At 41.1% G+C, this 115,343-nt stretch carries 116 protein-coding genes, 2 tRNA genes and 1 pseudogene (2 of these 119 cut by a window edge); 53 read left to right on the forward strand and 66 right to left on the reverse strand.

Translation table 11 applies throughout. The features are described 5' to 3' along the window. From J7W08_RS07435 to J7W08_RS07485, 11 genes are all read left to right on the forward strand, one after another. Positions 1–1,605, forward strand: the 3' portion of a protein-coding gene (locus J7W08_RS07435) for an ATP synthase subunit A (RefSeq protein ID WP_233083900.1). The gene continues 132 nt to the left of window position 1, outside the view; 1,605 of the gene's 1,737 nt are visible here — the last part of the coding sequence; its start codon lies off the left edge, out of view; the stop codon is at positions 1,603–1,605. Between the two features lie 2 nt (positions 1,606–1,607). Then, positions 1,608–2,993 carry an ATP synthase subunit B gene (locus J7W08_RS07440; RefSeq protein ID WP_048195203.1) on the forward strand — a complete coding sequence of 462 codons (1,386 nt, stop codon included), beginning with the start codon at positions 1,608–1,610 and terminating at the stop codon, positions 2,991–2,993. 21 nt (positions 2,994–3,014) lie between these two features. Then, complete coding sequence (locus J7W08_RS07445; protein ID WP_233083901.1) at positions 3,015–3,632, forward strand: V-type ATP synthase subunit D; 618 nt, start codon at positions 3,015–3,017, stop codon at positions 3,630–3,632. Between the two features lie 387 nt (positions 3,633–4,019). After that, positions 4,020–6,119 carry a FlaD/FlaE family flagellar protein gene (locus J7W08_RS07450; RefSeq protein WP_233083902.1) on the forward strand — a complete coding sequence of 700 codons (2,100 nt, stop codon included), beginning with the start codon at positions 4,020–4,022 and terminating at the stop codon, positions 6,117–6,119. Between the two features lie 44 nt (positions 6,120–6,163). Further along, the gene (locus tag J7W08_RS07455; RefSeq protein WP_233083903.1) at positions 6,164–6,673 is read left to right on the forward strand and encodes a DUF7287 family protein; all 510 of its coding nucleotides are present in this window, start codon (positions 6,164–6,166) and stop codon (positions 6,671–6,673) included. Between the two features lies 1 nt (position 6,674). Next, entirely contained in the window at positions 6,675–7,310 is a 636-nt protein-coding gene (locus J7W08_RS07460) for a DUF7288 family protein (RefSeq protein WP_233083904.1), read from the forward strand. A 20-nt stretch (positions 7,311–7,330) separates the two neighbouring features. Beyond that, the gene (locus J7W08_RS07465) at positions 7,331–8,161 is read left to right on the forward strand and encodes a DUF7261 family protein (protein ID WP_233083905.1); all 831 of its coding nucleotides are present in this window, start codon (positions 7,331–7,333) and stop codon (positions 8,159–8,161) included. A gap of 9 nt (positions 8,162–8,170) precedes the next feature. After that, positions 8,171–8,638, forward strand: a complete 468-nt coding sequence (locus J7W08_RS07470; RefSeq protein WP_233083906.1) for a DUF7266 family protein — start codon at positions 8,171–8,173, stop codon at positions 8,636–8,638. 23 nt (positions 8,639–8,661) lie between these two features. After that, positions 8,662–9,438 (forward strand): DUF7289 family protein, encoded by a 777-nt coding sequence (locus tag J7W08_RS07475; protein ID WP_233083907.1) that lies wholly within the window; start codon positions 8,662–8,664, stop codon positions 9,436–9,438. Positions 9,439–9,452: 14 nt separating this feature from the next. Then, entirely contained in the window at positions 9,453–10,877 is a 1,425-nt protein-coding gene (locus J7W08_RS07480; RefSeq protein WP_233083908.1) for a DUF7289 family protein, read from the forward strand. Positions 10,878–11,014: 137 nt separating this feature from the next. Next, positions 11,015–12,415 (forward strand): DUF7289 family protein, encoded by a 1,401-nt coding sequence (locus tag J7W08_RS07485; protein WP_233085741.1) that lies wholly within the window; start codon positions 11,015–11,017, stop codon positions 12,413–12,415. A 70-nt stretch (positions 12,416–12,485) separates the two neighbouring features. Here the strand turns inward: J7W08_RS07485 and J7W08_RS07490 are convergent, their stop codons facing one another. The 4 genes from J7W08_RS07490 to J7W08_RS07505 all read right to left on the reverse strand — a co-directional run bounded on the left by J7W08_RS07490 (position 12,486) and on the right by J7W08_RS07505 (position 17,941). Continuing rightward, complete coding sequence (locus J7W08_RS07490; RefSeq protein WP_233083909.1) at positions 12,486–13,061, reverse strand: YciC family protein; 576 nt, start codon at positions 13,059–13,061, stop codon at positions 12,486–12,488. Between the two features lie 101 nt (positions 13,062–13,162). Further along, positions 13,163–14,248: a mechanosensitive ion channel family protein gene (locus J7W08_RS07495; RefSeq protein ID WP_233083910.1), complete on the reverse strand. Its 1,086-nt coding sequence runs from the start codon at positions 14,246–14,248 to the stop codon at positions 13,163–13,165. A 29-nt stretch (positions 14,249–14,277) separates the two neighbouring features. Further along, positions 14,278–17,286 (reverse strand): response regulator, encoded by a 3,009-nt coding sequence (locus tag J7W08_RS07500; protein WP_259370103.1) that lies wholly within the window; start codon positions 17,284–17,286, stop codon positions 14,278–14,280. A 301-nt stretch (positions 17,287–17,587) separates the two neighbouring features. Beyond that, positions 17,588–17,941, reverse strand: coding sequence for a hypothetical protein (locus J7W08_RS07505; protein WP_233083912.1), 354 nt, complete (start codon positions 17,939–17,941; stop codon positions 17,588–17,590). A 248-nt stretch (positions 17,942–18,189) separates the two neighbouring features. Here J7W08_RS07505 and J7W08_RS07510 point away from each other — a divergent pair, with 248 nt between their 5' ends. The 3 genes from J7W08_RS07510 (at position 18,190) to pspAB (ending at position 20,413) form a co-directional block, all read left to right on the forward strand. Then, positions 18,190–18,672: a hypothetical protein gene (locus J7W08_RS07510; protein WP_233083913.1), complete on the forward strand. Its 483-nt coding sequence runs from the start codon at positions 18,190–18,192 to the stop codon at positions 18,670–18,672. 284 nt (positions 18,673–18,956) lie between these two features. Beyond that, positions 18,957–19,841, forward strand: coding sequence for a zinc metalloprotease HtpX (htpX, locus tag J7W08_RS07515; RefSeq protein ID WP_375141044.1), 885 nt, complete (start codon positions 18,957–18,959; stop codon positions 19,839–19,841). Beyond that, positions 19,841–20,413 carry a PspA-associated protein PspAB gene (pspAB, locus tag J7W08_RS07520; protein ID WP_233083914.1) on the forward strand — a complete coding sequence of 191 codons (573 nt, stop codon included), beginning with the start codon at positions 19,841–19,843 and terminating at the stop codon, positions 20,411–20,413. The genes htpX and pspAB overlap by 1 nt, the downstream gene beginning before the upstream one ends. Positions 20,414–20,431: 18 nt before the next feature. On the opposite strand, the gene pspAA is transcribed toward pspAB, so the two are convergent. After that, positions 20,432–20,710 carry a PspA-associated protein PspAA gene (pspAA, locus tag J7W08_RS07525; RefSeq protein WP_233083915.1) on the reverse strand — a complete coding sequence of 93 codons (279 nt, stop codon included), beginning with the start codon at positions 20,708–20,710 and terminating at the stop codon, positions 20,432–20,434. Continuing rightward, positions 20,707–21,405, reverse strand: a complete 699-nt coding sequence (locus tag J7W08_RS07530) for a PspA/IM30 family protein (protein WP_233083916.1) — start codon at positions 21,403–21,405, stop codon at positions 20,707–20,709. Before J7W08_RS07530 ends, pspAA begins: the two co-directional genes overlap by 4 nt. Positions 21,406–21,559: 154 nt before the next feature. Here J7W08_RS07530 and J7W08_RS07535 point away from each other — a divergent pair, with 154 nt between their 5' ends. The 3 genes from J7W08_RS07535 to J7W08_RS07545 are packed head-to-tail and all read left to right on the forward strand — an operon-like array spanning position 21,560 to position 22,314. Beyond that, entirely contained in the window at positions 21,560–21,709 is a 150-nt protein-coding gene (locus tag J7W08_RS07535; protein WP_233083917.1) for a hypothetical protein, read from the forward strand. A gap of 23 nt (positions 21,710–21,732) precedes the next feature. Beyond that, positions 21,733–21,915 carry a hypothetical protein gene (locus J7W08_RS07540; RefSeq protein ID WP_233083918.1) on the forward strand — a complete coding sequence of 61 codons (183 nt, stop codon included), beginning with the start codon at positions 21,733–21,735 and terminating at the stop codon, positions 21,913–21,915. Then, the gene (locus J7W08_RS07545) at positions 21,916–22,314 is read left to right on the forward strand and encodes an ASCH domain-containing protein (protein WP_233083919.1); all 399 of its coding nucleotides are present in this window, start codon (positions 21,916–21,918) and stop codon (positions 22,312–22,314) included. It begins immediately after the preceding gene. 3 nt (positions 22,315–22,317) lie between these two features. Here the strand turns inward: J7W08_RS07545 and J7W08_RS07550 are convergent, their stop codons facing one another. Together J7W08_RS07550 and J7W08_RS07555 are read right to left on the reverse strand one after the other, a co-directional pair. Continuing rightward, positions 22,318–24,015 carry a GNAT family N-acetyltransferase gene (locus J7W08_RS07550; RefSeq protein WP_233083920.1) on the reverse strand — a complete coding sequence of 566 codons (1,698 nt, stop codon included), beginning with the start codon at positions 24,013–24,015 and terminating at the stop codon, positions 22,318–22,320. Then, entirely contained in the window at positions 23,993–25,519 is a 1,527-nt protein-coding gene (locus tag J7W08_RS07555; RefSeq protein WP_233083921.1) for a hypothetical protein, read from the reverse strand. Before J7W08_RS07555 ends, J7W08_RS07550 begins: the two co-directional genes overlap by 23 nt. A gap of 519 nt (positions 25,520–26,038) precedes the next feature. On the opposite strand from J7W08_RS07555, the gene J7W08_RS07560 reads away from it, so the two are divergent. Next, a complete protein-coding gene (locus tag J7W08_RS07560) occupies positions 26,039–26,362 on the forward strand; it encodes a hypothetical protein (protein ID WP_233083922.1) in 324 nt (107 codons plus the stop codon). A gap of 90 nt (positions 26,363–26,452) precedes the next feature. Here the strand turns inward: J7W08_RS07560 and J7W08_RS07565 are convergent, their stop codons facing one another. From J7W08_RS07565 to J7W08_RS07575, 3 genes are all read right to left on the reverse strand, one after another. Then, complete coding sequence (locus tag J7W08_RS07565) at positions 26,453–27,112, reverse strand: hypothetical protein (RefSeq protein WP_233083923.1); 660 nt, start codon at positions 27,110–27,112, stop codon at positions 26,453–26,455. A 133-nt stretch (positions 27,113–27,245) separates the two neighbouring features. Then, complete coding sequence (locus J7W08_RS07570) at positions 27,246–27,713, reverse strand: hypothetical protein (RefSeq protein WP_233083924.1); 468 nt, start codon at positions 27,711–27,713, stop codon at positions 27,246–27,248. A 186-nt stretch (positions 27,714–27,899) separates the two neighbouring features. Next, entirely contained in the window at positions 27,900–28,685 is a 786-nt protein-coding gene (locus J7W08_RS07575) for a ribonuclease III family protein (protein WP_233083925.1), read from the reverse strand. Positions 28,686–29,470: 785 nt separating this feature from the next. Here J7W08_RS07575 and J7W08_RS07580 point away from each other — a divergent pair. Beyond that, on the forward strand, positions 29,471–29,749 hold the full coding sequence (locus tag J7W08_RS07580; RefSeq protein ID WP_233083926.1) for a hypothetical protein: 279 nt from the start codon (positions 29,471–29,473) through the stop codon (positions 29,747–29,749). A 94-nt stretch (positions 29,750–29,843) separates the two neighbouring features. Here J7W08_RS07580 and J7W08_RS07585 read toward each other — a convergent pair whose 3' ends face one another. From J7W08_RS07585 to J7W08_RS07605, 5 genes are all read right to left on the reverse strand, one after another. Next, on the reverse strand, positions 29,844–30,791 hold the full coding sequence (locus J7W08_RS07585) for a ribonuclease HIII (protein WP_233083927.1): 948 nt from the start codon (positions 30,789–30,791) through the stop codon (positions 29,844–29,846). 239 nt (positions 30,792–31,030) lie between these two features. Beyond that, positions 31,031–31,105, reverse strand: a tRNA-Thr gene (locus J7W08_RS07590). Positions 31,106–31,176: 71 nt separating this feature from the next. Further along, positions 31,177–31,698 carry a chorismate--pyruvate lyase family protein gene (locus tag J7W08_RS07595; protein ID WP_233083928.1) on the reverse strand — a complete coding sequence of 174 codons (522 nt, stop codon included), beginning with the start codon at positions 31,696–31,698 and terminating at the stop codon, positions 31,177–31,179. A gap of 30 nt (positions 31,699–31,728) precedes the next feature. Then, entirely contained in the window at positions 31,729–32,040 is a 312-nt protein-coding gene (locus J7W08_RS07600) for a DUF5611 family protein (RefSeq protein ID WP_233085743.1), read from the reverse strand. A gap of 94 nt (positions 32,041–32,134) precedes the next feature. After that, positions 32,135–32,833 (reverse strand): radical SAM protein, encoded by a 699-nt coding sequence (locus J7W08_RS07605; RefSeq protein WP_233083929.1) that lies wholly within the window; start codon positions 32,831–32,833, stop codon positions 32,135–32,137. A gap of 197 nt (positions 32,834–33,030) precedes the next feature. On the opposite strand from J7W08_RS07605, the gene J7W08_RS07610 reads away from it, so the two are divergent. Continuing rightward, positions 33,031–33,327, forward strand: a complete 297-nt coding sequence (locus tag J7W08_RS07610; RefSeq protein WP_233083930.1) for a hypothetical protein — start codon at positions 33,031–33,033, stop codon at positions 33,325–33,327. A gap of 74 nt (positions 33,328–33,401) precedes the next feature. Here J7W08_RS07610 and J7W08_RS07615 read toward each other — a convergent pair whose 3' ends face one another. From J7W08_RS07615 to ala, 10 genes are all read right to left on the reverse strand, one after another. Continuing rightward, positions 33,402–34,394, reverse strand: a complete 993-nt coding sequence (locus tag J7W08_RS07615; RefSeq protein WP_233083931.1) for a methanogenesis marker 2 protein — start codon at positions 34,392–34,394, stop codon at positions 33,402–33,404. Between the two features lie 42 nt (positions 34,395–34,436). Continuing rightward, positions 34,437–35,312: a nitrogenase cofactor biosynthesis protein NifB gene (gene nifB / locus J7W08_RS07620; protein ID WP_375141067.1), complete on the reverse strand. Its 876-nt coding sequence runs from the start codon at positions 35,310–35,312 to the stop codon at positions 34,437–34,439. Positions 35,313–35,450: 138 nt separating this feature from the next. Beyond that, positions 35,451–35,801, reverse strand: a complete 351-nt coding sequence (gene queD / locus J7W08_RS07625; RefSeq protein ID WP_233083933.1) for a 6-carboxytetrahydropterin synthase QueD — start codon at positions 35,799–35,801, stop codon at positions 35,451–35,453. Next, positions 35,801–36,520 carry a 7-carboxy-7-deazaguanine synthase QueE gene (locus J7W08_RS07630; protein ID WP_375141045.1) on the reverse strand — a complete coding sequence of 240 codons (720 nt, stop codon included), beginning with the start codon at positions 36,518–36,520 and terminating at the stop codon, positions 35,801–35,803. The genes queD and J7W08_RS07630 overlap by 1 nt, the downstream gene beginning before the upstream one ends. Next, the gene (locus J7W08_RS07635) at positions 36,517–37,074 is read right to left on the reverse strand and encodes a DUF366 family protein (RefSeq protein ID WP_233083934.1); all 558 of its coding nucleotides are present in this window, start codon (positions 37,072–37,074) and stop codon (positions 36,517–36,519) included. The genes J7W08_RS07630 and J7W08_RS07635 overlap by 4 nt, the downstream gene beginning before the upstream one ends. Positions 37,075–37,093: 19 nt before the next feature. Further along, complete coding sequence (gene queC / locus J7W08_RS07640; protein WP_233083935.1) at positions 37,094–37,786, reverse strand: 7-cyano-7-deazaguanine synthase QueC; 693 nt, start codon at positions 37,784–37,786, stop codon at positions 37,094–37,096. A 142-nt stretch (positions 37,787–37,928) separates the two neighbouring features. Next, a complete protein-coding gene (locus tag J7W08_RS07645) occupies positions 37,929–38,081 on the reverse strand; it encodes a hypothetical protein (protein ID WP_167879767.1) in 153 nt (50 codons plus the stop codon). Between the two features lie 360 nt (positions 38,082–38,441). Continuing rightward, entirely contained in the window at positions 38,442–39,590 is a 1,149-nt protein-coding gene (locus tag J7W08_RS07650) for a PKD domain-containing protein (protein ID WP_233083936.1), read from the reverse strand. Between the two features lie 178 nt (positions 39,591–39,768). Next, entirely contained in the window at positions 39,769–42,426 is a 2,658-nt protein-coding gene (locus tag J7W08_RS07655) for a CLIPPER-2 domain-containing protein (protein WP_233083937.1), read from the reverse strand. Between the two features lie 371 nt (positions 42,427–42,797). Then, the gene (gene ala, locus J7W08_RS07660) at positions 42,798–43,778 is read right to left on the reverse strand and encodes an alanine dehydrogenase (RefSeq protein ID WP_233083938.1); all 981 of its coding nucleotides are present in this window, start codon (positions 43,776–43,778) and stop codon (positions 42,798–42,800) included. A 115-nt stretch (positions 43,779–43,893) separates the two neighbouring features. Here ala and mptN point away from each other — a divergent pair, with 115 nt between their 5' ends. The 4 genes from mptN to truD all read left to right on the forward strand — a co-directional run bounded on the left by mptN (position 43,894) and on the right by truD (position 47,723). Next, complete coding sequence (gene mptN, locus J7W08_RS07665) at positions 43,894–44,823, forward strand: tetrahydromethanopterin:alpha-L-glutamate ligase (protein WP_233083939.1); 930 nt, start codon at positions 43,894–43,896, stop codon at positions 44,821–44,823. Positions 44,824–44,856: 33 nt separating this feature from the next. Beyond that, positions 44,857–45,204, forward strand: coding sequence for a peptidyl-tRNA hydrolase Pth2 (gene pth2, locus J7W08_RS07670; protein ID WP_048195255.1), 348 nt, complete (start codon positions 44,857–44,859; stop codon positions 45,202–45,204). A gap of 66 nt (positions 45,205–45,270) precedes the next feature. Then, on the forward strand, positions 45,271–46,392 hold the full coding sequence (locus tag J7W08_RS07675) for a transglutaminase-like domain-containing protein (protein WP_233083940.1): 1,122 nt from the start codon (positions 45,271–45,273) through the stop codon (positions 46,390–46,392). 11 nt (positions 46,393–46,403) lie between these two features. Then, complete coding sequence (truD, locus tag J7W08_RS07680; RefSeq protein WP_233083941.1) at positions 46,404–47,723, forward strand: tRNA pseudouridine(13) synthase TruD; 1,320 nt, start codon at positions 46,404–46,406, stop codon at positions 47,721–47,723. An 82-nt stretch (positions 47,724–47,805) separates the two neighbouring features. On the opposite strand, the gene pyrG is transcribed toward truD, so the two are convergent. The 3 genes from pyrG to J7W08_RS07695 are packed head-to-tail and all read right to left on the reverse strand — an operon-like array spanning position 47,806 to position 50,321. Further along, positions 47,806–49,407, reverse strand: a complete 1,602-nt coding sequence (gene pyrG, locus J7W08_RS07685) for a glutamine hydrolyzing CTP synthase (RefSeq protein ID WP_233083942.1) — start codon at positions 49,405–49,407, stop codon at positions 47,806–47,808. Positions 49,408–49,422: 15 nt separating this feature from the next. Further along, positions 49,423–50,100, reverse strand: a complete 678-nt coding sequence (locus J7W08_RS07690) for a DUF7524 family protein (protein ID WP_233083943.1) — start codon at positions 50,098–50,100, stop codon at positions 49,423–49,425. Between the two features lie 38 nt (positions 50,101–50,138). After that, entirely contained in the window at positions 50,139–50,321 is a 183-nt protein-coding gene (locus tag J7W08_RS07695; protein WP_048195261.1) for a methytransferase partner Trm112, read from the reverse strand. A 114-nt stretch (positions 50,322–50,435) separates the two neighbouring features. Between J7W08_RS07695 and J7W08_RS07700 the strand changes: the two genes are divergently transcribed. Then, a complete protein-coding gene (locus J7W08_RS07700) occupies positions 50,436–51,377 on the forward strand; it encodes a nucleoside recognition domain-containing protein (RefSeq protein WP_233083944.1) in 942 nt (313 codons plus the stop codon). Positions 51,378–51,487: 110 nt separating this feature from the next. Here J7W08_RS07700 and J7W08_RS07705 read toward each other — a convergent pair whose 3' ends face one another. The 15 genes from J7W08_RS07705 to J7W08_RS07770 all read right to left on the reverse strand — a co-directional run bounded on the left by J7W08_RS07705 (position 51,488) and on the right by J7W08_RS07770 (position 62,942). Beyond that, positions 51,488–51,838, reverse strand: coding sequence for a F420H2 dehydrogenase subunit FpoO (locus J7W08_RS07705; RefSeq protein ID WP_233083945.1), 351 nt, complete (start codon positions 51,836–51,838; stop codon positions 51,488–51,490). 1 nt (position 51,839) lies between these two features. Further along, positions 51,840–53,294: a F(420)H(2) dehydrogenase subunit N gene (fpoN, locus tag J7W08_RS07710; RefSeq protein ID WP_233083946.1), complete on the reverse strand. Its 1,455-nt coding sequence runs from the start codon at positions 53,292–53,294 to the stop codon at positions 51,840–51,842. Positions 53,295–53,297: 3 nt separating this feature from the next. Then, positions 53,298–54,785: a F(420)H(2) dehydrogenase subunit M gene (gene fpoM / locus J7W08_RS07715; RefSeq protein ID WP_233083947.1), complete on the reverse strand. Its 1,488-nt coding sequence runs from the start codon at positions 54,783–54,785 to the stop codon at positions 53,298–53,300. After that, positions 54,785–56,782 (reverse strand): F420H2 dehydrogenase subunit FpoL, encoded by a 1,998-nt coding sequence (fpoL, locus tag J7W08_RS07720; protein WP_233083948.1) that lies wholly within the window; start codon positions 56,780–56,782, stop codon positions 54,785–54,787. The genes fpoM and fpoL overlap by 1 nt, the downstream gene beginning before the upstream one ends. A 2-nt stretch (positions 56,783–56,784) precedes the next feature. Continuing rightward, a complete protein-coding gene (fpoK, locus tag J7W08_RS07725; RefSeq protein ID WP_233083949.1) occupies positions 56,785–57,087 on the reverse strand; it encodes a F420H2 dehydrogenase subunit FpoK in 303 nt (100 codons plus the stop codon). Beyond that, positions 57,087–57,437: a F420H2 dehydrogenase subunit FpoJ gene (gene fpoJ, locus J7W08_RS12240; RefSeq protein WP_259370104.1), complete on the reverse strand. Its 351-nt coding sequence runs from the start codon at positions 57,435–57,437 to the stop codon at positions 57,087–57,089. Before fpoJ ends, fpoK begins: the two co-directional genes overlap by 1 nt. Further along, positions 57,430–57,699 (reverse strand): NADH-quinone oxidoreductase subunit J, encoded by a 270-nt coding sequence (locus J7W08_RS12245; protein ID WP_135609334.1) that lies wholly within the window; start codon positions 57,697–57,699, stop codon positions 57,430–57,432. The genes fpoJ and J7W08_RS12245 overlap by 8 nt, the downstream gene beginning before the upstream one ends. Position 57,700: 1 nt before the next feature. Further along, positions 57,701–58,108 carry a F420H2 dehydrogenase subunit FpoI gene (gene fpoI, locus J7W08_RS07735; RefSeq protein ID WP_233083950.1) on the reverse strand — a complete coding sequence of 136 codons (408 nt, stop codon included), beginning with the start codon at positions 58,106–58,108 and terminating at the stop codon, positions 57,701–57,703. A gap of 4 nt (positions 58,109–58,112) precedes the next feature. Next, a complete protein-coding gene (fpoH, locus tag J7W08_RS07740; protein WP_233083951.1) occupies positions 58,113–59,147 on the reverse strand; it encodes a F420H2 dehydrogenase subunit FpoH in 1,035 nt (344 codons plus the stop codon). A gap of 5 nt (positions 59,148–59,152) precedes the next feature. Then, complete coding sequence (fpoD, locus tag J7W08_RS07745) at positions 59,153–60,277, reverse strand: F420H2 dehydrogenase subunit FpoD (RefSeq protein ID WP_233083952.1); 1,125 nt, start codon at positions 60,275–60,277, stop codon at positions 59,153–59,155. Positions 60,278–60,286: 9 nt separating this feature from the next. After that, positions 60,287–60,763 (reverse strand): F420H2 dehydrogenase subunit FpoC, encoded by a 477-nt coding sequence (fpoC, locus tag J7W08_RS07750; RefSeq protein ID WP_233083953.1) that lies wholly within the window; start codon positions 60,761–60,763, stop codon positions 60,287–60,289. 9 nt (positions 60,764–60,772) lie between these two features. Further along, the gene (gene fpoB, locus J7W08_RS07755) at positions 60,773–61,327 is read right to left on the reverse strand and encodes a F(420)H(2) dehydrogenase subunit B (RefSeq protein WP_048195283.1); all 555 of its coding nucleotides are present in this window, start codon (positions 61,325–61,327) and stop codon (positions 60,773–60,775) included. After that, positions 61,315–61,710, reverse strand: a complete 396-nt coding sequence (fpoA, locus tag J7W08_RS07760; RefSeq protein ID WP_048195285.1) for a F420H2 dehydrogenase subunit FpoA — start codon at positions 61,708–61,710, stop codon at positions 61,315–61,317. The genes fpoB and fpoA overlap by 13 nt, the downstream gene beginning before the upstream one ends. Positions 61,711–61,991: 281 nt before the next feature. Further along, positions 61,992–62,498: a hypothetical protein gene (locus tag J7W08_RS07765; protein WP_233083954.1), complete on the reverse strand. Its 507-nt coding sequence runs from the start codon at positions 62,496–62,498 to the stop codon at positions 61,992–61,994. 24 nt (positions 62,499–62,522) lie between these two features. Beyond that, positions 62,523–62,942: a DUF22 domain-containing protein gene (locus J7W08_RS07770; RefSeq protein WP_233083955.1), complete on the reverse strand. Its 420-nt coding sequence runs from the start codon at positions 62,940–62,942 to the stop codon at positions 62,523–62,525. A 289-nt stretch (positions 62,943–63,231) separates the two neighbouring features. Between J7W08_RS07770 and J7W08_RS07775 the strand changes: the two genes are divergently transcribed. The 6 genes from J7W08_RS07775 to cofC all read left to right on the forward strand — a co-directional run bounded on the left by J7W08_RS07775 (position 63,232) and on the right by cofC (position 68,684). Then, positions 63,232–63,393 (forward strand): 4Fe-4S binding protein, encoded by a 162-nt coding sequence (locus J7W08_RS07775; protein ID WP_048195291.1) that lies wholly within the window; start codon positions 63,232–63,234, stop codon positions 63,391–63,393. Next, the gene (locus J7W08_RS07780; protein WP_233083956.1) at positions 63,390–64,661 is read left to right on the forward strand and encodes a phytoene desaturase family protein; all 1,272 of its coding nucleotides are present in this window, start codon (positions 63,390–63,392) and stop codon (positions 64,659–64,661) included. The genes J7W08_RS07775 and J7W08_RS07780 overlap by 4 nt, the downstream gene beginning before the upstream one ends. A gap of 244 nt (positions 64,662–64,905) precedes the next feature. After that, positions 64,906–65,895: a 7,8-didemethyl-8-hydroxy-5-deazariboflavin synthase subunit CofG gene (gene cofG, locus J7W08_RS07785; RefSeq protein ID WP_233083957.1), complete on the forward strand. Its 990-nt coding sequence runs from the start codon at positions 64,906–64,908 to the stop codon at positions 65,893–65,895. Continuing rightward, positions 65,895–66,965, forward strand: coding sequence for a 5-amino-6-(D-ribitylamino)uracil--L-tyrosine 4-hydroxyphenyl transferase CofH (cofH, locus tag J7W08_RS07790; protein WP_233083958.1), 1,071 nt, complete (start codon positions 65,895–65,897; stop codon positions 66,963–66,965). The genes cofG and cofH (J7W08_RS07790) overlap by 1 nt, the downstream gene beginning before the upstream one ends. Then, on the forward strand, positions 66,965–68,035 hold the full coding sequence (gene cofH / locus J7W08_RS07795; protein WP_233083959.1) for a 5-amino-6-(D-ribitylamino)uracil--L-tyrosine 4-hydroxyphenyl transferase CofH: 1,071 nt from the start codon (positions 66,965–66,967) through the stop codon (positions 68,033–68,035). The genes cofH (J7W08_RS07790) and cofH (J7W08_RS07795) overlap by 1 nt, the downstream gene beginning before the upstream one ends. Before the next feature lies 1 nt (position 68,036). Next, entirely contained in the window at positions 68,037–68,684 is a 648-nt protein-coding gene (cofC, locus tag J7W08_RS07800) for a 2-phospho-L-lactate guanylyltransferase (RefSeq protein ID WP_233083960.1), read from the forward strand. Here cofC and cutA read toward each other — a convergent pair. Next, complete coding sequence (cutA, locus tag J7W08_RS07805; RefSeq protein ID WP_233083961.1) at positions 68,661–68,975, reverse strand: divalent-cation tolerance protein CutA; 315 nt, start codon at positions 68,973–68,975, stop codon at positions 68,661–68,663. The genes cofC and cutA overlap by 24 nt on opposite strands. A 305-nt stretch (positions 68,976–69,280) precedes the next feature. Between cutA and J7W08_RS07810 the strand changes: the two genes are divergently transcribed. After that, positions 69,281–69,454 (forward strand): 4Fe-4S binding protein, encoded by a 174-nt coding sequence (locus J7W08_RS07810; RefSeq protein WP_233083962.1) that lies wholly within the window; start codon positions 69,281–69,283, stop codon positions 69,452–69,454. Further along, positions 69,451–70,671, forward strand: coding sequence for an NAD(P)/FAD-dependent oxidoreductase (locus tag J7W08_RS07815; RefSeq protein WP_233083963.1), 1,221 nt, complete (start codon positions 69,451–69,453; stop codon positions 70,669–70,671). Before J7W08_RS07810 ends, J7W08_RS07815 begins: the two co-directional genes overlap by 4 nt. Before the next feature lie 81 nt (positions 70,672–70,752). On the opposite strand, the gene J7W08_RS07820 is transcribed toward J7W08_RS07815, so the two are convergent. From J7W08_RS07820 to J7W08_RS07845, 6 genes are all read right to left on the reverse strand, one after another. After that, complete coding sequence (locus J7W08_RS07820) at positions 70,753–72,192, reverse strand: TrkH family potassium uptake protein (protein WP_233083964.1); 1,440 nt, start codon at positions 72,190–72,192, stop codon at positions 70,753–70,755. Positions 72,193–72,211: 19 nt separating this feature from the next. Next, on the reverse strand, positions 72,212–73,546 hold the full coding sequence (gene trkA / locus J7W08_RS07825; protein WP_233083965.1) for a Trk system potassium transporter TrkA: 1,335 nt from the start codon (positions 73,544–73,546) through the stop codon (positions 72,212–72,214). Between the two features lie 127 nt (positions 73,547–73,673). Beyond that, the gene (gene dnaJ, locus J7W08_RS07830; RefSeq protein ID WP_233083966.1) at positions 73,674–74,873 is read right to left on the reverse strand and encodes a molecular chaperone DnaJ; all 1,200 of its coding nucleotides are present in this window, start codon (positions 74,871–74,873) and stop codon (positions 73,674–73,676) included. A 66-nt stretch (positions 74,874–74,939) separates the two neighbouring features. After that, entirely contained in the window at positions 74,940–76,799 is a 1,860-nt protein-coding gene (dnaK, locus tag J7W08_RS07835) for a molecular chaperone DnaK (protein WP_233083967.1), read from the reverse strand. Positions 76,800–76,894: 95 nt separating this feature from the next. Then, positions 76,895–77,473, reverse strand: coding sequence for a nucleotide exchange factor GrpE (gene grpE, locus J7W08_RS07840; RefSeq protein WP_233083968.1), 579 nt, complete (start codon positions 77,471–77,473; stop codon positions 76,895–76,897). 152 nt (positions 77,474–77,625) lie between these two features. Then, positions 77,626–78,039: a heat-shock protein gene (locus J7W08_RS07845; protein ID WP_233083969.1), complete on the reverse strand. Its 414-nt coding sequence runs from the start codon at positions 78,037–78,039 to the stop codon at positions 77,626–77,628. A gap of 137 nt (positions 78,040–78,176) precedes the next feature. Here J7W08_RS07845 and J7W08_RS07850 point away from each other — a divergent pair, with 137 nt between their 5' ends. The 6 genes from J7W08_RS07850 to J7W08_RS07875 all read left to right on the forward strand — a co-directional run bounded on the left by J7W08_RS07850 (position 78,177) and on the right by J7W08_RS07875 (position 81,440). Then, positions 78,177–79,100: an ATP-grasp domain-containing protein gene (locus J7W08_RS07850; RefSeq protein ID WP_233083970.1), complete on the forward strand. Its 924-nt coding sequence runs from the start codon at positions 78,177–78,179 to the stop codon at positions 79,098–79,100. Next, positions 79,097–80,080, forward strand: a complete 984-nt coding sequence (locus J7W08_RS07855) for a hydantoinase/oxoprolinase family protein (RefSeq protein WP_233083971.1) — start codon at positions 79,097–79,099, stop codon at positions 80,078–80,080. The genes J7W08_RS07850 and J7W08_RS07855 overlap by 4 nt, the downstream gene beginning before the upstream one ends. A 23-nt stretch (positions 80,081–80,103) precedes the next feature. Then, positions 80,104–80,736 carry an amino acid kinase family protein gene (locus tag J7W08_RS07860; RefSeq protein WP_233083972.1) on the forward strand — a complete coding sequence of 211 codons (633 nt, stop codon included), beginning with the start codon at positions 80,104–80,106 and terminating at the stop codon, positions 80,734–80,736. 101 nt (positions 80,737–80,837) lie between these two features. Further along, positions 80,838–81,002 carry an HVO_2753 family zinc finger protein gene (locus tag J7W08_RS07865; protein WP_081955807.1) on the forward strand — a complete coding sequence of 55 codons (165 nt, stop codon included), beginning with the start codon at positions 80,838–80,840 and terminating at the stop codon, positions 81,000–81,002. A 9-nt stretch (positions 81,003–81,011) separates the two neighbouring features. Then, positions 81,012–81,281 (forward strand): elongation factor 1-beta, encoded by a 270-nt coding sequence (locus tag J7W08_RS07870; RefSeq protein ID WP_233083973.1) that lies wholly within the window; start codon positions 81,012–81,014, stop codon positions 81,279–81,281. 87 nt (positions 81,282–81,368) lie between these two features. Then, a tRNA-Ala gene (locus J7W08_RS07875) sits at positions 81,369–81,440 on the forward strand. Positions 81,441–81,717: 277 nt separating this feature from the next. Here J7W08_RS07875 and J7W08_RS07880 read toward each other — a convergent pair. From J7W08_RS07880 to J7W08_RS07890, 3 genes are all read right to left on the reverse strand, one after another. Further along, complete coding sequence (locus tag J7W08_RS07880) at positions 81,718–81,981, reverse strand: hypothetical protein (protein ID WP_233083974.1); 264 nt, start codon at positions 81,979–81,981, stop codon at positions 81,718–81,720. A 325-nt stretch (positions 81,982–82,306) separates the two neighbouring features. After that, complete coding sequence (locus tag J7W08_RS07885; protein WP_233083975.1) at positions 82,307–82,735, reverse strand: hypothetical protein; 429 nt, start codon at positions 82,733–82,735, stop codon at positions 82,307–82,309. Positions 82,736–83,146: 411 nt separating this feature from the next. After that, a complete protein-coding gene (locus J7W08_RS07890) occupies positions 83,147–83,350 on the reverse strand; it encodes a nucleotidyltransferase family protein (protein ID WP_233083976.1) in 204 nt (67 codons plus the stop codon). 42 nt (positions 83,351–83,392) lie between these two features. On the opposite strand from J7W08_RS07890, the gene J7W08_RS07895 reads away from it, so the two are divergent. The 8 genes from J7W08_RS07895 to J7W08_RS07930 all read left to right on the forward strand — a co-directional run bounded on the left by J7W08_RS07895 (position 83,393) and on the right by J7W08_RS07930 (position 92,188). Then, on the forward strand, positions 83,393–84,778 hold the full coding sequence (locus tag J7W08_RS07895; RefSeq protein ID WP_233083977.1) for an ATP-binding protein: 1,386 nt from the start codon (positions 83,393–83,395) through the stop codon (positions 84,776–84,778). Between the two features lie 240 nt (positions 84,779–85,018). Then, positions 85,019–85,288, forward strand: coding sequence for a nucleotidyl transferase family protein (locus J7W08_RS07900; protein WP_233083978.1), 270 nt, complete (start codon positions 85,019–85,021; stop codon positions 85,286–85,288). Positions 85,289–85,592: 304 nt separating this feature from the next. Further along, entirely contained in the window at positions 85,593–85,751 is a 159-nt protein-coding gene (locus tag J7W08_RS07905) for a hypothetical protein (protein WP_233083979.1), read from the forward strand. A 55-nt stretch (positions 85,752–85,806) separates the two neighbouring features. After that, on the forward strand, positions 85,807–86,910 hold the full coding sequence (locus J7W08_RS07910; RefSeq protein ID WP_233083980.1) for a glycosyltransferase family 4 protein: 1,104 nt from the start codon (positions 85,807–85,809) through the stop codon (positions 86,908–86,910). 1 nt (position 86,911) lies between these two features. After that, positions 86,912–87,862, forward strand: coding sequence for an SDR family oxidoreductase (locus tag J7W08_RS07915; RefSeq protein WP_233083981.1), 951 nt, complete (start codon positions 86,912–86,914; stop codon positions 87,860–87,862). 18 nt (positions 87,863–87,880) lie between these two features. Further along, entirely contained in the window at positions 87,881–88,978 is a 1,098-nt protein-coding gene (locus J7W08_RS07920) for a glycosyltransferase family 4 protein (protein ID WP_233083982.1), read from the forward strand. Between the two features lie 539 nt (positions 88,979–89,517). Then, the gene (locus J7W08_RS07925) at positions 89,518–90,960 is read left to right on the forward strand and encodes a glycosyltransferase family protein (RefSeq protein ID WP_233083983.1); all 1,443 of its coding nucleotides are present in this window, start codon (positions 89,518–89,520) and stop codon (positions 90,958–90,960) included. 79 nt (positions 90,961–91,039) lie between these two features. Continuing rightward, a complete protein-coding gene (locus J7W08_RS07930; protein WP_233083984.1) occupies positions 91,040–92,188 on the forward strand; it encodes a glycosyltransferase in 1,149 nt (382 codons plus the stop codon). A 142-nt stretch (positions 92,189–92,330) separates the two neighbouring features. Here the strand turns inward: J7W08_RS07930 and J7W08_RS07935 are convergent, their stop codons facing one another. The 3 genes from J7W08_RS07935 to J7W08_RS07945 all read right to left on the reverse strand — a co-directional run bounded on the left by J7W08_RS07935 (position 92,331) and on the right by J7W08_RS07945 (position 96,092). Next, positions 92,331–93,287: a polysaccharide pyruvyl transferase family protein gene (locus J7W08_RS07935; RefSeq protein ID WP_233083985.1), complete on the reverse strand. Its 957-nt coding sequence runs from the start codon at positions 93,285–93,287 to the stop codon at positions 92,331–92,333. Between the two features lie 167 nt (positions 93,288–93,454). Further along, on the reverse strand, positions 93,455–94,921 hold the full coding sequence (locus J7W08_RS07940) for a lipopolysaccharide biosynthesis protein (RefSeq protein ID WP_233083986.1): 1,467 nt from the start codon (positions 94,919–94,921) through the stop codon (positions 93,455–93,457). Between the two features lie 172 nt (positions 94,922–95,093). Further along, the gene (locus tag J7W08_RS07945) at positions 95,094–96,092 is read right to left on the reverse strand and encodes a glycosyltransferase family 2 protein (protein ID WP_259370137.1); all 999 of its coding nucleotides are present in this window, start codon (positions 96,090–96,092) and stop codon (positions 95,094–95,096) included. 893 nt (positions 96,093–96,985) lie between these two features. On the opposite strand from J7W08_RS07945, the gene J7W08_RS07950 reads away from it, so the two are divergent. Both J7W08_RS07950 and J7W08_RS07955 read left to right on the forward strand, forming a co-directional pair. Beyond that, positions 96,986–102,154 (forward strand): TIGR04279 domain-containing protein, encoded by a 5,169-nt coding sequence (locus tag J7W08_RS07950; RefSeq protein WP_233083988.1) that lies wholly within the window; start codon positions 96,986–96,988, stop codon positions 102,152–102,154. 189 nt (positions 102,155–102,343) lie between these two features. Next, positions 102,344–102,619, forward strand: a complete 276-nt coding sequence (locus tag J7W08_RS07955) for a hypothetical protein (protein ID WP_048195347.1) — start codon at positions 102,344–102,346, stop codon at positions 102,617–102,619. A 72-nt stretch (positions 102,620–102,691) separates the two neighbouring features. Here J7W08_RS07955 and J7W08_RS07960 read toward each other — a convergent pair whose 3' ends face one another. Next, positions 102,692–103,522: a CPBP family intramembrane glutamic endopeptidase gene (locus tag J7W08_RS07960; RefSeq protein WP_233083989.1), complete on the reverse strand. Its 831-nt coding sequence runs from the start codon at positions 103,520–103,522 to the stop codon at positions 102,692–102,694. A gap of 1 nt (position 103,523) precedes the next feature. Further along, a complete protein-coding gene (locus J7W08_RS07965; protein ID WP_233083990.1) occupies positions 103,524–104,408 on the reverse strand; it encodes a DUF1616 domain-containing protein in 885 nt (294 codons plus the stop codon). Positions 104,409–104,709: 301 nt separating this feature from the next. Between J7W08_RS07965 and J7W08_RS07970 the strand changes: the two genes are divergently transcribed. Continuing rightward, on the forward strand, positions 104,710–106,008 hold the full coding sequence (locus tag J7W08_RS07970; protein ID WP_233083991.1) for a PGF-pre-PGF domain-containing protein: 1,299 nt from the start codon (positions 104,710–104,712) through the stop codon (positions 106,006–106,008). 173 nt (positions 106,009–106,181) lie between these two features. Here the strand turns inward: J7W08_RS07970 and J7W08_RS12330 are convergent. Both J7W08_RS12330 and thiI read right to left on the reverse strand, forming a co-directional pair. After that, positions 106,182–106,358: pseudogene (locus J7W08_RS12330) on the reverse strand (phage NrS-1 polymerase family protein); the annotation flags it as partial. Between the two features lie 286 nt (positions 106,359–106,644). After that, positions 106,645–107,823, reverse strand: coding sequence for a tRNA uracil 4-sulfurtransferase ThiI (gene thiI / locus J7W08_RS07975; RefSeq protein WP_233083992.1), 1,179 nt, complete (start codon positions 107,821–107,823; stop codon positions 106,645–106,647). 379 nt (positions 107,824–108,202) lie between these two features. Between thiI and J7W08_RS07980 the strand changes: the two genes are divergently transcribed. Both J7W08_RS07980 and J7W08_RS07985 read left to right on the forward strand, forming a co-directional pair. Then, positions 108,203–108,379: a hypothetical protein gene (locus J7W08_RS07980; RefSeq protein WP_233083993.1), complete on the forward strand. Its 177-nt coding sequence runs from the start codon at positions 108,203–108,205 to the stop codon at positions 108,377–108,379. Between the two features lie 333 nt (positions 108,380–108,712). Then, positions 108,713–108,850, forward strand: coding sequence for a hypothetical protein (locus tag J7W08_RS07985; RefSeq protein ID WP_233083994.1), 138 nt, complete (start codon positions 108,713–108,715; stop codon positions 108,848–108,850). 149 nt (positions 108,851–108,999) lie between these two features. On the opposite strand, the gene J7W08_RS07990 is transcribed toward J7W08_RS07985, so the two are convergent. Next, positions 109,000–109,476 carry a toprim domain-containing protein gene (locus J7W08_RS07990; protein ID WP_233083995.1) on the reverse strand — a complete coding sequence of 159 codons (477 nt, stop codon included), beginning with the start codon at positions 109,474–109,476 and terminating at the stop codon, positions 109,000–109,002. A gap of 149 nt (positions 109,477–109,625) precedes the next feature. On the opposite strand from J7W08_RS07990, the gene J7W08_RS07995 reads away from it, so the two are divergent. Then, positions 109,626–109,832, forward strand: a complete 207-nt coding sequence (locus J7W08_RS07995; RefSeq protein ID WP_233083996.1) for a hypothetical protein — start codon at positions 109,626–109,628, stop codon at positions 109,830–109,832. Positions 109,833–109,914: 82 nt separating this feature from the next. On the opposite strand, the gene J7W08_RS08000 is transcribed toward J7W08_RS07995, so the two are convergent. The 4 genes from J7W08_RS08000 to J7W08_RS08015 form a co-directional block, all read right to left on the reverse strand. After that, positions 109,915–110,205 carry an acylphosphatase gene (locus J7W08_RS08000; RefSeq protein ID WP_233083997.1) on the reverse strand — a complete coding sequence of 97 codons (291 nt, stop codon included), beginning with the start codon at positions 110,203–110,205 and terminating at the stop codon, positions 109,915–109,917. A gap of 21 nt (positions 110,206–110,226) precedes the next feature. Continuing rightward, positions 110,227–112,134: a threonine--tRNA ligase gene (locus J7W08_RS08005; protein WP_233083998.1), complete on the reverse strand. Its 1,908-nt coding sequence runs from the start codon at positions 112,132–112,134 to the stop codon at positions 110,227–110,229. A gap of 112 nt (positions 112,135–112,246) precedes the next feature. Next, positions 112,247–113,335 carry an AI-2E family transporter gene (locus J7W08_RS08010; RefSeq protein ID WP_233083999.1) on the reverse strand — a complete coding sequence of 363 codons (1,089 nt, stop codon included), beginning with the start codon at positions 113,333–113,335 and terminating at the stop codon, positions 112,247–112,249. A gap of 76 nt (positions 113,336–113,411) precedes the next feature. After that, on the reverse strand, positions 113,412–115,343 hold the 3' portion of the coding sequence (locus J7W08_RS08015) for a phosphoadenosine phosphosulfate reductase domain-containing protein (RefSeq protein ID WP_233084000.1). Its footprint extends 117 nt past the window's final position; the window shows 1,932 of its 2,049 coding nt (coding positions 118–2,049); the start codon falls outside the window, past its right edge; the stop codon is at positions 113,412–113,414.

Genomic DNA, 115,343 nt, shown 5'->3' on the forward strand with positions numbered 1-115,343 from the left:
GAAAAAGCTACTGTTCAGGTATATGAGGATACATCCGGTATCAAACCGGGAGAACCTGTAGTGAACACTGGTTTGCCTTTAGCCGTGGAACTTGGACCCGGATTATTAGAAAGTATTTATGATGGTATTCAGAGACCTCTCCCTGTGTTGCAGGAAAAGATGGGCAACTTCATTGAGAGAGGAGTAACTGCAAACGGACTTGACCGTGAAAGGACATGGGAATTCAAGCCAACAGTAAGCAAAGGTGATGTTGTAGAGGGTGGAAGTGTTATTGGTGTTGTTCAGGAAACTGAAAACATCGAGCACAAGATCATGCTCCCACCAACAGTATCCGGTACAGTAGAAGAGATCAAGAGCGGAAGCTTCAAGGTCGACGAAACTGTATGTGTACTTGCTGATGGAACCGAGCTTCCAATGATGCAGAAGTGGCCTGTACGAGGTCCACGTCCTGTAGCTAAGAAACTCATGCCAAGCAAGCCTTTGATCACAGGTCAGAGGATCCTTGACGGAATGTTCCCTGTTGCAAAAGGCGGTACCGCTGCAATCCCAGGTCCATTCGGATCAGGAAAGACAGTTACACAGCAGCAGCTCGCAAAATGGAGTGACACAGATATTGTGGTCTACATTGGTTGCGGAGAGCGCGGCAACGAGATGGCTGATGTATTGAACGAGTTCCCTGAACTCGAAGATCCAAAGACTGGCCGCCCACTTATGGAAAGGACAGTTCTTATCGCAAATACATCCAACATGCCAGTAGCTGCTCGTGAAGCATCTGTTTACACTGGAATCACAATTGCAGAATATTACAGAGACATGGGATACGATGTATCACTCATGGCGGACTCAAGCTCAAGATGGGCAGAAGCAATGAGAGAGATCTCATCCAGACTTGAAGAGATGCCTGGTGAAGAAGGTTATCCAGCATATCTTTCAGCAAGGCTCTCAGAGTTCTATGAGCGTGCTGGTTCCGTGAACTCACTTGCAGGACTTGATGGTTCAATTACAGTTATTGGTGCAGTATCACCACCTGGTGGTGATTTCTCCGAGCCTGTCACACAGAACACACTTCGTATCGTTAAAGTGTTCTGGGCTCTTGACGCAAAGCTCTCACAGAAAAGACACTTCCCATCCATTAACTGGCTGACAAGTTACAGCCTGTACACCCAGGGTCTTGCAGACTGGTTCTCCGAGAACGTCGCACCTGACTGGACCGAACTCAGAGACAATGCAATGGATCTCTTACAGCAGGAATCCGAGTTGCAGGAGATCGTACAGCTCGTCGGTTCAGATGCACTTCCGGAAGACCAGCAGTTGACACTTGAGATCGCACGTATGGTAAGGGAATACTTCCTACAGCAGAATGCGTTCCACCCTGTCGACACATACTGTCCATTTGACAAGCAGTACAAGCTTCTCAAATCCATCACAAAGTATGGAGAGATGGCAACCGCTGCGCTTGAAGCAGGAGTTCCAATGAACAAGATAATCACTATCGAGTCCAAGGATGAACTGGCAAAAGTTAAGTTCGAAGAGGACTTTGAGGGTGCACTGGACACAGTCATGACAAAGATGGACAAAGAATTTGCTCAGCTCGGAGGCAACTGAACATGACCAAAGAATACAAAACGATCGTAGAGGTTTCCGGACCTCTGATTTTCCTTGAGAAGACAGAACCTGTAGGGTATGGTGAACTTGTTCAGATCAACCTGCCGGATGGAACCACCAAGAGAGGGCAGGTTCTTGATACATCTGCAGATATGGTAGTCGTCCAGGTTTTCGAAGGTACAGGCGGACTCAACGAAGAATCCGGTGTAATCTTTAGTGGTGAGACCATCAAGCTGCCAGTATCAAAGGACATGCTCGGAAGGATTCTTTCCGGAGCAGGAGAACCACTCGATGGTGGACCACGTATCGTTCCTGACGAGAAAGTGGACATCAACGGTGCATCAATGAACCCGTTTTCCAGGATGCCACCAGAGGACTTTATCCAGACAGGTATCTCCACAATCGATGGTACTAACACACTTGTGAGAGGACAGAAACTTCCGATCTTCTCCGGATCAGGTCTTCCACACAACGAGATCGCACTTCAGATCGCAAGGCAGGCAAAAGTTCCAGGAAGCGATGAAAGTTTCGCAGTAGTTTTCGGTGCAATGGGTATCACCAGTGAAGAAGCACAGTACTTCATGAAGGACTTCGAGAACACAGGTGCTCTTGAAAGAGCTGTTGTTTTCCTTAACCTTGCAGATGACCCTGCTGTCGAGCGTATCATCACTCCAAGGATGGCACTTACAGCTGCAGAATACCTTGCATACGAGCATGACATGCACGTACTCGTTATCCTGACAGATATCACAAACTATTGTGAAGCACTGCGTCAGATGGGTGCAGCAAGAGAAGAAGTTCCAGGAAGACGTGGTTACCCAGGTTACATGTACACTGATCTTGCATCACTGTATGAAAGAGCAGGTGTTATCAAGGGCTTAAAGGGATCTGTTACCCAGTTCTCCATCCTTACAATGCCTGGTGACGATATCACCCACCCGATCCCTGACCTTTCCGGTTACATTACCGAAGGACAGATCGTGGTTTCCCGTGAACTTCACATGAAGAATATCTACCCACCGATCAATGTATTGCCATCACTCTCCCGTCTTATGAACTCCGGTATCGGAGAGGGAAAGACAAGAGACGATCACAAGGCAGTATCTGACCAGATGTATGCAGCATACGCAGAAGGTCGTGACCTTCGTGGATTGGTTGCTATCGTCGGTAAAGAAGCATTGTCCGAAAGAGACAGGAAGATCCTTGAGTTCGCAGATCTGTTCGAAGACAGATTTGTTCGCCAGAGCAGGGATGAGGACCGTTCCATCGATGACACATTGAGAGTCGCATGGGAGATCCTTTCTGAGCTGCCTGAAGCACAACTCTCCAGGATCGATAACAAGTACATTGAAAAGTACCACCCTGCTCACCAGAAGACCAGCGAGTGATACTGTAGCGAGGGATCTATAATGGGCGCAAAAGACGTTAAACCAACTCGATCAGAACTCATTGAGCTGAAGAAGAAGATCAAGCTCTCAGAAGGTGGCCACAAGCTGCTGAAAATGAAGAGAGATGGACTTATCCTTGAGTTCTTTGATATCTTAAGCAAGGCAAAGGATGTACGCTCAGAGTTGGATGCTGCCTATGAAAAGGCCAATGAGAAGATCGGTATCGCAGAATCTGTGGAAGGCAGGATAACTGTCAAATCCACAGCATTTGCAATGAAAGATGCACCACAGATCGAGCTCGAAAGCCACAACATCATGGGCGTAGTAGTGCCAAAGATCGAATCCTCAAGTGTGCGTAAACCCATAAACAAGCGTGGATACGGAATTCTCGGAACAAGCTCTTACATTGATGAAGCCGTCGATTCATATGAAGTCCTGGTTGAAAAGATCATTCTGGCAGCAGAGATCGAAACAACCATGAAGAAACTACTTGATGATATCGAGAAGACAAAGAGGCGTGTCAATGCACTTGAGTTCAAGGTCATACCTGACCTGCAGGAATCAATGAGTTTCATAAGACTCCGTCTTGAAGAGATGGAAAGAGAAAACACGTTCCGCTTGAAGAGGATCAAAGCATAAGGCTTTCTCATGCAGAACAAAGCCTCTGATCGGCCAAACCTGGCCGACAGACTTTTTTTTATTTTAACACAGCCCGAGAATCTGGCTCGCATATTGAGATGGGCATGGATAGTTTCACTTGGGATGCTTGTTCTTGGATATATTTTGATATATTTTAACCTTAAGTCTTACATAAACCTGTGAGTAGTGAAGTTTAAGTTAATGCAAATAACATAGACACATCACTATCATTATAATCAGTAAGCCTTAAATAAAAATCAAACATATAATAACCAGAGCTATGCAAATGTAACAAAATCGTTGTATCTTCTAAGGACCATAAAGAGCTTATTTACAAGCTCAAAGAATCCGGAGAGCAACTACATTAAACTCAAAAGTTGGTCTGTAATGAGTGAACTAGCGTGGGGAAATAAAAAGGAAAAGGAAGATACATCTCCCTTTGATACCGAAGACACTGGTTTTCTGTTAAATAAAGCCGTTATCCCGATAGCCGATCCTAAAAGTAATGATCATGCTACTATTACGGATAGTAATATCCATATCAATCCAGTAGACCTCCAAGGTTCCAGACCAGAAATATTAACCATCGATGGAATAGAGAATCGAAACCTGGAATCTGTTGATACTGACACATCTTTTCTTTTAAAATTTGAAAAGGACCCAGCTGATCTGGAAAAAATGAACAGTGCTCAAAAGAATATCAATGAAGGTCTTCTTAATGGAATCATTGCTACAGCCAATGAAGAAATTGTTCCTGAGAAGATCACCAGCTCAAAGAAAAGATCTTTACCATTGTTTGAACCAGACCTTCCAACAGAAGATACCATCAACAGCTCATTTTTACCTTATGAGAATCAAGCATCTCTTAATAAAGATTCAAATAACCAGCGTCATGACCTTGAAGGAAAAACCTTCGAAAACATACCGGAAAATACAATATCCAATCCCTTCGAGCAGTCTGAAACCACAAAAAGGCCTCACCTAAATAAAGAAAGAGACCAGGGATCAGAAACACCAAAATTCCCGCCAGCGACACCTAACATTGTACCCGATCTGGAAAATGAAATGCCAGAGGCAAACAATAAAGTTAGCAAAAATGGGAATGGGATCATGAGATTGATCACAAAAACATTCAAACGATTTACTCACAAGAAAAAACTTCTTGACAGGATGGAAGAATGGCAACCTCCAATGGCAGAAGTTCAGACCCAGGAAGATATTCCTGAACCGGTAAAAAGAGATGTGGAAATCAATTCTGGCAAAAAGGAAACAATACCTCATGAAAATATAGATTCTCCAACATTAGAGGAGATCAGAAAGGTAATTCCCATTGATCCGAAAAATATTCAGAATTCCCCTGAATGGGAAGTTCCTTCCACTCAATTTGAAAACTTCCCATTAGAAGTGACAGCTGAAATGGGACAAACAGAACATACAACCACTCCAGTTGGCCCGGATAATGATCTAAATATTGGAAACTCTTCCAAAGAGATCCAAAAAATAAAAGATGAACTTATCCTTTCAAAGCAGAGTAATGAAGACCTTACCAAGGATATAAAGAACATCTCTGGCACGATAAATGCACTGGAAGGATCTATCAATTCCTTGAAAAAGGATGAAGATAAGTTCAATTCCATTATCAATATGAGAGTCGAGGAATCCGCAGAAAAGATAGAGTTCCTGGAAAAACGTCTCAATGGATTTGAAATTACACTGGAAAGCATTCAAACCGATAATGTTGAGCTTAAGACCGGACTTAACACCATTGAGCAGAACATTATGGAACTAACAGGTTCTTACAGCATTATGCTAAATCAGATGCAGAAATTAACAGAGTTCGGCAATTCAAGATCTGCAGAGATATTTGAAACAAATAAGCGCATCGATGAACTGGATCAGACACTTGTTTCAATGAACAACGTACAGGTCGAATCCCAAAGAAGCATGCTTGAAATCCATTCGGTCACTTCTGACCTGATAAAGAGTGTGGAAAACACACATGACGCAAATAAGGAACTCAGGTCTGACAGCGAGGAACAAACTCAATTGATTAAGGATGAAATTTTGTCACTAACCGATTTTGTTGAGAAGGAGTTTAAGAACCTTGGGGCAAGAAGCTATCGTGCAAATGGTGAAAATGTCCAGCTGAACAATATAATCAAAAATTCTACTAATATGAAGCTCTGTATGGAATGGCTTGAATTCCTTATGGAACTTGTCGGACAAAATCACCTCGCAGACATCCTTTCCTACTATGAGGAACTTGGCTGGATCAGCGAAGATGTTCGCCTTGAACTTATGCGATACGCAGAAGGTATCGACTATTACATCGAGAAATCCGACTGGAAGCTCGCACCCGACGACCATGTTAAATCCATCTGGTTCATCGAACAGCTTGCAGGACTCAAAGTCGATAAGAATCGATTGTCAATCGTCGAGAAAAATATCAAAAAAGTTAAGAATGGTACAGAGATATATGGTATATAAGATCCATTTATCCAAAGACATCCCACAAAGGAACGATGAAGAATATGACAAGACCTAATTTGTTCAAAAGAAAACTTCGAGGAAATGACGAAGGCCAGGTAACAATCGATTACCTTATAGGAATTACCATATTCATTGTTGCATTATTTTTCATATTCCAGTATTCAGCAGGACTTTTCACACCATTCCAGTCCAATTCTGACGAGGTAACACTTGTTGCTGACCGTGTTGCTACGTCGATTACTGAGATGGAAATGAGTGCAGGAGATATAAGGACACCGAATCTTATTGATAGTGACAAGACAGATGATTATTTTGATACTAAGCTATCAACTAGTGGCTATTATACTGAAATTGATAAACTGGGGTTGAGGGGAGAATACCATCGATATGATCTAAATGTAACACTCGAGAACAGCACACAGATGCTCAAGATGGCAGGTGAACCACTTCCACTATCCAACAATATTGGACAAACAAAGCGTGTTGTACTCATTGAAGATACTATCACCGGCAAAACTGAAACAGCAATACTATCAGTAAGGGTGTGGTAAGATGAGAAGTCTAAACATAGTTACAATTACAGACGAAGAGGGTGCACAGATGCACACTCTTGAAGCCATAATGGCTGCAACCATAATGGTAGTCATAATTCTATTCGCAGTCCAGGCAACTTCCCTTACTCCGCTTACCTCATCAACGGCAAATGCCCACATTGAATCCCAGATGTACATCATAGGCCAGGATATGCTGACTTCACTTGACCATTCATCGAATGGACAAAACTCTGACCTGAAAGATGAGATTATTAACTGGAATGGGGAAATGTATGTCTGGAACGGTACAAATTATCAATCCGATGATAATAAAAATAATTCACTTGATGGACCTGTAGTCGATTTGCTGAAACTTATTTTAGTCGACTATGGAATCGCCCACAACATCGAGTTCACATATAGCAGTATTTCAGAATCAGGAAACTATACCAAATACAACGAAAAACTTGAAAATTACTACATATATAATGGAGATCCATCTGACAATGCAGTAATTGTTTCAAGAAAAGTATTGCTTTCTGAATCAGATGTTGGAAGCTCGTACAAAACCGCTACCGGCATACCAGATGTTGATGGTAGTACAACTGCATTATACAATATTATAGATGTGAAACTCACATTATGGCGTATGTAAAATAGATGAGAGATGTTATTATGAGAAAGTTTGACGATTCCGCTCAATTACTGTTACTTGCTGCATTCGCCATAGGATTCACTTTAGTCATAACGACCATAATGTTGAACAATGTCATCTATGCAAGCAATATGGCATCGGAATCTACCAGCGACATCAGCAATTATGAGATCTCTAACATTGCTCAGATGACAGATGAAGCTACAAGGGCTGCTTACAACGACAGTAAAAGTTATAGTGATGAAACTGCCAGAGATGCCAATATTACAGCATATATAGACAGCTATGCAAATGAAATATCAACCATATATGCATTCCGTGGTCTTTCCCTATCCTTCGATGACAGTAACCTTACTGAAGCATACTTTACAGAAAATGGACTTTATTCAGGGAACTCAGATTGGGACGTCGTTAAAAATGTAAATCGTACAGATATATTCACGATCGAGTTAACAAATACATCAAAACTTGTGGATGAGTCAAATGCATATGAAGTATACCTCATAAACCAATCCAACGGAACAGTATGGTCCATGAAAGTCTACAACGATAGTACGCATATAAACATAAGTGTTAATAATCAGATTGTTGATTCAAAAACACCAACTACATACATGATGCTTAATATCACAGGCGTATCATCTTTTAATTTTAATAAATCTACAACAAAAGACCCCTATATGATAAAATTTGTAAACTCAAGCAATGCCATGGGATATTACTCAATCTCTGGCGGACTTGCCGATGGAAGTTCTTTTGTTGAAGAGAGATACAAAGTCACAAATACAACAATCAGTGTTGCATCCAGCAATAACAAGATCAACGTATCAATACCTTTTACAATACCATGAGGATCGAACATGAAACAAATATTCCATGAAAACGAAGCCGTAGCTACCTCTGTTGGATTCATACTTACATTTTCAATAACAGTTATCACTTTTTTGCTTGTTATGAATGCATCCTATGGTATGATGAACCAGGCAGAGCATACAGTTATGAGGGAAGAATTCGAGATCCATGGAAGTAACATTGCACTCCAACTTACAGAGATGGAAACCATCGTAAACATTAGCAACAATGCAGGTGGAGAAGTTGGAGAAATCAAATATGAAATGTTGTTACCTTTGAAAGTAGCAAATGACTATTATTCTGTTAATTTTTCAACTGGCGAAATGACATTTGAGTCCCATGGTCGTGACGAAACAAGGGTTAAAATACCTTATGAAGCGAGAAATGTTCATGTAATGCCCACTACCATAAGCAGTGCAAGTGAGAAGCATTTTATGACCTATAATAGCAGTTCGAAAATGATAGAGATATACTGATCAACTCAAAGGTTCTGATATATATGAGAAGAAAAAATATAATCAACTCGGAAAATGCAGTATCAGAAGTAGTTGATGTAGTGCTCATACTTGGTATAATGCTTATTGCAATAACTGTGATAACAGTTGCAGGATTTCCTGCTCTTCAAAACATGCAGGAAAGTGGACATAAAGAGAATATCAGACAAAGTTTCATAGTTCTTGGAGAGAATGTAAATAAGGTCGTCTTTGACAATGCTCCATCCCAGTCCATAGAATTGAAAATGTACGGAGGAGGAATATGGGTCACTGGAAATTCTTCAATTAATGTTGAATTGGAAACATGGAATGCTACGAACTCCACACCTGAAATTCAAACAAGATATACGCAACTTAGAGAATTGCAGAATCAATATGAAGATACAACAATCTCTTATGAGAACACAGGAGTTTGGGCAAAGTATGGGACTGGTGAAGCTGTGATTGTTCGGGAACCTCAGTTTATCAATTCAGATGAACTCCTCGTAATTCCTTTTACTCTTGTTACAGGTGTTGATGGTATTGCAGGAGAAGGCCTAGTAAGAGTAATTGCAGAAAAGGATTCAGTCCCTCAGGTCTATAAATACCAAAATGTATCAGCAGTTAATATAACAATACAAAGTCCATATTATACCGCTTGGGAAGACTATCTGAACGAAACTCTGGGAATGCAAATCGTGGACATGGATCATATGAATTCAACAGTTAATGCATCCAGAAGTTATGCAAAGAATACCGACGTATACATACTTCAATCATCAATCGAAATGACAATTGAATAAGGTGGATATAGCAGATGGAACGTGGAAAAAACATACTCAATGAATGTAATGCCGTTTCATCTGTTGTTGGATCATTATTAATTTTTTCAATGACAATCATTTGCATCACTGCAATGTTTCTCTACAGTGTCCCTATGATTGCTGAAATGCAAGATGAAGCCGAAGCGCAGAAAGTAGAACAGGCATTCACAATACTGGATTCACGTATAAGTAAAGTAGCACTTGGAGAATCTCCCCTACAAACAACATCTATCACAATGGAAGGAGGTACTTTAAACGTAAACGCCCCGGCGGAATCTGAAAAAGGAAGAATGACTATTCAGATCATCAACCAAACGGATAATACAAAGGAAGACTTCAATTGTTCACTCGGAACCATAGAATATGTCACAGATGATCGAAAAATAGCATACGAAGGTGGCGGCGTGTGGTCCAACTATGGTTCAAGAGGAGGAACGGTTATGATATCACCACCGGAGTTCCATTACAACGGAGTAACTCTAACTTTGCCAATAATGACCATTAATGGAAAATCTTCATCCAGCGGAGATGGTGACTTCGATATTGCAGTTACTTCCGACAACAAGCCACAAATATTATATCCAAATGTATCAGCATCTGTCCAGAGAAAGAATCCAGTTATACATGACAAGGTCATTGTATACATTGAAAGTGAATACTACGATGCCTGGGCCGATTATGCAAACACATTAATCTACACGACTGCAACAGTTGATGATACGAACGAAACAGCCATCATTGAATTCTATACTACCCCGCCAATGGGAACATTTAGCCTTACTAATAATATAAAATTTGGTCAGGTCAATAAATCAAACTCACAACCGATCCACGACTTTAAGTTCCATTTTGAAGCCGCGAAGTCCCAGGGATTGAATCCAAAAAAGTATGAAATTAAAGCTATTTTCGATACAAAGACATTAATTTATAGTTTACAAAAAAAGAGCGGTGCTGATCAGCTTGAACTTTATGTAACCTATATGGATACATCTGTAGGTCCAGACTATATCGAACATTGGGAGGGAATTGAAACATTTTCAGTAGAAGGAGCACAAGCAGATGAGATCTCGAATGTGGATCTGCTTAATGAATCTTTCATGATGAAATATAGTCCACCCAATCTGGATGGTGCAGACACCGATTTCTCATGGGGACCATCCAATACTACAAGTGAATTACCGAACGTTGAAATCAATACAACATCAGGATATGATCAATATTCACTGGAAAATGTAACTCAACATTACATTAAACTAATGACAAATGAAGAACAAATCGAATTCAATCTGGATGGCGGTTCGCAGGATCCAATGGATTATGGAAGCTCAAAGATAACTCTAAATTATGATTCAATTGGAAATCTTATTACTTATCTACATGTAACTCAAAACGAGCTGGATGTACAAATTGTAAATTGAGATCTATAATACCAATACGCGGTCTTATAATATTAAAAATCCAATTGACATGCACAAAAAGATAAGTATGCTAAACTCAATAAATAATATCATAAAACGTTTTATCATAATGAATATATAATTCGGATTTGGTGGATATGGGGACTCGAAATAAAACATTAGACTCATGTAAAGCGGTTTCATCAGTTGTTGGATTGTTGCTGATGTACTCACTTGCAATAATTGCTATTGGAATTATATTGGTTTATAATGTCCCTGTGCTTAATGATATGCAGGAAAATGCAAAAGCACAAAAAGTTGAACAGGCTTTTACGGTTCTTGACTCTCGAATAAGTAAAGCAGCACTGGGAGAATCACCATACCAAACAACGGCTATATCCCTTATGGGTGGAAGTGTAAGTGTAAATAGTCCTGGTGAAAATGAAAAGGGACTCATGACAATACAAATCATAAATTATACTACCAATAATTCAGAAGAATTTAACTGCTCATTGGGTACTATAGAATATATAAAAGATGATCGAACAGTAGCCTATGAAGGTGGAGGAGTATGGTCTGATTATGGATCAAACGGTGGAATTGTTATGGTATCACCACCAGAATTTCATTATAATACTGTAACATTAACTTTGCCATTAACAACCATCAATGGAAATTCAACGGTCGCTGGCAATGGTAATATCGATATTGCTGTTACTTCCGATAACAAACCATACGTACTGTTCCCTAATGAATCTACCAACCGATCAAATCCTGTTACAGACTATGATGAGATTCTGATCTATATAAAAAGTGACTACTACAAAGGCTGGGCAAGCTACATTAATTCAATGCCTAACACAGTCACAGTACTTGATGACGAAAATAAAACAGTGATAACTCAATTCACTACAGAACCACCAATGGGAACATATCCCCTCAAAAGGAAGTTGAAAGTTGGTCGAATTGATCCAGAACCAGCAGAACCAGTGTATGATTTCTATTATTACTTGGATGGTGATGGCAGTCAAGGATTACAGTCAATGAAATCGAACTTGATTGCAACATCTGGAACAAGAACACTCACATATAATTTCCAAAAGAAGAATGGACATTATCCAATAAAAATCACTTCTGTGACCTATGAAGATACCAACTCAGGGATTGATTATATGGAAGAATGGGAAGGGATAGGTGAATACACCATAAATGGGAAAAATGATGGTGAGAATGCAACTGTGGATTTGCTAAATGAATCATTCATGATGAGATATATTAGTGATTATCAAGACTTTTCTTGGGGACCATCCGGACCCATCAAAGAACTACCTGATGTTGAAATATATAATAACGATGAAAACTATTCGATTAATGATATTACACAACATTACATGAAATTAATAACAGAAGAAGGTCCAGTTTTCTTCTATTTAGATAATGGAAACCAAGACAATATAGACTATGACGCTTCTACAGTTACTATCAATTATAAGGGACTAGGTAACTTTATTACCTACCTACACATCACTCAAAATGAACTGGATGTAACCGTAGAATAACCAAATAAAAAATCAACTCGGGTCATATAGCACATAACCTATGACCCAAAATTACTATTTTTAAAATCCTTCACTCAACGTCCGAGACTTCCGTATACTCAGCAGTATAGCTCTCTCCTGCACCGATCTGTGCTTCGAGGGCTGCCACCAATGCAAGGAAGTAGAATGGTGTTGTCAGTAAAGAACCAACATAGACCATGCCGCCTATTGCGCTGATCACCCACAGGATGATAGCCAGAACAAGAGTGTCGACAAAGTTGTTCTTTGATATCTCGATACTTTCTTTTATGGAATCCATTACGCCGTATCCCCTTATAATAAGGAGAGGAAGTGCATAGATCATAAGGATTGAAAGCACGATTCCCGGAAGTACCAGGAACATAAATCCTATTCCCACTATAATGGCGAATATGATAAAGAACACCCAGCTCTTTATGAAATTGTTGAAACCTTCGAAAAGGTCATTGATCTCAACCTTTTCACCACCCATTCCTTTTACGGCCATGTAAGCAAGACCATAGAAGAGCGGTGCAATGGTTACAATGAATATGGAACCTATAAATGCTATCAATGTAGCTACTACATAAGCTGCAATGTTCTCTTTGAAAACATCCCATGCTCGCCTAAATATTTCTTCATAATCCATAAGATCACCTCTAAAATAAAATAGATTTATAGGCATAAATACTTTTGTACCGGACTATATATGGAAAGGCTTGCGGATAATTCAAGCTTGCGCTTCCACATTCATTGTTGGTTAAGTATTGTATACGTAGGGAAGGGTATGTCAATTCCCTCCTTCCTGAACTCGGAATCTATCAGCGTGTTAACTTCATTTATGACACTGAACTTTTCTGAAGGATACCTTACCCACAGGATCAATGCAAAATCAAGGCTGAAATCCCCATGGTTGTCAAATCTTACTGAAGGCTCAGGGTAATCCAGAACAAGATCAATGCTCTTTGCGATGTTCAGAAGGACCCTTTTTACCTTTGCAACATCGGAACCATACGCAACACCGATGGTTATTTTCACCATCATTTTAGGCTGGGGTGATGTATAATTTATGACCTTGTTGTTTGCTATTATGCTGTTCGGGATAATGATCATATTGTTGTAGAAATCAAGGATCCGGGTGCTTCTTATACCAACTTCTTCCACAATCCCGATCTGGCCATCGGCGATCTCGATGCGGTCACCGTTCTTGAAAGGCTTGTCATAATAGATAGAAAGACCACCGAAGAACTGTGAGATAGCATCCTTGGCAGCAAATGCTATTGCAATACCCACGATACCTGCAGATGCGAACAAAGGAACAACGTTCACTCCCCAGACACCTTCGAGTATCAGACCGATACCGACCAGACCGATCACAATATCGGAGAGACCTTTCATGAGTGGGAGCATTTCGTCATCGATCTTTGTCTCTGTCTTCTTTACTAACGATGGAAGGACATTGTCAAACAGTATCTTGTTAAGGCTGATCAAGGTAAATATCCAGACCAGTGCCAGAATGGTCAGCAATATGTCATTGAAGATCCACAGATAACTTTTTGCACCACCAACTATGGAAAGTGCAAGGAATGCGCCCATGAGTATAACCGTGTAGTATATAGGCCTCTTTACAGCGTGTATTACAAGGTCATCGATCTCAAATCTCGTCTTAGAGGTAAAATGCAGAAGAACTTTCTTGAAAACGAGATCTACCAGATAAGCAAGTATCACAGATAATACCATTATAGAGGCTGCCAGGGCTAATTTGTATTCAATTGTACCAAAAAGCGACCCTAATATTTGCTGGGCATACATGGATACTGTTTCATTGAATGACATAGATATAGAATTGGTAAGTAAATATATATTTATTTGGACACGACATCGGAAATTACACGATGAATAGTATCAAGCAGATCCTTTTTGCTGAAAACTCCTTTTTTAATAATCGAATTTACTTTCCTGTCCATGAATACACGGTCCCTGGCTGTAATATCACTCCCGGTGCATGCTACGATAGGAATATTACTAGTTTCAGGGTTTGATCTTAATACGGAGATCACATCTAATCCGGAGACATGTGGCATCATGAGGTCAAGTAATACAATATCTGGCTGTTGTTCCGTGCATATATCAATTGCATCCGTCCCGGAATATGCACGCAATACGGTGAAGCCTTCCGGTTCCAGCATAGATGACAGAAGCTCAACAGCATAAGGCTCATCATCACTTATCAGGATCACCGGGTTCTTTCGTTCAAGTTTCTCTTTGTACCTGTCCATCAGTTTCAAAAGATAATCACGATCGAATGGTTTTGTCAGGTGACCCACTGCACCAAGTTCCAGAGCAGTTTCTTTCTGATCCATCATAGAGATCATTACTACAGGGATATCAGAGGTCGAAACGTCCTCTTTCAAATGGCGAAGTACACTCCACCCATCCATCTCCGGCAACACTACACCAAGAATAACAGCAAAAGGTTTCAATTTTCTGGCAATCGCCACAGCTTCTATACCATTTTCAGCAGAAACGACACGATAGCCACCATCAATAAAAGTTAACATCAAAAGCTCACGCGACCTTTCATCTTCCTCAATAACAAGTATCAGAGGATCGTTGTCCGTGCATTTGTCAGGAACTATGATCTCAGGAGCTACCTTTTTAGCTAGTGCATCAATAGCATCACTACCAATATGTCCGGAATTGTCCTGGACTGTTTGCTGAGCGACCTTCGGAATAGAGGGCTGAGTTATAGACTTACCTTTACAAGGCGATACTCCTGAAATCGGTATGTCAAAGAAGAAGGTGCTTCCCAAGTTGGGTTTGCTTTTGACCCAGACGTTTCCACCATGCATCTCCACAAAGTGCTTGACAATTGCAAGGCCAAGACCGGTACCACCGTAACCCCGACGGTGGGAAGCATCCGCCTGACTAAAGGGCTTGAAAAGGGACTGACGGTCCTCTTCAGAAATACCAATACCAGTATCTTTTACCTGAACCACTAAACGTTCTTCAACAAATCTTGCACTGACATCAACAGAACCGCCTGCAGGAGTAAACTTTATTGCATTGCTCACCAGATTTTGCAGGATCTGTTCGAACTTCTGCTTATCAGCGTTAATAACGATACCCCGTGGATCTAATTCAGAATGCAGATCAACATCTTTCTTCTCAGCCATTGGAGCAAGCAGAGAACAAACCACATCAAACGATTCCAAAACAAGGAAATGTTCGTAGTTCAATTCCACATTCCCGGATTCCACCCTTGAAATATCCAGAATATCATTGATAATGTCCAGTAGCTTCTTACCACTATCCGAGATATTATGCAGGTATTTCGCCTGTTTTTCATTAATGTCTCCCGATCCAAGCATAACATCGGAAAAGCCAATTATAGCATTCAAGGGAGTTCTGAGCTCATGCGTCATATTGGAAAGGAATTCACTTTTTGCAATAATAACAGTTTCAGCGTTAGCCTTTGCAGCTAAGAGATTTTCCTCTTTGTTCCTGCGTTCAATGACATCATTCGAAATGAGCAGAAACGCATTTTTGCCCCTGTATTCTATAAGACTGGCATTCATTTCCACAGGTAAGCTCATCCCATTTTTTTTCAGAAGGACCGTCTCAAAGATCGAATGTCCATTATCGAGCACTTCACCCATATGAACTTTAAATTCCTCTACACAGTCAGAGAGGATAACTGACCCTGAACTCAGAGAAAGAAGTTCTTCATACGTGTAACCTAAAAATTCAAGTCCGGCCTTATTGGCCTTAAGGAAAGTCCCATTAAGATCCTGGACATAAACACCATAACTAAATCTATCAAACAGTGCCCTGTACTCTGCTTCTGTTTCTGCTTCCTTCAATTCGGCCTCAGCAATTTTCTTATCAGTGATATCCAGGATAATACCATGATAGCGGTCAGTAATACCATCTTCCACAATTTCCAGCTGAGAATGTTCAGATATCCAATGGACATTTCCATTTCGATCCAGAATACGGTACTCTTTGGAGAAATCTCTTTTATTTTGTTTTAAGCATTCAAGAAGATCAGAATAATAGCCTTCAACATCATCCGGATGAATAATATCAGCATAAACGATCTCACCAGACATCAGGGTCGCTGCATCATACCCAAATTGGCTCACATTATCCGACACGAACTCAACCGGGAATCCTTTTTCAGCCTTCCACAGGAAGGCAATAGCAGGACTGCTGCGATAGATGCAACTGAGCTCTTCATCTTTTCTTGTTGGTTTAGGAGACACTTGTATTTCCGGCTCAATAGCCGGTGTTTCCTCCTCAAGTGAAAGGTTCTTTTCATCCACTTCTATGATGATGTTGCCATTCCTGTGCATCAGATCGATGACCTCAGAGCGGGAGAAAACATCGATCGGAAAAGTACACAACGATCTCATCCCAAGCTCCCTGACAGTATCTTTTACAATATCGGCGTAAGATGTAAGATATTCCAGTCCGGAACCTTCAACATCCTGCAGATCCACGTTAAAGCGAAGCCCATCGAAACCATCCAGTATAACCTGGTCCTGCATGAGTTTCCAGTGATCAAGCAGAAGAGAAGGCAATAATTTCAGGTCATTTCCGGGTAATTCCGGCATAGGAACGATCTCAAGCTGGGATGTGCGAAGATAAGGATCAATATAGATGCCCCTTTCTTTGAGCATATCTTTTGCCTTTGTAGCACTTTCCACATCAGGGGTCATCCATACACATAATTCGTTGCCATCGAGACCTGACATGATGTAATCCTGCAGAAATTCGGCCAGCTGTGCCTTATCCTTATATACAAAGCAAAAATGACAGCCATTAGAAATGACAGACGCGTCTTTGTCCGTTTTTCTTACTTGATCATCCATTGTTTCTTTCCAGGATCTCAGATATTGATGTTATAGCAGTAATAATTGAAATAATGTAGTTCAACTTCCAGAAGTGTAGAACTGCATCGAATAATGCAACTTTGTTACATCACAGAGAGATTGTTTTTGCTATTATATATATTATAACCCATAGAAAAGAGATAGATGCTACTTATTGTGATTTTGATGAAATGTCATTAAAGTATAAGATGCATTCAGAATAGATCACAGGAAATATTAGGAAAAATGAAATGAAAAAATACCACGGAAACTGATTAAAGAAAAGTAAATAAGTGGAAGATTATTGTCCACCTATAATATTATCCAATACTGCATCAATATTATACAGCTTTTCTTTTACGATCTGATACAATTCCACAAAATTATCTCCACTCTTATCGGACCTGTAATCCTTTGAGCTGTATGAGATATATGGCCCAGGATCATTTGGCATGTACTTGATAGCATCAATGACATTTTTTACTTCATTGTGCTTTACATAGTAAATAAGATAATAGTCACCTAATTCCTTTTGTATTGACCACACATACTTTTGGTTATACATAAAGAACAAAGACTCTTGCAATGCTTTTACATCAGTGATCAATTCCTCAGAATTAACCATGGCATCTACAGCTTTCAGTATTTTACTCATTTCGCACACCACGCACAAAAACAAAATATTTAACCAACAAACTTGTGCCTACTAATTGAATAAGTATTCTTTGGTCTACTTTAAGCTTTAATTAAAGAAATCATTACAACTGAGAAATAAATTAAAGGATTTGTTTGAAATAGAAGATCTCGAAGCATTATAGCTATCATCCAATGAATTTTCCCCGTAGGATTATATATAATATAAAAAAAGATATTCACGAAATCAGCTATTTTGGAGAGATCCGGTTGGAAAAAATCAATCAAAAAGAAATTTTAGTCCTGCAGCTTCAAAGAATGTACTGGATTGAAACTGAAATGGAGCAGCTTGCAGCATGGGAAGCAAGGATCGAACTTGAAGGACAACATCTGGAAGCACTGGAAACCCTGTCCCATGATTCAGACAAGCACGCATTGATCCTTGAAAAATGGCTCAAAATGGCAAATACTGAACTCCCAGGAAGTGCACCCAGAGGAATTCCCCACAGGATTTTTGACTTTAACCGGACAAATGTTTACGAGATGTTCAGTGAGATAAGAAAATATGAAGTGCTCGCAAGGGACACGTATCACGCCATAACTAAGGCGGAAACTAATGTTCTGGAAGATGTTTTCCCTGATGAAGAGAACAGGACAGAATTCATAAAAGATATGAAGCACCTTGTCGCAGAAGAAGAAAGACACAAAAAGATATGCGATGATAAGATCGGCGGATTTACCAGAGTGCTCTGAATTATATATCGTTTTGCTGAGAAATATTGTTGGGTCCCTCAAGACCCGCAAATCTTTTTTACAATTTTACTGACAGGATCTCACGACATGCTTTGTGAAGATCAAACCAGAAGTTACCGTACTTGGGTATCCTTAAGGTTGTACTCCCCGGCACCTTTTACTATCATAGTGATCAAATACATTGCACATATTTATAATGTGTAAGTCCAGTATAGGTTTACGTTAAGATACATTTATGAATACGATGTCGAATATATTTTATGTGAAGATAAGGGGTTATCAATTTGAAATGGAAACATGACAGGGGACTTGAGGGCAGGATGCTGTTGACACTATTCCTTCTGGCAGCAGTGTACCTATTATTTCTGGCGTTCCTGTTCTATTCGGGTGCTCCCCAGATGTTTATGCTGTTGTTTATAGGCGTATTCATGGGAGCACAATATTACTACTCGGACCGTCTGGTACTCTGGACAATGCATGCAACCATCGTTTCTGAATATGAGGAGCCTGAACTTCACCAAACCATCACCAGGTTATGTGCCATCGCGGACCTGCCAATACCCAGGATCGCAGTGGTGAACACATCGATCCCGAATGCCTTTGCAACTGGCAGGGGTCCAAAGAATGCAGTGGTTGCTGTGACCACGGGTTTGATGGACCAGTTAAATCAGGGAGAGCTGGAAGCTGTGCTTGCACATGAGCTGAGCCATGTGAAGAACAGAGATATGGCGATACTGACCATAGCCAGCTTCATATCGACCCTTGCGTTCTACATCGTCAGGTACAGTTTCTACTTCGGCGGTATGGGAGGCATGGGCGGCAGACGAAAGGAATCCGGTGGCATTATTGCGATCTGGATCGTTTCATTGCTTGTATGGGTCATAAGTTTCCTGCTGATACGCGCTCTTTCAAGATACAGGGAATTTGCGGCGGACAGGGGTTCAGCGGTCATCACAGGCCAGCCCTCCAACCTGGCATCGGCACTTACGAAGATTAGCGGCATCATGCCCCGCATCCCCCAGGATGACCTGAGATCAGTGGAGGGCATGAATGCGTTTTTCATAATCCCTGCGGTCTCAGGTTCTTTCATGAACCTGCTCTCGACCCACCCATCCACAGAGAAAAGACTCGCAGCACTTGAAAAATTACAACAGGAGCTTGAGTTCTGATGGGACTTAAAGGCATGTTCGATTCCCTGCTCGGAAGGAGCAAGTTGCCGCCATCAAATACGGAACGGCTGTTCGCGATCTCAACTGCAGTGGTCACCATGGAGGTGAACCTGAACCTGCACTCGTCCGGTCAGGCAGGCATCTGTTTTAAGTCCATGTCCCTTTCCCAGTATGAGAATACCAGAAAGGAAATAGAGGAACTGTTAAGTTACAGCACACAGGAAACAGGGACAAATTTTCGCATCGAGAAGGATAAGTACAACTTCCTCTGGGCGATCCTGGACGATAACGACTTCGAGGACCTTGTCACGAACATACATATGATCAGCCAGACCCTGATCGAGCAGGGTTTCTCAGAGCAGATCCTGTGCGCAGTGTACCGTTTTGAAAGCGAAGGGCCGGTCTACTGGATCTATAATTTCAAGCAGGGCAGCTACTATCCTTTCGTACCCCGGAGTAAGCAGGAAAGGGATAATTCCATGGAGCTCAGGCTCAAGGCCCTTATTGAGAACGAACTTCCGGTCGAAAAAAATGTGGAGAAATGGTATCCTCTCTGGGGAATGCCATTCTAAAAAGTAAAGATGAAGATTTCAGTCTTCGAGAAGACCGCTACCGGTAAAGATCTCCTTTGCTTCCTGTAAGCTCAGGTCTTCAGGCGGGACGATGATGTTGGATTCCACAATGCTTGCATCATCAAGCTGTTTTCCGTTCGATTTGATCACGTTGATGAGCCTTGAAAGCTCAGTCCTGTAATCTGCTTCGTTTTCCTTGGCTACAAGGTCCACTATCCTGTTATCAATGATGTTGAGCTCGTCGAACAGACTTCCAGGGACCTCAAACTGCCCTTCACCCATTATCCTGATTATCATTTACCTTCCTCCATCCTGAGTTTTGCCAGCTCCGTCTCTACATTCGATTCCGCACTGATCTTTGCAAGTTCCCTGTCAATATCATCGCCACTGCTTGTGACATCATCAAGAGTGCCTGTCTCGATGAGCTCATCAAGGGCAGAGGCCCTTGCCTTCATGTCCTGTGTCTTGTTCTCAGCTCTCTCAACGGCAAGACCAACATCCGCCATCTCCTCACTGATCCCTGATACGGATTCATTGATCTTCACCTGGGATTCAGCAGCCGTATACTGTGCCTTGATGGTCTCCTTCTTCGTCCTGAATATCTCCACCTTGGTAGATAGACGCTTCTCAGCAGCCACCAGTTTGTCCTGCTCCTTTTCAAGGTCAGCTATCTGCTGGTCAAGCCCCTGCACCTGAAGTTCCAGTGCACCCTTGCGCTCAAGTGCAAGCCTTGCAAGGTCTTCCCTGTCACTCTTAATGGCATCCCTTGCCTGCCCGGAAAGCTTGTCAATGCTCTGCATCAACTTTGAGCGCTGTAACTGCAATCTCTTCTTGGACGTCGCTACCTCAGCCACCCCTCTTTTCACACCCTGTAACATTTCCAGTTGTTTCTCATAGGAATAGTCAAGTGTCTCTCTGGGGTCCTCCATGCGATTGACGATCTTGTTCATCTTCGCTTTGAGGACGGTTTCCATTCTGTTAAATAGACTCATTTACTCCCTCCCGTTATTATGTGCATGTTAGTCATTGGGACTAACTATCATATGTTATTTAGGCGATTTACTATTTCTAATTTTAGTTCCAGTGGGGGGTTGGGGTGATTGGTGAGAAGGTGGTTGAGGTTTTTTATGGAGGAAGAAGAAGGGATTGAAGACTTTAGAGTTTGAGAAGGTAGTCGTTGAAGTTGTTCAAGAAGTTGATAGACTAAACAAGGAATTCAAGGAACTTGAAGTTAACAAGCGTGCTTCTGTTCTGTCTACTCATAACACTATGAGGTATAGTTGGGTTGTTGGTTGAGCGATAGCTATGGAAGTGAAACCATGAATGATCTAGCACCATTTGAAACAGAATTTGTACGGACTGTGGAATATCTGCCTATAAAAAGTGATCTACTCATAGTCATTTGTGGATCTATGCTTTTGATAGGAATGGCTCTAGGTTATGGAATTTGTGTTGCCAGACTCAAAAGAGGGTTGCCTGTTTTTAAATTTGGAGTGGATTAAATGAAAGTATTAGCAATTCGTCAACCTTGGGCATCCCTAATTGCAGAAGGATATAAAACGATTGAAGTTCGCACTCAAAATACTAGAATTCGAGAAGAGATTCTGATTTATGCTAGTCGGACCAATCCAAAGGAATGTGATTTAGAAACTGCAAAGAAGTACATCTCTTGTGTTTCTTTACCAAAAGGAGTACTTTTAGCAACCGCCAGATTAGCTGATTCAATTATCCTAAAAGACGAAGATTTTCAGAACTATTTTGAAAAACACAAACTTTCAAATCAAACTAACAAGTTTGGCCATTATGGATGGATCCTTGAAGATGTAAAGAAAATAGAACCACTCCCTTTTAAAATGCCTCGAGGAGCAGTTATTTGGTCGAAAATCGAGACGGGGAATTGATAATTATATCAATTTATCTAAAGTCTCTTTATCAATATAAGCACCACTCAATAGTTTTGCAGGGATTCTTTGAATAATGTCTTTATGCCCAATAGGTTTTATTTCCGTGAAGCTTTTGATTTCAATTGCCAAAATTTCCCTCTTTGAATTTGCAAATCTAAAGAAGTCTTTTTCATCGAATACACTTCTTTTTCCATAAGATTCCCATTGAATTTCTGGCTTATCAATTGAAGTCGATTTTATGATACCATAGGCTGAAATCTCTTTTCTGGGACTTTCCACATAGAAAACAATGGAATCCCCTTGTTTGAGAGATTTTCCAAATGGCGCACCTTTAAAGTATACAAAATTTTTCAATCCTTGAAGAACAATCTTTTGGTAAAATTCAGGTTTAATTGGAAGCAAAATGCCTCTGATATCTTTTTTAGTTACTTCTGGAGGTTTATGTCCGGATATCTCCGTAATACCTTTTTCATCAATTAGTATTACACCTTTACTTTTTGCAAAATCGGTTGCTCGGGATTTGAATTTTCTACCAATAAAAATTGGAACATGATAGCCACCATCTATTGTTTTTTGATAAAGCATCGAAACTGGATCTTGATCAACTAGAGTATCCTTTACTTCAATCAGACCTTTGATTTCGAATTTTGAATTTATTTTCTTTTTTATGCTGAAGTCAAGTGCTCTTTTGTCAATAATCGGGTGATTTTCTTCAATTTCAAATCCAAAGTGATTTTCAATTAACCATTCCGTTATTGCTTCCCAGTCATAAGGATCACCTACATATTGAGGCTTTAATGTTTTTGAAAAAAGATAGGATTCGTTTCCATTACCATATAAATCCTCTTTGCCATATATTTTGTAACCGCTCGAAATTAAAAAATGAACAATATCATTATCTTGACAAAATGTATCTACTACTATCTTTTTAAAATTCATTTTTAAGCATTGTTTTTCAGCAATCTCATAAATTTGAGGACCACGTCCAGCTCCTTGAAAATCAGGGTCAACAAATAAACTTTTTAATTCTACATTCCCACTAACAGTTGGTTTTAATATGATTGTAGAAATTAGTTTCCCATATGCCCATTCTCCAAAAGCAATTCTGCTTCCTTCTTTGATACCATCCTTTGCTTTTTGGAGCCATGATTCAAAATTCGGATATTTTTTGCTCAGGTGAGGTAATAGTAATCGATCCAATTCATCAATTTCAGATTCTGATAAAAGTCTAGATATTTGCTTATCACTCGATAAAGATGCTGTATGATAGTCACTAATTTTTGGACTGATTGAATCGTTCTGTATTTTAGATGTTTCTTCATCGTTTAAATAACGATAATTTTGAGGAGCTACAAATTTTTCAAAGATTTCCTTTGGATCAATTTGATTTTCAAAAACCTCTAAATCTTTTATCTTAAAAGCACATCCCATTTCTTTTTGTTTATAATATTCAAAAAAGTCTTTTTTTTCAATCGAACCAAATTCGTTAAATCTATCCCATAGGTTTGAAGGGGTGTCTTCAAATACTTTTTCTATTCGAAAACTCCCAACAATTTTCTTAACTGGGCTGCTTGAATAAATAAATATTTTATTAACATTCTTTTTAGGATTTATTTTTGATTTCCTAAACTCATATTTTTTTTCCCCCACAAGTATTTTATTTGCAAACTTCGGTTTAATTGATAGTAAAACGTTCATTTATAGCACCCTTATTTTTTACCGTTAAATACTGTTCATGGGAAATACTCATGATTGTTTGTGGTGCTGCTCTTAGTACCTTTTCATTTATTAAATCATCTAAATCCAAAGGATTTGCTAAATGGCAATGCCAAGTGAATATAATCACAGTTAGCGGTTTATGTAACATTGTTCTTATATCTTCAATCAAGTACACAGTTCTCTTACCAACAATGCGAATAATTTCTTCTTCATCTGTTAACCGGGAATAAATTTCTTTAACAACTCCAATGGAAGTTATTTTTTGCTCATCCTGAGATCGATAAAACAATACTAAATCTCCCGGTGAAATCATCGTTATCCGAGAATGGGATAAATACGCTTTTTTTATAGTATTTCCTTCTACAATAAAGTCACCACAATACTCAAATAAAGTCGGTTGACGAGATTGAGTTATTTCACTTTTATAGTCTGTGAACAATTTTTTATGCCATACTGGTTGAATCGGCACAACAAATTTAGTCACATTTTCTCCATCATAGAATGTTGGATATAATTTTTTAGAGATTTCAATTGGACTTAATAAACTTGCTTCATTTGAGGTTGAAACCAAGTTTTTCATAAAAATTATTTCACCCGTTTTGTTCATATAACCTTTATCTTCAAACCCATATTCCTTAATCAATTCAATTAAATAATCATAATCAACTTCTTTTTTGATGTAGGTTAGGTACATTTGATCAATTTCATTTTCAATACAAAAATTAGTAGCCAGTTTGAGGAATAGTTCTCCAATTTTATTTCCAACATAAGATACTTTAAAAGTGCATAATTTTAATCGTCTTGCTTTTGAAAATATTGGAGTTGAATCTAGAGGTTCATCTTCATCTTTATAAACTAACAATGCCCCTATTGAACCATCTGGTTTGTGATGAACAAAACATTTCCTTCCTTCTTCACATTTTTGTTTAAACCACTTATTGAACTCAGTTTCTCCATAATCATTTTTCAGAGAGTCGAAAAAAGAATCATTGATGTCTAAAGAGTGTAAGAAGTCATCTTTTAATGCTGGAAGATAACTGATTATCTTTTCCTTTTCATCAAATATATCAAGTGCTTCATCAATTGACAATATTTGATCTTTAATTCCCAAAGCAATTGCTTTTCGATGAATGCCTTTGTCTTCTGTAACCAAAAAGGAAACTGCATTGCGATAAACCGAATAAAGAATAGCATTGTCTATTTCATCATTAATCTTCGATGAAGGTCCAACAATATTCAAAAATGTAGAGTCTTTTTTGTAATTTGGAGGAGATTCGAGTTTTAGGTATGTTCCAAGTTTTGAAATTGAAACATCACGTCGAGACTCATCCTTATCCCTTTTTAAGTCAACGGCCGATTCCGGATGAACCAGTATTTTTGCATCCTTTTTTTTCAAAGCTACAATTAATTGTTGTAAATTGTCAGAGACAACAGCATAATCTTCTCTATAAACGACTATATTTGTATCAATTAATATCCGCATAAAACCACATTCTATAAAATAAAACTATACAAATAAACTCTTTTAGTGATATATATTTATTCTTGATGCTCTAAAAGATTTGGAGATTACTTTTAGCTTGAATAACCCCATTTATTCCAGTCCAGCACACAGAAATAGAATAGCTCAGTGGTACTATCAATCAAAATAACGGTTAGTTCTACTGTTATCGATTTGTAAAAAATATCAAATTTTTCGGCGCTCGCCTTCGGCAATGTTTGCGGCACGTAGTGTCGCCGGTGGCTTTTTTACCCGTCTCCTTAGGTACACTCTTAAGGACTACGTTCCACTATTGAGACATTCATTTTTAAATTGCTCAAAATTACCTTTCAAAATCTCCATGTGAAATTGAGATTGAACTTTATTTCGAACACTTAGCTAAATGCAGTCAAATTAAAGCGCCTTGACACCAACTGATAGATCCACCAAGGATATCACCCACATTTGAAATCACTTTATATGCAATAATGCATTTTATAGCCCATCGGAGGACGAAAAATAATGCACACAGTATATATAAAAGCAGTTAAAGATGAAAATATCTTCACCCCTTGCAATGTCAATGTTGATGCCATTAAATACATACATTGCATAGAGAACAAAGTGTTCCTATCTTTAAATCCTGAGGATGTTGGAGCCATGATTTGCATATATGCTGGAAAGGCCATCAATGGAGAAGAGCAAGTCGATAACATCGTTTCTCTTATTGCATCAGCAAAAGTGAATTCTGAAAAACACGGCATGCCTATTTTACTCGATTTTTCAGAACAGATCGATCGACCAAAAGCTACAATGATGCGAGGTCCTGTTGTTATTGTACATTGAAATACTAATTTTAAGTTGTGCCATTGGCACAACTATTCATTATCAATTTAGCTATGATCTTATCAAACAATCGATTGATCAAAGATTTAATTATGATTTATACTTTTTACTCACAATTTTATATTGGAGTTTACGATAAATATCTAGTATAGCTTCTAATTCTTGTGTTGTTCTATTTTCAATTGAATTAAAGTCCCTATTATCATACATTTCCCAAACATTTTTGCTTGAATCTTTTTCGCCTTGAATGTTCATCCTGTTCATAATTTCTTTAGCTGTTTTGGGGTAAATGTATTTTTCTTCAGGGAAAAGGAATGAGGTAACATTTGATAATTCAATATGTTTGCATTTGAAATACATGTCGTAAAGTTGATCAGGCTTGTCTATATTATAGCGAGAACTTCGGCAATATAAAGCTTGTAAATCAAACCAAGAAACCCCTATTCCACAAACTAGTAATTCTGAGGCTGGTTTTCCTAATATCCATTTTTTATCATTTTGTGATTTTTTCCACTCATTTTTAAAAAGAGTGTAAATATCTTCTAAAAGTTTCATTTCGTTGTTGTCATAGTTCCATAACCAAAGTTGTTTGAAATTTGGCTTCTTTGAAATCTTTGAATCGTATGTTTTTGAAAAAAAAGTACCTCCAAGTAATTTATGTTTCTTTTTATTGGGATTCACAATCAAAGACCTTCCTTCCCGTATTCTTTCTTCTTTTGGAACATAAAATTCAAGGTCAAAATATAACATAGGACACCTCTACGATAAATAACATTAAATTTATATTTTAATTCTAAGTTGACATTATATAAAAAAATGTCGTCGTGATAAAATTTTCTCACTCAATTTAGACAGATTATGTCTCCTTTTTAAAATATACTCATTAAATATGCATAACAATCCTCTTCACATTTCTTGATTCAAAATTCAACTCCATTTCCTTTGCTTTTTTCTTCAAATAAGCTAAAGCACTCCTATGCTTGATTCCAATCTCTCTTGCTTTTTCAAGAGTCAAATCAAGAATAAAATCATAAACTAATCTTTCATCAACAAATACCTGAGCCTGCTTCACATCTAATTCCTGTTCATCAATGCTGTTTGCTTCCTTGCCAATGTAAACGACACTATCAGCATGAACATGTTTCCTTTCAAGAACCCCAGTACCTCCATCGAATTTATGTTCTGGGTGTTCCACATACTGTCCAATTGTCCTCCTCAATGGTTTGAAATAATGAAATCCTTCCTTTATCCTCCCAGTTTCATAATCAATAAATGGTTCATAAACAGCCTTTTGAGGATCACTTGAAAAAGGTATGAGAGGCTTGAGGCTATCAGATGGATGATAAAGCACAATGTACAGATCACTATGTTGGACTGGAACGGTAAGTTGCTGACAACAATGCTCGCTTCTGAAAGTACCAATCTTAAGACAAAGTTATTACTAATAACATAGCAAAATTGCCCAAACACTAAAAAAATCAATTATCAAAAAAGAAATAGACCCCCATTACAGAGGGTTTATCAATTAGTTCAGACTTTAGAAAGTTAGCCAATCTAAATTTGAAAAAGCTCGAGATGCAGCATCTTTCTCAGCGCCCTTTATCTTTTTTCCAGATCCAGTGAAAATATATTTATCGCCAATACACACCTCACATATGTACGTTTTGTCATGAGCAGGACCTTCCTCCTGAACAAGTTCATAGTCTAACGAAAGTTCATTATCTTCACAGTACTTCTGCAACTTTCCCTTAGGATCTAAATACTCTATTTTATTCAACAGGTCATCAAGATCATCATCAAGACCATTAAGACCAAAAAGATCGAGTACAAAGCTTTGTGCTGCATCAAGCCCCTTATCCTCAACTATAGCACCAATGATAGCTTCGACAACATCTCCATATTTGCTACTAAGATCATTCCGACTATTTCCATGAATAATGAATTGATCCAAATATAATTGGTTTTCAAGTGTTTTCAAATTGTCATTCTTGACTAAGAGAGTTTTAAAATCAGTCAAAACACTCTCAATCGACTTACCAGTTTTAATTGCATGGTCATCGAATTTTGTATGCTGACAAGAATACCATGCAATTACTGCACCTAAGATTGAATCACCTAAATATTCCAATTTTTCATAATTTTCATATTTCAGACCACCATTATTTTGCATGTACAAAGCAGGAGTTATACGAACATCATCATACAATGAAGAATGTGTAAGAGCTGATATCAATAGCCTTTCATCATTGAAGTGAACTCCGAGAATGGTCTGATATTCTTCCAAAAGCGATTCAGGTACTGTGAAGTCATCATTTAGTTTCATATTATTTCCTCTTATATCTAAAAAATTCTTTATTCATAGATATAAAAGGACATATGTCTGCAAAAATAAGTTATTAAAACATCTTAAGATAGAATATTGCAATTACCCCATTTTAAGATGACCTAATAGCTTACATTTAAAGCCATAGATCCTTCTAACAAAAAGAGATACTAAAAAATAATACCAATGATAGATTAAATCTGAAGTAATGTGATGTTATCATTGAATATCTCTTTCGGCAGTTTAATGTTAGAGGACATAATATAAAAATGAATGCATATCTAATAGAGCTTGAAAGAGTAATCAAGCATATTATATTGGGAGATTCGACTCAAGACACAGTTGAATCTACAGAAGACATCATTAAAACCGTGAAAAGGTTTTCATCCAGCAAAGTAAATCTACAAATTAATCTAAATTGTTAATTTCCATTTTTGAATTGCTATTTACTGCATCATTAATTCTCTATAATACACTCAGCATGATCATTCAAGGTAAATGATTTGTTAATCATTATTGTGACATAATTCAACATATTCAAATCAAATTGGATATATATTGCTCCAGTAGCCGACAGATCAATTTTGTTAAAGGCTGAGGTTTGAATCATATCCCTCGTATCATTTTTCGGGGAGATATACAACGTACAAAAAGTGTACGCCATCAAAAAGCACTTCGATTATTTATCACCCATTACTTCAAAAATTCCAAAGTCCCATAATAGAGGAAGTGTTCTTAGTTAAAGAGGATGTGAATTAAATATTTCCAGATCATTCAGTATCAATATGGCAAAAGGAAAGAAAGATACGAGTGAATACGAATTACCCGATATTCAAAAAAGCGCTCTGGATAATTGGATAACCTTAAACATACTCCCACAACAAATATCAAATAAAAATTACACCAGTTATGCGCTTAAACTTCTTTTTGAACAAACACCAGATGGTTTCTTCATCACAAATAAGCAGTTTAAAGAAGCGATGGTCAGATGTGATTTCTCACCTGTAAATAAAAATAAATTAAATTGGGATTTTCGAGTTTCTATAAGATCTCCAGAGAAATGATCAAAATGAGGTTATAAACCTAACATATTCTGTTCCACCATTTCAATTATCTCCAATTTGATCTTATTTGCCGTTTGGGATCTTCTTTTTTGACTTAGCATCCCCATATCTCGGATGCTGTCTTGAAGTGCATTTTTGCAACTTCGTGTAACCTATCCCTGCCATACTTTTCAATGAACTTTGCACCAACCTTCTTAACCTTATCCGATGCACCCTTTGGGAATGTTCCAATATACTTCTCGTTCATTTCCTGTATAGTCTCAAGGAAAGCTGCACGTGCAAGGATCGATGCTGCAGCCACTGCAATTGACTGGGTTTCTGCTCTGGGTATCTGAACAGGCTTCACATCGATGTTCCATTGGCAAAGTTCATCCTCTACCATGCTGTCGTGGTATGCAAATTTGTCAATTATGATGCTATCGCCCTGCTGGTACAGGTCTCTGATCGCACTCACATGGTTTACGGTAAGCATAATGTTCAGGTTCTGAAGTTTTTCATAATATTTATTGTATGCAACTGGTTCAAGGATCTTCACGGAGAACATATCACCTGAAATTGAGCTTTTTATCTGCTTTGCAATAGAAATGTTCTGATAATCGGTCAACTGTTTGCAATCCCTAACACCGATCCCCTCAAGAATTGATTCAATTTCCGGAGTGGTCTTTACTGCAGCTACCACAAGAGGACCAAAGAAATCACCCTTACCTGATTCATCAGAGCCAATTACACCGTGTCCATTTGTAACAGGCAAGTCTATAGATGATGTTAACTTTTCTTCGGGAATTGAAATGTTCTTATTATTAGGTGAAGGTACTACACCTTCTATTAGTGCAATACGTATTTCTTCTGCTTCAGGTGATGTGCCTAACTGGGATAGATCAACTTTAATTCCCTTCTTTCCATCGTATATTCTTATTACGCGGGAAAACTGTTTCTTTGATACGCTGAACTGAATACCGAAATTGATTTCCTTTGGCGTGTCCACTTCAAACCCTGGAATCAGGATAGATCTTATCTCATTGTACTTGTCAGTTATTTTCATCTGATTCCCCTTATTACCCTTATCATTATTTCGGTTCTGTAGAAAATCTATCAAAATCACCATCAACAGGTGAATATAGGAAATAAGCATCAATATCTGCCATACATTTTGAATTATTGTTAACTTAAATTCTCATCCAAATTTTGAGGAATTCTACAAAACCAAAATTAGACCCGATTTTAATTAACTACATTATGGTAAAAATAGAAACCAATGACTGGTTAGTCTTGTAATAATAATGGAGCCTCGGGTGGGATTTGAACCCACGACCTCGTCCTTACCAAGGACGCACTATACCCCTAAGCCACCGAGGCACCTTCGTAAAATGGGGGTTGTGATGTGGTTCCCAGATACACAGAATCAATTATGAACCTTTCGGTCGGGTTTATAAATTCCAGCGCTCATCCACCGGGAACTTCTCATTTATCCACATGAGAGTACTATTATCGTGTACTATGCGATATGACCTTGAAAGTGCTTTACTGCTGTCGAAAAGCGGCTCATCTTCGGTTATTTCGATGTTGTCGAAGTCACGGCGGGTCTCGATGCCGCTGTTTCTGAGGATCTTGCCGATGGGGATATCCGCGCGCATGAGGTCCTGACGGATGTCATCGGGCATACGCTCGATGGGGGACAGGGATAGTGCCCTGACGAAGGGCTGGTCGCCTGCTAAGAGTGTCACAAGGCGGTAGTTAACGTCAGACCCTACGGCAATGTCGAGCAGAGATGCTGTTTCCTCGTCTGCCTGTACGAGATGCTGTGCTTCAGTGACCACAGAGACGTCCTTACGGGTCATTATCTCGAGTAGGAATGTTACAGACCCATCGGTACCTGCACATACCCTCAGGCACGTCGGTATGTCGAAGGACTTCAGTGCCTTAAGGAATTCCTTATTAACGAATGTCACAGATGATCAATATCCCCTGGATTAAAAGTCTTACTTGGATACTGCCTTCTTGGCCTGCTTAAGACGTTCCTTGGCGGTGTAGCCTGTTGCCAGCTGAAGGAAGTCCCTGAAGCGCTTGTTGGTGTCAAGGATCATCTCGTCATCGCCGAGAGTAGCATCTGTTACAGTATCTACTACCAGCTTCTTGCCGTCCATCCAGACTGACAGTTCTGTCATCACGCCATAAGAAACTAAAAGCTTGTCACCCTCGCGTTTGATCTCGCTTGGGAAGCATTTTCCAATTTCTTCATAGATTCTTTCGATGTCCGGGGAAAAACCACGTTTTAATTTGTATTCCTGCATTGCTATCGTATTACAGATAGCTATTAACACGAATAAATATTCCGGTATAGCAGGTCATTTGAGAAGCTTTTGTTTTTGGGCTACATTGAGAAGTTCAGTTATTCTCAAGAACCAGTTTTCCACCATCTCCTACAAGCCTGACCTTTTGCACCTTTTCAAGTAACATCTCACCAAGCTTTCTGACCTCATCCCATTGCGGAGTTGGCATATCATGCCCCTTGAAAGGCAGGTCGAAATCAGGATTGCTCATGAACTGGTATAGCATGACCTCTGATGCTTCCTCTATATCCGGCAGGATACGAGCCACTGTATCGGCATTGATGAACTCCGGTATTACCCTTATCCAGACCCTCAGCCATTTTTGCTTTGCAATATCCAGAGATTCACGCAGCAAAGCGACATATTTGGTACTGCGCTCCTCTGACATACCTGTAAGCTCCATGACAGCAGGAATATCATCAAGAGGTGCCTTTATCTCAATAACAAAACCTTTGACGAACGGAAGAGCCTTCTCAAGGACATCCGGCTTCATGCCATTGGATTTGAGCAGTATGCTTTTGCCAGCAGCATGGAGTTCTTCCATCAGGGGAAGCAGGTCCTTCTGGAGGGTTGGTTCCGCACCCCCCAGATAAACATCTTTACTTTCAGATCTCTTTGCAAGGTCCACAACATCCTCAATGGAATATTCCTCCTTGGGCTGTCGTATGTGCACACAATACGGGCATTTCATGTTGCATCCGGCAAATTCCACACGTATCTGCCCCGTATTATCAGATAGGTTTATCAGTCTCATAATGATTCATCCTGAATAATTCTATAAAGACATCGTCATCCAGACATATAATACTTTTCTGCAATACGGAACAGGAAAGACATATTGTAACTTTTCACCCACAAGTCCCCCAATTTCAAAAAAAAAGGCTGATAGGAAGCAGCGATTACTATATATGTAGAACGTACCATCAGTTCTGTCATACAAAGGTGATCACAATGCCAAAAATGCTGACAATTGAAGACCTCGAAAAAAGGAAAGAGAATAAAGAACTCGAAGAGGAATTTGGAGAAGATATCGAGGAGCTTTTCGACCTTGTAATGCCTCCAGGAACACCATCATACATCATCTATGATATTGTAGAAGAATTTGGCCTTCAGCCAGTTGAAAGAAAGATCAACGTTAATGTTGTAGAATCTGACAAAAGAGAAGTTATTGCTCTTAGAGGCAAGCTTGATGTCGTTAAAGAGGCAGAAGAGTACTTCTTCAAAGAAATGCAAGCATTCGTTGAATAATACAGATATTTTAAAAAAAGAGAACCTGTTGAATTGATAACAGGTTCATTTCACATTTTCTGACCATATTCTGGTCAGATCTCTTCTGATTCCATATCGATACCTGTAATGGTATCAGTGTTAAGATCAAAAACAACTGCCTTCTGACCATCTGAATAAATATCTATTTTTTGGGAAGCGTTGATCTTACCGATCACAGCCGCAGTAATTCCAACATCCTCAAATATCCGGATGCATTCATCACAGTTCTCCGGCTTTGCAGTTAAAATATAACCGGTTGCAGGATAGATCTTAAGCCACTGTTCCAGCTCAAGGCCTTCCGGCATGGGTATCTTTGTAACATCCACAGATGCACCGACCTTGCTGGTCTCACACAGCATGCCAAGCGTTCCCACAGTTCCCGGATTACTGATATCCTTCCCTGCTGTAAGCAGCTTCTTCTCAGCAAGGGTCTGCATCACAAGGAAACGGTCGCGAACGGTCTGGTCATCCTTAAAGGAAGTGGTATCCCAGCTGTAAGGGGAATTCTTGCCTACACGGCCGTCCATATCATAGGCAGCTATTACTGCATCTCCCGGCCTTGCCATGTCACTTCTTACAATGCAGTCCTTCTTTGCAACACCAATGATAGCAACACCAAGTGAATTGTATGGAGTGTCAGGATGAACATGCCCCCCAACCATGGGGACACCGAACTTCTTTACTCCGTCCTTGATACCACGCATCATCTCTTTGCATGCTTCCGTATCGCAGGACGACATCACGTTGACCATTGCAACAGGCCTACCACCCATTGCTGATATGTCATTGACATTCACAACTACGGATGTGTATCCTGTCCACCAGGGGCTCTCAAGCGCTATCCTTCCCCATATCGCATCAGCAGCGAACAGTATGACCTCATCCCCGCCAGTATCGAGTACCGCGGCATCATCTCCGAAATCCACGATGGTCTCGCCATATTCGCTGCGCACTTCATCGAACATATTGACAATATCAGCTATTGGTTTCTTGCGGGTCACACCTTCAAAGTTTCGAAGGTTTGCAGCCAGTTGTTCAATATCCAAGTATATCATTCCCTTGTGTAGTTCAGGCAGAACAGAAGAAGATCATTCTTCATGTTCCTTCTTTTTGATAGACTCCATCTTGATAACGTTCCTGCGCTCCTCGCTCATCTGAGAGAGGTCCTTTCCAATAAGACCATATGCATCAGACCTGCACTGGCGGCAGTGGCGCATCTGCTGCACATAAGGCTCACAGATAGCCTGTACTTCCTTGCGCTCTTTCTCAGAAGGTGGCTCCATGCCTGCAAACTTTGCCTGACAGATAAGAGGCATGATGTTCATAATAAAGACACCAAGCTCACGTACTTTCTTTGCAACCTCTAAAATGTGGTCCTTATTGATCTCAGGTATAAGCACAGTATTGATCTTAACAACAAGTCCGGCATCAACTGCCATCTTGATGCCTTCAAGTTGATTATGTATCAGGATCTCTGCAGCCTCAACACCTGTGTAAGACTTGCCTTTGTAAGCTATATGGTCCACGATCTTTGCCTGGATCTCAGGATCGATAGCATTAAGGGTCACAGTCAGTGTACTCACACCAACCCTCAGAATATCTTCCATCTTGTCCGGAAGCGCCAAACCATTGGTACTAAGGCAAAGGGTAACATCCGGGAATTCGTTCTTGATAAGTTCAAGGGCCTCAAAGGTCTCATCGTTAGCAAGAGGATCGCCAGGACCTGCTACTGCAACTACCTTGATGAAAGGATAATCCTTGAGAACGTTCCTTGTCTTTTCAAGCGCTTCCTGAGGAGTCAGAACTTCACTAGTCACTCCCGGACGGCTTTCATTGACACAATCGAACTTACGGTCACAATAATTGCACTGGATGTTGCACTTCGGGGCCACAGCCAGGTGGATACGACCATATTTGTGCTGTGCATCCTTATTGTAGCATGGGTGTTCTGAGATCTTTCTCATAACATCAAGATCAACACCATTCTCATCGTGACATTCCTCAGGAATTTTATCAGTATCAGGCAAAGTTTCTCCTCCAGAATAAATAATATGAAGTCTGCAATTCAATTAGAACCGTTATAGATATAGGTTGTGGAGAGATCACTCCAAACCATTCAGTTCACACCACTTACCATGGCCTTCCCATACCTTCACAGAAAGGGGATAGCCAAGATTTTCTGAGAGGTCAGCATGAATTTGCTCACACATGTTCTCTGCACTCGGGAAAGGAAGAATATCATTAAGGAGTTTGTGGTCATACTTCTTCAGGATCTCACGTACGGTCTTCTTGATCTCATAGAAATCCATGACCATCCCATTTTCCTTTTTCTCACCTTCAAGAACGATCTCGATCTTGTAGGTATGCCCGTGGACGATACCACATGTCTCATGTTCAGGCAAATAGTGTGCACTATCAATGTGTTCTATTATTCCAAGTCTCATTTTTGTCATTATAAACAACCCCACATCTTATGTGTTTGAGGAATTATCAACGTATCTATCGAATCAAGCAGATCGTTCTGTAGCTTGAGCATAACATCAATTTCAGGAGCAAGATGCTTCTGAGTCACCGGTTGTAGTACCACACAGGACACATATCCTGAAATTGAATCAACAATGTTCAATATGTCATCGGATACTGTGTTCTTTGTAATGACCAGTTTACAGAAACACTCCCGATCCTTTGTGTTCCGTAGAGTACGGAAGCATTCGAATGTCCTTTCGAGATGGGATTCAAAATCCTCACCTTCGAACTCATCAATAAGCTTTACGTCCCCTGAAACATAGGAGACCTTGTCACTGATCTTCTTTGCCATATCCGGAAGGGTCATATTGGACTCCAGGTAAAGTGGCCTTGAAACATCCATCTCTGCAATGAAATCTGCCTCGAGAAGAGGCTCTCCGCCTGTAAGTGATATCGAATGGACGTTCTCATAACTGTTCAGCAGCTCACTGACAGTTTCCACATCAAGAGGATTTGGCAATTCCTGGAAGTCGTTCGTCCCAGGGACCTTTTCAAAGTTACAGAAAGCCGGCCTCTCAACATTCGTGTCACAATAAGAACAGTTGAGATTGCATCCAACGAACCTTACGAAAGCCTGCCTCACGCCCACATGAGGACCTTCACCCTGAACAGAGCAGAATATCTCACTGATCGGCACCTGCATCATACCACATCCAGTGGTCGAGACTTGCGAAGGTCCTTTTCGATATCTTCGAACTCGGCCACATATCTGTTCGCTATGTCCTCGAGAAGTCCGACTGCCTTTACCTCATCGAGCCCGTTATCTGTAAGATTACCATAAAAATAATGGAAAACATTGATCCCGAAGTGGATCTTCTGGGATACCGCAGAAGTGCTTGCAATGGAGATGGTCAGCTTTTTTCCATTCACGAAAAGATCATCACCCTGCCTTGTTGTCATGATACCGCTATCCAGAAGTGCCTCTGCAACGATCGCAGTGAACAACCTCTGCCTTGCATAGACGAGCTTAAGATCAGTAGAGTCAAAGTGTTCTATGAGGAAATGGAGCATGTCAGTAGAGTAAATGGAATCGCCCATCCTCTTGTCCTCAAGGTCGATCATATGCTCGAGCTTAACATCACAGCCGCCTCTGAAAGCAACGATGGAGTCATGCTGGATACCTTTCAGGTTGTATGCCCACAAAGAAGATATCTGGCTTCCATCATAATCCGTTTTTTCATCAAGAATAATACTTTCCATATAAGCACCTTTATTATCTTTAAACATCCAGCCTTACCATAAGGGGGTCCTTCAGACCAGCTTCATGGAAAGCACGCGCACGCCTTACGCAGCTTTCACATACACCGCATGGCTTATCTTCACCGTGGTAACAGCTCCAGCTCCACTCCAGTGGTGCCTTTGCCTCAATTGCTTCATGAACTATGCTTTTTTTGTCCATATCGATAAGAGGTGCAAGAACCTCCACACCATTTGCAGTCGAATAGGAAAAACACCTGTCAGAAGCATCAACGAACTCTTTGGAGTTGTCAGGGAATGTTTTTGCTTCCTCCCCGTTGAATCCCGCAATAACAGTATCGCAATCATAGCTTTCAGCAAAGCTTGCTGCAATATTCAGGAAAACACCGTTCCTGTTAGGAACCCATACACTCTTTGCGGAATCTTCAGTAACACTTTCATTTTTCCCGGAAAGATCATCGACCGATAGCTCAGGAACATCCACTTCCTCGTTCACAAGGGATGTGTTCGTAATATCCTTTAACCAGTCTAAAAGGATGATCCTGTGCTCTATACCATAATGATCACAAATTGCTTTTGAATAATCGATCTCCCTCCTGACAGAGCGCTGACCATAATCGAATGTTAGGGCAAGGACCACATCGGAGGACTTTTGTGCAATTGCAAGAGCAGCCACAGAATCAAGACCACTGCTCATTAATGTTACAGCTCTCATGAGGAATCTCCAAAGAAATAATAAGATATTACCCAAGTAATACCCCAGTATTATTTAAAGGTGGCGAAAAAAAGGCTGATAAATAGATAAAACTAAAAATAAACAATCACAAAAATAATTTTTAAAAAAAAATAGAAGATCCTCAGGCCGATGCACTTTGGTTACTGCCGCCTGAAGAACCTCCACCCGCAGATTCAAGACAGTGTATAGTACAATACATATGCTTTTTCACATGAGTGTCATATACAATGATCTCGCTTCCACAATGTTCACAATATACTTTTACAAGTTCCATTTGTACCACCACGGTTTATTTTTTTCTTTGTAAAAGGAACAGAGCATTAGTCCCGAAAAACTAATACTGGAATGCAATTGTCGGGAATTCAAGGATCTCCAACATCCCATTTGATACGGTCAGAAATACAGTATAAACTCCCGTTCTTTGTTAAACATATCTAAACTCGGAAATGCTTGATTCCTCGTTACCACCACCATTTGTACCCAATTAAGATATTGGCGATATTTGTATATAAATATATCTATAGAGAACTGTATGCTCATAATTATGAGGAGGTAGCTATATGAAATTGCTTAAAAAAGAAACGGTTGAACAGGAAATAAAATGAAACCTGTTCTCAATTGTATTTACTAAAGCTTACAACCATACATAATGGATCAGGTCCTCATCATAGACACTCTTATCATTATAGAAAGCAGTGACGTTGGCAAGGATCACCTCAGGCTGATTACGTTCAGTCTTACCATTTGCAGTGTAGGACCACCTTTCATTGGGCTCGAGGATATTATCAGCATCAACTGTGATACGATCAATGGAAATTGAAGAACTATTATCCTGCACCTTAACATCTGTGAGATTCACATTACCGGTGTTGGTTACATTATAGGTCCATTCAAATTCCAAACAATGTATCTGTAGATCAGAACCAGAATCACTAATATATGATTCAATATCGATTGATGCATTCACACCGAAGTAGTAGCTGACATCTGAAGCATTAACATAGGCTCCAGTATAAGTTGTAGAAGCCGTTACATTGTTAACACGAGGACCTTCCAGAGAGGCATGGATAGCACTAAAGCTGTCATTATACTCGCCGACACCAAGTGAAGCGATAATGTAGATATCATCTACCCCATCATCAATAATCGAAACATTGGTTAGTGGAACATCACCGGTGTTGCTGACATTATAAGACCAGACAATAGGCGATCCAACTTCAACTTCATAGGAAGAAGGATCGGCAAGTTTGACAATACTCAAAGAAGGATTAGCAGTTACATTGATGCAATCCTCAACTATTTTAGTATCATTGCCATCTTTGTTCGTTACAGTCAAAGATACGTTGTAAATGCCTTCTTTAGTGTAAACATGAACAAACGTGGAAGCATTTGAATCCTCATCACCATCACCATCCACATCCCACGAATATTCATCAGCATTGCTGGACAGATCCGTGAAGTTTACAGTTAATGGTACAACGCCTGACCGGCGATCAACGGTGAAATTCGCTACTGGAAATACTGGTTCTTCAACAACTTCCTCGGACTTATGATGACCAGGGGATACCCAGATACCAGGCTCTTCTTTGTCACCTTCTTTCACTGAAATGTTTAACTCGCTCGATTCAGGAGCAGGGTCATCCCATTCCGAGTAATTCGTCTCAGGAGTGTTATTTGTCACCTCAGGAGGAAGCTCCGGAGAATTTGTTGAAATGCTAGTCAGCCCACTCAGGAGCAAGACAATCAATGCTAAGAAACCCATAGGTTTGATTATAGAGTTCATACTAAACCACCACCTTTTATACCCAATTAAGAGATTGGCGGGATTTATATATAAATATATCTATAGATCATTGCATACTTATGATGATAATAATGACTTTTGAGTTATAAATCAAAAAAGAAGAGAGGAACAGGCCACTAAATTAAACCTGTCCTGCAAACATCGTTAAAAATCAAGATTAATCAATGTACAATTCTCCTTCATTATACATCTCCAACCAATTCTTGAGTTGGTTTCCAGAAATTTGACTACTGGTGTTATGATCCCATGCACCCCCTACTACAGAATTATTCGTATCTAGTGGATAAAGAACCATCCATTCATCTGCTTCTTCGATGAAATATACTGGCGTACCGTTGTCGTCATAAGGATAATATGGCACGCCAATCAGGACATTCAATTTAGCTGTCACCAAGTGTCGGAACATGGTATAAGTGTGCGGCTCATTTTTATCCCCATTACCACTCATATTAACAATTGCAGCAGATTTACTGTAAGTTACATCACCTACAGTTACTTCTTCAATTGACCAATTATCCCAATTCGTTTCCTTTTTCCAATAACCCAGACCTTCAACCATAACATCATATTCTGAATGATCGATACCGAAGTAATAGCTTAGGTCCTCATCCATCGCTATGAACTCTCCGTAAGATGCAGTTACATTTCCAATATTGCAATACTGGCCTAAGATAACCTCTCCGCTGGCATTATAAACCCAAACTTCACCTGGTTCGAATATGCCATTGTCATCCACATTAATCGGATATTCACTAACAGACGTTCTGTTGTCTAAAACTTCCTGAATAGTAAGATTCACATTTCCTGTGTTTGTCACATTATAGGTCCATTCAACCGGATAACCAAACAATAGATATGGACCTATTGGTTCATCAACGTCATGACCATCAGTGAACTTCTCGATATCAATTGATGCATTCACACCGAAGTAGTAACTGATATCGGTGGCATTAACCTCCACATCAGCATAGGTTGTGGAAGCGTTCACATTGTTCTGGTAAGCACCTGCCACAGAAATACCGGTAAGGCTGAGACTGTCGTTATACTCCCCAACACCAAGGAAAGCAATGGTTCCAACAGGACCCTCAACAGAATCATTGACTAAGATATTAGTGAGTGCAACATCACCAGTGTTACTGACATTGTAAGACCAGATGACAGGATCTCCAACAGGGATCTCAAGATCATGAGGAGAAGAAACATCCGCACCATTGGTAAGTTTAACAATACTAAGACCAGCAGAAGACTCTAAAGGTTCAGAAACACCGAAGTAGTAACTGATATCGGTGGCATTAACCTCCACATCAGCATAGGTTGTGGAAGCGGTCACATTGTTCTGGTAAGCACCTGCCACAGAAGTACCGGTAAGGCTGAGACTGTCGTTATACTCCCCAACATCAAGGAAAGCAATGGTTCCAACAGGACCTTCAACAGAATCATTGACTAAGATATTAGTGAGTGAAACATCACCAGTATTACTCACATTGTAAGACCAGGTTACAGGATCTCCAACAGGAATCTCAAGATCATGAGGAGAAGAAACATCCGCACCATTGGTAAGTTTAACAATGCTAAGACCAGCAGAAGACCCTAAAGGTTCAGAAACACCGAAGTAGTAACTGATATCGGTGGCATTAACCTCCACATCAGCATAGGTTGTGGAAGCGGTCACATTGTTCTGGTAAGCACCTGCCACAGAAGTACCGGTAAGGCTGAGACTGTCGTTATACTCCCCAACATCAAGGAAAGCAATGGTTCCAACAGGACCTTCAACAGAATCATTGACTAAGATATTAGTGAGTGAAACATCACCAGTGTTACTGACATTGTAAGACCAGGTTACAGGATCTCCAACAGGAATCTCAAGATCATGAGGAGAAGAAACATCCGCACCATTGGTAAGTTTAACAATGCTAAGACCAGCAGAAGACCCTAAAGGTTCAGAAACACCGAAGTAGTAACTGATATCGGTGGCATTAACCTCCACATCAGCAAAGGTTGTGGAAGCGGTCACATTGTTCTGGTAAGCACCTGCCACAGAAGTACCGGTAAGGCTGAGACTGTCGTTATACTCCCCAACATCAAGGAAAGCAATGGTTCCAACAGGACCTTCAACAGAATCATTGACTAAGATATTAGTGAGTGAAACATCACCAGTGTTACTGACATTGTAAGACCAGATGACAGGATCTCCAACAGGAATCTCAAGATCATGAGGAGAAGAAACATCCGCACCATTGGTAAGTTTAACAATACTAAGACCAGCAGAAGACTCTAAAGGTTCAGAAACACCGAAGTAGTAACTGATATCGGTGGCATTAACCTCCACATCAGCAAAGGTTGTGGAAGCGTTCACATTGTTCTGGTAAGCACCTGCCACAGAAGTACCGGTAAGGCTGAGACTGTCGTTATACTCCCCAACACCAAGGAAAGCAATGATTCCAACAGGACCTTCAACAGAATCATTGACTAAGATATTAGTGAGTGAAACATCACCAGTGTTACTGACATTGTAAGACCAGGTTACAGGATCTCCAACAGGAATCTCAAGGTCATGAGGAGAAGAAACATCCGCACCATTGGTAAGTTTAACAATACTAAGGCTAGCCGATTCAGTCAATATGGGATTGTTTTTAGGACCAGTACCCACAGTGGAGCCACCACTACCGCCACTGGACCTTTTCATACTAATTCCCCCATCCTTAGAGACGACAAAAGCACCCTCCCATTCAGAGTATTTACTCTCATGTCGATCATCTGTTGGATCGGGAGCAAGCCCCGGTGAATTCGTTGAAATACTTGTGAGACCACTCATTAGCAAAGTGATCATTAGTAGGATACCTAATGGTTTGATTATTGGATGCATACCGAACCGCCACTTTTTGTATTATTGTATATAACCTGAGGTATAAAATACATCTATATATAAATATATCTATGCATTGATGTATAATTATCATTATTATGAGGACTATTGTGGTTTCAAAATAATGATCAGAACAAAGCAAACCACATGCATTAAGACTGAAATCTAATTAAGAAAAAATAAAGGAAGATTAATTCACAAGATCAAGATTTGAACAAATATTAAAAAAATAAAAAAGATAAAAGAGTCAACAAGTAAATTCCTTATATTTTGAACTCTGAAAGGCTTTATCAAATGAGATGCGGCACGTCCTCCTGCCATTAGAACATAGGCAACTTTTTGCCTACAAGTTTCCCCTTTGCTGCATTGTAGACAAGAAGTGCAGTTGCAACATCTTGTATCGCAAGACCTGTAGAATCAAATATCGTTATATCTGAATCACCCATCCTTCCGGTTTTTATCCCTGCGATAACTTCACCAAGCTCACAGCAGATATTATCAACCTTAATGACCCCATTTGACAAAGGAACATTAACCTCCCCGGAATGCGATGCCTGAGCAATATCATCCACAACTACCCGAGAGTGTACTAATATAGAAGCCTCAAGTTCTTCCTTACCTGCAGCATCAGCACCAATTGCATTTATATGAGTACCAGGTTTGATCCACTCTCGTTTCACTATGGGTTCCCTCACAGGAGTTACAGTGACAAGAATGTCACAATCGCACACATCCTCTATTGATGAACAGACAGTAATACCACAGCCTGCTTTACTCTCCATATCCTGTTCGAACTGCTCAGCACGGGCTCTATTTACATCATAAACTTTGACTACTTCAAGATCGAAAACATTCGCTATAGCAAGTAATTGTGTTCTTGCCTGATTACCTGATCCCACAATTCCTAAGACACGGGATTCCGGACGTGCAAGATGTTTTGCTGCAATGCCACCTGCTGCACCCGTCCTTATGTCTGTCAAATAAGTACCATCCATAACAGCAAGCGGAGCACCTGTTTCAGTGGAATTCAGGACGAAAAGTGCCATAACCGTAGGCAGCCCTTTCTGACGATTATCCGGATGAACATTCACGATCTTCACACCTGCCACGTCCTGCTCTTCAAGATATGCAGGCATCGTACGCAGATCACCATTATGACGTTCAAAATACAAATAGGATTTAGGAGGCATCTGAACTTTCTTCCTACCATGCTGTTCAAATGCTTTCTCAACAGCATCCATTGCATCAGGAATATTAAGTAAAGACCTGACATCGTTCTGGTCCAGCCATAGAACATCCAAGATTTATCACCCATTAATAGATGGATAATTGGCCGTATAAACTTTCTGGATTAGTTTAGTGCATCCAACTATATTTTGCGATATCTTGATGTACTTTTAATATTAGTTATTTATAATGAAAAAGATAGGGATCATTGTAACAGATCCTGAAGATCCGACAGCTATTGCCTTTGGAAAAGCTTGCCAAAAGAACAAGATCGGGCATCAGATCATGGACCTTCAGAAAGCAGAAGTATCAACCGGAGGTCGAACTGAGTGGCATATCGGAAAGACAGATCCGCTGCAATTCGATGCCATCGTTGTGAGAGATGTTGGTGCAGGAGCATTCGAAGGAGTGTCTTTCCGCTTCGACATACTCAGACAGCTCGAAGAAAAAGGAGTACTTGTTGTCAATTCACCTTCTGCAATCCAAAATGCTGCTAACAAATATTATGCATCCTGCCTGCTGTCCAACAAAGGACTTCCCATCCCAAGAACAAAGGTTGTCCAGGATACTGAAAGTGCAATGGAAGTACTCGAAGAAATGAAGGATGCCGTTATAAAGCCTGTTTTTGGATACAAAGGCATGGGAATCCACAGAATAAAGAACGGCATGGACATCCCCACCAATGGAACAAAGCAGAAAAAACTTGTTCCGGAACAGATCGATCAGCTTCTGGAACAGAGAGGAATGTTATACATACAGGAATTTATCGAGAATCCGGGCAGGGATATCCGGGCATTTGTTGTTAATGGAAAACTCATCGGTGCAATATACAGGACTGCACCGAAAGGATCATGGATAAACAATCTAAGCCAGGGTGGATCTGTATCACAATGCAAATTATCCACGGAGCAGGAAGAGATCTGCATAAAAGCTGCCGGAGCTATCGGGGCTTTCTTTGCAGGAGTTGACCTTGTAGAAAAGAGAGATACAAGTAACAATAAAGTAGACAAGAGCCTTATATTAGAAGTCAATGGCACACCCTCGGTGGCAGGGATATATAAGGCATGGGGAATTAATGCTGCTGATGATATCATAAGGGATATTATCAAAGAGATATAACATAATAATTCATATTTATCGGGGAACTTTCAAATGGCAGAATATAAACAGTGTATCGTGATCAGGGATGACCTTAAGCTCTCAAAAGGGAAACTTGCAGTACAGGTAGCCCACGCTGCCGTATCAGCTGCGGAATGGGCTGGACGTTCCGACCTTGAAAAATGGAAAGAGGGAGGACAAAAGAAAGTTGTATTAAGGGCAGAGAAACTTCAGGACCTCTTTGAGCTTAAGGAAAAAGCAAGACGTGAAGGATTGGCTACAGCATTGATCACAGATGCAGGCCTTACCGAGATAGCACCTGGAACGGTCACTGTCCTTGGGATCGGACCGGCAAAAGCAGAAGCTATTGACAAGATCACAGGTTCCTTGAAATTGTTATAACCTTTATGAGGCAAAGCAATGGTATGTCGTCACTGCCTGTTAATAACCATAGCATGTTTCTTGATAGTGGTTTCAATAGGTGCATTTGCTATATCCAACATCCCAACTGATTCCCAGGACATTCAAGAGCTGGCTCTATACAACTATTTTACAGGCGACAGGAACAAAATTGTTGTCGATGCCGAAGAACTGACAATTCCAAAGGTAATTTATGAGAAAAATGACCGTGTTGAGGACAAACCTCATGCCACCTCGACCAGTTCTCCTGCATTGGGGATCGCTACTTCATACTACTACACTAATTTCTATGAGAATAGTCCCGCAACAATAGAGCTCTTTGTTGAGAACAGGGAAGACACACCTATTTTCGTTTATAGCTATGGGATCGAATTAGCCGATAAAAAGTATAAGGGACAGGAAACAGGACATACTATAGAGCCCGGCGAAAAAGAAAAGATAGGATTTATCTGCATTGATATTCCAGCAAATGCCGAATCAATAGACATGAAACTTGGATTTGGCATCCTTGCCAGAACGAACTCTGGCCAATGGTATGATTATGGATTACAATTTTTGGAAGAGATCAGTCTTGAAGTAATGCCCACAGTGAATGAAACTACTATAGAATACATATCTAACGAAGAACCGTTATTCACCATCACAAATGACAAGGTAGATCCAAGAAGTGAAGAAGTCCGTGCGCTTGCCTCCTCTGGTGCAATGGCATATCCGGGAGAGTACAACATATACCAGGTATGTTCACTTTTCGACCACGTGAAGAGCGAGATCAAATACATGAGCGACCCCAGGGGAAAGGATTATTGGGCTACGCCTGATGAAACACTGAAAGTCCGTGCCGGTGACTGTGACGATTCGGCCATTCTGCTTTCTTCCCTTATAGAAGCCATTGGTGGAAGTACCAGAATGTACTTTACCGACACTCATGCTTTTACAACTGTATATATAGGAAAAGATGATGAAGCAAGGAATAACATTGATGCAGTGAAAAAATACTATGAATGTGTTCCCGTGTATTATACAACCGATGAATATGGATCATGGCTGATACTGGACACAACATCCGGCCTTTATGCAGGAGACCTACCGGCCGGAGGAATGCCAACAGATGATGCCTGGATCTTTACGAATACAGAAACAGTTAATATAATAGATATTATTCCTGACTGAAGGAGAAAAACATGTACAAAGTCCCACCTGTAGAAGAACAGATAGGAATTGAACTTTACACCACCAATACCTCCGGCATAGGAGGAGCACTTCGAAGACAGATAGAGGATTTCGGAGTCATTGAGATCACAAATCGGGAAGAAGGAGATGAAGGAAAATACCTCATTGTTGAGCTTACCAAACATAATTGGGAAACACACCATCTGATAAGGGATATCTCAAGAATACTGGGGATCAGCCAAAAAAGGATCGGTTTTGCAGGTACCAAGGACAAAAGAGCCGTTACAACGCAAAAGATAAGCATTTACGATGTCCCGGAGGAAAAGATCGAAAAGATAAATCTCAAGGATGTTGAACTAAAGGTCCTGGGAAGATCCAACAGGAGTGTGGAACTTGGGGACCTTACAGGAAACGAGTTCGTGATCACCGTAAGAGAGATCGATCTTGAGAAGGATGAGCTGGAAAGCAGAATGCAACAGACCACGGAATCCATAAAGGAGCAGGGAGGAGTCCCTAACTTCTTTGGGATACAGCGTTTCGGTGCATTCCGCCCCATCACCCATGTTGTCGGGGAATCCATCGTAAGAGGAGATATCGAAAAAGCAGCTATCGACTATATAGCAGCTGCCTATCCCGATGAGCCGGAAGAAACAAGAGAAGTACGGGAAATGGTCTATAAAGAACGGAATTATGTTGAAGGATTGAAAGGCTACCCATTACAATTGAGGTATGAGCGTGCTATGATGCATCATCTGGTCTCTAATCCGGAGGATTTTGCCGGAGCTATTGAAACCTTACCAATGAACATCAGGAAAATGTTCGTCCACGCATACCAGTCATACATCTACAATACCATTATTTGCCAGCGCATAAAGAAAGGTTTGCCACTTAACAAGGCTGTGGTGGGAGATATTGTCTGCTTCAAGAATAAGGCAGGACTACCCGACAATTCCCGTATTGAAAGAGTTACCGAGGATAACATCGAGGGCATGAACAATCTTGTCAAAAGGAAAAGGGCATTTGTAACAGCTCCACTTATCGGTTATGACACGAAGATCGCATCCGGGGTTCCGGGAGAGATCGAAAGAGATGTGCTGGAAAGAATGGACGTGGATCTTGAAGGATTTAAAGTGCCTTCCATGGAGAAGATGGGATCAAAAGGCCTTCGACGCGAGATCTTACTTGGAGTGGAACCGCAATATATTATCAGTGAAGATGAACTGAACGCTGGAAAATACAGTGTTAAACTTGATTTTAGTCTTCCAAAGGGAAGCTACGCTACAACTGTTCTGAGAGAATACATGAAAGTAGAACCTTCAAGAATGAGCTGACCGGATAAAGATAGAAAAATCAGATCAAAAATAAGTATAAGTCTAAAAATAAGAATAAAAAAGGAAAGGAATGAGTTTTCGATCAGTCCTTTCTTTCCTTGCTCTTTTTAAGCATTGCATCCATAAATGCCTTGAACGGCGGGGATGGTCTTCCAGGTCTGGACCTGAATTCCGGATGGAACTGGGATGCAAAATAGAAATCATTTGCAGGCACTTCTGCGATCTCCATCCTGTTCTTGTTCTTTCCTGAGAAGATCATACCAGCTTCCTCAATCCGATCAACATAGTTCGGATTTACCTCATATCTGTGCCTGTGACGCTCGATAATTATGTTTTCACCATAGATGTTCTCTGCAAGTGAACCTTCCTTGAGAGTGGCTTCATAGTCACCAAGACGCATTGTTGCACCCATATCCACCACATTTTCCTGCTCAGGAAGCAGATCTATAACCGGATAAGGTGTATCTTCATCGAATTCGCTGCTGTTTGCACCTTCCAGTCCAACTACATTCCTTGCAAACTCGATCACTGCAAGCTGCATACCAAGACAGAGTCCAAGGTAAGGTATGTTGTTCTCCCTTGCAAATTTGATAGAGAGGATCTTGCCCTCAGTACCACGTTCCCCGAATCCGCCTGGAACAAGTATTCCATCAAAACCAGCCAGATCCTCAACACCTTTTGGATCATCATCAAAGGCTTCTGCGTCAAACCAGGTTATATCGAACTTGCAACCAGACCCAATAGCACCGTGTTTAAGAGATTCCACAATGCTGATGTAGGAATCTTCAAGATGGGTATATTTTCCGACAATTGCAACCTTAACATTACCTGTTGGGTTGTTCATCCTCTGAACCATCTCTTCCCACTTTCTATCTTCCAGAGTGAACTTCAGATCAAGTTTCTTTAGAAGGAATTCACTGAGACCCTCTTTTTCCAGCTGGAGTGGAACTTCATAGATGTCCGCGGAATCATGGGCACTGATGACAGCTTCGACCGGAACATCACAGAAAAGAGCGATCTTGGAACGGGTGCTTTCCATAAGAGCACTTTTGCACCTTGCAACTATCACATGCGGAGTGAGACCCAATTCCCTTAGCTCTTTAACAGAATGCTGTGTGGGTTTTGTTTTCTGGTCGCCCTGTGAATCCATAGGAACCAGGGTCACATGAAGGAACGCAATGTTCTCAGGAGATTCTTCCCGATACATCTGCCTCAATGCTTCAAGGAATGGCATGCTCTCAATATCACCAACAGTACCTCCTACCTCAATGAGACAGACATCAGCACCGCTCTTTGCTGCTATCCTGCGTATGCGGTCCTTGATCTCATTGGTTATATGAGGAATGATCTGTACGGTCTTGCCAAGATACTCTCCTCTGCGCTCTTTGTTTATGACTGCCTCATAGATCTTACCGGTGGTCAGATTGTGATCCCTTGTAAGTTCAGTATCAAGGAAACGTTCATAATTTCCAAGATCAAGATCAACTTCTCCACCGTCCTTCAGGACATAGACCTCACCATGCTGATAAGGACTCATGGTACCTGCATCAATATTGATGTAAGGGTCGATCTTTATGGCGGTAACATTGTAACCTTTATTTTTTAGATTTCTGCCGACAGATGCTGTGGTGATCCCTTTCCCCAGACCACTCATAACTCCACCGGTGACGATGATATATTTCATGTGAATTCAACTACCTCATTTATTTTTAAATATTGGAAGCCGCGTTAACAGGTAAGCGATTAAAGATGTGAATACTATGGTAAAAGCTAATGCTGTATAAAAGCCGACCTCAAATCCAATTTCCATATTATTGCCTGATACCAGGCGTACAGCTATGTAGATCAGAGCTAAAATAATAATTAATGCTGAGAACAGTACAAGATTCCGTGCGTCAAACATTTGAATAAAAGACTCGGAGATGCCCGAAAATATATCTGATAAATGACTTCCGGATTTGGTCTTTTTATTTGTGGCCATAACCGGAGCAGGGGACGACAACCTTTCATCTATATCGATCAGAGCAGGAACATTGTTAGTATCCGACATTCCGATATTTATAGTGAAACTTTCTGTTTTTGAACCATACCCCACCGTTACAAAGATCATACCTTTGTTCAAAAGGCGCCCATCAAAAGGAATGCGTGCAATGACAGGTATATATTCCTCATGTGAAACATAGGGATTATCCTCCAGGAATGTAAGGTTATCCTGAAGTTCATCGCTGGCAGATAAATGTACATGGGTCGGTGAACCGTAATTTATGATCACGATCTCAAAACTGTGTTCTCCACCGGGAGATAAGGGTATATCCACTATATTGGACTCAAACTCAATGGAATTTACACCAAGACGGTTTATGTGTACCTGTTGCAAGTTTGCTCAGCCTCGTTTATAGATCATTCCTTTTTATATCATTCCCTCAGCTCAGGAGGGAGCATGTTAGGAATGCCATCCTCAATAGGGAAATACTCGTTACATTTTGAGCAATAGAGTGTTCCAGAGATAATTTCCTTTTCATCTTCTTTTGAAATATTCAGGACAAGATCACCTTTACAGATAGGACATGCCAGAATATCCATGAGATCTTTCTTCATTTACGATCACCAGACAAAAAAGCATTACAATTCATATCAAGGTTTTGGTTTTCATAAAAATATAATAACTTCAATCAAATAGATTAATCTATCAGTTATTCTCATTATAAGATTATGTTCGACCTGCTTTTAAGGGTGCTTGATTTTGCATTCCCCATAATAATCACCATATTTATAGGACTTTTTGGAACAGGCTTCCTTATTGAGATGGGGCTTATGCAAAAGTTCTCAAGGTTCACAGAACCTCTTTTCAAGCATACTCACCTCCCACAATCCTGTGCATCTGCGTTCCTTGTATCACTTGGATCAACCGTCGCAGCGAACAGCATGGTTGTGAAAATTAAGGACGAAGGATGTCTGGATGATCGTGAAACAATGCTTTGTGCGATCCTGAACAGCACGCCTGCATACATAAGAGAGATATTGACCTACCAGATCCCTATCATACTGCCTGCACTGGGACCTGTTGTAGGTGGATTCTATGTGATGGTATTCATACTCAGTGCCTTTGTGAAGGTATCTGTTGTCATCATCCTGAGCAGGATCTGGTTCAAAGAACACACGTGTTCAGTACCTAAGCCTGAAAAAGCAGAACGTCCGCATGTAAAAGATGCTATTGGAAAAGCATTCAGAAGGCAGAAGCGTCTATTCACAAAGATAGCTATTATTTACCTGACAATGACAACTTTGGTCTTTGCTTTAAGGGACAGAGGAGTCTTTGAGATGTTCAACGTCCTCCCACTTGCAGACATTTTCGGCATACCACCAGAGAGTATAATCCCCCTTACAACATATGTCGCAAGTCCTATCCTTGGAGTATCACTGCTTGGACCTATGATCAGTGATGGAGGAATATCACACCTGCAGGCAATGATAGTACTGATGCTTGGAAGCATGTTCATGCTACCAATCTTCAGTGTCAGGGCAATAATTCCACGTTACGTCTCTATTTTTGGACCAAAGATCGGATTGAGGATCGTAGCATTTTCGACTGGAATGAGCATGCTTGTAAGATTCATACTTTTGATCGTATTGTTATCCATAGCAAGGATCTGAGCTATAGGGTAGAAAGTTGAACCAGAAAGGTCGATCAAAAGAAAGAACGAACACAAAAATAATCAAGATAATATCAAAAAATAAGAAAAAAAGGTCAGTCGGACTGACCTTTAGTGATGTTCACCTAACAGTTCATCCTTATTTTCATAGGCTTCACTGCTCTGCTCAAGGCATTTCATGCAGATCTTTTTCCTCTCGATCTCATAACCTTTTGAGAAGGAGGGGATGTCTACCTCAACATCCTGCAACTGCGCTTTTGTTCCGCAAAGATCACATTTACCAAATGTACCTGCAGCTTTGCTTTCGGTAGCCTCGTCATAAGCCTGTTTAGCTTTCTCAAGACAACCGCCACAGAGACCTTTCCATACGCCTTCAGGATAGGAGTTCTCGAACTTTGGCGAGAACACCTTTACCGGGCATACTGTGGGAATTGCTACTCCGCAAAGATCACAATCTGCCATTTTAAATTCCTCCTGGGATCAAAACTTTTGCAGCTTCCATTGCCATGTTCACAAATGGTTCCGGCCAGAAGCCAATTGCCAGTACACCTACAACAGCAAGGAGAAGTGCAACGACATATGGCGCTGGTTCTGATACCCTCTCACCCTCTGCTGGCATAGCATACATGTACCTGACAACTCTTGCGTAGTAATACAGTGAAAGTGCGCTGTTAAGGATAGCGATCACTGCAAGCCAGACAAGTCCTGATTCAATTGTTGATGAGAACAGGACAAATTTGCTCATGAAACCTGCTGTTGGCGGGATACCGGCCAATGCCATTACAAAGATGGTCAGACAGAGTGCGGTTATAGGCATTCTCTTACCAAGACCTTTGAAGCTGTCAAGATGATCAGCTTTCAGTATATCCTTGTTCTCTGATGTTGCCATGTAGACCACAGCAGCTGTTGCAATGAAAGCTCCTGCCTTCATAAAGCCGTGTGAGAGTGCATAGAGTATACCACCAGTCAATGCCATTGGGGTCATGACCACAAATGCAATTGAAATGTATCCTGCCTGAGCAAGGGATGAGTATGCAAGCATGCGCTTTACACTGGTCTGGGACAGAGCCACGATGTTACCGTATGTCATTGTGATAACTGCGAGGATAGCAAATGCCATCTGCCAGTCTGCCTGAAGGGCGATAAGACCTGTGATAAAGACCTTGAAAGCTGCAACAAAACCCATCTTCTTGGAGCCGGCTGCCAGAAGTGCAGATACCACGGAAGGTGCACCCTGATATGTGTCAGGTGCCCACATGTGGAATGGAACAAGAGCGATCTTGAAACCAAATCCTGCAATGAGCAGTACGAGGGAAAGAATTCCCATTGGACTACTTGCCAGCAGACCGATGTTCTGGGCAACTTCAGGAATGTTAGTTGTCCCTGTTGCACCGTAAACATATCCGATACCGAGCAGCAGTAGAGCAGCTGAAAGGGATCCGATCATGAAGTACTTCATTGCAGCTTCTGTGGATGCAGGGTTCTTCTTCTCGAAACCTGCAAGACCATATGTTGCAAGACTTGCAAGCTCGAATGCAACGAAGAGCACCATGAGATCATTTGCTGATGCTACCATCATCATACCGATGGTTGCGAAGAGCACGAGTACATAGTACTCATCAGCATGATCGTTGCCATCAGTGTATTTGATGGATGCTATGGACACAAGTGTCGCAACTGTAAGGAACACGAGCTTGAAGAACTGTGATAGTGCATCAATGCTCAGTGAGTTCGAGAACATGACTGCAGTGGTGCCAAAGCTGTTGAGTGTCAGAGCAAAGGCAACAAGACAACCAAGTGTTGCTATGTATCCGAGTATTTTCTTAGATTGAGCTGAAAGGAATAATCCTAACAGCAATACAGTAAGTCCTGTTACCAGGAGCGTTATTTCAGGTGCGAGTAACATTAGATCTACCATTTCTCACACCCCCATTACAGCCATAAGGCTGACGATCTTTTCTGAATTCGTTATCATCATATCCAGCACCGGACTTGGGTTCAGTCCAAAGTACAGTACAAGCAGGGCGATTATTCCCATGGACAGTGTCTGGTAGGACGAGATGTCCACGATCTCACCAAGCTTCTCATTGAAAGTACCGAACATTGCCCTTTGCAATGCCCACAGGTGATATGCAGCTGTAATCACGATAGCCAGCAGTGCAATGATCACATAGATTGGCACATTAATGAAACTGAATGTCAGCACAAGGAACTCTGCAATGAAACCGGTCAGTCCTGGCAAACCAAGTGATGCCATGAAACCGAGTACCATTATCACTGTGAGCTTTGGCATCTTCTGTGCCAGACCACCAAGGTCATTGATGATCCTTGTACCTGTTGAAGTCTGGATCACTCCGCATGACATGAACAGAATGCTCATGATCAACCCGTGTGAGAACTGCTGGAACATTGCACCGGATACTGAAAGACTCACAAGACCAGCGCAACCAAGGGTAACGTATCCCATGTGACTGATACTGGAGTATGCGATCATTCTCTTCAGGTCCTTCTGTGCAAGTGCAAGGAATGCACCGTAAAGGATGCTCACTGCACCAAGAGCTCCCATGATAGTTATCATAAGGCTTGGGGTTGCTGTGAATGGCAACATTGGAAGCATTACCCTGAACAGACCATATCCACCGATCTTAAGCAGGATGAATAGTACACTGCCTGCTGTTGGTGCCTCGGAATATGCATCCGGTAACCAGGAGTGGAATGGAACTACAGGAAGCTTTACAATGAATCCAAAGAGCAATGCAAGGAATATTGCATCCCTGAGAATTCCGGATTCAAAGAACTGGAACTGGCTGATCAGGTGAGCCATGTCCATGTTCGGGGAACCGGTAAGTGACCATGCGTTGAAGTACAGTCCAAAGATACCCAGAAGCATCACAAGAGATGCAACGTGAGTGTAGATGAAGAACTTGATAGCTGCATGCTTCTTGTTGGAGCCACCCCAGATATTGACCATGAAGAACAATGGTACAAGGGTAAGTTCCCAGAAGATGTAGAATATGAAGAAGTCAAGTGATACGAAAACACCAATGACTGCTCCCTGCATTGCAAGTATCAGACCATAGAATCTGTTAGGAGCTGATCTGACATCATCCCATGTATATACGATCAACAGCGGGATGACGATAGCATTGAGCAGTATGAGAGGCATTGAAACGCCATCAACACCAAGGTGATAGCTGATTCCCAGGGATGGGATCCAGTTTGCCATTTCCTCGAACTGCATAGCTGCGGTCGTACTGTCGAATGAGAAATACATGTAGAGGGTCAGGACCAGCGTGATGAGAGTACCCACTAAAGCGGATATCCTTGCCTGTTCCTTTGTTTTTGTTAAGAATGTTACTGCTGAAAATAAAATTGGTATCAGCACGATCAAAGATAATATTGGTAACATTAGAAGACCTCCATGACCAACTTGATCAGAACGACCAGTAGTCCTACACCTGCAACAACTGCTGCTGCATAGTGCTGTATGACACCTGTCTGGAATTTCCTCAGGGAGTCACCTGCCTCGATAAGCAAAGTACTGGTACCATTGACAAGCCAATCCAGCATCTTGTCTGAGTAGAAACCTGCGAGTGCTAAGCCCTCATAGATTATCTTTATAGAGAAGATCTCAACAAAGATCTGGTGTTGATAGTACCTGTTGTAGAGCAACTTGTAAACAGGGTTGTTCCTTGAAACGATACTGCTCATGTCAACTACTCTCCTGTTATAGATCAGGTAAGCAATTACAAGACCTGCGACTGCAACGATCAGAGGCATCCAGAGAACAAGAAGTGGTTCGTGTCCGTGGTGTGCGAGATGGTATCCGCCAAGCTCTGCAAGTGCTTCGATATCCATGTGAGCAAAGTTCTCTTCAATGAAATGATAGAACGAAGTTCTGGTCAGTGCACCGAAAACGACTGCAAACACTGCAAGAATAGCCAGAGGCACTGTCATTGATGAAGGGGACTCATGCCCGCCATAATCTGTCCTTGGTTTTCCTGTAAAGGTCATGAAAATTAACCTGAAGATATACAGGGATGTAAGGAATGCTGCTGTAATAGCAAAGAGGTAGGGCATCCAGCTACCGGTTTCTGTTGCATACAGATATGCAGACTCGATTATTGGATCCTTACTGAGGAAACCACTGAATCCGAGGCTTGTACCTGGAATACCGAAACCTGCAAGCGCAAGTGCTGCAGCGGTCATTGTAGCGAATGTGATCGGCATGACCTTGCCTACGCCACCAAGCTGTCTCATATCATGTGTACCAACAGCGTGGATAACGCTTCCTGCACAGAGGAAGAGCAATGCCTTGAAGAATGCATGGTTGATGAGGTGGAACATTGAAATTCCAACAGCTTCTGCACCAACTACTGCACCAAGACCAAGACCAAGAACCATATATCCAAGCTGACTGACAGTTGAATAAGCAAGCACTCTCTTAAGATCGTTCATTACGATACCCATTGTTGCTGCGAACAGTGCAGTGAAAGCACCAACGATAGCAACGATGATCAATGAATGAGGTGCTGCAAGGAACATTGGGAAGGTACGTGCTACAAGATAGACACCAGCTGTAACCATTGTTGCTGCGTGGATAAGAGCTGAAACGGTCGTTGGACCTTCCATTGCATCAGGCAGCCACACATGAAGCGGGAACTGACCTGACTTACCAACTGCACCACCGAAGAACAACAGTGTAACAAGTGTCAGGTGACTTACTTCCATACCCAGTATCGTTGAATTAATAGCAACAAGATCCGGGATCAAATGGAACATTTCACTGAACTGAAGGACGTATACGCCTTCCGGAAGTATTCCATTGTATACTGTAAATATGTCTGAGAATAGCAGGACAATACCTGCAAGGAACATAACATCTCCAATCCTGGTTGTCAGGAATGCTTTCTTTGCAGCAGATGCTGCTCCAGGTTTATGGAACCAGAATCCGATAAGCAGGTATGAGCTAAGACCCACAAGCTCCCAGCAAATGAACAGCTGAAGGATGTTGTCTGAAAGGATCAGACCAAGCATAGCTGCTGTGAAGAGAGCGGTCTCTGCAAAGTACCTTGGCTTAGCAGGGTCGTGTGACATGTAACCCACAGCATAGATGTGGATAAGCAGGCTCACAAAAGTGACCATTGAAAGCATTACCGCTGCAAGCGGGTCGATCAGTATTCCGAGATTGAGTATTGCGAACCAGTGAACTGACTGAGTAACAACATTCTCAGGGTTCTGCAACAGACCCACAGTGATAGCCAGTGATATCACACATGAAATGGCGATTGCCACGATCGGAATAATTGCACCGCCAGATGGCAATTTCTTCCCAAGGAAGAATGTAAGCACAAAGGCAAGTGCGGGAAGTAGTGGTATTAAAAATGCAAGGTTTTCCATTGCCATTTTTACCACCTCAGTATGTTAAGTTTATCAACATTGATCATATCTCGCATCCTGTAAATTGACATGAGTATTGCAAATCCGACAGCTGCTTCTGCTGCAGCCAGTGCAATAGAGAACAGTGCAAATACCTGCCCTGTCATGTCATCGTTGTAACTTGAGAAGGCGACCAGGTTTATGTTTGCGGAATTTAACATAAGTTCCACACACATAAGCATCCTGATACCGCTCTTATGTGACATAAATCCATAGAGACCTATGGAGAACACGATAGCTGAAAGACCAAGATACCAGTTTAACGGAATCATCAGTTATCATCTCCTTTTGCCAGATAGATGGCACCTATCAGTGAGGAAAGTAACACTACAGAAAGGATCTCGAATGGTATCACAAAGTCTGTAAAGATAAGGACACCCAATCCTTTGATGTTACTTGGATCAGCGATATTCTGGGGAAGCTGTTCAACAGTTGTCCATCCTGTACCATAAAGTGAAACAAGTACCACTGCAAGGAACAAGCCTGCAATGATCATCCTTGTAAATGACTTAAGGATGGTCTCGACTGAAGGAACCTCCATATCCAACAACCTCAAGATCTGCCTCTTTGGGTTGAATTGATGGACAATTGAATCCATAATAGTTGGACGTTCGTTAGTCATTGTTCTCACTTCCCATATTCTTCTTAGTCAACATAACTGCGAAGAGTATCAGAACTCCAATTGCTCCTACATACACAAGGATCTGGACAACACCCAGGAACTGTGCATTGAGCATAATGTATACGATAGCCACTGTGAACATTGAGAGAACGAGAGCAAGTGCTGCACGTACTATGTCCCTTGAAACTATTGTCAGTATCGCTAAAGAGATCAATACAAGAGCGACAATAGCAAAGATGGCACCTTCGATTATACCTGTCATTTCACTCACCATTCTCCCCTACCGGAACCTCACGTGCCAGCATGTCCGGGGTATACAGTAATTCCTCATGAGTCCACCTGATCACACCTGTGGTGTAGACCTTTGTGCTTGAAAGAGCACCATGTGGACATTGATCAATACAAAGACCGCAGAACAGGCAGTGACCAATATCGATGGCAGGGAACCACCTTGTCTTATCACTGTCCGGACTAACCCTCGCCCTTACGATCTTTATCGCACTGTTAGGGCAGGTATTAGCACAAATTCCACAGCCTATACATTTACTTTTATCAAGTTTTTGAAGCCCTCTGAACCTGTCAGGCAACTCAGAGGGGACCTCAGGATACCTTCTGGTAATAGGGGGCTTGTAGATGTTCTTAACAGCTCTAGCAATATTTTTCAATACCATGGTATCACGCTCCCAGGTAAATACCCAACATTATTGCCCATCCAAGGTTCAATAATGATAATGGGAGAAGTCTTTTCCAGCTAAGGTCAACAACCTGATCGATCCTGAACCTTGGAACTGCCCATCTTAGCATGATGATCGTCAAAATGACAAGAGCAACCTTCAACAAGAAGTATATTGTTGGAAGGAAAATTCCCAGGATAGTGATGTTGGTCAGGAATGCAGGTAAATTCCATCCGCCGAGGAACAATAGTACAACAAGCATTGAACCAAGGATCAGGTGAATATATTCTGCAAAGAAACCAAGACCGAATCTCATACCACTGTATTCAGTGATCCAACCTGCTACCAGTTCTTCTTCAGACTCGTTCTGGTCGAATGGAAGACGCCCCATATCGGCCATCAAAGCAACGAAGAAGACAAGGAAACCAAGAGGTTGAAGGAATATGAACCAGATCGGGCTCTGTGCCTGTGCTATCTCAACAATGTTCAGTGAACCTACCATGATAGCTATACTTACCATAGTGATACCGAGTGGAACCTCGTATCCGATCATCCTTGCAAAGTTCCTGAAAGCACCCAGAAGTGAGTACTTGTTGTTTGAACTGTATGCATACATGAACGCACCGATAATAGAGATAGAAGATACCGCTTCAATGTAAAGAAGACTGATATCCATCTCAGTTGCCACGATCGGGTACTCTACGCCATTAATGACAACAGCACCGAATGGTATTGCGACAAGCATCATGAATACGGATCCCATAAGAGCGATAGGTGCAGAAACGAAAAGCAACTTATCAGCTTTTGAAGGGATCAGATCTTCTTTGGTCATCAGTTTGATAGCATCAGCAACAAGCTGGAAAATACCAAAAGGACCTACATATTTAGGACCAAGCCTGAACTGGATATCACCTGATAGTTTACGCTCGAACCATACAACTAACATTGCACCGCCGAAAACCGCGCCGATCAAACAGAGGCCAAGTAAAGTACGGAGCCAGGGGTTGAATATAATATCAATACTTTCTGCTGACATTGTAATCACCTGTCCGCCTCACTGGTACAACCGTCCATACTACCTGCAATAGCTGCCACATCAGCAACAGTGGTTCCTTTTATGAGTGGAGGCAATGCCTGCATGGTCGGATAGACCGGTCCCCTTATCTTTACACGATGAGGTTTATCTGAGCCATCTGAAACGACATAGAAGCCCATCTCTCCACGTGGATCTTCTACCCTGTGGAAAACATCGCCTTCAGGAACCCTCATTGTAGGAGTCCTAACACCATAAAGGGAATCCTCATAGAAGAGAGGTCCGCTTGGCATCTGGTCCAGGCACTGTTCTATAATGTACATAGCCTCTAACATCTCATCGAGCCTTACTTCGATACGGGCTGCAATGTCACCATCTGTAGCTGTGCACACCTTGAAATCAAGGTCCTTGTAAACAAGATATGGTTCATCTTTCCTTATATCAAAAGCAACACCTGTTGCACGAAGTGCTGGTCCGGATACACCCAGATCCCTTGCGGTCTTTGCCTCAAGGGTACCGACACCGAAACAACGCTGCTTGTAGATCTCATCGCCATTGAACAGTCTTCGGTATTCAGCGATCTGTTCCTTAAGACCAGCAAAGATGGTAGCAGATTTTTCCCTGAATCCTTCAGGAAGATCGCCACGTACACCGCCGTACTTGAGGAATGTGTGTGTAACACGTGCTCCTGTTACCATGTCCATCAAAGTCAGAATATCTTCCCTTTCCTTGATGGTGTACATGAACATTGATACAAAGCCAATGAACTCACCGAACTCACCCATACCAAGCAGGTGGCTCTGAAGTCTTGAGAGCTCCTCGAGGATGACCCTTATATATTGGGACCTTTCCGGAACTTCGATATCTGCAAGTTTCTCTACAGCACCAACGTATGCTTCTTCGTTGGTCATTGCTGTCAGGTAGCAGATCCTATCAACGATAGGAATACCCTGGAGATACGTCTTGCTCTCTAAAATCTTTTCAATACCCTTGTGAATGAAGCCTAACTCGATCTCAGCATCAACGACAGTTTCTCCCCTAAGCCTCAGGTTCAACCTGAAAGGTCCGGGCTGCATTGGGTGCTGTGGTCCGAGGTGGACTATCATTTCTGATGGGCCTACATTTTCATCCATATTTAAGCCTCACACCAAATTTCTGGCAGTCGTGTTCGGGAAGCCTTCATAATCTTTTCTCAAAGGCCAATCCCCTAACAGCTCCTCTGGAAGAACAAGCTGTCTGAGGTCCGGGTGGTTGTTGAACTTAACACCGAACAGTTCGTAAATTTCTCTTTCGTACCAGTTAGCATTCCAATAGACAGGAACAATGGACTCGATCTCAGGAGCATCCCTTGGAAGCTTCACCTTAATGGTAAGCAATACAGGATGGTCGTATGAAGCTATGTGATAGACAACCACGATCTCGTCCTTTTTAGGATAGTCTATTGCAGTTTCGCTTGAAAGATGGTCAAATGCAAGTTCATCTTTCAGGTACTGGCAAACGTCTTTGATCTTTTCAGGTTCCAGATAAGCAGAGATCCTTATGTCAGAATCTACCTTTGCGTCCGTAAGGGAATCCTGGAACTTGTTGACCAATGAATCAATAATGCTTTTTGCATCCATGATATAACCTCAATAATCCGTTCCATGGTCCTTTTTGGCCATGATCTTCTTCTGAAGCTCAAGGAATCCCTGAAGCAGGGCTTCCGGCCTTGGTGGACATCCTGGAATAAAAACGTCTATAGGGAACAATTTGTCAATGTTCTGCACTGTGCTGTAGGATTCATAGAAAGGACCACCACTAATAGAGCAGTCACCCATGCATATTACCCACTTTGGTGCAGCCATCTGTTCCCAGAGTTTCTGAAGTGCAGGAAGGTACTTCCTTGTCACATATCCACTGATGATCATGACATCTGCATGCCTTGGGGAATTACGTGGAATGATACCGAACCTGTCAGTATCATAGTGAGCACAACCTGTAGCGATCATTTCCACACCACAGCAACCCATTGGCTGAGTCATGAACCATAGGGAATTCTTCCTACCCCAGTTTATTGCATCCTGTGCTTTTGTCTTTTTCAAGAAATCAGTGATAGCCATGGAAGTGGTGGTAATGACACCTGGAATCTCTTCCACGTACTCTTCCTGATCCTCAACTGGTACATTATCGTTTAATTCATCCATTTAAGAGCACCCTTCTTCCATAAGTAGGCATATCCAAACAACAAAACGAAAATGAAGATCAACATCTCGACGATCGCTGTTACCATATCGACACCATTGCCTATGTATACCATAGCCCATGGGTAAAGGAAAAGAACTTCGATATCGAACAGAACGAATGCGATCGCATAAAGATAATACTCAACATTGAACTGTATTCGCGCATCTCCTAACGGATCGGAACCACATTCATAGGTCGCATATTTATTAGGTGATTTGCTTCTGGGGCTCAACAACTTGACCATAGCCATTGTTGCAGGTGGCATCAGAAGCGAAACAACAAGAAACACAGCAACCGGAATGTAACTATTGATAATATTGCTACTATCGATTATTACTGACATGATGAATCACCTGATGATTACTAATCGTAGATATTACAATCGTAGATATAGTATTCTCTATATAACTATTTCCAAATACTAGTCATTCATGATAAAACATGACGATATATAGAATAGACAGTATACATAATTAAAGAATAAAATAGGTAATATATATTTCTAGTTTAAGTCATAATAAATGAAATTTACAATGAATACTAGAAATGATGAAAAAGCTGATCAAAAAATAGTAATTAAAATAAGAATGCTGAGAAGCAGGTGATGCCCTGCTTTCCCAACCCTCAGACCAGTTTAGGTGAGAAGTATTTCTTGATCATGGCACCACAATTTGAACAGGAAATAACAAGCCATTCCCCAACTTCTTCCGATTCATACTTGTCAAAGATGGATGAGCCGCAACTGGGGCACATATAATGCTCCTTAAAGTAGTAATGATAGAACTGAGGAGTCATCTCAAGCCAGTCAAGAACTTCATGCATGCGCTCAAAATAACGCTGTTTAGAAGGGTTCTTGCTTTCCTGAATAGCATCTTCAGCACGCTCAGTCACATCTTTTGTATATTTATGCGATTTTGTAGTTATCTTCTTATAATCGCTCACATAACGAGTAGTATTGTCCAGATAGTGCAGATAGCCTTCATGTGCTTTTGGCTTTGAAGCATCCTGCACGGTCTTCATGAAATACTCGCCCATCACATCTTCCATAATATCTGCACATGCAGTACAGATATTATAGCCCTCATATAGCTTATAGTCCTGATCATCTCCGCAGATCACACATTTTTCCATATAGGACACCCCCTGCAGTTATTCTTATTTGACCAGTACAGGCTTCATCGCTTCCCTTGTGAACATGATCGGGAAGATGTTAAGCACACCAAGCAGGTCCCCTGCACGAACCTTTCCGGTTTCCTGTCCGAAAACATAGACATATTTGATCGTTCGTGGCTTCTCAACGAGGCAGTTACCTTCCTTGGAAGCTACCTTCAGGACAGAAGCTACCGCGTGGTAAGTAAAAGCACACGGAATTGCGAGAGTATCCGCATCCAATGTGACCTCCTGAATAGCGATCTTCTTGTATTCGCCGGCACGGAGTTCTACATCCTCCTCGGAGATCATCATCCCCCACTTCGCACGGGTGGCGATAGTGAATTCATAGGGTGCGGCCTTGAACTTCTTTGAAATCAATTCACCGTCTTTACGAGCTACTACTTGTATCGTTTCCGTGGACATAAAATCACCATACTAGATGTTAGCATGTTTAGTATAAATAGATTGTCATTATTGTTAATGAACAATTTAGAGTTGACACTAGCAGAAGTTAAGAAAAGAAGAGAATCAAATCAAGTACCCAAGATAATAACTATAAGATAATATGGCATTTCAATATTAATAATTACTTAAAGAATACTACAAAAGAGCAGGACAAAATATGAAGCTTCAATCGATTATTGACATATGAATTGAACAAAATCCTTTTGAGCATTGAAGGAATTAAAAGAACAAAACTCGAGGGAAATTAATGAAAGTCAATGAAAACTGTGTTGGATGTGGCCAGTGCACTGCATTTTGTAAGAAAGATGCGATCATTGTTAAAAGTAAGGCATATATCACAGACAAATGCGTAGAATGTGGGATATGTGCAGCATACTGCCCCATGAAAGCTATAGAGGTAGCTGAATGAAGGTCATAGTAATAGGCGCCGGACTTGGCGGTTTGCTAAGCGCGGCAAAATTATCAGGAGCAGGGCATGAGGTAGAGGTATTCGAGCGCTTACCCATGACAGGAGGCAGGTTCACTAATATTGATATCAAAGGATACCAGTTGAGCACAGGCGCACTCCACATGTTACCACATGGCCCAACCGGACCATTGGCACAACTCCTCGAGGAAGTGGGGGCAGATGTTACCATCAAGCGCGAGGAAGGAATGGCCTTCATGCGCATCTTCGAAGACATTGACAACAACATTTATGAAGACGTGCCCTTTGGAAAGTTCGGAAAGGTGTTCTCACTCTGGAACAGGATAAAACTTGCATATTTCATGATGGCCACCAGGAAAAATCCTCCAAAGGACTGCTCCTTTGCAGAATGGCTTTCAAAGCACCTCGATGAACCTCTTGCACATCAAATGGCAGACTCATTCTGCGGCTGGGCACTTAGCCTGAAAGCAGCCGATGTTCCTGTGGAAGAAGCATTTGAGATATTCGAGAACCTGTACCGCCACGGAGGCCCCGGGGTACCCATCGGAGGTTGTAAAGCTGTTACTGATGCACTGGCAGATGTTGTCAGGAACAATGGTGGAACCATACATACTGATAAAGAGGTCGCAGAGATCATCATCGAAGATGGAAAAGCTTCAGGTATCCTTATAGATGAAAAAGAATATCCTGCAGACCTTGTCATAAGCAATATCGGACATCATTACACAAACGACCTTTGCAAAGAGGTACAATCCGATGAAGAATACAAAAAGTACCTGGACAAGATAAAAATTGTCAAACCATCTGCAGGAGTTAAGATCTGCCTTGCCGCAAACGAACCTTTGATCGGGCATGGAGGCGTTCTGTTCACACCCTCAGCCAGACGTGTGAACGGTATCAACGAGGTTACCAACATCGACCCCGGACTTGCACCAAAAGGAAAACACCTTGTCATGGCCCACCAGACGACCCAGTGGGACAGGATCCCCTACCTCGAAGAGGAGATCGATCTGGGTATCAAAGACCTTGAAGAGATCTTTGCAGGCAAAGACTTCGAAGTGCTCCTTACACAATCTTATTACAACGGCTGGCCAGTTAACAGGTCATCATCAGGTTCAGACATTGGCAATACAACACCCATAGAAGGGCTGTACGTAGTGGGTGATGGCGCAAAAGGCAAAGGTGGAATTGAAGTTGAAGGCGTAGCCCTTGGCGTTAAGAACACCATGAACCTCATTCTGGGCAATTAAAACCTGACAAAACTTATTTTGATGACGGAGTATTGTCCGTCATCACTATTTGATCATATATATTCAGCAGGGAACCACTAATCCCCTGCACTTTTATTTTTACCCTGACCTATGAAAAGCCGTTGTTAATTTATTAAACAAGGTTGACAGTTATGACCAAGCTTTACCCTCACAGACCTGATCTGCTTCACAAATGTACCTTCGATTAAACTTATGTACTAATTCCTTCATTCATTGACCAATTATGCCCGAATTTGTGACATTCTCACGCAATGTATTCATTCCTGTTACGAATATTTGCAGGAACCGTTGCGGATACTGCACCTTCAGGCGCGACCCGGACCATCCGGAAGCCCGCCTCATGAGTGTAGAGGAGATAATACCGATCCTGAAAAACGGAAAAGAAGCAGGATGTACTGAAGCACTTTTTGTTTTTGGAGAATATGCAGAAGAGGTTCCCGAATACAGAAAAGAACTCAAAGAGATGGGGTATTCCAGCACCATCGAGTATGTCACTGAGCTTTGTGAACTTGCCATAGAGATAGGAATGTTGCCGCATACCAATGCAGGCATTCTTGACCGGCATGAACTAGAGATGCTAAAACCACTTAACGTCAGCATGGGCCTTATGCTGGAAACCACTGCAGAACTGAAAGCCCACAGCGAATCTCCGGGAAAGGCCCCTTCCAAGCGGATCAATATGATACGCACTGCCGGAGAACTGCAGATACCATTCACAACAGGCATACTTGTAGGCATCGGAGAAAGTATCGAGGACAGGAAGCATTCCCTGGAAACCATCGCATCGATCCATAAGGAGTTCGGACATATTCAGGAAGTCATCATCCAGAACTTCATGCCAAAACCGGGCACTCCAATGGTGGATCATATCCCACCTACAAAGGAAGAGATGATACAGACAGTATCCCTAGCAAGGGAGATACTGCCGGATGATGTTTCTGTTCAGGTCGCACCAAACCTTATCGAACCCCATATACTGATACAAAATGGAGCCACTGACCTTGGAGGAATTTCCCCCACCACCATCGACTGGATCAATCCTGAAGCTGAATGGCCAAGTGTGGTCGATCTTCAGCAGATGACAGGAAAAATACCCCTGAAAGAAAGATTACCGATCTATCCACATCATATTAAGAAAGGATGGTACAGCAGCAACCTTTCCGACCTTATACAAACACTTACCGACAAAAACGGATTCAAGAGGAAACAGTAATGATCCCCGAAGATATCGTAGAAAGAGCATACATGGGCACCACTACCAAAGAAGATGCTCTTAAACTACTGGAAGTGAAACCCTTTGAACTATATGCACTGGCAGACCAGCTGAGAAATGAAGCAGTTGGAGATAACGTCACATACGTTGTTAACCGTAACATCAATTTCACAGACAAATGTGTCGGAACATGTGGATTTTGTGCATTCAAGGATAAAAAGGGATACCTGCTCTCACCTGAACAGATCAGGGAAAAAATTGATGAAGCAGTTGCATCAGGTGCCACCGAGCTGTGCATCCAGGGAGGATTGATGGAGGATGTTAAACTCGACCTCTACCTGGATATCCTCAGGGCAGTAAAAGAAGACCACAACCATATTCATACTCACTGTTTCTCACCAATGGAAGTTTACCATGCTGCCACATCCAATGGACTGACCATTGAAGAAACTCTTGCTGAACTTAAGAAGAACGGATTGAACACCATGCCCGGGACCGCTGCAGAGATACTGGCAGACCGGGTACGTGAGATAATATGCCCGGGAAAGATCACAAGACAGCAATGGATAGACATAGTGACCGCCGCACACCAGGCAGAGATACGTACAACTGCCACCATGATGTACGGACATGTGGAAACATGGGAAGAACGAATTGATCATATACTCACCATCCGCGAGATCCAGAAAAATACCGGTGGTTTCACAGAATTCGTGCCACTTCCATTCATGCCTTATAATAACAGTATCGGGGAAGAGATGCTTAAAAAAGGCCAGTTCATGACAACCGGAGTGGAAGACCTGAAAGTCTATTCCCTGGCACGTATTTTACTCAACACTCACATCGAGAATATTCAGGTAAGCTGGGTAAAACTTGGAAAGAAGCTTGCACAGGTTGCCCTGCTATGCGGTGGCAATGATCTTGGAGGCACACTAATGGAAGAAAGCATATCAAGATCAGCAGGAGCGTCTAATGGGGAGGTCATCACTGTGGAAGAGCTCGAATGGATCATCAGGGCTGCAGAAAGAACACCTGTCCAGAGAGACACACTTTACAGGAGCATATTATAATGACCATTCCCGAAGATATAATTGAACGGGCATACAAAGGAAACGCAACAAAAGAAGATGCACTTGCACTTCTGAATGTTAACCCCTTCGAACTTTACACATTCGCAGATGAACTGCGCAAAGAGGCAGTTGGCGATACAGTGACCTATGTAACCAACCGGAACATATACATCACCAATATGTGCAAAGGAAACTGCGGATTCTGTGCTTTCCGGGAAGGAGACGGATACATACTTACCATTGAAGAGATACTCGAGCAGGTAGGTCAGGCAGAAAAGGCCGGTGCTGTTGAGATCTGCATCCAGGGCGGCTATCTCCCACAGCTTGATCTTGAATTTTACAATGAGATCGTAAAAAGCATACACACCACTTATCCAAATATGACCATACATGGATTTTCACCCATGGAGATCCACTATGCATCATCCCTTTCAAAAACACCCCTTGAAGATGCTTTTGGCGAACTCAAGAAGAACGGACTGGGCACACTTACAGGAACATCTGCAGAGATACTTTCAGACCGTGTACGAAAGATCATCTGCGAGGATAAGATAACAACAGACCAGTGGGTAGAGACCATAAAAGCATCCCACAGGGTCGGCCTGCGTACCAATGCCACCATAATGTACGGACATGTGGAGACATGGGAAGAACGTTTCGACCACATACTTACAGTGCGAAATATCCAGCAAGAGACCGGAGCGTTCACCGAACTGATAACAATGCCTTTCATGCCTTACAACAACCGTGTTGGCGAGGAAATGCTGAGTTCAGGAAAGTTCATGACCACCGGCATGGATGACCTCAAACTAATAGCAATTGCAAGAATACTGCTAAACAAGCATGTCGATAACCTTCAGGCATGCTGGGTCAAGCTCGGCAAGAAGCTTGCACAGGTAGCTTTATCCTGCGGGGCAAATGACATGGGAGGAACTCTTATGGAAGATCAGATCACCCTGGCATCCGGAGGAGCGAACGGGGAATACCTATCACCGGAAGAACTGGAATGGATCATCACAAGTGAAGGCCGCAAACCAATGAGAAGGAATGCATTATACGAGGAAATATAATATGCGGGCAGTGATCCCATATAAGAAAGAGAATGCCAAATCAAGGCTATCTCCGGTACTTTCACAGAACGAACGCGAGGAGTTCGTGGAGCTCATGTTAAGGGATGTAGTCAGCTCATTGAGCTCTGCGGGGATCACAGAAATAGATATACTGACCACATCCAGCGAAGGAGTACCTGAGGACCTGGATGTGAACCTTATCGTAGCCGATCCCGGACTTAATGTATCCATCAACTCATACCTACAAAATGTTGATGAACCAACCATGATCATCATGGCAGATCTGCCCCTTGTGAGAAGCAGTCACATCAAAAAGATAGTATCGTATCCCGAAGATATTGTCATCGTTCCCGGAAAAGGCGGCGGTACGAATATATTGTTCATACGGCAACCAAAAGATTTTACTGTTAAATATCATGGATGCAGCTTTATAAGCCATTACGAGATCACAGAAGACCTTGGGAAGAGCATAAGGGTTTTTGACTCATTCCTTGCAAGTATCGATATCGATGAACCCCATGATATTGTAGAGTTACTCCTATACGGAAATGGCCTTTCAAAAGAATATGCTGAAAAAAGATTTTGTGCCGAGACCGGAAAAGGGCGTGTGAAGATATCACCTCTTTCAAAACTGTCCGGTTTCATCTGAGACCCACTGGAGATACTTATTTTCACCAGCGATCTCCCATGAGAGTATGCATGGGATATCATAGCTGTGAAGCGATACAATGGTTTCTTTTAGTTCATCGAATCTTTCAGAGGTCGTTTTCAATATAACTACAACCTCATTGTCCTCCACCATTTCACCATCCCACCTATAAATGGAATTTATAGGATGGATATTTGCACAGGCAGCAAGCCTCCTTGACACAAGCTCTTTTCCAAGCATGCGCGCTTCTTCCATACTTCCGGCTGTAATGTAAACTATAATATGTTGCATAATACAAAATATTGGCAGAGAACATATTTAGATATCGTCTGCTCATCTGGAGATCCCATATGGTATCGGGCACGAGGATCTATAATCGCTAAATTTTAATAAAAATATGATTTAAGTTGAATATATTAGCCTCACAGATCACAAATGTTTATAACCGTGTCCAAAAATGACGTGTTTTTTCTTACTATTGGCTTCCCAGAAATAATCACATATAAGAATTTCTATAAGCCAGTGAGCAACTCACGAAACCTATATTATTGTCGAAGTAATAATGGTACATCACATCTGACTATCGGTGATAATGAATGAGCATCATTGTAAATAAATATAAATGTGGGTACTGCGGTGCATGTGTGGGCGTCTGCCCAGCTGGAGCATTAGAGCTCATCGAAACATGGATAGAAGTAGACAATAAATGTACAAGCTGTGGTATCTGCCAGAAGATATGCCCGCTTGGAGCCATCGAGGTGGACAGATGAAAAAGGAGTATGACCTGATTGTGGTCGGCGCAGGTCCCGGAGGATCCATTGCTGCCAAAACCGCTGCAAAGGAAGGACTTGACGTACTTTTAATAGAGAAGAGACAGGAGATCGGAGATCCGATCAGATGTGCTGAAGGTGTGGGCAAATACAATCTGAAGCAACATATCGAACCCGACCCCAGATGGATATGTGCTGATCTGAAAGGTTCACGCATCTTTTCACCAGATGGAACTGAGATCGAAATGGCAGAGGAGATCGCCGGCGGAGAGGTTGGATATGTACTTGAAAGAAAGATATTCGACCGGGCACTTGCTAATGAAAGTGCTATTGCCGGAGCAGAAGTGATGGTCAAGACCAGAGCTACTGACCTCATAATTGAGAATGATACAGTCTGTGGTATCAAGCTCATGCACATGGGTGAAGAATATGAAGTTCGCTCAAAGATAGTCATCGGTGCAGATGGAATGGAATCAAAGATAGGGCGCTGGGCAGGTATCGACACATCAGTAAAGCCTGCAGACATGGAAACATGTGCGCAATACCTGGTGTCCAATGCAAATATTGACCAGGAATTCTGTTATTTCTACCTTGGAAATGAGATCGCACCTGCAGGATATATCTGGTTGTTCCCAAAAGGTGGCAACAAAGCCAATGTTGGAATTGGAATACTTGGCAGTAAATCCAGAAAAAAAATGCCCATTGATCTTTTGAATGAGTTCATGGAAAAGAACATGCCTGACGCAAAGATCATCGAAATGGTCGTCGGAGGAGTACCAGTATCAGGTTCCATTGACAGGACCATTGCCAATGGCCTTATGCTCGTCGGTGATGCTGCCAGGCAGTCCGACCCTATCACCGGCGGAGGAATCATTAACGCCATGGATGCAGGAAAGATAGCCGGAGAGATTGCTGTAAAAGCAATAAGGAAAGGAGATTGTTCCACAGCGACATTGCAGGAATATGAAGACCTCTGGAGAGAGACAATTGGCAAAGAGATCGATAATAGTCTGCTAGTCAAGGAGACATTTGTCAATTTCACAGACGAGGATCTGAACTCACTTGCTAACTCACTCAAGAACGTTAACTTCACAAGCATGAGCCTTCTGGACCTCTTACTTGCTCTTTTCAAGGCAAATAAGAAACTTCTCTGGAACCTCAGAGGACTCTTTAAGGACATTGTTAAGAACGATATTGACTTTAAATACAGGACCTAATCCGATATTTTGTTGTTCCGTCCAAAAATGGATGGAGCAAGCTTCGTTTTATTTTGTTTTGTTTTGTTTTGTTTTGTATATTCACCTTCTCCAGAACTCCGGAGTAAGCATTACTATAACAGTGAACACTTCAAGCCTGCCTATCCACATATTAGCGATGAGCACAAGCTTTCCAATTGCAGGAACAGTACTGAAATTTGCCATTGGGCCGACCACATTGAAACCGGGCCCTATATTACCAAGAGTTGCTATGGATGCTGTGACAGAACTGGTAAGGTCCATTCCAAATATGGAAAGGATAGCCGAACTTATCAGAAAGATAAGGAAATAGATCACAACAAAAGAGATGATCGCATGCATGATATCCCCGGGCACACTTTTCCCATTAAATTTGATAGGTCTCACAGCTTTAGGGTGGACCACTTTGAAAAGTTCACTTCGTGCATATTTTAACAAAAGAAGAAGACGTACGACCTTTATGCCACCTGCAGTAGAACCAGCACATCCACCAATGAACATCATCGCCAATAAGACGACCTTCCCTGAATCCGTCCACAGGTTGAAGTCAGTGGTCGCATACCCTGTTGTCGTCAGTATCGAGACAACCTGGAAAACAGCATACCTGAAAGAGGTAGGAATAGAATCAGGCGTGTCCCTCCAGAGGAGCAATGTCAGAAGGGCAGTCGCAAGTCCTACGATCACAAAATAGAACTTGAACTCGTTATCCTTTAGAAGACTTTTTTTATCAGAATATAAGGTCTTGTAATGCAGAGCAAAATTTGCACCTGCAATGAACATAAAGAGCGTAATGATACCCTCTATCAGAGGACTGTTAAAAGCTGCAACACTATCTGCATAAGGTGAAAAGCCCCCACATGCCATGGTAGTAAAAGTATGTGTACAGGCATCATAGAAAGACATTCCTGCAATGAGCAGAAGAAGAAGCTCTAATATGGAAATAGATACGTAGACTGCCCAGAGTATCTTTGCAGTTTCCCTTATCCTTGGCTTGAGCTGGTCCTCTTTGGGGCCCGGAGCCTCAGCACGGAACATCTGACGACCTGCAACTCCAAGCTTTGGGAGAATGGCAATGAACAACATTATAATTCCCATGCCACCGATCCATTGAGTCATACTTCGCCAGAACAGGAGACTTCTTGAATGGGTCTCAATATCTATGAAGACCGTTGCCCCGGTCGTTGTAAACCCTGACATTGACTCGAACAGGGCATTAAGTGGAGTAACTCCATCGAACATGTAAGGGATAGAACCAAAGAGTGCTGCTGCAAACCATCCAAAAGCAACTATAGCAAAACCTTCACGAGTCTCCCAGTCCCCTTCATCTGCTGAGGAATACTGGAATGAAAGCATAGCCCCGACAATCGTGGTCAATGAAAAAGCGACTGCGAAAGGGTATGGGGATTCACCATAATAAAGAGCAACTCCAAGCGGGATCAGCATCATTGGACCAAGAAGACGTAGAAGTAATCCCAGTACACTAAGTATAATCCTGAAGTTCATCAAATCACGTCTTTTTGAGTTACTTGAACAATCTTTCGACGGCCTGATGTGCAGAAGGTAAGGAGAAAATTAATACACGATCGCCTTCTTTTATAATGTAGTTCCCACGGGGTACGAAGGTGTCGCCTTTATGGACCACCATGCTGACAAGTGCACCTTCAGGGAACTTGACGTTCTTCAACGGTTTACCCACTATCTTTGAATTGCCAGAAGCAGTATATTCAATGATCTCTGCCTTTTCACCCTCTATCATGGTCAGGGCTTCAATGCCTGTCCCCATGGTCAGTTTCAGTACTTCATTGATCGTAGCTTCCCTTGGACTTACTGCACGATCCACACCCACAAGTTCGAACAGCGGAACATAATCAAGATGATCAGCTCGTACAACAACCTTTTTGGCACCAAGTTGTTTGGACAAAAGAGCACATAAAAGATTCTTTTCATCACTGTCCGTCACAGAGATGACAACATCCATATCCTGAACACCTTCTTCTTTGAGAAGGTTGATGTCAGTCCCGTTTCCTTTCAGAACAAGTACTTTTGGAAGAGCCTCAGCAATGAACTCGCACCGTTCCCGGTTCTTTTCGATTATCTTTATAGTGGCATGGCTTTTTTCAATAAGCTTTGCAAGATAGAAACCAACAGTACCTCCACCAATGATCATTACCCTGCTAACGTTTTCCTCGTGACCTGCAAAGAGGCTTCCAACATTTGCCATGGCATCAGATTTTCCAATGACAACAACATGATCAGCACCATGTATCACATCATCCCCATGGGGAATGATAATGTCCGACTGCCTGTAAATAGCACTAACTATACAGCAATCAGAGAGATCCAGGTCCTTCATATTCTTGTCAACAAGGTCGCTCTCCGGAGATACAACGAATTCCATCATCTTTATCTTGCCATCTGCAAAGATCTCAGCATCAATCGCTGAGGGTATGGAAAGGATCTCGGCAACCTCAGAAGCAAGGGATAGTTCCGGACAGATCATGACATCAATGCCTATCTGTGTGCGAGTTGCAACCGGCCTGTCAATATAATCAGGATTTGTGACCCTGGACATTGTTTTGAATGGTCTGTAAGAAGGAGCCAGAAGCTTGGCTGCTGTACATGCAACAATGTTCACTTCATCTGAACCGGTCACAGCAACAAGAAGATCAGCATCATTGATCACCTGGCCTAATATGGATATATTAGCACCATTACCATGAATGACCTGTACATCGAGCTCATCTGCCCTTGCACATGCATCTTCATTATTATCAATGACAATAACATCATTGTTGAGATAAAGGGATTTTGCGATATGATACCCTACCTCACCGGCTCCGACGATTATGATTTTCATAACGATCACACAAACCTATGAAAATAAATTGGAAGTATAAGATATGGTTAATAACAGGTATCTGTGTTAAAGGTTACTCCACAGAAATGGAGACGTACAAAAAAATAAGAAATTTCCCGCCCTGTTATCAGGAGTCAACAGAACCGGAAACAGTATTAGAAATAGCAGTTTCAAAAGCATCTTTAACCTTGTCAAAGAAGCCTTTACCACCTTTTGATCCTTTGGATCGAGTACCACTGAGCTTATCAAGCTCTTCCAGCAGACCCTTCTGTTTTTCCGTGAGATCCGTAGGAGTCTCAACAACAACCTTCACAAGCTGGTCACCCTGACCGTGGCCATGAAGATGTGGCATACCCTTGCCTTTCAGACGCAGTATTGAATGTGTCTGAGTTCCTGCTTTGATCTTCATTTTGACCTTGCCATGAAGTGTCGGGACCATTACTTCAGAGCCAAGAGCTGCCTGAGAGAACGTGACCGGGACCTCATAGACAATATCATCGCCTATGCGATCGAACTTCTCATGAGGCTTAATGTGGATCACAACATAGAGGTCACCTGATGGTGCACCCGGACTTCCTGCTTCACCCTCGCCGCTGACCTTCAGACGCAGACCGGTATCAGAACCTTTTGGAACCCTTACTTCGATCTTGCGTACTTTCTTCTGCTTGCCCGAACCTTTACAGACAGGACACGGAGATTCGATGATCTGACCCCTACCGTGACAATTGTCACATGTAGTAGTGGTCATGAAGTTACCAAGAGGCGTCCTTCGTGAATGGGTCATCTGACCGCTGCCACGACATTTCGGGCAGGTGGTCGGACTTGTACCCTCCTTTGCACCTGTGCCTCCACAGGTTTCACAGTTCTCTGCCCTTGGAACATTGATCTTCACCTGTTCACCGAAAGCAGCCTGCTCCAGAGTTACAGCCAGATCATACCTCAGATCAGAACCCCTTGTAGGACCCTGCCTGCGATGACCTCCGCCGCCAAAACCTCCGAAACCACCAAAGCCGCCTCCGAAGATACTGCCAAAGATATCACCAAGGTCTTCGAAACCGCCAAAATCAGCATTCCTGAAAATATCTTCTGTGCTATATCGACCGTCTATACCTGCATGGCCAAACCGATCATACTGTGATCTTTTCTCATCATCGGACAGCACAGCATAAGCTTCGGATATTTCCTTGAACTTCTCTTCAGCACCATCATCCTTATTCTTATCAGGATGGAATTTCATCGCAAGTTTGCGATATGCTTTCTTGATCTCGGTCTCAGAGGCATCCTTGGCTACACCAAGTATTTCGTAATAATCACGTGTGGTCGACATTAAATCTCCTTCATGGATAAATTAAAGTGCAGATGGAAAGCATCTGCACCTATACCTTCAAGATATTTATTTGTCTTCGTCGACAACCTCATAGTCCGCATCGACAACAGTTTCATCGGATCCGGAGTCTGAAGTGGATGCACCTGCATCTTCGGAAGCTTCAGCACCTGCAGCTGCTTCCTGCTGTGCCTTCTCGTACATTGCAGCGGAGACCTTATAAACAGCTTCCTGCAATGCTTCGGTCTTAGCTTTGATAGCTTCGAGATCTTCGCCTTCCAGAGACTCTTTCAGATCTGCCATGGCCTTTTCGATGGTGGTCTTCTGCTCATCGGTTGCGACATCCCCTGCCTCTTTCAGGGTCTTCTCAGAAGCATTGATAAGGGATTCTGCATTGTTCCTGATATCAACCTCTTCCTTACGTGCCTTGTCCTCTTCTGCATGAGCTTCAGCATCCTTCACCATCTGGTCGATCTCCTCATCGGATAATCCACCAGGTTTCTGGATAGAGATAGACTGTTCCTTACCGGTACCAAGATCCTTTGCATTCACATGAAGGATACCATTGGAATCAATGTCAAAGGTAACTTCGATCTGTGGCATTCCCCTTGGTGCAGGTGGTATACCATCCAATACAAAGCGGCCAAGTGTCTTGTTAGCAGAAGCAATTCCTCGCTCACCCTGCAGGATATGGATCTCCACAGATGGCTGGCTGTCTGCAGCAGTTGAGAATATCTGGCTCTTCTTTGTAGGAATAGTAGTGTTCCTCTCGATAAGCGGTGTTGCAACGCCTCCAAGGGTCTCAATACCAAGTGTCAGAGGTGTGACATCGAGCAGCAGAACATCATGGACCTCACCGCCAAGTACACCTGCCTGAATAGCTGCACCAACTGCTACTGCCTCATCAGGATTGATGTTCTTATATGGGTCCTTACCGATGAAGTTCTTCACAAGATCATATACTGCAGGGATCCTGGTAGAACCGCCGATAAGAAGTACCCTGTCGATGTCCTTTGAAGTGACCTTTGCATCACTTAGAGCCTGTTTCATGGAAACAAGTGTCTTCTCTACAAGATCTTCGGTCATCTTCTCGAACTGTGCCCTTGTAACATCAATATCAATGTGTTTTGGCTGACCGTTAGAATCTGCTGTAATGAAAGGCAGGTTCACGTTAGTTGAAGTAACGCCTGAAAGCTCGATCTTCGCCTTCTCAGCAGCATCACTAAGACGCTGGAGTGCAGCCTTATCGTTTGAAAGGTCTATACCTTCTGCCTTTTTGAACTCCTCAACAAGGAATTCTGTGATCCTTTGATCAAAGTCATCGCCACCAAGGTGTGTATCTCCACTTGTGGAAAGTACTTCAAAGATACCGTCGCCAAGCTCAAGAACGGATACATCAAAGGTACCGCCTCCGAGATCGTAGACAAGGATCTTGTGGTCGCCTTCCTCTTTGTCAAGACCGTATGCAAGGGATGCAGCGGTAGGCTCGTTGATGATCCTCATTACCTCAAGTCCGGCGATGGTACCGGCATCTTTGGTAGCCTGCCTCTGGGAATCATTGAAGTAAGCAGGTACGGTGATAACAGCCTGAGTGATGGACTCACCAAGATATGCTTCAGCATCATCCTTGAGCTTGCGAAGGATCATTGCAGAAACTTCCTGAGGTGTGTGATCCTTACCGTTCATATTTACTTTATAGTCACCCTCACCAATGTGACGCTTAATGGAGCTTACACTGTTATCAGGATTAGCGATCATCTGTCTTTTTGCGACCTGACCTACAAGTTTTTCTCCTTTTTTGGAAAAACCAACAACTGAAGGAGTTGTTCTTGCACCCTCTGCGTTAGGGACAACAGTAGGTTTTCCACCTTCGATAACAGCCATACAGGAATTAGTAGTTCCAAGATCAATACCTAATATCTTTCCCATGATAATACCTCACTTGTCTTTGATTATTAAATAGTTAATAGTAATTTGGTTCTCTTTATGATATTACTAAAGCGATAAACTCATAATATCAAATGTTAGTTCTCATCCGGATTATCTGCAATTGTTACCATTGCATGGCGTATGACCTTCGAGTTGAGCTCATAACCAGGCTTGCAGACATCAACAACATGACCTTCAGGGTGTTCCGAGGTCTGCACATGCATCATTGCCTCATGAAGGTGCGGATCGAATTCCTGACCTGTGCAATCGATCTTTTTCAGGCCTTCCTTCTCAAGGATAGAGATAAATTGCCTGAATACCATCTCAACGCCCTCAATAACAGAGTTCACGTCGTCGGTCTTCTTTGCAGATTCAAGAGCACGCTCAAAGTTATCATACACTTCCAGCATTTCGACCATCATATTCTCCAGAGCGAACTTGCGGAACTCTTCCTTTTCACGCACACTTCGCTTTCTGAAGTTCTCGAACTCAGCCCTCTGACGGATCAATTGTTCTTTGAGTTCTATTATATCAGAATCCGTGGAGGGGATATCTTCATTTTGGTCATCGCCCCCATTACCGGCCAGTTTTTCCGACAGATCGTCGTTTTTGCAGCCAGTACATGAATCCTTCTCTTCTTTAACTTTAGATTTCTTTCCAAATTTACCTACCATTGATCACGACTCCGCCATAATTTATCAGCGGTATAATTAACAGCAGATGATTGTTTGAAGTTCTATAAATACGTTACGCATTTGTTTGCATGTTACACTAAAAAAAGAATAGACCAAAAACAAGCCCAACAAGCGCCTTTGGTCAAAATGGTTCAGGCATATTCTGCCTGCAGCTTATAAGATAGTAATTTTACAAGCAACATACTTGCGATCATACAGATGGCAAGTGCTGACACCAAACGATCCCATCCCAATACACTAAGACCGTCCTTGAGGACAAAATCAACGCCTCCAAAGAACGAAAAAATAGAGATGGTAGCTGCAAGCGACACGACACATCCACCTATCAGTGCACCTATCTGGTCGGCTCCCCTCTTCTCAAAAAATACTGAACCCACTATGAACACCACAGCAAATATCAGCAATATGACAGAAGAAGGCATTGGACTGATGCCGCTGGAAACAATGTTCATAACTCCAAGAGCCATACCTATCATAAAAATGGACATGGTACTTGAAACAGCAAGCGCCTGTAAAAAAGGATTATCTGAAATTTCTGCATTCATCCTTTGTATCCCTCGCGTTGTAATTTGTATTGCTGATATATATAGTAATTGTCGAGGAGACACAATGGATAGATAATATATTCAGGACAGCATGATCCACAGTAAATAACAAATAATATGATAGAATCTCACCTTACATGAAAATACTTCTTTCGGAATATGCCGTCAGCACCGGCATGGGTGGAACCTACCTTTTGGAAGGTAAAGCAATGCTTCACACCCTTGCATCAAGTTTTTCACGCCTTGGACACGAGGTGATATACACATCATCAGGACCAACGATAGAATATGGAACTTCGATTGCCTCCAGCGAAGATAATATCAATGAGATCCTGGAGGAACAGGCAAAGGATTGTGATGCAGCCCTTGTGATCGCACCTGAAGAGCTTCTAGCCGAGATCACAGCTATAATTGATAATAATACACTGAACCTCGGCTGCCCCTTTGAATCAGTAGCCATTTGCTCAGATAAGCTGGAATGTACAAGAGAACTGGAAACGGCATCAATTCCCATTCCGGGAACTTATTCTTACGATCAGGAAATACCTAAGGACAAACGCTGGGTAGTAAAACCAAGATATGGTTGTGCATCAGAAGATACATTTGTCTGCTACGATCCAAAACTGAAAGAAGGACAGGTCGCAACCGAGTATATCGAAGGGGAACACCTGAGTGTCAGCCTCATCTGTGGAAAGAACACACTCCCATTAACAGTGAACAAGCAGATGATAGATATCGATCCTGAGAAGGATGGATCTTCTGTTGATTACTGCGGCTGCATGACCCCATATAATACCGACAGGATACAGGAACTTTACGAAACAGCCATCAAGGCAACACGTATCCTGAACTGCAATGGGTACACCGGAGTGGACATAATACTTGGAGACAGGCCATACATAATAGATATTAATCCAAGACCTACAACATCACTTGTGGGCATTACTAAGATAATGGACAGGGAGATAGCAGAGCTTCTGATAGCTAATGCTCTTGGACAGACACTCCCGGAGATAAATATTACAGGAAATTACTCGTTCACCAAAGAGGAATTGATATGAGATATATTGGAATAGATATTGGCGGAGCTAATACAAAGGTTGCCTCCTCTGATGGAGAAATTAAAGAACTTCTCTACATCCCGTTATGGAAAGATACCACACTCCCATCAGCCCTGAAGGAACTCGGAAAAAGGCTCAACCCCGATGGACTGGCTGTTGTTATGACAGGAGAACTTGCAGACTGTTTTGTTGACAAGGACGAGGGGATCAGCTTCATCATGAACGCTGTGAACAACGCTTTTGACTGCAAGATCGAATATGTGAACAACAGCGGACACTTCCAGGACAGCACCCAGAACGCAAGGGACCTTGCAGCTGCCAATTGGGCTGCATCTGCCCGCCTGATAGGAAAAGAGGTAGGAGATTGTATCTTTGTGGATGTAGGCAGCACCACCAGTGACATAATTCCTATAAAATGCGGTAAACATGTGGCAGGACATACCGATTTTTCCAGGCTGCTTCGCAGTGAGCTGGTATATGCGGGAACCCTGCGTACGAACCTTGCAGCCCTGCTTAAGACCGTAGAACTAAAGGAAGGCACATGCCGCGTCTCCTCCGAGCTTTTTGCAACCACTGCTGATGCATACATGCTTCTTGGAGATATCGACAAAGAACTGTTCACATGCGAGACCTCGGATGGTGCCGGCAGGGACAGAATTGATTGCATGAGAAGACTTGCTCGTGTAGTATGTGCTGACCTTGCAGAGATATCCGAGGAAGATCTGCTTATGATAGCAAAGGATGTGAAAGAAACACAAATATCCCTGCTTTGTGAAGCCATCTCAACAGTGGCCGAGAAGAACGGCCTTGACACTATTGTCTCAGCCGGACTGGGAGAATTCATGATAGAAGAAGCTGCAAAGCGTCTTGGTCTTGATTGCTTCTCAACTTCCGACAAGTGGGGACCGGAAATATCCAAGGTATTCCCCGCTTACGCTGCTGCAAAGCTGCTTGAAGAAGAGGAAGAAGCAAATAAATAAGAACTAAGTCCCTTCGAGAAGAAATGAAAGTGGTCCTTAAGATCGGTGGAAGCCTTATAGAGCAAGCCGATGAGCTGTTAAAAACAGTCGTTGAACACATTTCCAGCACCAAGAGCAAAGTAAAGATAGTGGTGGTGCCAGGAGGAGGTCCTTTTGCCAATGGCATTAGAGAAGCAAGCAGCACACATTCGATCGGGGATGAGGCTGCCCACTGGATGGCTGTGGCAGCAATGGAACAATATGCATACCTTCTTATGGACAAGAGTGGCGTGCCTTTGATAGATGATACGGATGATCTGACCGAAGGAGTATCCATCCTGTTGCCATACCAGTTACTAAGAACCACTGATGAGCTCGAACATTCATGGGACGTTACTTCCGACACCATAGCTGCATGGGTTGCACATAGGATCGGTGCAATACTTATCAAAGCCACAGATGTTGATGGCGTGCTGAATGAAGGCGAACTTATCGAAGAGATCACTGCTAAAGAACTTAAGAGCATGGGAGAGACATGCACTGACCGGATACTACCATCTATATTAGAGAGATATGGCATGGACTGTGTCATCGTTGACGGAACCTATCCGGAAAGAGTGGTTGCTGCTATCGAAGGGAAAGTGGTAAGGAGTACCTACATCAAGGGGAATATTTAAATTATATACCACGCATGTACAGAAACCGTTATAGCTTATCGCGACACGAACAGTTTCGTTCAAGCATTATACATATTTACAGAATCAAAAGGAGTATTACAATGGCAAAAGTTGAACAATGCACATCATGTGGAGTTCGCCTTGCTGAGAAGGGATACACAAGATTCCCATGCCCAGCATGTGACACCGAACTTGGAAGATGTACCAAGTGCAGACAACAGAGCAACCCTTACACATGCCCTAAATGCGGCTTTGTAGGACCCTGAGGAATCGATATGGGAGAAGTAGCAGCAACAATGAAGATCATGCCAGAAGGTGTCGACACCGACCTGGATGACCTTAAGAACAAACTCGAAGCAGTATTGCCAGAAGGCTCATCAATGTTTGGTTCAGAGATCGAACCTGTTGCTTTTGGTCTTAAAGCACTCAAGGTAGTAATCCTTGTAGGCGACCTTGAAGGCGGCACCGAATCCGTTGAAGAGGCTTTTGCAAAAGTTCCTGGCGTAGAAAGTGTACAGGTTACTGAATTAGGCAGACCTGTATAATTACAGCAAACCTATTCTTTTTTCTTTTTTCTTTTTTCTTTTCTTTTAATTTCCCATAATACCTAGTAATTACTCTAATATCATCAAGGGCTCGTAGATCAGGGGGAGATCGTTACGTTCGCAACGTAAAGGCCGCGGGTTCAAATCCCGCCGAGTCCAGTAAGAAACTTTAGATAGACCTAGATAGATACAGATATTTGCGAGAATTAGGCATATAAGTCTCTGTCTTTTTTGTACTTAACATCAATGGCATTCCCACATTACTATCCCGATGCGGACATATAAAGAAAGCCTTCGAGACAGCCGGAGACGACATCCTGGACATCGGCCGGACAGAAGAACCGCGACATCCCCATCTCTTCCATCCGCGAGAAGAAACTCACCGATTTTCTAAAAGAGCTCGGCATCCCCAAATCCCGCTACCAGATCCAGATGTTCACCACCCCCCTACGGAACCAACCCGGAAGACGTCTACGATGCGATCGTGGTCTCCTTCGAAACCTACCCCATAGCCCTGAAGATCAACGAGATCAAAAGGGCCAATGGCAGGCCCGAGATCAAGATCATCAGGATAGAATACGTCATGCCCGATGATGATATCCCCATCTCTTCCATCAGAATCGTACACGGGTATTTGAAGAAGTAACGCCGTTAACCCGGTTGATGATATTTTACCATCAGGGAAACCACTGCTTCGCATAAGGAAATATTTTTTTGAGTATGCTCATCAAAAATAGGTGCAAGACACTGTATACACACATAGAAAAAAAATCGTATCGCTTTGCTTAACTATTTTTATTTGACCTGATTATAATATGTCTTAGCTTGGTCCGCATCCTGACAAATGCAGCTGAAACTAAGTCCATGTATTTTTATTTTAAGTGTGATGCATTGAGCCCGGGGAAACGGGATCAAAGGTCCTCAGACAAGGTGGTTGCAATGATCAGGTCAAAGCAGTACTATCAATATTATTTGGAAGCAGACAAGAAGGCCATAGGGAGAAAAGTAAAGGAAGTTTTCAACAATCAAACCAGAAGATATTCGTATTTATCGTATTCATCAGTACGAATTTTGTAACTGATAGCTCTTGACCTTTTGGTGTACTCAACTGTCATCCTGAGTTTTGTCCTCTCCCTGAAATTTATGGGAAGGCCCATCTCCCATCTTTTCTCATATTTGCCCACCCGATCCAATAACCTCTTGCTTAACTTGTATTTCTTTTTCGTCCTTCCCATCTGCCCTTTCTTCCTTGGTACATCTTTGATAAGCAAAAGGTATCCTTTGCGCCTTTTCTTTGCATCTTCATAATGTTTTGAGTATCTGTGGATTATGTCGTAGACAGCATGTCTTGTTACCTTGTTCTTCTTGTTGGGGTTGTTGTTTACAAGATCCACAAGCTCATCGATCGTGAAATATTTGTTCCCGTTGTCCCTCATGGTCTGGAAAAGTACCATCTTTGCAGCTCCGTTATTGCCTCTTTGGTAGCAATAAAAGCACAAGTTCTTATCCGGATATTCCTTCTCAAAACCACATGATGGACATATCTAACTCATAACTTACTCTCTGACTTTTTTGGGTGCTTTGTGTACCATAGTATACGAGGATACCATCGTTACCGATGGATAGACGAAGTAGGCAAGGCGTGAACGCCTGGTAGGGAGTCAGATGCTAGGATGTAAAAGTCGAAGATATCGCCAGCATATACCTGCCTTACCTATATTTTCAATTTTTATTACACACTTTCTCAAAGAAATACTTTTCCTTCGTAAAATACTTTTTCTGAATCAAGAGCCACATATGCCTCCACAAAGGTCAGGATATCACCTATAGCACTCCGAATATCCTCAAGGTGATCATACTGCGGATCATGCTTCTACCAACTCTGCAAGAATATGCCAGCCGATGCGTGGTTTTAAAGCATTTTTGGATACGAGGTCCACATGCACGCCAAAAGCCTGTGAGAGTTCTTCTTCCAGACGTGCATAGCCAAACAACGTTATGGTCCCATTGAACTCTACAAGAATATCAAGATCACTCGACGAGGTCTGCTCCCTCCGCAGATTACGCAAGGAGCATAATGAATATATACTTACTGGCCAGTAAGTTACTGTATGGTAAGATTCTTTGGCCGTGAGAAAGAACTGGCTATGCTCAATGACATATACAACGCTCCGGGATCGTCCCTTGTCGTTCTTTATGGAAGGAGGCGAGTGGGCAAGACCGAGCTTAGCAGAGAGTTCCTCAAAGACAGGAAGGGACTGTATTTTTTCATAGGGACGAAAAGCGAAGAGCTTCTGTTAAATGATCTTGAAGAGGAGATCGAGACCATCACAGGCATACGCCCGCGCCTTGAGGGTTTTGATGACCTGTTCCCGGTCCTGTTCGGCATAGAGGAGAAGCTTGTGATCGTGTTCGATGAGTTCCAGAACCTTGCAAAGGTCAATCCGGACCTGTTCTCAAAGTTCCAGAAATACTGGGATTCGTACCACAGGGAGAATGATCACATGTTCATAATGATCGGCTCGTACATCGGAATGATGAAAAAGATATTCGAGGAGAGCAAGGAACCTTTGTTCGGCAGGGCAACTTCGATACTGAACATCAGACCGTTCACATTCGCAGACAGCTACTCGTTCCTCAGCGGCATGAATCCGATGGAATTCGAGGAGGCCATGAAGACATATTTCATACTCGGAGGAGTACCGAAATACCTGCTGCTTTCAGGACAGTTCCACCAGCCGGATGCCATGGCAATGTTCAGGAAGCTCTTTTTGGAAATGCAGATCCTCCTGGAGGAGGCAAAGAACATCCTCATATTGGAATTCGGCTCGGAGCACAAGGGATATTTCTCGATCCTTGAGGGGATCGCCACCGGCAAGAGCACGCCTAACGAGATATCCGATTATACAGCGATCCCGTCGGCTACGGTATCCAAGTACCTGCATGAGCTGGTCCACAGGTACGAGATCGTAAAAAAGGAAGAGCCTGTCACAGGTGGAGGTAAAAGGAGCGGACGCTACTTCCTGGACGATAATTTCTTTACCTTCTGGTTCAGGTTCATCCATAAGTACTACGGCGTGTTCGAGATCGATCCTGAAAGGGCAGAGCAGCTCGTCCTGAAGGACATAAACACCTATTTCGGCTATGCCTTTGAGGATGTGGCAAAGGAGATGCTAATATCCTACAACAAACAGGGACTTCTCCCCCTGAGGTTCACCGACATCGGAAGATGGTGGAGCAAGGACACTGAGATAGACCTGATGGCCTTTGACAGGATAGAGCACGAAGCACTCTTCTGTGAGGTAAAATGGAAGCACCTGACAAAGAAGGACGCCATGAAGGTAGCAACCAACCTGAAAAAGAAATCAGAGAAGGTCAGCGGCAAATGGAACAGTCACTACTGCCTGATCGCAAAAAGCATCGACGGCAAAGAGGAACTGCCATTCCTGACCCTTGCCCTCACCGACCTGGAAGAACATCTTAAAACCAGGCATTAAATTCTTTTATCAACTGCTTTACTTCTTCAGCTTCCAGATGAGAAAGGATACCACCTATGTTTGAAATATCGACATTAGGAGCCTTTTCAGGCATTTTCATATTATGATCACCAAATTACAATTAGTAATTTTAACAAAATTAGTAATCATTAGTAATCAAAAGTAGATCACCGATCGAACACACTTTTTACAGAAACAACCTGGGACGACATAGGGGACATCGGCCTGACATCCAACGCCATGGCCGGAGAAAAGAACCGCAACATCCCCGACTACCCCACCCGCGAAAAGAATCTCACCGATTTCATCAAAGAGCTCGGCATCCCCAGATCCCGCTACCAGATCCAGATGCTCACCACCCCCTACGGAACCACCCTGGAAAACGACTATGAATCAATCGTGGTCTCCCCCGAGACCTACTCCGTAGCCCTGAAGATCAACAAGATCAGAAAGACTGAAGGCAGACCTGAGATCAAGATCATCAGGATAGAATACCATGGTCGACGATGATATTCCTATCTCTTCCACAAGGATCGTACACAGGGAGATCGATGTACACGGGCATCTGAAGAGATTGCAGGCTAAAAGCGAATGATCCTTCATTGAAATGAGCTTAATGTGCTGCTTTGCTCAGGTTAAATAATACTTGCTCGAAAGTTAACACTAAAAACAATTGCAGCATACTGTATATACACTTCTTAAAAACCAAACCGATTGGCTTAAATATATTTATACCATATGGGAAGTTCAGGTACAAAACAAGTAAACTTTACATGTTGGCATGGTGGACAAAAAGAGCAAGAGGGTGTAAAATTTGAAGTATGTTGAAAAGATCTGTCCAGTATGTGAGAACAAGTTCTTGGTAGAGAAGAAAGTGGCAGACAGGGAAATGTATTGCACGCTCAGATGTTGCTCCAAGGCCATGGCCGAGAATCCTGAAATTAATGCCAAACCAATTGAGATCACGAACTGATTTCACAAATAATAACACAAATTTCACATTAAAACGAGTATTTGGGTCGATTTTTTTGAAGATATTACGTGTTGCAGCCGACATATATCCTGCAGTCGTAGGTGGAGTAGGCATTCATGTCCATGAAATGTCAAAAGAACAGGCTAGATTAGGACATGAAGTAAATGTATACACAGCTATAACTGATTCTGAGCCAGACAATGAATCTACATCTGGCTACAACATTCGTCGGTTTAAACCCTTAATGAATCTGTTAGGCAATTCCATCATGCCAAATATGTTCTTAGATCTATTCAAAAATAGACACAAACATGACATAATTCATGCACATTCCCACCTCTATTTTTCAACCAACTTGTGTGCACTTTTGAGGAAAATGGGATCATCCCCTCTTGTAATAACTAACCACGGATTAAATTCACAGACGGCTCCGGAATGGTTTCAAAATATCTACACCGCTACAGGGGCAAAGCTGACATTCTTAGCAGCTGACAAAATAATATGTTATACTGAAACAGGAAAGAATGAACTAATCGAGTTGGGCATCAAATCCCACAAAATAGAAGTGATCCATAACGGAATCGATACAGACCATTTCGTTCCTGCAAAAAAACAATGTCTTGATAAAAAACGGTTGCTATGGATTGGAAGATATGCAAATGGAAAAGGTGTTGATAACCTAATAGATGCATTCAATATTCTTAAATCAAAACATCCAGAAGCTTCCCTCACAATGGTTGGCAGAGGTCCGGATAAAGACAGGATAATACAAAAAATTCATGATCTAGAGCTGGACAAAGACATAACAATAAAAGACTTTGTTCCAAATTCTGAGATCGTACAATTATATCAAAACTCAAGTGTCTTTGTGCTCCCAAGTCTTGAGGAAGGCGTTCCAAGAACAATCCTGGAATCCATGTCATGTGGAGTTCCCGTAGTATGCACACGATTACCTCAGTTGGTAGACATCGTTGAAGGCAGTGGATTTCTTGTCCCCATAAAGGATTCACAAACATTAGCAGATAGGATATCCGAAATATTATCAGACATCTCCCTTGCAGAGGGGTTGGGACAAAACGGCAGGAAAAATGTTGTTGCAAACTATTCCTGGAAAGATACTGTGAAAAGGACCATACAATTATACGAAGGACTGATCTGAAATGTCAAAAATTGTAATTACAGGTGGAGCAGGTTTTATTGGATCACATATTGCAGAGGGGCTTGCAAAAGATAATCATGAGATTGTAATCGTGGACAATCTAGATGATTACTACCCAATTGATCTAAAGAAGCGAAACATAGATATCGCCCTTAATAGTGGAGATGCCACATTTATCAATGCAGATATCACTGATCTGAGCAGAATGAAAGAGATAATTGACGATACTGTTGATTATGTATATCACGAAGCTGCCCAGGCTGGAGTAAGGATCTCAGTTGAAAATCCCTTCAAACCAAACGACATAAACGTATTCGGGACTTTAAACGTGCTTAAGGCTTCAATGGATGCAGACGTTAAAAAAGTGATCAATGCTTCTTCATCTTCGGTCTATGGAAAAGTAAAATACATGCCTTTTGATGAGCAGCATCCAACAGAACCAGTTTCACCCTACGGCGTGAGTAAACTTGCAGCAGAACAGTACTGCAGGGTTTTTTATGAGGTATATGGGCTACCCACAACATCCCTTCGCTATTTTACAGTATATGGTCCAAGGATGAGACCCGATCTTGCAATCTCTATATTTACAAGAAAAATGCTTGCAAACGAACCAATAACCATATTTGGAGATGGAGAGCAAACAAGGGATTTCACTTATGTTGAAGATGTTGTGGAAGCTAACAAAAAATTACTCAATAACAAATCCACCGATGGAAAAATCCTGAACATCGGAAGTGGCAACAGAATCAGTGTAAATGATCTCATTAAAAATATAAGGGAACTTGTTGGATCAGAATCAGAAGTCAAATATGCCAAAGTGCAAAAAGGAGATGCTGAAAATACACTCGCAAATGTGAATTTAGCAAATCAATTAATTGGATATGAACCAAGAGTGAACATTGAAAAAGGGTTAGCTAGATTTATAGAGTGGATGAAAGTAAAAAACAATTAATTCTAATGGATAAATAATATGAAAATGTTAGTTTGTGCATCCGAATATTACCCCCATGGCTCTGGAATTGCAAATGTAGCATATAATGTTGTAGAGCAATTAAAAAAGAAAGGAATAGAGTGTACTGTATGTTCACCAACAGGTCCAGATATAAAAATCGGCAGCCCAAAATTAATTCAAAATTTTGGAATAATAGGACTACTTTATTATTGGTACAAAGTATCTAAGAATTTTGAGACAAATGATTTTGATGTAATATGGATGCACAATCCATTTTTGTTAAATGGTAGCCCATATAAAAAATGCGTTGTGACACTAAATTCAACATATTATGGTAAAATGGTCAATAAACTACCACCATCCAATTACAATAAAGTTGTATCAAGGATTGAAAAATTTTGTTTAAATCGAATGAATCAAAAAGCAAAATTTACAGCCGTAGGGCAGGGAATTTGCAATGAAATGGAAGATTCGGGAGTAAATCACAAAATAAATTACATTCCAAATGGTGTAAACATAAATAAGTTTAAAACAACCTTTAATAAAAATCTATTACGAAAAAAGTTAGAACTACCTTTAGAAAGTACAATTATTTTAAGTGTGGGGCGTTTAGTAGAATTAAAGCGAACCAAAAAAATGATAGAAATATTTGGGAAATTGCAAGAAAAACTACCGGATATAACTTTTGTTATTGCAGGCGATGGAGAATTATTTGAATCATTGGTGGACTATACTGAAAAATATAAAATAAAAAATGTAAATTTCCTTGGTCATATCAAAGAAAACTTACCCGATTTATATGCTTGCTCTGATTACTACATTACAGCTTCAAAGTATGAAGGTGGAGGACCAACATTAGCAATTGCAGAAGCGATGGCTACTGGATTACCTTGCATCGTATCAAATATACAAAATTTGAAATTTATTGAAGACATCGATGCAGGCATTGTTGTTGATTTTGATAAGACAGAAGAAGCAATAAATAAAATAAATCAGTATTTACAAAAAGATAATTCAAACCATTCACAAAATGCAAAGAAATATTCAACTAATAATTTGAATTGGGACCTGATTGCAAATCAGTATCTTGAAGAGTTTAAACAAGTATGTAAATGAGATTCTTTACTTATTTAGGTTTAATTATGTTAAAACAAATATCTAATAATACCAAAAATACTTTTTCTGGTTACTTATTTGAATATGTATCCTTATTGGTATTCGGATCATTATTTTTATTTTTATATATAAACGAGTATAGAAGCTATATTTTTTTGTCCATCGCTGCAATTGTAGGACTGTTGTTATTTATTATATTTAGAAAAAACTTTAATAATTGTAGTTTAAAAAATTTCAGTGAATCTGTATGTAATACCAATGAAGAGTCAAATAAAAAAAACACAACATCTATATTATTTTTGTTTTTATATTGTATAAGCCTGCTGACCTTATTAGATGGGGTTTATACGAAGACGAGCTGGTACTATCTTTTTATTTCACTATGTGCTGGAATTATTATAATAGAGATTTTGTATCTAGATCCTGAACGTATATGGAAGTTAAGCCTTCTTAAATCTGTGTTGCTATTTCTTAATTTAACTGTGAGTAATCAAATAATATTTCCTTTAGGAATTGGCAATCCTGATAATTTTTATCATATGGATATTATATCCCAGATAATTGAAAATGGAAGCATACCTTTCGGCTATACATATACTTATTTTCCAATACACCATTTATTAGCAAGTATAGCTACGATTACTACAAATATTTCTCTTTCTGAGACATATCACTATCTAGGTTCTGGAGTCATGTCCCTAGGCATCATATTTAGTTTTTTAATAGGAAGGAAATTCATCGGCATAAAATTTGGACTGATAGCTGCTTTACTATTCTGCTGTTCTGATTACCTTATATATTGGGCAAGCCACCCTGTACAATTATCCTACATGTTGCCATTAATTCTCGCATTTCTCACAGTAGTTATATATATAACAAGCGAGCGAACTTCTGCTTTTATTTTATTATATGTTATTTTAAGTACTACTATTGTTTTCTTACATCACTACTCAGCAATGATTGTATTGTTTATGCTCATAGGGATTTTATTCAGTGAATTCGTTTTCAAAATCGAAAATAATGAATACAAACTTAAATCGTCACGTTTGCTTCAAATCTTTACAATAATGCTTTTTGCCCATTGGATGTTTTACTCAGGGATTTTCGGAGGATTCATAAATATATTCAATATGTATAAAAATGCATTTGCTACAGACTTATCCGGAAGTGTAGTGTCACAAACCTATTACGATAAATTGCCTATTGAAACAATACTTATCAATGAATTGGGAAGTTTTATTCTTATCTGTTTATCAACCATAGGATTTTATTATTTATTAAGAAATAGATCAGTCATTGGGAATATCTTTACTAGTATATTTGTAATCTTCATTTCATTGATAGGAATAGGGACAATAATTGATGTTTTTTATTTGTTGCCAAACAGGATATATGCATTTATGCAAGAATTGTCAATGATTTATCTTGCAGCTCTTGCAATAATATGGGTATTAAAAAATAGATCACATCGGTACTCAAAAAACTGTATAGTTATAACAATAATTCTCTTGCAATTTTTATCTGCATCAAGCACAATTGCAGGCTTTGAAACTAGTCCTTTTGTGGGTGAACAAGCCTATTGGAAATTTTATGAAACACCTCATGAAAAAAATGCATTGTTATGGGCAGAATATAACATATTAGGAAACGAAGAGGACTATGCTGTATATTTAAATCCTGGCTTTGTAGTTGGACTAAACGCTTCTTCTAAATTATCGCCCTCATATGACAAAGCCAAAATAAAAAACAAAAATGATAAATATATTTTTGACTTAACAAATCTAAGTTCAAAATATTATATATTTAGTAGTCAATTTGATGTGGAAATTGGGTTTGTTTATCGTAATGTCATGGACAAGTACCACATGGGTTCATCAAATAAGGTAAAAATGGATACTGATACAAAAACAATATTAGATAATAACAGGGATATTATAGGGAAAATATATAGTAATGAATATATAACTATTCACCATAAATAATACGGACTTTCAACATTAGTAAATAAATTTAGATTTCGGAAATAATCTATAGATAATTTCTAAATATCGGAGCTATCCAATGTCAGGGCAGACATATTCAAAAATTTGTACAATAACATCGCCAATTAGTGATGCAAGTGTGACACCGGTCTCGAATTTAGTTAAAATATTGAGATGTATTTCAAAAGATGTATGTTTTATTACTGGTAATGCAGGGTCAAACTTATTTAAAGATGATGAAAGTATACATACAATAGCCATAAATTATAAGTTAGGATCAAATGCATTTTCAAAAATTATTAGATACTCCTTATTGCAATTGAAACTTTCATATCTTATTTTGAGGACTGCTAAAAATTATGACACCCACCTTTATTTTATAGGTTCCAACAATTTAGTATTTCCAATAATAATTTCAAAAATCATGAGGAAAAATGTGGTATTGAGCCTTCCAGGGTCATCAAACATTTTAAAATTTGCAAATGATCGTTTTTACAAAATTGTAAAATTATTTGAAAGTTTTAATATGAGCCTTTCAGACAAGATTATTGTTTATTCACCAAATCTTATCAATGAATGGAACTTAAAAAAATATAATAATAAAATATCATTTGCACATGAGCATTTTTTAGATTTGAATAAATTTAAAATTACATCGCAACTACATGAAAGAGAAAATGTGATTGGTTATGTAGGACGTTTAACTGGAGAAAAGGGAGTTTTTAACTTTATAGAAGCAATTCCATACATAATTAAAAAGAACAAAAATTTAAAATTTATAATTATTGGAGAGGGGATCCTAAGAAATAAAATTGAAGATTTTTTGGATAAAAAGAATCTAAAAGACAATGTTAAATTATTGGGATGGGTACATCACGATCAACTTCCCGATTATTTAAATCAATTTAAACTAACTGTTCTTCCCTCCTACACCGAAGGCTTACCAAATCTCATGTTAGAATCAATGGCCTGCGGAACTCCAGCATTAGCAACGTCTATTGGAGCAATACCAGATGTGATAAAAGACAATGAAAATGGGTTTACTATGGAAGACAATTCTCCAGAATGTATTGCAAAAAATGTGATTCGAGCACTAAATACCCCTCAGTTTGAACAAATTGCAAATTGTGCAAAAGAAAGTGTTAATCAAAAATTTACCCATGAATCTTCTGTTGAAATATACAGAGATGCATTATATAAAGAACACAAACCAAAAATAGTATTTTGATAAACTAAAAAATACCAATTTGTACGATATAATGAAATGGAAATTTATAAAAAAAGAAAGGAATGTTGGTTAAAAGAGTTAATTGATGTCTCATAATTCTTGCAAATTTGTTGTGGTTAACATAGATTAAATTTGTAAGATTTTATCGATAAAACTGATTTTTCCACAGACTTATTTCTTTGTGTGGAATCTTTAATTTAGTCGAAAAATCGCTTTCAATTAATTCTCCTATATTTGTTACAGATTTTCTTTCAATTACATTTAATTCAAAATCATTTTTCATTTCCAAAGCTCGGTTATCAACCCCTATTATTATACATCGTTTTCCATATTGCAATGCCCTCATACCAGCATGTAATCTTGTACCCACATATTCAATGGAATCTTTTTCAAGCACAAAGTCAAAAGCTTTCAAATTTGGTTTTAAAATTTGAATTCTATTTTTAGATGGAGAAATCGTGTCAAAATATTTATAGTCAGTTCTTCCTTGTGGCCAAAAATAGATATTCTCATATTTAGAACACAATGTTTCAATTAACTCAAAATCTTTTGCAGGATCCTTTCTGTAATCAGTTAATGTAAATACAACGTCTTTGGATTTATATTTGGGAATTTTACTGCAATGATTTTTATCCAATTTCCACATTGTAGGACAACCCGTATTCACAACATTATTAATCCCAATAGATTCAAGCATTTCTTTAGTATAATTATCTCTCACTGAATGGATATAACCATCATCCAAAGTCAATTTTAATAACATTTTTGTATATATATTGGGTCTTTTCTGATATTGTTGCCAACCAACTCCAAGAAGTATCACATTTTTTGAAAAACAAGTTGATATTAAGTTTATTTTCCATTGATCTGATCTAAGCATGTTAGATGCAAGCAAATTTGTTCCACCTACAATAGAAAACTTTGTTTTTTTTAATGTATTATAACTTTTCAATCCTAATTTATCATGCGCTGGTAGAATGGAAACAAAATTATTGTTGCATACATCTGAAATAACTTCCCTTACAGATTCCATTATAATATTATTTCCTAAATTAGTTGAACATATAGACGTGTCAAATAAAGCAACATTATCTATCATTATTTCTCCTACTTTAAAATTAAATTTGTATAGATTTTATTAATTTATGTGTTATAAACATATTTTTTCTCAGCATAGTTAGATATAATATTTGTAAGTATCCAAATATGACTTTAGTACCTTTAGCACATCATTCAAAAGAAAAACTGAATAATGCACATGAAATTTTATTTACCCATTCCATAGAACCTGTAGCTATTAATGAACACTCTGATTTCTTGTATAGTAAAACCTCGCAATAATAGCAAAGTGGAAAAATATACAAATGCACATAAAAATATAGTACACATTAAAGCCGATAGACTAAATGGATCTAGTTTTAGAATTAGCAGCGACATTATTACGGATGCTAAAACCGTTTTCACAATAAACAGGATATCGACATGAATTTTAATAGAATTTGAGATATAATAAGATGTTATAACCAATGATAACGCGTATGAAATTAATGTAGTCATTGCTGCAGCAACTATTCCTATAATAGGAATTAATAAAATGTTTAATAAAATATTTAATATTGCACTTATAGTCCAAATTTTTCCTATTATTTTGGTTTTTTGCTCCAATAGTAGTATTTGATAGAATATAGAGTAAATGCCCCACAGTAATGTACTTAATGCAACAAATGGAGTAATTAGATAACTTTTAGATGCAATCTCTGATGTAGTCAACACTATAAGTAGTGGTTTTGATAACAAAGACAATCCAAAAACTGATGGAATTGATACTGCTAAAAAATATTTCAACGAAATGCTTAAAATTTCTTCTACCCGTTTGATATTGTTTTCATCATAGTATTTTGAAAGAAACATTGGCAAAACAAAATTAAGTGGTTGGAAAAACATATTTATTATATTTCCTAGTGTATATCCCGGTACGTAATATCCTACAAATGCTGTTCCAAAAAAATAACTGATGATGTACCGATCACTCATGCTTATAGTCCAATCTGAAATTTTACTAGGCACAATTGGAAGTCCAAAAGCTAGATACTTTTTGAGATTTCTATATTGTGGTTTTTTGAGCCCTATATCTGAAAATATATAGAAAAACTCTACAAATAATGTAAAAGAATAACTGATTAAAAGGCCTGTAATAGCCCCTTTTATTTGAAAATTCATTAATATAAAAAAAGAAACAAACAACATTTTAGAAGCAGTTTCAAAAAATACAAAGAATGAGTGTCTCTTAATTTTTTGAGATGCTCGGAAGTAATTTAAAGACATTAAATGTAGACCTTTAATAATTACAATCAATGATAATATTTTTACAGCCCATACATTTTCATTAAATAGAATTGTTGCAATTGAATCTGCAAACAAATAAAGTACTATAGCTATACATATATTAGTAAATAATATTACAGAAGTAAGTGAATAGAATATGTCTTGAATATTTTTCTTTTCTTTTATCGATGGCAAAAAACGGACCATCGTAAGGCTTAGACCAGCATTCGCAACATTGGAAATAATCTCGATTGTAATTATAATTTGTACCCAAATGCCATAATCATTAATTGAAAGATTTTTAGTTAAAATCGGCAATAATATAAGTCCACTTATCCCCACGAGAAGTTGTGTAACTCCAACCAGCCCTACCCTTTGTACAAAAAGTTTATAGAAATCCGACATCATAATTATTTATCCCCATGGCTCACAATTGAGTACAAAATGGTTGGCTGCAGCAATCTGAAAGTATCAGAATATATTATAAGCTGTTTTTGTGACCTAAGCTGCAATTGCATATGAATATGGCTGCCCTTTCCAAATTGATCAGTAATATAGTTTATCTTCTATCAAAATTCACTCACAACTCCACATCCGCAGCAACCATAACCTCGCTACTCTTCTTCACTGCCACAACCTCAACCTCTCCCTCACCAGCATCCCCGACCACACCCACATGTTCAGGATTAGGACGAGCGAACGAAGGCCTTTGGGCGATCATGTGAATGGATCTTGCGATGGAGTGCAGGATAATCCCTGTGAATGACATGAAAGTACCTATGATCATCAACATTACCATTAATATCGTTGGACCGAAAGGAAGATTTCCGCCCATGGAGAAGGAATACATGAACTTTATTCCGAAATACAGGCCTGTTACACCCATTGCCATTCCGGGGATTGTGAAGTAGTAGAGGGGTTTGTTGAACTCCATATCCCTTAGGATCCTTACGAGGACTCCTATGCCGTGTTTTAGGGGATGTTCAGTGGAGCAGTCCACGTCGTAGCGGACGTCTATGTCCACTTCGGTTATTCGCAGGCCTGCATTGGAGGCGTCTGCGAGCATCTCGCTTTCTATGGCGAGGTTGGCGGCCTTGAAGCGGAAGACATCGTATGTGTGGCCTGAGAAGGCACGGAAACCGCACTGGGTGTCGGTGATATCTATTCCGCTGTTGAGCTTGGTGGCCTGGTCGAGCACTGTCTGGCCGACCCTTCGGTATGAGGGGGTGTCGGTCTCCTTGCCGTGCAGATATCTGCTGCCGTTTACCATATCGGCCTGGTTGGAGAGGATGGGGGCTACGAGGATGGGGATCTGCTTGGGGTCGTGCTGGCCGTCGGTGTCCAGGGTCACGATGACGCGGGAGTTCTTTGCGGCGTCGAAGCCTGTTCGAAGGGCTGCACCTTTGCCCCTGTTCTGGGGGTGTATGATTACCCTTGCGCCGGCCATTTCAGCGATCTTCGCAGTGCTGTCACTGCTGCCGTCGTCTACCACGATCACCTCGTCAACATAGTGTCTTGTGAGGAGCACCACACTCCCTATGGAAACACCCTCGTTGAACGCAGGCAGTACAGCGGTTATCCCTGTCCTGTTGTAACAGCTATAATCCTATTCTTCCTGAACGGACTCACTATTTTCACTCATACTATCCACCCTAAGAATACTAAACACAACAAAGTAGTACCCTATGCGAAGTGCAGCATATGAGAACATATTATATATATATTAGCATTTCCAATAATACTTTCCTAGAAAACTCCAAAAAGTTGATGTTACCTGACAAGGATTTTAGCCAGCTCCACTTTTAATTATGTATTTCATAAATACGTATTATCACGTGTTCCAAAAAAGCAGACCATTCGGGAAAATAAAAAACTGACATCTGTCGATGTTTTAAAAATAGCCTTAATTAACGACCCAACGGAGATATCGTTAAAGCTGATTCTCCCATATACAGATAAGCTCCCCTCTGGCCACCAACACAAGTCCATGCACCTCCGGGATATACAGATCCCGCGAGATGAGGAGATCAATTCCAGTTTCGGACGCATCTGCCAGCCAGGATGTGGCGACGACTCTGCGGTACATTTTCCAGCTTCTGGTTGAATTCCTGTTCAGCTACAGAGAAAAGTGGCGCTGTAAGATATATTTTCTTACTTGCCCATTTTATCTCCTTTGTCTTAATTCTACCCTCTACTAATGTAAGTTAAGATACGTAATCATTCCAGAGATGTATCATTTTTGATATTGCCTAAATATTTTACAATTTCGCTTTTAATAGCAACTATTAATAACAAAGAAAACATCTAATGAACAAAAATATAAAAGATTGTATAGTTCCCTGAGTTTTCCAGTAATTCAAATAAAATTAATCAGTCAATCAATCAATCAATCAATCAATCAATCAATATGGTGATGTAATGTTCAAATCAATGGTCAGATGTATTTTATTTTTATCTGTGATAATTACTTTGATGTGCTTCCTAACAGCTTCTGCAGGTGCTATGAACGATGAGTTCATAATGCAGGTAAGCATCGGGGAAACCAATGTAAGTTTTGCAGATCATACAAATTCCCTTACAGAAGGTAATTGGATAGGTTTAAGCGGCGGTTCATCATTCTCTTTACCGTATCCGCTGACATTTACTTATAATGGTATTAATTCTAAAGAAATAACCACAAGCAGTAATGATGTTAGTGTATATTTGAACGTTGACAACTTTACTGACCATGTTATTACTTATCCATATGATACTCACCAGATGTACACCAATGTTTCCGGCATGAACGATGTTACATTTGATTTCAAAGGTTCCTCGTATTTTGCTGGCGATACTGTGGATGTGTATCTTCTGGAAAGCAGCATCTCGGAACTTGAAATGAATGTGGATGTTCTGTATGATAAATTCTCCAACCCAACAGTCTCCTTTTCTGAGGAACTTAATGCAAATGGGGATCTTTCATATAATTTTGGCCCGCTGGATGCAGGCACCTATTGTATCGTACTTATGATCGCTGACGACATTACCGAAGAGAACGTCCTGCTTTCATTTACTGCATTTGAGGTTCTTGATCACGATCTTGATGTAAGCATCTTAAAAGATGGTTCCACGCTTACTGTTAATAACCATCTGTTAGGTGCTCCTTCAGGCAGTTACACATATAACACAATACTCGTAAAGGAAAGCGAATATGAGGCAGATGTCAGGGTAAACTTCAACGGTACAACAGCAGGTCTTAACAGTTCCATTAACGGATATCCTATTCTCAGTGCAACCGACATAATGGATCTTGGTTTACCGACAATTGATACATCTTATGTCAATGAGAATATTGAAGGAATATTCAGCAGTGATGATTCTTTAGTAAATTCAACCCCTTCAACTTTGAACACTTCATCCACTGCTTTTGATACATTCCAGTTATCCTCCGGAAATTACCTAGTTATAACATATGCAATGTCCGGCGGAAACATTATGGGATTTGATGAGAAGATGGTAACCCTCTTCAATGAACATGTGGAACTTACATCAGACAAGCTTTCAGAAACTGCAGAGAAGAATACAACAGTGGACTATGAGATCATTGTTTGGAACAAGAAGGACAATGCAAGGGATATTTCTCTAAGCCTGGTAGCTCCGGATGGCCTTATCACTGACCTTGGAACGAATTCCGTACCATTGGGTCCAAACAGTTCAACAACGGTCCCACTCTCTATTAGAAGTGAGGTCGTGGGTTCCCAGATCCCTGTGATAATTACAGCTTCCAGCGAGGATGATCATGACTCAATCACTTTGAAGACATCTTTCATTGACCCACTCGATGCAAGCGTTGATTCCACAAAGAAAGCAGTTCATACTAACAACGATGCTTCATATGTATTCAATGTTGAGAATGTTGGTGTTGTTGAGCATACTTTCATTATTAGTGCGACAAGCAATGCTGATGATAGTTTGAGTGTTACCTCATTGCCGGTACCTTCTGGAACTTCCAATTCATTCACTTATAATGTAAGCAGTGCTTCTACAGGCAAATATCCTTCCGAAATTCTCATTGAGGACTCTGTAGATTATTCAATATCAAGGACCTTCAATGTTGTAACTGATATATCACAGGAACCTGTGTATGATGTATCTGTTTCCAGCGATATCAGCAGTTCATCCATAGAGGATGGTGAAGATGCTGTCTATAATATAACGATCACTAATACTGGTAACGTTGAGGATACCTATGATATCATCTTGGTCAATCCAATGGCAGATAGTGCTGTTCTTGATGATGGTTCTGATGCATTACTACAACCCGGTGAGGCAGATGTAAGGAAACTTACTGTATCCTCATCTCCTGGTACCTATGATGTAACCTTCATTGCCATGTCACAGAACTCTTCTGCAGTCTCGGTCAAGACCACTACAAAAGTTCTGGAGCGAGGGGTGATACTAACTTCTGATCTTTACAATAGTGTATCTACTCCATATGGTACTTTGAAATGTACCCTTACGGTGAAGAATACTGGTAATTCTGCAGACAGCTTCACTATCAGTGCGATCTCAAATGGAACCACTGATATCACACCATTAAATATAGTTGATCTTGAAAGCGGAGCCAGTGAGAATATTGAAGTGACACTCAACGGTGAAGATGTAGGTCTCTATAACTCCACCATTACTGTGGTGTCTGATAATGATGCCAGTGCTGAAAGTTCCGTGACACTCGACCTTCGTATAATAGAAGAGCCAGTGTATGCTTTTGACCTGTCAATGGATTCATCATCAAAGACAATGGAAAGGACAGATGATGCGTACTTTATCCTTTCCATAAAGAATACGGGTAACAGAGCTGATGATTACAACATCTCTTCTGTATCTCCTTATGTGAGTCTTGATAAAAACTCCCTCTTCCTGGAAGCAGGAGGGTCAGGAGACATTATAATGGATGTTTCTGGCCTTCCTGACTATGATACTTACTCTATAAGGGTGGATGTAACTTCACAGGAGTCTTCAGAAACTATCGGTAAGGCACCTTCTATAACAGTGGTTCCTGCCCTGTCGATAAGTGCAAACCCTGCTTCACAAACGGTTGGACTTGGTAATTCCTCCCTCTATAGGATAACTGTGACAAACACAGGTACCAATGTGCACGATTATGATCTTAGCATTGCACAGAGTTCATCAGATACAACTGCAGAACTTGTAACGTCAACTATAAACGATCTGGATGTTGGCGGATCGGCTACGGTGGATATGATCTTTAACAGTACTATCTCTCAGGAGAGAAGTATCGAAGCACTTGTCAAAGCAGAAGTTTCTGACAGCCCGCTGAAGAACAGGTCTGTTTCACTAACAACCCTTTATCTTGAAGATGATGTGTTCGGTGTTTCAGCTAAAGCAGATACTCTATTGCAAAGTATTTCTTCTGGTAAGGATGCTATCCACTTGATGAGCGTCAAGAACCTTGGAAATACCCGGGATAATTTCTCTGTGACAATTTCAGATGGTAATGCGATATCAGATGTCTCATACCTCCTCCTTGAGCCTAGTGGTGTCACCGGTGATTCAGGAACAGTGGTCCTGACGCATACTCCACAATCCTCTGCAGGAGACTATTCGTTTAAGGTTGAGGTGGCATCCACAAATGCACGTGATTCTGTTAAATATACTACCAGAGTGGTCGAGGTTCAGGAAGATAACATAATCAGGAGTTATGTAGATCCCACTTCCAGTATCGTTGATTCTGAAGTCCACGATTCATCGATTTATAATTCTTTCATAAACGGATCTGTATTGAACGATTCCGAGATCAGGGATTCCAGTATAGGTAACAGTACTATCGAGAGTTCTACTATTCGGGATATGGTTCTAATAGACGCCAGTATCGTTGAAAACAAGATCTATTATGGAACCATTACTCTTGATGATAGGGATTATGATATTGATCCTGCAAAGTATCCTGATGGAATATATACTGATGAGCTTTTGATTAGTTCCAGTGCAGCTGCTAACGATCTTGCTGGTGTTGCCAATGATTCCATAGATGTCGGTCTTGAAGATTCTGACATGTCTGTAAGTCTTGGTGTTAACAGCAGTTTTGTTGGAGGGGAAGTAAAGGTCCAAAAGACTTTTGTTCCGCCAAGTGATGTCGAAACATCATCATTCTCTGATGTTGGTGTCTATGTTACTTTCGAGGAAAGTGAGAACATCAAAGATGTACTTTCTCACGCTAACATGAGCATAGATTATGATGAGAATGCTCTTGGTGGAGTCAGTGAGGATGAGCTCTTCATATACTGGTACGATGAAGATTCATCTGAATGGGTTCCTCTGATAGGGGCTGGTGAACCATCTTTCTGTCTTGATGCAGGAAGGGATACTGTGAACAATATTCTCTGGGCAAATGTAACTCACTTTTCAACATATGCTATTGGTGAAGCTGAAGAAGAAGAGGAAGAGGTGCCGCCTGAAGAAGATAGCAAGAAGTCCTCCGGATCAAGTGGTGGCGGTGGCGGTGGAAGCGGAGCAACCGGTGAAGCTTTCGAAAACATCGCATTAAAGAATGTGAAAACAGAGAACATTGTAGGTGGACTTGAGATCAGTTATGCCTTCAATGATGAGCAGAATGCAATCCAATACATCAACTTCTCTGCACTTAGAAACTATGGAAGGGTTTCGACAACAATCGAAGTGCTTAAGAACAGATCATCGATGGTCGATGTAAGTGCTCCGGGACTTGTTTATAGCAACCTTAACATCTGGGTTGGAAAAGCAGGATTTGCTACAGAAGATAACATTGCTGATCCTGTAATAGGTTTCCGTGTAGCAAAAGATTGGTTGACAGAAAATGGAATTGATGAAAATTCAATAGCACTCTATCACCACAGTGAAGGAAAATGGAATGATCTCAATACAGAGAAGGTTGGAGAAGATGGATCATACATCTACTTCGAAGCGGAAACTCCGGGATTCTCACCATTTGCTATTGCAGCTGATGTTGCTGATAGTGTGGTAACAGACAATACTGGCTCAATAGAAGAAGGTTCCAGTACTCTTCCTATCACCGAACCAGCAGGAGAATATATGAATGCAACCGCATCTGACGAAGGATCCGGTTTTGGACTAAAAGATCTGATCTTTGTACTAGGAGTGTTCATATTTTTTGGGCTTATGTACGCTACGTATGCAACAGCTAAAAAGAATGAAGAGAATGCAGATATCAGAACTGATGATCTACCGGATGATATGCAAAATACAGAGAGCGATGTTTCTGAAACTGCTTCAGATAGCACAAATGCTGAGGAAACATCAGATCAGCCTGCTGAAACAATACCTTCTGTTGAGGAAGTATCAGATCAGCCTGCTGAAACAATACCTTCTGTTGAGGAAGTATCAGATCAGCCTGCTGAAACAATACCTACTGCTGAGGAAATATTAGGTCACCCTGGCGAAATAATATCTCCTGCTCAGGAAAATAAAATCCGGCCAGTTGATACTGAACAGAATGTCAAAAAGATGAAAAAGTCCAGAAATTTCTCAGATGACACATGGTCAACCTCTACTACTGAGGAATATGAAGTCCAGTTAGATGATACTGAACAAAAAGACGAAGAGACGAAAGAGTTCAGAAATTTGCCAGATAGTAAATGGTGATGATAGTACTCAGGGAGTTACTAAACTAAGTAAGAATAAATGAGTCAAAGGAAACCATTTCCTTTGACCCGTTTTAGATATAGGTTGACTTAAATTACGGGTTTAACTTCTAAAAGCAAATGTTAAATTCATAAAGTTTTTATAATATACTACAATTACTTATAATAATCAAAGGAGAATGTGTGTAAAATGCTGACTAGCATAATTTCAACTACTAGCGCGGTATCATCTGCAGCTTCAAGCGCTGCATCATCCGCTGCAATATCAATGACAACCGGTATAGGATTGCCGGAATATGGCGTACTTGCAGTTATCGCGCTTATATTCCTATTATCTGCAAAAGAGATTCTGTCTGCTTCAAAATACTGGAAAAAATCAGTATGTGCTTCTCTCAATATAGGCATATTCCCATTACTTCTAGCCTTTGCAGGAATTGTGATCTTCAAGGTTGCAGAAATAATTTAAATTAACTGTCAAATTAACGGTAAAGCCTTTCCTTTACCTACTTTCTATTTTTATTGATTTCACACTTTAATGTTACACTATATGAGGCAATATTCCAAAGAGCAGGATGTTCACAAATCCGTGTACAATCGTCACGAGTAACAGATCCCTTCTTATTATGTATATTCCACCCATTATAAATCCTGCAAAAGCAGTGAATGCTATCTCATGGAAGGTACCATATCCGGAGTGCATAAAGCCGAAAAGGATACTTGCAAGTATAAGTCCCTGGTACTTGCCGATCATTTCTTCAAGTTTTGTCTGCAGGATTGACCTGAATACGAGTTCTTCAACCAGACCGACGAAAAAGATCATTATTATGGATAACTTGAGCAAGTTAAATACTGAAAGATCCGGAATCAGGTAACCGGGTTTGATGATAAAGAACTCTCCTACTGCGATAACAACACTTGCTATCAATGCAACAGGCAGTTCATAGTACCTTATATTTCTGGTAATTCCAATATCTGAATATGAGAGTTCCTGGTCCTTTACAACAACATATGTCGAAATTATCAGTGGTGCATAGATAAATGCATAGGAATAAAGTGTCATTTCAAAGAACACGGGCATTGACAGATTCAGTATCCTTAGCAGTGAAAGGAGAATAAATGCACGCAATATATGTTTCCTGTTCCTATCTTCAAATACCATTGTAGACAAAGTTAAAAATATCAGCAGGATCAAATGCATCCACATAGCAAGCTTTGTCCTGCCAGCAAACAATGACATCTCTGCAATTATTATCATCAATGAAGGAATGGCTATAGCAAGAAGGTCAATTCGGGATTGGTCAATTCCCCTTATTTTGCTAAAAAAATCGTTTTCCACGACAATATCTCCAACTTCAGTTCCTGTCTCCATTTCAGGACTCCCCCACATCGATCCATAAATGAAGATCTCGATATGGCTCAGTCATGTTATTGTTTTTGTAGAGAAGGAATTGCAGTTTCATATCATCTCCAACAGACTCAGGCGTAAAAATTACCTCTTTTTCCCAGGTTTGATTGTGTTGAAGGGTTATATGTTGTAATTCCTGCCCTATGGGAAGTGAATTATTCCCCAGGACCAGTTCTATGGAATACTCCGTATCTGCATATTCATGGTTTACAACGCCAATTATCAAGTTACCGCTTTGGCCGGCCCGGAGTTCCGTAGGATATCCATCTGCCATACCTTCAGGTCCAAGGATATAGAATTCAGTAAATTTTTCTCCTTCCTTAGGCGTAACGACCACGTATGCAAGAGTTACCACTGAAGCTAATATTGATATCACCAGAAGAATTGTCAGGATCCGGTCAAGTTTATTCTCCGGCTTCCTTGAGATCCCTTCCTTTATTGAAACATATGCTGAGGTGAAAGGTACACTAAACTCATCATCCTCAGGAAGGGAGATTCTTCTGAACACTGCTACTGCACACATCAGGAGCGTAAAGGCTGAAAGTGATATTAATATGGGTAAAAGCCTGATCCCCCATGGCGTATAGTTAAGCGCAAGTCCAATGAGGGGAACTACTGCAATACTCAGACCAAAACTAAGCGCCAGTCTCTCGATCCCGTCCAGGTCATCTCTGGCTGGAAAAAGTGCTGCTATCAATGCATAACCCGGTAAGAACAGCACCATTGGAAGCCCGAGGACCGTTCGTATTGGTGTGTTGCTCAAAGCGGGGACAGTTATGAATATGCAGGTAAGCAGGACAAGCGCGATGACGACCTGAATATCGGAGGGGATTTTATTCCTGTGGACCATTATTATTTCTCATTTGTTTATGTTTTGGTGCATTCCTAAAGATGTGACATGATTTATAAATATGTTTGAAAGGCGTTATGCAACATCCAGACTTTGATGATAATTATATTTTAGCATTTTTATTTATATCGTGCAACTTATTATACTTTTGAATTCCTTTTAGAGAGACTAAGATTAGTTTTAAACGACACAGAAATATTAGAATTATTTGCACATGTGCCAGAAACATTTATGTATAGTCAAATATCTGTTACAGTGAACGAACTTACATAAATATTCCGATATTGGTACGGTGGCATATTTGACAAAAAAGATATTTCAGGCAGGCCTTTTGCTCTTTACAGTTTTACTTATCTGTTTGCTGGTCCCTATTGCAGGCGCTTTTGAAGTTTCTCCTTCAAACCCTTCAGTTGGCGATGAGATCACTGTAAGTGGATATACGGATAAGACCGGATCAATTCCTGCTAAAGTTGTTTTTACTTCGGTCGTACCGGTAAACGATGGAACTTATCTTTATGATGCCGGAAAGGTAGAAATTCCGGAGGGTCCGAACAGTTTCCATGTGAAGGCAGTTGGTGTTGATGATCTTGAGGTTAAGGTTAAGTTCGTCTTATGGGTAACTGCAGCTCATCCACAGGCGATAGATGGAGTTGCTTCCTATTCAATGTCAGGTGTACCCAAGGGTACGTACCCTATAAAATTAAGAGGGGAGGCACAATCGGGAGAAAAATCTGTCGATATCACTATTACCGCATCAAGCAGTATTGCTGTTGAAGATGGTTACTATGAATATTCTTACTCAACCAGTTCGATACCTGCAGGTGATTTCAAGTTGACCATCGATGGTGAAAGCAAGACAATAAACCTTGCTGGCGCTTCAACTTCTTCCGGAAGCAGTGGAGGAAGTTCCGGGAGTGGCAGTATTGGAGTAAGTCCTGATATGGCTGCAAATAACGTTGTAGCTTCGGAACATACCAATTCCAGAGCTGTCAGTGGTATGCCTGTAGAATTCAATTTCAAAGAACCTCTGAACCCGGTAACATATATTGGTTTTACATCTGGAATTACTTCCAGGGATGTGCCGGTAACTATCGAAATATTAGAACATACATCTGCATCGGTGTCGAACCCCCCTGAAGGTATCGTATACAAGAACATTAATATCTGGATGGGTTATACTGGTTTTTCAAGAACTGAAAATATAATAGATGCATCTTTGAAGTTCAAGGTTGATTCCTCCTGGATCGAAGATAACAATCTTGATCCGGAAGAACTGGTCTTTATGCATTATGATGAAACCAACAATGTCTGGGAACCGGTGTCTACTGAATTGATAGAAATTCTTGATGGATACGCATATTATCAGTCAAGCCCTGAATGCTTCTCACCTTTTGCCATTGTTGGGACTGAGGAACTACCCCCGCAAGTTGTAGAAGAGTTACCATCTGAAGATGATGTAAATGAAAATCATACGTCAGTTGATGATGTAGCTAATTCAGTGATCAATGAGCCGAAAAATCCAAATTTCGGAAAGAGTCTTCTTTTCATAGTGGCAGCATCAATGTTAGGTATGTTCCTATTCTTTAAACTACGAAAATAATTTGTACTCAAAATATCAAAATTTAAATCCGAACTCGGAGGTACTTTAATTTTGTACTATCCCTACCCAGTTCTCTGAAACTCTGTACTTTGAAGCGGTCGTAGATGTCCTAGATCATCTCGGATGAAAGAGACGGCAACCTCTCCCGGATTATTTTTTCTGAGCAATCGGAGTCAATGGCAGTTCCTTGTAATTTCAGGCCTCCTATGTTGTTGTTTTTCTGAAGTTGGTGGTTCTTGTCGGTCAGATGGACATCCCCTTAAATCCCGCAAGCTAAAGCTCTTCGACTCTCTGAAGATCCTATCAATTTGTACTTCATCTTGGGTGTAGAATGCAATAATGTTGCAGAGTGCTTGGTCGCTGCACTAGCACCTCCACCATAGACGAATGGATCTTAGTAAAACTCTGGCAAAGAAGCTGAACTTTCACCCAGTCCTGATGAAGTTGAAAAAAATATTAACGAACTATTGAAAAAGAAGACTCACAGGTGTATTTTGCACATCCATTAGAATACATCGAAGAAAACATCATATGCAATTATGCAGCCATCATAAAGATACTGTAAAGCTACCACATATCTACTGTAACTACACAGATCCACTATAAAAAAAGTATGAGTGATGAAATAAAAAAACATCACTCATTGCCTATGAAGAATGATCTTGCGTTAGTGACCGAGTCCTCCACCATTTCTTCAATGTTCAGCTTTTCCTCTTCCCTGACCATCAGGTCGAATGCAGCATTGATCTCAGGGCGTGCAGGAACTGCACCACATCCGGATGTCGGCATAATGGAAATATCATAGGTACCTATACGCCTTGCAAGGTCAATGATCTCAGTCTTATCAAGTCCGATCAAAGGATGATAAAGGGGTATACCAAGTCCATATATCTCAGCATGCATGTTTGCAGCTGTCTGTGAAGCGACCTGCCCGATGGAAGAGCCAGTAACAATACCATCAGCACCTTCTTTTTTCATTATTTCATATGCCATGCGATACATAGTACGCTTGCACAGAAGACAGGTGTTCTTCTCATTGCAGTTGTTAATGAATGTATCAAGGTTCTTGCCATGCGGAACATCATACATCTTGATATCATCTGCAGGAGACCACCTCTTTAATACTTCCACACATTTGATTGCCCTTTCAAGCGCACTATCTTCAGCAAAGGGTTTATTGTTGGCATAAACCGGTATTATTTTTACACCACGCCTCATCATAAGCCAGGCTGCTACCGGAGAATCGATCCCACCAGACATTAGAACTATCATTTTGCCCTGAGTACCAAGAGGTAATCCACCCACACCTTTCACGATGTCAGTAAATACATATGCCTTGTTCTGCCTCATTTCAACGAAGATCTCACGATCCGGATCAGAAAGATCCACTTTCGGAGTCCTTCCAAGAGATTCCAGACGAGCCCAGACCGCATCTCCGCAAAGGCGTCCAATATCAGTGGATGAAAGACCCTCTTTACCCGAGCGGCGTGCACGGATGCCGAATGATTCACCATCTTTGATCAGATCAGCACCAATATCGGCACACACCTTTGCAGCAGCATCAATATCAGCTTCGACCTTTACAGCAGAAGATGTTGACACTACTCCGAAAACATCCGCGGCTGCTTTTGCAGCACCGGGATCATCTGATTCGATAAAAATACGGCCCCATTCCCTGTAAACCCTGGAGAAAGATACATCCTCCTGCTTCAGCATGGCTTCAAGGTTACGAACCAGAACCCTTTCATACAGATTCCTGACGCCCGGACTCTTGAGAGCCAATTCGCCATATCTTACAATAACCACGTCGTACATGATGCATACTTATTCATACATGTTTTTTAAGCTATTTGGTAAAGGCAAAAGTGACCAAAACATCAATTTACCGAAAATTATAAATATTGATGAGATGATTATATAGGTTTACTGTCCGACCAGAAATGTGGGGCACGATATAAATTTCGGCATCAGAAGGAATAAGGGCGTGTTTGGGGAGTGGGAAACTCAACACAACACTTAGAGTAATCTTTGTAGATCATATCCTGCAATGTGAAATTAATTGAAATTAGGGGAAAACGTAAAATGAGAACATTACACAAATGTCCAAAATGTAGTTCAAGATTGGAATTGAAAGGGGAAAACATACAGGTTTGCAAAGTCTGTAAATACTGGACAGAAGCAGGAACTGCAAGACTTGACTCCATCACAATTCTGGAGTGAGGAGAAACTTGAAAATTGCCACATGTGTGATGTGGAACTGAAGATCATGAGGATTGCCGACAACGCAATGTACTATTGTCAGAAATGCGGAAGAACGACATCAATTGACTCTGCATGCAGTGTTTCCGATCAAATTGCTTATACCGCCTGATGCGAATTGTCGGTGACAATCCTCAATTTTTTTAATCGAGGACAGAGGCGTTCCATACCATACATGAAATAACTTGGCAATACATCTTTTTTAAGCCATTTAGTAAAGGCAAAAGTGACTAAAAAGATTAATTTGCCGAAAACTATAAATATTGATGAGATGATTATATAAGTTTACTGTCCCACCAGAAATTTGGGGCACAAGGATAATTTCGACATCAGAAGGAATAAGGGCGTGTTTGGGGAGTGGGAAACTCAACACAACACTTAGAGTAATCTTTGTAGATCATATCCTGCGATGTGAAATATATTAGAAATTAGGGGAAGACGTAGCATGAAAACATTACACAAATGTCCAAAATGTAGTTCAAGGTTGGAATTGAAAGGGGAAAAAATACAGGTTTGCAAGGTCTGTAAATACTGGACAGAAGCAGGAACTGCAAGACTCGACTCAATTACAATTCTTGAATGAGGTGAGATCTTGGAAATTACCTTAAAATGTCACTTGTGCGATATTGATCTAAAGATAATGAGAATTGGCGATAACGCCATGTACTATTGTCAGAAATGCGGAAGAACAACCTCCATTGATTCTGCCTGCACCATTTCCGATCAAACTGCTTACACAGCCTGATGTGAACTGCCTGCGATCTTCCTCAATTTCGCAACATAGGAATAAAGGCTTTCCACATCTTTAATTTCTTTTTTTACCATTGAACTCAAGCGTTCACGCATGTTCATATCTACATCAATACCAAAATACCGGAGGTCTTCCGATATCTTTGATGCCAGGAGGTCACCACGACGGTCCCAGTCAGTCAGAACCATAACCTTTTTACCAGTATCAACGATCCTGGCAGAAACTTCCGTCAGAGGCCGGTGAGTTGCAAGTTCAATATCCCCCTGAAAACCCAGTTTTCTCAAAGAAATAACATCCCTTTTTCCCTCAACAACAATAAGATCACCATTATTTGAATGCTCCAGCATTTCTTCAAGAAGTTCCTCGATCAGTTCAAGTTTTCGTTGATAAACAAAAAGAGGAGCTTTCAGATGAGGCCTGCCCACTGGCATATTTGCATACTGTTCATGATCTGACATTAATATCGAATATTAGAACTCAAACATTAATAATCATACCATAAAAGTAGAACTCATCATTCCACACACATCGGATAATCTTATATAGAAATGTTAATTAAACTTTATACAGATGGAGTGATCGACCAATCCATCAAGGAGTGGTATATATGGGTTGTATCTTTTGTGGAAAAGCTTGTACAGAAGCAGGAGTCGAAGGAGAATATGGGAAAGAGGTCGCAGAAGGCCGAATTGTCGGACACACCCACATTTGCCTGGATTGTCTGGCAGAGTTAAAAGAGATCCTCGATATTGAAGAAATTGAAAAGAAGCTCGCTGAGACAGAATACGAAATCTTTGAAGAGGCTAACCACTGAAGTGGATTAATTGTCTGGCATAAATTAATAAAAAGAAGACATTCCAGACAGTTCCAACTGTCCAGAACTAACAAGAAGCAGATTATCTTTTAATAAAGAATTCGGCGAGTTCATCAGAAGTATCGACCCACATAACTTCGATGCCTTCAACATTGGAAAGTTCAGGGCCGATGCGCAGATTTTCCAATAGCTCTAATATAAGAGATCTTTTGCCCTGAGCAATAACCCTTACACGACCATCGGGCAAATTCTGGGCATAGCCCACCAGACCTAATCCGGTAGCTACTTTCTGAGTAAAGCCCCTGAAGTACACACCCTGAACCCTGCCGGAGACATACATCTCCGCACAGGTATCCTCATTATTTTCTGACATGAACTCACTTCAATTACTATCTTAGAGGAACTTTGGCCTCATGGAAAGCAACTTTGCAAGAGGTAAACTGCGGTATGGCATATCGCCTATATCGGACATAACCATTCCATTAAGCTCATCAGCAGTCATTTCGACCTTCTTTGGCTTCTTTGGTTCGGACTCAGCACGGATGGTCACATTGACCTTGCCGCTTTCCACTTCAGAATCACCAATAACCGCCACATATGGAATCCATTCACGACCTGCATCGCGTATCTTCTTACCCACGGTTTCCTCGCGGTCATCAATATCCACACGACACTGAAGAGCATCGGCAACCTGATTGGCAAATTCCATATGCCTTTCAGCAATAGGGATGACACGGACCTGCGTAGGAGACAACCATACAGGTAAATTTGGAACTTCGCCAGCTTCTGCATTCATTGCGGCCTTTTCAAGGAGGGCATATATACACCTCTCAATTGCCCCGCTTGGAGAACAGTGAAGAACAACAGGACGTTGCGTCTCACCATTGGAATCAATGTAATTTATATCATAGCGCTCTGCATTCTCCACATCGATCTGTACAGTAGACAATGCACTTGCCTTTTCGATGGCATCCACGAAGTTGAACTCGAACTTAAGGACGAAATAGAAGAACCTTGTATCCCACATTTCCACAAGTACAGGCTTGTCAACCTTTCTTGCAAGTTCTGTGATAAAGTCCCTATTGCCTTCGTAAAAGTCACGTGTAAAGCGAATAGCAACTTCAAAGTCACTCACATCAATACCGATCCTGTTCAATGTATCAATACACATGCTATACTGCTCACCGAACTGGGACACGGCACCTTCCATGTCCGGACACAATGTGTGCATATCCGGCATTGTGAAAGCACGCAGCCTTCGAAGACCCACAAGCTCACCACGCTGTTCCTTCCTGAAACTGTATCTGGTAAGCTCCATCATCTTAAGAGGAAGATGGCGGTAAGAAATGGTCATATCATGGTTCATCAGGAACTGACCGAAACAGGCAGCAAACCTGAGGAACATGTGACGTTTGTCAGACTCAATGGAATACTGACGTGCAGGGAACCTGTCAAGATACTTCTTCAAAGTCGGATGGTTCATGTCATACATCAATGGGGTTTCCACCTCCATTGCGCCGATCTTTGCAGACTCATCGAGAACGAAATTCTCAATAAGTGACTTCATCAGCCTCCCCTTAGGATAATAGCGCATATTACCGGAATCCGAGCCAGGCTCATAATCTGCGATCTCAAGCCTGCGCATCAGCTCCACATGAGGTGGTGCCTTGTCGATGTTCCGGTTCTTGGTGATCTCATAATCCACGAACTTCCTGAGATTGTCGTAGCCGGTAAAATCAAAACCTTCTGCTTCATGAAGCTCACCATCAGGAGTAAGGATACGCCAATAGGACTTTGCGGTGCTTTCTGCTTTCAGTGCTTCAGAAACGACCTCATCCTTCTTTTCTTCAACTACAACCGCTTCACCACAGGTTGCAGACTCTTCCGGCCTGATAGTACGGGAAAGTTCGGAGAGCGGATGACCCTTACAGCTGATACTAAATGCTTTGTACCAGCCAAATGGAGCTCTCATGACATTGTACTTGCCAGAAAGTTCTTTTTCGATGCTCTTGAGAACAGAGACCGCCACCTTCGGAGAGGAAAGGTCGGAGCTCAAGTGTGCATAAGGATAGAGCATCACATTTTCAGCTTTTACCTGCCCTGCAACCTTCTCTATTTCAGCAACAGCACGTTCAACTACCTGCTGCTGATCAGCCTCATCGAAGCTCTCAACGGCCATGAATGCCGTAAGTGCTTCCTCAAGACGTCCCTGCTTGAAGGACTCCTCGATCTTTTCGGCTACAGGAGTGCTCTTTTTTACCTCATATTCAATGTAATCTGAATGGATAAGTAGTAACTGCATGATCTCACCGGTTGAATAATCCTGTGCTTTAATTAAGCCAATCCTTATTAACCTTTTTCAAGTAAGTATCCCGGAAACAAAAATGGCACACAAATAAAAAAGAGATTCACTTTTACTCTGCTTGCTCAACTTCAGCTTTCCCTACGTCTACCTGCTCAGCTTCAGCCTTATCCTGACACTCCACATAAACGCGGTAGGCTGCCACCAAGGACCCCAGAAGTATCGGGGCTGCAAAGAAACCGGCAATTCCCCCAACAAATGCACCGCCGAGGAATGTCAACATAATAAGGAACGGATGAATGTGCGATTTTATACCTGCAAGATATGGACGCAGGAACAACTCAGGTGGCACGTAGATGACAATAGAACATATAGTAAAGAATATCAGAGCACTCTCAAGTCCAAGACTGAAGTAGCGTATGATCGAAAGAACGACCAATACCATGTAACCGGCAAACATAGGTATCGCAGATGCAACGAAGATGAGGGTTGCCAGTGCAAGAACATGTGACAGACCAAATGCATAGAACACAATAACAGAAAGCGTACTTACTGAAAGTGCAGCATAGGCATTGCCAATGAACACGCCACTAAGGATCACATCCATGTGATGGACATATCTTTTGACAACATTCTGATCACCATCCGGAACGATCCTGAGCATTGAACGGTAGAGCGCATCGCCATCTGCAAGAAGGAAAAAGCACATGAAAATCGCGATCATAAGATTGATCATGAACATAGCGATCCCGCGTGCATAGGAAACGAATACAAGATTACCAAGAAGAGGCAGGATAGAGAGAGATGAATCCCATATCGTCTGCTGGATCTGTTCATAGTAGGCATTAGGTATGTTGAGATCGCGTATAAAATCGAACAGAGAACCAAGTACAACAGTTTGGTTCTCAGATATCCAGACGATCTGGTTAGCGATCTCGACAATACCCATGCCAAGTATCAGCGTAATTGGTGCCACAATGAACATCGTGGCAATGAAAGCACCTAAGTGACGTTTCCTCTTCAATGGCATATAGATAGGACGTGCTATATATGCAAAAACAAGTCCCAACATTATACCATCAGCAAGCGGCAGCAAGATGTAGACAAAAATGGAAAATAGCATAACTATAGCTATTATTACAAGGACCTTCCATCTGGAACCGATCTGCCGGGACAGTTCATTCGATATGTTTGCGACCATCAAAAACACGCATTTAATTTTAACGAATAATAATATTATTTTTCATATAATATAACTATAGCACACTATTAATACTTCACTCAAAGGAAGTTCTTCTCGCGGACCTACCATCCATTTTCAGTATGTCAGAGAGAAGCCTGTCCGAATATTTCAAGACAACACAGGCATCCGTACACCTTCCACAACGTATGCATTCATCACTTATGAACAGCTTTCCCTTTTCAGATCCAAGAGTAATAGCATTAACAGGACAGACCTTCAGGCATATGCCACATTCCGTGCACTTGTTTATCCGCATCAGTTGTTCTGCTGTCCTTTTGAGATACTCCCTTGCATCATCCTCAGTCCTTGCAGTAACCTTGAGACTGCCAGAAGAGAAGAACTTTATCGAATCACTGCCCGTCCTAACAAGCAACATGCCAAGATCTTCTGAGAGAACTGTAGTCCCCAGAATGTTCAGCACTGCAGCAGCCTCGCTTAAAAGCACCCCACTAACAGCTGCTTCAACGGTGTAACCGCCTTCCCTGCAAGGAGAAAAACCTGAAGTTAGAATGATAGCAAAATCCTCATCCTTCCGGACCTGTTCAGTCTCAATTCCAAGATCCTTAGCAAGATTTACCATCTTAGGTGGCAACTCCTTCCAGCGCCACAACCCATGCCTCACATATTCGTCTGAAAGCCCTCTGGAACGTGCCCACTTTAGAAGATAATCATTCCACCTGCCATATAGTGATGGATGGATCTCACGCAACCTTTCATACTCTGCAGACAATTCCGCAGGGCACAGGTAGCAGCCCACCCGCTCAAACCCTCTATCATAGAGAGGATTGTACTCCAGCCCACGCCAGTGTATGTAAAGCCATACCTCAATGGCACGCCAGTCCCTTATAGGGAAAATGTTCAACTGGTCGGGAACAAAGGGATTCTTTTCACTGGCAGCAATATTTGCCCTGGAAAATGACTCATGCTTTCGCTTTCCATCGATGGTCAGGCAAACACCACCACCTTCAGTGCAACGGTCGATTACACGTCCGGCAGGAGCAAGTTTACAGACCTTGCAGCACCAGCGGAAATCCTTTGCAGGAGGACCGAAGCTCTCAAGGTTATCCCAGAAAGCATTTTCTGCTTTTTCTTCGATAAGTTCAATACCCCGTTTTTCACAGTGGTCGTGCACAAAATCCACAGTCTCCGGAAACTCGATCCCGGTGTTCAGGAAGAAAGCACCCACATCCCTGCTCTTAAGAGCACTCAATGTTAGGTCCAGGACCACAAGACTGTCCTTTCCCCCACTGAAAGATACATGCACAGGCAATTTCCGGTAATCTTTCTGGTTTGCAATGCCCTTGATGGTGTTCATTGCATTCTTCCCTAATTGCCTCAGGTGATGGAGATTGGCCTTTATTGCATCATCCATTACAGATATCTTTGGACTTAGCACCATAGTGTTGGCCTGAATTTTTCTTACCCGAATAACCGAGCCTTCTGCCTGACCCATGTCCTTACTATTGCACAAAGCAATACCAGAACCAACGAGATTGCCAGACACCACGATCACAGGATCTCCTTTTTTGATGTTATTACTAAAGTGATCCAGCAGCTCTGCCTGCACTTTCTTGCCATTGAGATGGGATCTTGTCTTCTTCAGGACAACCGTCCTGCTGTCGGTCACAGAGTGGAGTAACTGTGCACCAGTTGCAGATAGCTCGAAACGATATGCCATCACATGCATGTCATAGAACAACACACCGATCTTCAACCCGTCGACGATCACCTCATCAGTCTTATCATCGCCGGGAATTTTGTTAAGAAGGACCAGATGCTCACCAATAGGATCGCAGCCATATTCGGACAAAAGCAGATCCCCAAGTACCTCACGTTCATAAGGCGAACAGAAACGTATGTCACCTGAACCTGAAAGTTTCACTTCAAGGATCTCGCCGTCACAGGAACCACATTCTGGTTTGAGAAGAGGTACATTGCATTCCTTGCACCAGAATATACGAGGATT

Origin of the sequence: Methanococcoides orientis (assembly GCF_021184045.1) — an archaeon.
Taxonomy (GTDB): domain Archaea; phylum Halobacteriota; class Methanosarcinia; order Methanosarcinales; family Methanosarcinaceae; genus Methanococcoides; species Methanococcoides orientis.

What these genes read in the sequence shown, in the direction of transcription:
- J7W08_RS07490 (WP_233083909.1), bottom strand. Translation starts at nt 13,061, where the DNA reads ATGGATTATGAAGAAATATTTAGGCGAGCATGGGATGTTTTCAAAGAG.
- J7W08_RS07460 (WP_233083904.1), top strand. Translation starts at nt 6,675, where the DNA reads ATGAGAAGTCTAAACATAGTTACAATTACAGACGAAGAGGGTGCACAG.
- fpoL (WP_233083948.1), bottom strand. Translation starts at nt 56,782, where the DNA reads ATGGCAATGGAAAACCTTGCATTTTTAATACCACTACTTCCCGCACTT.
- J7W08_RS07850 (WP_233083970.1), top strand. Translation starts at nt 78,177, where the DNA reads ATGAAAATACTTCTTTCGGAATATGCCGTCAGCACCGGCATGGGTGGA.
- fpoB (WP_048195283.1), bottom strand. Translation starts at nt 61,327, where the DNA reads ATGGATGAATTAAACGATAATGTACCAGTTGAGGATCAGGAAGAGTAC.
- J7W08_RS07860 (WP_233083972.1), top strand. Translation starts at nt 80,104, where the DNA reads ATGAAAGTGGTCCTTAAGATCGGTGGAAGCCTTATAGAGCAAGCCGAT.
- J7W08_RS07925 (WP_233083983.1), top strand. Translation starts at nt 89,518, where the DNA reads ATGGATATTATATCCCAGATAATTGAAAATGGAAGCATACCTTTCGGC.
- J7W08_RS07630 (WP_375141045.1), bottom strand. Translation starts at nt 36,520, where the DNA reads ATGATGCAGGTGCCGATCAGTGAGATATTCTGCTCTGTTCAGGGTGAA.
- J7W08_RS07985 (WP_233083994.1), top strand. Translation starts at nt 108,713, where the DNA reads ATGAAAACATTACACAAATGTCCAAAATGTAGTTCAAGGTTGGAATTG.
- J7W08_RS07845 (WP_233083969.1), bottom strand. Translation starts at nt 78,039, where the DNA reads ATGAATGCAGAAATTTCAGATAATCCTTTTTTACAGGCGCTTGCTGTT.
- J7W08_RS07600 (WP_233085743.1), bottom strand. Translation starts at nt 32,040, where the DNA reads ATGCAGGAATACAAATTAAAACGTGGTTTTTCCCCGGACATCGAAAGA.
- mptN (WP_233083939.1), top strand. Translation starts at nt 43,894, where the DNA reads ATGAAAAAGATAGGGATCATTGTAACAGATCCTGAAGATCCGACAGCT.
- fpoD (WP_233083952.1), bottom strand. Translation starts at nt 60,277, where the DNA reads ATGGATGAAAATGTAGGCCCATCAGAAATGATAGTCCACCTCGGACCA.
- J7W08_RS07900 (WP_233083978.1), top strand. Translation starts at nt 85,019, where the DNA reads ATGGCCGGAGAAAAGAACCGCAACATCCCCGACTACCCCACCCGCGAA.
- J7W08_RS07530 (WP_233083916.1), bottom strand. Translation starts at nt 21,405, where the DNA reads ATGAGTCTATTTAACAGAATGGAAACCGTCCTCAAAGCGAAGATGAAC.
- J7W08_RS07955 (WP_048195347.1), top strand. Translation starts at nt 102,344, where the DNA reads ATGCTGACTAGCATAATTTCAACTACTAGCGCGGTATCATCTGCAGCT.
- pspAB (WP_233083914.1), top strand. Translation starts at nt 19,841, where the DNA reads ATGGGACTTAAAGGCATGTTCGATTCCCTGCTCGGAAGGAGCAAGTTG.
- J7W08_RS07775 (WP_048195291.1), top strand. Translation starts at nt 63,232, where the DNA reads ATGAAAGTCAATGAAAACTGTGTTGGATGTGGCCAGTGCACTGCATTT.
- J7W08_RS07855 (WP_233083971.1), top strand. Translation starts at nt 79,097, where the DNA reads ATGAGATATATTGGAATAGATATTGGCGGAGCTAATACAAAGGTTGCC.
- J7W08_RS07545 (WP_233083919.1), top strand. Translation starts at nt 21,916, where the DNA reads ATGAAAGTATTAGCAATTCGTCAACCTTGGGCATCCCTAATTGCAGAA.
- J7W08_RS07700 (WP_233083944.1), top strand. Translation starts at nt 50,436, where the DNA reads ATGTTCGACCTGCTTTTAAGGGTGCTTGATTTTGCATTCCCCATAATA.
- fpoN (WP_233083946.1), bottom strand. Translation starts at nt 53,294, where the DNA reads ATGGTAGATCTAATGTTACTCGCACCTGAAATAACGCTCCTGGTAACA.
- J7W08_RS07990 (WP_233083995.1), bottom strand. Translation starts at nt 109,476, where the DNA reads ATGTCAGATCATGAACAGTATGCAAATATGCCAGTGGGCAGGCCTCAT.
- J7W08_RS07475 (WP_233083907.1), top strand. Translation starts at nt 8,662, where the DNA reads ATGAGAAGAAAAAATATAATCAACTCGGAAAATGCAGTATCAGAAGTA.
- grpE (WP_233083968.1), bottom strand. Translation starts at nt 77,473, where the DNA reads ATGGTAGGTAAATTTGGAAAGAAATCTAAAGTTAAAGAAGAGAAGGAT.
- J7W08_RS07555 (WP_233083921.1), bottom strand. Translation starts at nt 25,519, where the DNA reads ATGCGGATATTAATTGATACAAATATAGTCGTTTATAGAGAAGATTAT.
- J7W08_RS08000 (WP_233083997.1), bottom strand. Translation starts at nt 110,205, where the DNA reads ATGTCAGAAAATAATGAGGATACCTGTGCGGAGATGTATGTCTCCGGC.
- J7W08_RS08005 (WP_233083998.1), bottom strand. Translation starts at nt 112,134, where the DNA reads ATGCAGTTACTACTTATCCATTCAGATTACATTGAATATGAGGTAAAA.
- J7W08_RS07585 (WP_233083927.1), bottom strand. Translation starts at nt 30,791, where the DNA reads ATGAAAATAACTGACAAGTACAATGAGATAAGATCTATCCTGATTCCA.
- J7W08_RS07950 (WP_233083988.1), top strand. Translation starts at nt 96,986, where the DNA reads ATGTGCTTCCTAACAGCTTCTGCAGGTGCTATGAACGATGAGTTCATA.
- J7W08_RS07480 (WP_233083908.1), top strand. Translation starts at nt 9,453, where the DNA reads ATGGAACGTGGAAAAAACATACTCAATGAATGTAATGCCGTTTCATCT.
- J7W08_RS07540 (WP_233083918.1), top strand. Translation starts at nt 21,733, where the DNA reads ATGAATGATCTAGCACCATTTGAAACAGAATTTGTACGGACTGTGGAA.
- fpoM (WP_233083947.1), bottom strand. Translation starts at nt 54,785, where the DNA reads ATGTTACCAATATTATCTTTGATCGTGCTGATACCAATTTTATTTTCA.
- queC (WP_233083935.1), bottom strand. Translation starts at nt 37,786, where the DNA reads ATGAGAGCTGTAACATTAATGAGCAGTGGTCTTGATTCTGTGGCTGCT.
- J7W08_RS07865 (WP_081955807.1), top strand. Translation starts at nt 80,838, where the DNA reads ATGGCAAAAGTTGAACAATGCACATCATGTGGAGTTCGCCTTGCTGAG.
- J7W08_RS07635 (WP_233083934.1), bottom strand. Translation starts at nt 37,074, where the DNA reads ATGGAAAGTATTATTCTTGATGAAAAAACGGATTATGATGGAAGCCAG.
- J7W08_RS07550 (WP_233083920.1), bottom strand. Translation starts at nt 24,015, where the DNA reads ATGAACGTTTTACTATCAATTAAACCGAAGTTTGCAAATAAAATACTT.
- J7W08_RS07440 (WP_048195203.1), top strand. Translation starts at nt 1,608, where the DNA reads ATGACCAAAGAATACAAAACGATCGTAGAGGTTTCCGGACCTCTGATT.
- J7W08_RS07465 (WP_233083905.1), top strand. Translation starts at nt 7,331, where the DNA reads ATGAGAAAGTTTGACGATTCCGCTCAATTACTGTTACTTGCTGCATTC.
- J7W08_RS07505 (WP_233083912.1), bottom strand. Translation starts at nt 17,941, where the DNA reads ATGAGTAAAATACTGAAAGCTGTAGATGCCATGGTTAATTCTGAGGAA.
- J7W08_RS07965 (WP_233083990.1), bottom strand. Translation starts at nt 104,408, where the DNA reads ATGGTCCACAGGAATAAAATCCCCTCCGATATTCAGGTCGTCATCGCG.
- J7W08_RS07495 (WP_233083910.1), bottom strand. Translation starts at nt 14,248, where the DNA reads ATGTCATTCAATGAAACAGTATCCATGTATGCCCAGCAAATATTAGGG.
- J7W08_RS07880 (WP_233083974.1), bottom strand. Translation starts at nt 81,981, where the DNA reads ATGCGAAGCAGTGGTTTCCCTGATGGTAAAATATCATCAACCGGGTTA.
- J7W08_RS07575 (WP_233083925.1), bottom strand. Translation starts at nt 28,685, where the DNA reads ATGAAACTAAATGATGACTTCACAGTACCTGAATCGCTTTTGGAAGAA.
- J7W08_RS12245 (WP_135609334.1), bottom strand. Translation starts at nt 57,699, where the DNA reads ATGACAGGTATAATCGAAGGTGCCATCTTTGCTATTGTCGCTCTTGTA.
- J7W08_RS07500 (WP_259370103.1), bottom strand. Translation starts at nt 17,286, where the DNA reads ATGGATGATCAAGTAAGAAAAACGGACAAAGACGCGTCTGTCATTTCT.
- J7W08_RS07960 (WP_233083989.1), bottom strand. Translation starts at nt 103,522, where the DNA reads ATGGAGACAGGAACTGAAGTTGGAGATATTGTCGTGGAAAACGATTTT.
- queD (WP_233083933.1), bottom strand. Translation starts at nt 35,801, where the DNA reads ATGACAAAAATGAGACTTGGAATAATAGAACACATTGATAGTGCACAC.
- J7W08_RS07895 (WP_233083977.1), top strand. Translation starts at nt 83,393, where the DNA reads ATGGTAAGATTCTTTGGCCGTGAGAAAGAACTGGCTATGCTCAATGAC.
- J7W08_RS07780 (WP_233083956.1), top strand. Translation starts at nt 63,390, where the DNA reads ATGAAGGTCATAGTAATAGGCGCCGGACTTGGCGGTTTGCTAAGCGCG.
- thiI (WP_233083992.1), bottom strand. Translation starts at nt 107,823, where the DNA reads ATGTACGACGTGGTTATTGTAAGATATGGCGAATTGGCTCTCAAGAGT.
- J7W08_RS07470 (WP_233083906.1), top strand. Translation starts at nt 8,171, where the DNA reads ATGAAACAAATATTCCATGAAAACGAAGCCGTAGCTACCTCTGTTGGA.
- J7W08_RS07645 (WP_167879767.1), bottom strand. Translation starts at nt 38,081, where the DNA reads ATGGAACTTGTAAAAGTATATTGTGAACATTGTGGAAGCGAGATCATT.
- pth2 (WP_048195255.1), top strand. Translation starts at nt 44,857, where the DNA reads ATGGCAGAATATAAACAGTGTATCGTGATCAGGGATGACCTTAAGCTC.
- pyrG (WP_233083942.1), bottom strand. Translation starts at nt 49,407, where the DNA reads ATGAAATATATCATCGTCACCGGTGGAGTTATGAGTGGTCTGGGGAAA.
- J7W08_RS07935 (WP_233083985.1), bottom strand. Translation starts at nt 93,287, where the DNA reads ATGATAGATAATGTTGCTTTATTTGACACGTCTATATGTTCAACTAAT.
- fpoI (WP_233083950.1), bottom strand. Translation starts at nt 58,108, where the DNA reads ATGGTATTGAAAAATATTGCTAGAGCTGTTAAGAACATCTACAAGCCC.
- J7W08_RS07565 (WP_233083923.1), bottom strand. Translation starts at nt 27,112, where the DNA reads ATGTTATATTTTGACCTTGAATTTTATGTTCCAAAAGAAGAAAGAATA.
- fpoJ (WP_259370104.1), bottom strand. Translation starts at nt 57,437, where the DNA reads ATGACTAACGAACGTCCAACTATTATGGATTCAATTGTCCATCAATTC.
- J7W08_RS07450 (WP_233083902.1), top strand. Translation starts at nt 4,020, where the DNA reads ATGAGTGAACTAGCGTGGGGAAATAAAAAGGAAAAGGAAGATACATCT.
- trkA (WP_233083965.1), bottom strand. Translation starts at nt 73,546, where the DNA reads ATGAAAATCATAATCGTCGGAGCCGGTGAGGTAGGGTATCATATCGCA.
- dnaK (WP_233083967.1), bottom strand. Translation starts at nt 76,799, where the DNA reads ATGGGAAAGATATTAGGTATTGATCTTGGAACTACTAATTCCTGTATG.
- dnaJ (WP_233083966.1), bottom strand. Translation starts at nt 74,873, where the DNA reads ATGTCGACCACACGTGATTATTACGAAATACTTGGTGTAGCCAAGGAT.
- J7W08_RS07650 (WP_233083936.1), bottom strand. Translation starts at nt 39,590, where the DNA reads ATGAACTCTATAATCAAACCTATGGGTTTCTTAGCATTGATTGTCTTG.
- J7W08_RS07810 (WP_233083962.1), top strand. Translation starts at nt 69,281, where the DNA reads ATGAGCATCATTGTAAATAAATATAAATGTGGGTACTGCGGTGCATGT.
- cofC (WP_233083960.1), top strand. Translation starts at nt 68,037, where the DNA reads ATGCGGGCAGTGATCCCATATAAGAAAGAGAATGCCAAATCAAGGCTA.
- J7W08_RS07560 (WP_233083922.1), top strand. Translation starts at nt 26,039, where the DNA reads ATGCACACAGTATATATAAAAGCAGTTAAAGATGAAAATATCTTCACC.
- J7W08_RS07610 (WP_233083930.1), top strand. Translation starts at nt 33,031, where the DNA reads ATGCCAAAAATGCTGACAATTGAAGACCTCGAAAAAAGGAAAGAGAAT.
- J7W08_RS07445 (WP_233083901.1), top strand. Translation starts at nt 3,015, where the DNA reads ATGGGCGCAAAAGACGTTAAACCAACTCGATCAGAACTCATTGAGCTG.
- nifB (WP_375141067.1), bottom strand. Translation starts at nt 35,312, where the DNA reads ATGAGAAAGATCTCAGAACACCCATGCTACAATAAGGATGCACAGCAC.
- J7W08_RS07655 (WP_233083937.1), bottom strand. Translation starts at nt 42,426, where the DNA reads ATGAGTGGTCTCACAAGTATTTCAACGAATTCACCGGGGCTTGCTCCC.
- J7W08_RS07705 (WP_233083945.1), bottom strand. Translation starts at nt 51,838, where the DNA reads ATGGCAGATTGTGATCTTTGCGGAGTAGCAATTCCCACAGTATGCCCG.
- fpoK (WP_233083949.1), bottom strand. Translation starts at nt 57,087, where the DNA reads ATGATTCCGTTAAACTGGTATCTTGGTCTTTCAGCTATCGTGTTCTCC.
- J7W08_RS07485 (WP_233085741.1), top strand. Translation starts at nt 11,015, where the DNA reads ATGGGGACTCGAAATAAAACATTAGACTCATGTAAAGCGGTTTCATCA.
- J7W08_RS07815 (WP_233083963.1), top strand. Translation starts at nt 69,451, where the DNA reads ATGAAAAAGGAGTATGACCTGATTGTGGTCGGCGCAGGTCCCGGAGGA.
- fpoA (WP_048195285.1), bottom strand. Translation starts at nt 61,710, where the DNA reads ATGTCAGTAATAATCGATAGTAGCAATATTATCAATAGTTACATTCCG.
- fpoC (WP_233083953.1), bottom strand. Translation starts at nt 60,763, where the DNA reads ATGGATGCAAAAAGCATTATTGATTCATTGGTCAACAAGTTCCAGGAT.
- J7W08_RS07885 (WP_233083975.1), bottom strand. Translation starts at nt 82,735, where the DNA reads ATGGTACTTTTCCAGACCATGAGGGACAACGGGAACAAATATTTCACG.
- J7W08_RS07605 (WP_233083929.1), bottom strand. Translation starts at nt 32,833, where the DNA reads ATGAGACTGATAAACCTATCTGATAATACGGGGCAGATACGTGTGGAA.
- J7W08_RS07455 (WP_233083903.1), top strand. Translation starts at nt 6,164, where the DNA reads ATGACAAGACCTAATTTGTTCAAAAGAAAACTTCGAGGAAATGACGAA.
- J7W08_RS07920 (WP_233083982.1), top strand. Translation starts at nt 87,881, where the DNA reads ATGAAAATGTTAGTTTGTGCATCCGAATATTACCCCCATGGCTCTGGA.
- J7W08_RS07870 (WP_233083973.1), top strand. Translation starts at nt 81,012, where the DNA reads ATGGGAGAAGTAGCAGCAACAATGAAGATCATGCCAGAAGGTGTCGAC.
- J7W08_RS07930 (WP_233083984.1), top strand. Translation starts at nt 91,040, where the DNA reads ATGTCAGGGCAGACATATTCAAAAATTTGTACAATAACATCGCCAATT.
- J7W08_RS07695 (WP_048195261.1), bottom strand. Translation starts at nt 50,321, where the DNA reads ATGAAGAAAGATCTCATGGATATTCTGGCATGTCCTATCTGTAAAGGT.
- J7W08_RS07995 (WP_233083996.1), top strand. Translation starts at nt 109,626, where the DNA reads ATGGGTTGTATCTTTTGTGGAAAAGCTTGTACAGAAGCAGGAGTCGAA.
- J7W08_RS07765 (WP_233083954.1), bottom strand. Translation starts at nt 62,498, where the DNA reads ATGGAAAAATGTGTGATCTGCGGAGATGATCAGGACTATAAGCTATAT.
- cofH (WP_233083958.1), top strand. Translation starts at nt 65,895, where the DNA reads ATGATCCCCGAAGATATCGTAGAAAGAGCATACATGGGCACCACTACC.
- cofH (WP_233083959.1), top strand. Translation starts at nt 66,965, where the DNA reads ATGACCATTCCCGAAGATATAATTGAACGGGCATACAAAGGAAACGCA.
- truD (WP_233083941.1), top strand. Translation starts at nt 46,404, where the DNA reads ATGTACAAAGTCCCACCTGTAGAAGAACAGATAGGAATTGAACTTTAC.
- J7W08_RS07940 (WP_233083986.1), bottom strand. Translation starts at nt 94,921, where the DNA reads ATGATGTCGGATTTCTATAAACTTTTTGTACAAAGGGTAGGGCTGGTT.
- J7W08_RS07820 (WP_233083964.1), bottom strand. Translation starts at nt 72,192, where the DNA reads ATGAACTTCAGGATTATACTTAGTGTACTGGGATTACTTCTACGTCTT.
- pspAA (WP_233083915.1), bottom strand. Translation starts at nt 20,710, where the DNA reads ATGATAATCAGGATAATGGGTGAAGGGCAGTTTGAGGTCCCTGGAAGT.
- J7W08_RS08010 (WP_233083999.1), bottom strand. Translation starts at nt 113,335, where the DNA reads ATGGTCGCAAACATATCGAATGAACTGTCCCGGCAGATCGGTTCCAGA.
- cofG (WP_233083957.1), top strand. Translation starts at nt 64,906, where the DNA reads ATGCCCGAATTTGTGACATTCTCACGCAATGTATTCATTCCTGTTACG.
- J7W08_RS07915 (WP_233083981.1), top strand. Translation starts at nt 86,912, where the DNA reads ATGTCAAAAATTGTAATTACAGGTGGAGCAGGTTTTATTGGATCACAT.
- J7W08_RS07580 (WP_233083926.1), top strand. Translation starts at nt 29,471, where the DNA reads ATGGCAAAAGGAAAGAAAGATACGAGTGAATACGAATTACCCGATATT.
- cutA (WP_233083961.1), bottom strand. Translation starts at nt 68,975, where the DNA reads ATGCAACATATTATAGTTTACATTACAGCCGGAAGTATGGAAGAAGCG.
- fpoH (WP_233083951.1), bottom strand. Translation starts at nt 59,147, where the DNA reads ATGTCAGCAGAAAGTATTGATATTATATTCAACCCCTGGCTCCGTACT.
- J7W08_RS07770 (WP_233083955.1), bottom strand. Translation starts at nt 62,942, where the DNA reads ATGTCCACGGAAACGATACAAGTAGTAGCTCGTAAAGACGGTGAATTG.